Origin of the sequence: Acinetobacter sp. YH12136 (assembly GCF_013418545.1) — a bacterium.
GTDB classification, from domain to species: Bacteria; Pseudomonadota; Gammaproteobacteria; order Pseudomonadales; family Moraxellaceae; genus Acinetobacter; species Acinetobacter towneri.
Genome location: NZ_VPBV01000004.1, coordinates 1 through 113,041, shown reverse-complemented (window position 1 = coordinate 113,041; position 113,041 = coordinate 1). Strand labels below are relative to the sequence as shown.

The window sequence follows — 113,041 nt, the reverse complement described above, 5'->3', positions numbered from 1 at the left end:
TAGAAGCCGTGGTTGCCCAGCTGAAGAAAGCCGACATCAATGCCACTGATGAACAGTCACGTAGCTATGGCACTTTAGGTGTGCTGCGTCACGGAGTGAAAACCCGCAGCACACGATTTTTCCTCTGTCAGTTTAAACCAGAACATGCACTTAATCCGGATACCTTAGCCAATTACAAAAAGAACATCTGCCGCATTGTGCCGGAGTTGGTGTATAGCCCGTATGCTACGGCTGTCGAGTTACAGGATACTGGCAAACAGGCCAAGAAATGGCGCATTGACCTGGTATTGTTTATTAACGGCTTTCCTGTGGCAACACTGGAACTCAAGTCCGAGTTTAAACAGGCGGTGCAGAATGCCATGTTGCAGTACAAGCGCACCCGCTTGCCGAAAGATCCAGAAACCAACAAGCCTGAACCCTTGCTGATGTTTAAGCGTGGCGCATTGGTACACTTTGCCGTGAGTCAATACGAAGTCTATATGGCGACCCAGCTGGCTGGAGAAGATACTTTCTTCCTGCCATTCAATAAAGGCACGCATGACGGTGGCGCAGGCAATGATGTGCCAGAAGACCAGAATCAGTACGCCACCGCCTATCTGTGGAATGAAGTTCTCACCCCGGACAATTTGCTGAATATCATTGGACGTTTTGTCCATCTGCAAATTGAAGAAAAAGAAGACTGGGAAGGCCGCAAGTACAAAAAAGAACTGCTGATCTTCCCGCGTTACCACCAGTGGAATGTGGTCACCAAACTGATCAATGCCGCCTTAGAGGAGGGCACTGGACAGAAATATCTGATTCAGCACAGTGCAGGTTCAGGTAAGTCCAACTCGATTGCCTGGACAGCACATCAGCTGTCGACCCTGTACGATCAACACAATCAGAAACTGTTTGATTCGGTGATTGTGGTCACGGATCGTACCATTCTGGATGCCCAGCTACAGGACACCATCTACCAGTTTGAACATGCCGATGGCGTGGTCGGACGCATCAACAATAAAGAAGGCGATGGCTCCAAATCGGAAAAACTGGCCAAGGCACTCGAAACCTCACAGCCGATTATCATTGTGACCATCCAGACTTTCCCCTTTGTGCTGCGTGCGATTGAAAACAGTACTAACCTGAAACAGCGACGTTATGCGGTGATTGCCGATGAAGCGCATTCTTCACAAAGCGGCTCTACGGCACGACAACTCAAAGAAGTGTTGATGCTGGAAGAGCGCGAAGAGGATGCTGAATTGTCTTCGGAAGATATTCTGGATGCGGTGGTGGCTGCACGTAAGGGCAGTAATAACCTCAGCTACTATGCCTTTACCGCGACACCGAAAGACAAAACCCTGCAACTGTTTGGCCGTGTACCCAATCCTGAGCTACCGCCATCCAAGCAAAACAAGCCGGAAGCCTTCCATGTTTACTCCATGCGCCAAGCCATTGAAGAAGGCTTTATTCTGGATGTGCTAAAAAACTACACCAACTATAAAGTGGTGTATAAGCTCAAACAGAAAATTGAAGAAGCCGACAAACAGGTCGATGCCAAAAAAGCCAAGATCAGACTGAATCAGTGGGTGCGCCTGCATGACCACAACATTTCTCAGAAAGTGAAAGTCATTGTCGAGCATTTCAAAAATAACGTGATGGGCTTATTGGGTGGGCAGGCTAAAGCCATGGTGGTGACCAGTTCACGTAAAGAAGCGGTGCGTTACAAGCTCGCTTTTGATAAATACGTGACGGATCAGGGCTATAAGTCCATTCAGGCTATGGTCGCATTCTCGGGTGAGGTTGAGTTTAATGACAAGGATACCGACAGCAGTGGCCTAGTCGGACAGACCTTTAACGAACGCAACATGAACCCGGGACTGAAAGGTCGGGAAATGCGCAAGGCCTTTGACAGTGATGACTATCAGGTGATGCTGGTGGCCAACAAGTTCCAGACTGGCTTTGACCAACCGAAACTGTGTGCCATGTACGTAGACAAAAAGCTGGGTGGTGTTGAGTGCGTACAAACCTTGTCACGCTTGAACCGTACCTATCCGGGCAAAGCGGAATCTGGCACCTTTGTCTTGGACTTCTTTAACGATCCTGAAGACATTCTTGGGGCCTTCCAGCCTTACTATCAAACCGCAGAATTAGCCGATGTTTCCAATCCGGATCAGATCTTTGACCTGTTTGAAAAGCTGAAAGCCAGCAAGATTTTTCTGTGGACGGAAGTTGAACAGTTTGTAGAAGCCTTCTTTACCAAGAACAAATCCAATGCCGCGATCAGTAACATTTGCAAGCCTGCGGTTGAACGCTGGCAGAAACGCTATAGCCAAGCCATCGAAGCCTATAACACCAGTCGCGATATGCTGGAACGCTGCAAGAAAACCAATGATGCGGTGCTGATTGCCAATGCCGACAATGCCTTTAAAGAGGCCAAGCTTGAAAAAGACAAGTTGGAAATCTTTAAAAAAGACTTGGGCAGCTTTACTCGTTTTTACGAGTTTATGTCGCAGATCGTGGACTACGATGACAAAGAACTGGAGAAGCTCAGTCTGTATGCGCGTAACCTGCGTCCATTGCTGCGTGAAACCGCAACGAAAGATGATGAGGTGGACTTAAGTAATGTCAGCATGAGCCATTACCGCTTGTCCAAGATCCGTCAGCAAGACATCAAGCTGAAAGAAGATGCCGAAGATTTTAAGTTGGAACCGGGCAATGACCTCGGTGCAGCCAAGCCACGCGATAAGAAAGAAGAGTTCCTGTCACAGATTATAGAGCGTCTGAATGATGTCTTTATCACTGATAACCTAACCGATAAAGACATGCTGAACTATGCCTATACTGTACGTGACAAGCTGGCGGAAAATGAGATTGTGATGAAGCAGATTGCCAACAATACCCGTGAACAAGCCATGCTGGGTGATTTCCCGAAAGCGATGGATGATGCCATTCTTGGCAGTAGTGCGGCACATCAGGAACAGATGATGCAGTTGCTGTCTGATCCGGCGAAGGCCAGCATCTTTGCACGGGTGATCTTTGATATGTTGAGCAGTCCAAAATGACCGCTATATTAACCAAGGGGGCAGTTTTTAAATGGCGTTAGGGGGCATTTTTACACTGCCGATAACATGCTCAGCTGAGGATATTAGTCGTCCTACTTTGCAGCGTTGGAAGTATCCACCTGATAAATCAGCCGAAGCAATTGAGTTGGTGATGAAGCAGGCTGAGACCTTGTCAAATGCTTGGACGAGTGCTTAACTAATAATTCGATATTAAAACCACTTACTAATAAATTATATTGAATAATATTAATAGGTTAGTTAGAGAAAATAAATCCAACGAGCAGACAGCTCGTTGGATTTATTTAGTTTATATCAACCGTATTGATGTTCAATTCGCACAGTAGCTCTATCCCCATCAACACGCATCCAATAGTCAGTACCGTAAAGATGTGCTTTTAAACGATTTAACCTTGGAGCAATGCCAGACTGATTTAAATCGTAATAATTTAAATGTTGTCCTTGGAACATTGGAGCTACACCAGCATTCATTGATGGTACGTCACCATAATAAATACTGTGAGTAATCGTATTTTCAAAAAATGGACTGAGAGATTGAAATAATTGAGTATCTGCCCAATCATCTATATCTGTGTATTCTTTTTTTACAAAGAAAATCAGTCTTTTACTTATATCACCGATAATATCGATCTCATTTTTAGACAGGATGCCAATCACATCATTTGAATCTTTGTTCAGCCAGACCGCTTTTATGATTGGCTCTACAAGATCAGCCAACATTTCATTCTCCGTTTGACCCTTGAATTGTTCATCGCCGAATTGAGGCATTTTCCCTGTAGCTGTTTTTAATTGAACAACAATAGAGTGAACTTCGAATCTTGGAGATTCATCAATCATTATATCGATAAAGCGATTTATATCACCTTGAGATTTTACATACATGGCTCGCCAAGAGTTAAATATGGTGGTGCTGTTTCGCGTACCACATCGAACCTTAAAGTCTGAAAAACAGATATCTACAGCTTTTTCATAGTATTCACGATTTATAAACTGACCACTGGAAAGTTGGTGTGCAGTCAAGGTTTCAGCCATGAGCTTGATCAAAGGATTGACCGTCATATTCCTAAAGCGTCCATTCACAAAGGGATTAAAGGTGTAATCGTGTATAACTGGTATCACTAATTGCCCCAACTTGGTTAGGTATAAATCAGGAAACCCAGTTGGCATCCCAGTGGGTTGATGCGTAAATATTTTTAGGTTCTTTGCTGAACGTATTTTTTTTGCCATGGTGTTATACATTGAAAGTGCAACTGGCTGTATATGCGGTGGATAATTTGTAAATCCTCGATTTCCAGCTTTGGTCACATGATTCAGCATTTCCAGAGAATCAAATTGTTCTTGGGCAGTTAAAATATCACGGGCATGGATTGGCATGAATGTCTCCCATATCATAAAGATGATTTAAAAATTTAAATTGAGTTGTTGAGCGTATTTACGTGGACGACCAGCATTTGATGTTTTTTTGGGCGCTTCACCGAGTTGGAATCCTCGTGCGCCTTTCATGTTGGTAAAGTCAAACAGTTGTGAGGTTTTGCAGATGTAATCAAAGGTTTTATACAGATATCCGAGCTTTGTAGTATCTGCATAATGAACCATGCCAATTGCACAGTGACGATAAGAATCCTTCTTCATGTTGCAGATATAGCTTGTACCTTGGCCCTGTGTAACTTTGTTCCATAATTTCCCAATACCTTGGGCGAGGGTAATATCTTCTAAATTTTTATCCCCATTGAACAGGAAGTAACAGTGAACATGAAACCCCGTGCGGACGGTATATTCGAAGCGTAAGATATAACCCACCACCATTTTCATGACTGGATTATTCCGTTTGTTATTCAGTAGTTTTTTTACACATGCCTTGATGTGGACTAGATCATGCTTGGAATGAATTTCTTTCAGGCTATAAGCATTTTTCAGTAAAGTCTGTTGATCTCGCATAAGGGATAAATCCATCCGCACGACCAACAATCTAGAGTAGACTTTCAGTAATTGTCGAATGTATCCAACGCAAACCATTTTCATCTTTTTACAATGATTATTTTGGTCGCTGACTTTTTTTTTGACTTTGGGATCATTCATATACGACTTAATCAATTCTACAAAGTGTAGAAAGTCATCAACAAACGGCTGAATAATTTCAAGATGATGTGATGACCCAATGCCTTGAGTTGCCAGTTCATTGAATTCATCTTGAGTAAGTTGAGATCGAGCATGATCAAACGCAAGACAGGCCATACCAGGCTCTATCTCTGGAGGTGTGTATGCATAAAGCAGTTCAAAGAAACTTTGCATTAAAGGTTCAATGGGTTTTGCAAATTTACGAAAAAAACGATCAGTTAAACCGTGCTGTTTTACAGTTAATATCTTAACAATAGGGGTTTTACACTTCAGAACAGCTTGCACAAACTCAATTTTCTGCAATATCGGCATAACGATATTGTCTAGATGATGGATGACAACTCTCTGGTTTTCACCGTGATTCAGTACTGTGCGTTGATGATCAAATTTCGCTTGCTCTAGAAGCTCATGATCAAACATCGTAAACAGTCCAGCTGTATTGGATAATTTGGGTTTAGTCATGTCTAAGCCTTGAATTAAATGGAATTGACTTAAAAACACAACGATTAAGTAAAGCTTTCCCTTGGACACTGTGCTAAGGCAGTGCCCATGCGGGAATATCATTCGGTTAAGTGATAGATGTTTTCAGTACTTGTATTTATATGAACATTGATCCAATCATTCAAACTGTATTAAATACATTTAAATAATTGAATAGTATATAAATAGTATATAAATGATATAAATACCGTAATCCAAACCTATAGCGAATCCGAAGAGCTAAACTCAAAAGTTGCGCGAATCGTGCATGTTTTTGAGAAACTGCTTGTACAGAATTAGCTCACCGAAGCAGCTCGATTTCGGCTGGACATTTTGTTTCTAATCCACTCCTCAACTTCGCTGAGTAACCAACGTGAAGCTCTATTTAGCTTAATTGGTTTTGGAAAATCAGGGTCGTAACGTTTCGAGCGCGGGTTTAGCCGGTCATAAATTGATGACCGAGATAAACCAATCAGTTTGATAAGCTCATGAAGTCTAAGCATTTGGATAGTAGCGATTGATGTGTTCATTTTTACTCCTTGTAGATTAGTTTTGGACTAATCAAGGAAAAAATAAAACATTAGAGATCACTAAAAGTTCGTCAACGGGGGAAATGATAAAGATATGCTAGGATTTTTTTGAACTATGCATTTTTGCTTGAGTTTTTCTTTTAGGTCGGGTCTTTCATTTAAGTAAGCCTTGCTTCTTTCAAAGGGAACTTTGGGGTTATTAAAAGTTTTTAGTTCATTTTTTAAAGTTTTAATTCTACTTTCAATATTTTCCTTCCTATCATTAAACGATTCAAACTGCTCATAAAAATCAGTAAGATTCTGCGATGAATAGAATGACGTAGACGAAACAGGCTTGCCTTGTTTAAGTAATGTCATTTGTTCAGGAACAGATAACGGTACAATGGCTTTATTATGAGTAAAGATCAAGCATTCTTTATGTTTAATTAACATAGTTCTTAATAAACTTTCTAAGTGATTAATCTCATCTTGGATGGATTGAGAAATTCTTGCACTCACTTTCAAATCTAAGTCTATGTATATTTGGTTTAAACTATTAAACTTTTGACCTCTATAATTCTGAATATAATTTTCTACAAAGTTGTAAAAGGGTTGTTTGCGTATGCGCTGAAAATTATATTTTTTGAAGGAATTAGAGACCCCTTGTTCTAAAAAGTCCCTTAAAATAGGGGGGAGATTTTTCTGATTCATGCAATCTGCATGTGATGAATAAGCAGTTCGAATGGCTTTGAGTTCAGTTTGAATATTTTCTAAAGCATTAGCTTTAAGTGAGAATCTAAATTTACGAATAGCTTGAAGTACTTCGTGATAATGTTTGGGGCGATATTCGAAATCAAGCTTTGCAACTTGATCATTTCCTTCTTTATCCGGAAAAAATACTTTAACAGGTTTGTTACAAAGCCTTTTGATTTTATCTTCTTCCAACTCTTGGAAATAACCTTCATCAATCAAGGTGTATATTGCCTTCCTTAAATCTTCTTCATTAGATGCCATGAGGATAGATTCATGGGAACCTAAAAATGGAGTCGAGCAGATTTTTTCAAAAATAAATAGCTCTAGCATGTTGATTATTTTAATTTGATTATCTAGCTGATTGTTTAGCATGCTCACTCCTGTTCATACAGAGCTTATTATTTCATTACAGTTTTACCATTAAAAAAGCTTTAGTAAAGCCCTAATTTCTTTACAGATTTAGCCATTTTTATATACAGACTTAGTAATTAATATATTTTTTATTAGTAGGTTACGGGGATAGTTAATAAAAATTAATTTATGTAACAGATTATTTAATTTAATTGATTTTAGTAGTTGGAAATGAAAAATATAGAATATAATTTCTAGGAAAATATTGAATGCTTTGGGTGAAAATATGTTTGATTATATTTTAGAATTTTTTATAAATGAGAATTTTTTGAAAGTATAGTGAATAGCCACCAAAATTTTAGTCACATCAAGCTCACTATTCGGTGGGGGTGATGTTTGTTTTTGGATATTACGAAGTTAAATTACTTGCTTTTTTTACAAACAATAAAACTTATAATTGATCTAGAAAGTCATTTTCACCTATATCTTTTCTAATCTTCCATCATTTAAAAAATGGCACTGCTCTATATTCTGATTAATAAAAATGGGTTGTTGTCAGCATCCCACTATCCTAGACATAAGTCTTCTGGACTGATCCTATTCAGATGAGAATTGCGCCTAATTCGATTGTAAAACATCGCGATATAATCATACATCTGCACGAGCTATTTGTTGTGTTTTATAGAACCTCATTTTAATTCTCTCATTTTTAAACTACTAAGAAAGGGTTCCGCAACATTATGATCCTAACAAGTTCCACTCATGACCAAATTACGTCTTGTACGAAATTTCCATAATTCTCATTGCTACATTATGAACTTTGATCTGATTATAGGCTTATATAGCCTGCGTTGTTAAACTCCCATAAAATTGAATCCAAATCGATTTTCTCGGCAAGAGTCAAGTTTATTGATCAAATAATAACTTTCCTTGAATATAAATCAAGAACTAAAGCGAAATTTAACCATCCTTAACATATACAGATAATATAATTATTATAGATAACAGAGTTGTTCCTTAACTTTAGGCAAATCTTGTATTATTTTGCTATAGTAGATTTTAAAGCCTTGACATAAATAATTAAGCCCTAATTCACCATCAGGGGTTTTAACAAAGCGATCTTTTGGGCAATCGCCATAACAAAGGGGTAAAAATTGACATTGTTTGCAGTAGTTTGGCAAAGTACTTTGTTTTAGATACCCAAATTGCTGTTGTTTGTTACTAAATGCCAAGTTACCTTCATGATTTTCTAAAATGTTACCTAGTTTATATTCAGGATAAGCAAAGTGATCACATGGATATAAGTCCCCATTATATTCTAAGGCTAACGCTTTACCACAAATAGGAGCTGTGGTGCATTTTTGATAGCCGTGACCCAACGCTTGAGCAATTGTATTTTCAAAACAGTCTACAAATACTTTGCCAAAATCATTAGCAAGCCACTCACTCCAGATGGTACTTAAAAAATTTCCCCAATCGGTAGGTTCAACTGACCATTCGGCAACTTCTAGAATGTTATTTTTAGAATATTTGTTATTATTAATTGGCTGATAAATTATATCTTGTTGAATTGGCAAACTATCTGTTTGCCACAGTAAAGGAGCTTGAGTGTGGTAATTAGTTGGTTCAACCCCAGCCAAAAACTGTATCATACGTGGCTTTATTTTATCCCGTAAAAAACGATATACTTCAAGAGGATATTTAGCATTTTGACGGTTGACTACACACAATACATTAAAAGGAATTTGATATTCTTTTAATAAACTTACAGCTTTCATAACTAAATTAAAGGTTGGTTTATCATTTTTAGTGCGACGGTAAATATCATGAAGATCTTGGTCACCATCAATTGAAATTCCGACCATGAAGTCGTGCTGTTTTAAAAATTGACACCATTTATCATCGAGCAACAAACCGTTTGTTTGTATGTCATTATAAATTTGCATATTTTTTGGGCGGTAAGCATTTTGTATTGCTATTACTTTTTCAAAAAATGCCAGTCCCATGATAGTTGGTTCACCACCTTGCCAGGTAAAAGTAACTTCATTATTACCTTGATGTACCTCAATATACTGACGGATATGTTCAGAAAGCACTGTGTCCATCATACGGGGGTGATCGGCTTGCTGCAATAAATCCTGTTTATGGAGATAAAAACAGTAATCGCAATCAATATTACACATCGCACCACTCGGTTTTAGCATAGTGTGAAAGCGGTAAGTCTCACCATTTGGCAAGGGTGGTAATTTCAGCGTTGGCGAGGAAAATGGTTTTCTAGTATTGGTATTAATAGTCGGAATTAGTTGGCTCATGGCTTGACTCTTGCTGTAATTGGAATAGTGGCTTTATTTAGATAAAAACATCAAAATCCCCAAAAAATTAGAGATTTTGATTTATTGCTAGTTTTAGTTTATTGAATTTTACTTGGTGAAACTTCTACTACACCAACTTCTTTGGCGTAATCATCATAAGCTTTGACCATTTTCTCTAAAATTCGTGGGTTTTGTTTAGCGATGTCTTTGGTCTCACCAGGATCTTTAGCTAGATCAAACAATTGCCAAGTATCTTGTACGATTTTATCGCTCGTAAGACCATGAATAGTATCAAACCGTGAAGTAGAAAGGACCTTATAGTTACCCATTCGTACTGATTTACCACCCATACTCTCAATCACTCGTGGTTGTGCCGGGCCTTCAAATTTAGTGGTAGATTTTTTAAGTTGTGTCACAATACTCTTACCAGTTACTGGGGCTTTACCATTTGGAGTGATTCGCTTTACACCAGCGATATCGAGTACGGTTGGGGTGATATCAGTGATGTTACTATAACTGCCTGAGATTTTACCTTTGCTAATTTGGGCGCCTGCAATGATAAGTGGCGAACGCATTCCCCCTTCGCTTGTGTAGCCTTTAAATAATGAAAATGGTGTGTTAGACGCTTGAGCCCAGTCTGGACCTGTGGAGATATAGCTATTAGCACGTCCCATATTAGCGAAACTGTTATTATGTGTTTCATTAACCCATGCCCCCCAGCGTTTGTCTCCTTCACGAAAAGCCCCTGCTGCACCATTATCTGACATAAACATGATTACAGTATTCTCTAGTTCACCACGTTTTTTTAAATCGTTCATCAAACGCCCAATATTGGCATCCATATTATCGACCATTGCAGCATAAACTTGCATACGACGTGCAAATTCATCACGTTCTTTTTGACTAAGTGATGACCACTCAGGTGTACCAATAAGTTCTGGAGCTGTAGCATTTTGATTGATTAAGCCCATCTTTTTTACTGCATTAAATCGCTTGTTCGCTAACGCTTGCGGTCCATCAGTGTACATACCAGCATATTTATCAATGAACTTTTGCGGAGCTTGGAGAGGTGAATGTGGTGCGGTGTAAGCAAGGTATGCAAAGAAAGGCTTGTTAGCAGGTCTGTTATTAATTTCTTGGATCAAAAAATCGGTATAGCTGTCTGATGAGAAAAAGTTAGCAGGTTCATCAATGTATTTACCGTTTAGGCGATACATTTTAAGTCCATTCGGGTCTTTGTAGTTACCATAAACAACTTGTTTACCATCTTGGGTTGTTTGGCTTGGGAAGTGATAATACTCACCACGTATCATTGTAAATGATTTATCAAAGCCCTTCTGACTTGCATCTTGCTCATCGTTAGTCCCTAGATGCCATTTACCCGACATGATGGTATGATAGCCAGCACCTTTAAGATATTCAGCAACAGTCACAGCTTTATCATTAAGATAACCTGCATAGCCCTGTGGGTTACCTTCACGTTGTTCTTTAGTGGTGATTTCGCTTAGATTTCCCACGCCTACTAGATGCGGATCTGTACCTGTCAAAAGAGCAGCACGTGATGGACCAGAATATGGGGTGGCATGAAAATTGGTAAATTTTACTCCATTATCTGCAAGAGTTTGCAAATTTGGAGTCTTGATCTCACTGCCAAAAGGAGCAATATCTGACCATCCCATATCATCTGCCAAAATTACAATAATATTGGGCTGTTTAGCTGGTTCTGAACTAATAGTGGTTTTTGCTGTAGTGACGGTTGCCGTCATGCTGGCTAGAATGGCAGTGGAAAGTAATAAACGCTTATTCATAACAACGTCCTTGTGTTGAGTTAGTGGAGGAGAAATCAATCTAGTCTAAAAACTTATATTATTTCAAGGGCTTTATACTGTTTAGAAATATCTGAGATAAAATTAAAATAAATATATGAAAATAAAAGATAAAGTTAAAATACACAATGTTGACAATGCTTTAAACAATATGAGGATTATTTTAAATAAATTATAATATTCAGTTGCTTATATTTGTTATTTGTTATTTGTTAATCACTATTTTTATTTTTAAAATAAAATGAGAATAAGTGTATCTTATAATTTCATAATTTTAGTTCCGTATTTTATGAAATATTTTAATAAATATTTGAATTTATTGTTTTATTATTTTAATTATTCGCAATATTTCACATTTTTAGATATAACTTTTTGTTATATGTTGAATATATGAATTCATTTTACGAAACTTGGTAGCAGTCCCTAAACTTCATGCAATAAGAAAAGATTTAGAAATTTTAAAAGCAGGAGCGAAAAATGCAGTGTGGAATATTGCCTTTATATATCGATGGAAAATTTGTTATTTCAGGACATACATTTGACAACATCAATCCAGTTAATGGTGAAACCATTAGTTTAATTTCTGAGGCTAATGAAGTACAAGTAGCTAGTGCTGTTAAAGCTGCACGTTCTGCAGTTGAGGGTGAGTGGGGAGATTTCTCTCCAGCTGAAAGAGCACTGTATTTACGTAAAATAGCTGACGGTATTGAAGCTCGTTTTGAAGAGTTTGTAGCTGCTGAAGTAGCTGACACTGGCCGTCCAGTATATTTAGCCCGAACTTTAGATGTGCCACGTGCGATTGCTAATTTTAGAACTTTTGCGGATATCACAGCATCTTTTGTGGGTGAAAGTTGTGAAACAAAATTGGCAGATGGACATTTGCTTAATTATACCGTGCGTAAGCCGTTGGGTGTGATTGCAGTAATTTCACCATGGAATCTCCCAATATTATTATTTTCATGGAAAGTAGCACCAGCTTTGGCAGCAGGAAATGCAGTTGTTTGTAAACCCTCTGAAGAAACTCCTTCATCGGCAACATTACTAGCAGAAGTAATTGATTCAGTAGGTCTACCAAAAGGGGTATTTAATCTTATCCATGGTCGTGGTGCTACGACGGGTGCTTATTTAACCACTCATCCCGATATTGATGCTGTGTCTTTTACTGGCAGCTCTAAAACCGGCTCCACAATCATGAAAACTGTTGCTGATGATGTCAAAGAAGTGTCATTTGAGTTGGGTGGGAAAAATGCAGCTGTTGTATTTGCAGATGCTGATTTTGATGCTGCAGTCGAAGGTGTACTCAAATCCAGTTTTTATAATAGTGGTCAAGTGTGCATGTGTAGCGAACGTGTGTACGTACACGAAAGTATTTTCGAACGTTTTGTTGAGGCACTTAAAGAAAAGACAGAGGCTTTATCTTTAAATCTTCCCGATGCAGAAGGAGTTAATTTAGGTCCATTAGTTTCATTTGCGCATCGTGAGAAAGTACTCGGCTATTTCAAACTTGCAGAACAGGAAGGGGCAAATGTAATTACCGGCGGTAAGGTGCCAACTTTTGGAGATGAGCGTGATAAAGGAGCGTTTGTACTACCAACGATATGGACAGGTTTGTCTGACGATGCGCGAGTGATAAATGAAGAAATCTTCGGACCATGTTGCCACATTGCGCCATTTAGGGATGATGATGAGGTATTAAAGCGTGTTAACAATAGTGATTATGGATTGGATTGTAGTATTTGGACAACTGATCTCAGTCGAGCCCATCGTTTTTCACGTAAGGTGCATGTAGGGATTGTATGGGTCAATACTTGGTATTCTCGTGATTTGCGTACACCTTTTGGGGGTGCTAAACGCTCGGGCTTAGGTCGTGAAGGTGGTATCTTTTCACTAAATACTTATTCAGAAATCACAAATGTTTGTGTGAAATTTTAGTTTGCAATGGATTGATTGAAAGTAGAACCAAGGATAGAAGGGAAGATAATGAAAACATTGGATATTCAAACCATTATAGATCGTCCGAAACTGTCAAAATTGCAGTGGGGCGTTTTTATTCTAGGCTGCCTAATTATATTAGCTGACGGATTGGATGCAGGCGCAATTGGTTATATTGCTCCAACCATTAGTGAAGAATGGGGCATTTCTAAAAAGGATTTGGGCCCAGTATTAAGTGCGGCTTTAATAGGTATGTCATTGGGTGCTTTGATTTCAGGTCCACTAGCTGACCGACTAGGCCGAAAATGGATCGTTATTCTGACTACAGGATTATTTGGTGTTGCAACCCTTTTATCTGCAACTTCTGAGAATTTATCACAACTTTCTTTTTGGCGATTTGTAACAGGTTTAGGGTTAGGTGCTGCGATGCCAAATATTGCAACGCTGTTAGCTGAATATATGCCCCAAAAGCGTCGTGCTTTGATGGTTAATTTAATGTTGAGTATGTTCCCATTAGGAGCGGCATTAGGAGGTGTATTTTCTGCCCTATTGATTAAAGATTTTGGCTGGCATTCAATCTTGGTCGTAGGTGGTGTGATGCCAATCATTTTAACATTAATATTGATTTTAATGTTACCTGAATCTATCCAATTTTTGATTCGTAAAAACAAACAAACAGAAGCGAAAAAAGTTGTTGCACGTATTCAAGGTTATAATTTATCACCTGACATAACTTTGAGCTTACCCGTAATAGAAAGTCAGCAGCAAGCAAACAAAACAAAACCTGTTTCTATGGTGCTCTCAGCAAAGTATATGATTGCTTCCTTTACCTTATGGCTGTGCTGCTTTATGAGTCTGTTGGTATTTTATCTTTTAGTAAGTTGGATGCCTACCATCTTGAAAAATGCAGGTTTTGGTGTGGAACAATATAGTTTACTAACGGCTATTTTCCCCTTCGGTGGTGTGCTCGGTACTATTCTTATTGGTTTGTTAATGTATAAGTTTAATCCGAATCGTGCATTGATGGTGGTGTATATCTTGGCTGCATTACTACTGATTGTCACGGGGCTATTAAGTCAAAATATTTATCTTCTAGGTGGATTTATCTTTCTTGCAGGAGCTGCCTTAGTTGGTGCGCAGTCTTCATTACCTTCTTTGGCTGCGATCAGTTATCCAGTGCAATGTCGTGCAGTAGGGGTGTCGTGGATGCATGGTATAGGACGCTTAGGAGCGATCACAGGTGCCTTATTTGGTTCATTGATCTTCTCGCTTGATTTTAATGTTCATCAGATTTTCATTATGTTGGCTATACCAGTCCTTATTTCAGCAATCGCATTATTCATTAAAGGTCGAGACCACTCGAATAAAGTCGATTCTATTTACTCTGAAAAATCGGCCTAAGTAACTATATTAAAGGAAAAAATGGTGTCTGATATGGATTTTCTTAATCAAGTAGCTGAACAGCTATGGAATGCTAAAAATAATCTTCAGCCATGTTTGCCACTAAGTAAAACATTCAAGGACTCTCTGAGTGTGGATGAAGCTTATCAGATCCAACAAGTTAATTTGGATCGTGCAATCAATGAACAAAACAAGCGAATTGTTGGTAAGAAAATTGGTCTTACGTCAAAGGCTGTACAGAAACAGTTAGGTGTGGATCAGCCTGATTATGGCAGTTTGTTTGCAGATATGATCATAGCAGAAGGTCAAACAGTTAGCCTGACTAATTTATTACAACCTAAAATCGAAGCAGAAGTTGCTTTGGTACTCAAACAAGATTTACTTCACTTCGATAACACTCTTATTGATTTAATTAATGCTGTTGATTATCTGCTACCTGCAATTGAAATTGTCGATAGTCGTGTAAAAGACTGGAAAATCAGTATTGAGGATACCATCGCTGATAATGCTTCATCTGCTTTGGTGGCATTAGGTCAAAAACCAGTAGCTCTAAAAGATGTTGCATTAGACAAAATTGGTATGGCGATGTACTCCCAGGGTGAATTGGTGTCATCAGGTAATGGGGCAGCTTGTTTAGGCAACCCATTGGTAGCCGCACTTTGGCTGGCCAATACCATGGCAGAGAGGGGCAATCCACTCAAAGCAGGTGACTTAATCCTTACAGGTGCTTTAGGGCCAATGGTTGCTGTTAATAATCCTTCTACATTTACTGCATTTATTCAGGATTTAGGTGAAGTAAACATCACGTTTACCGAATAGTTGGTTTCATTATTAACCAAGTATTTTTATTCAGTGATGTATTGAGAATATCTAAGGAAATTGTTATGGAAAATCAAAAAATTGGTGCCGCTATCATCGGGTCAGGGAATATTGGTACTGATCTAATGATTAAAATAATGCGCAACAGTAAATACTTAAAATTTGTTGCAATGGTCGGGATAGACCCAGAATCAGATGGTCTAGCACGAGCCAAACGAATGGGGGCTGCTGTCACTCATGAGGGGGTTGAGGGGTTGGTCAAACTCCCTGAATTTAAAGAAGTAAAAATTGTATTTGATGCAACTTCTGCAAATGCACACATCAAAAATAATGAAATACTACAGCTTTATGGTGTTCATGTTATTGATTTAACACCCGCTGCTATCGGTCCATATACTGTGCCTGTATGCAATCTGGAAGATAATCTTTCGGCACCAAATATTAATATGGTGACCTGTGGTGGTCAGGCAACTATTCCTATTGTATCTGCAGTAAATGATATTACTCCCGTATTTTATGCGGAAATAGTGGCATCAATTTCGAGTAATTCAGCTGGTCCGGGTACGCGAGCCAATATTGATGAGTTTACTGAAACTACTGCTGCAGCGTTACGAGTTTTAGGAGGTGCAAAGTCTTCAAAAGCCATCATTATTCTAAATCCTGCTGAACCTCCAATTTTAATGCGAGATACAGTGTATTGCCTAGTTACTGGCAATAATTGCAACGATGAAATAAAAACGGCAATAGAAAAGCGTGTTGCCGAAGTAGCTACGTATGTTCCTGGATATCGTCTGAAACAAGATATCCAGTTTGATCCTATCCCTAGTGATGAGATTGATCTTTTCCCAGAATTAAAAGGTAAGTCTGGTACAAAAGTTTCAGTCTTTTTGGAAGTAGAAGGTGCTGCACATTATTTGCCTGCCTACGCTGGAAATTTAGACATTATGACTTCAGCGGCTCTAGTTTGTGCTGATGCGATGGCTAAAAATATTCAATAAGGAAGAATGTGATGACTGAATTATATATTTCTGATGTGACGCTGCGTGATGGCGCTCATGTAATGAAACATCGCTACAACATTTCACAAGTCAAACAAATTGCATCTGCACTTGATAAAGCTGGTGTGCGTTCAATTGAAGTAGCGCATGGTGATGGTTTGGCGGGCTCAAGTTTTAATTATGGTATTGGTTCACATACTGATATGGATTTAATTGCTGCCGCTGCTGAATCTGTAGACAAAGCATTAATTGCGACTTTATTAATTCCAGGAATTGGTACGGTACATGACCTTAAAAATGCTTATGCGTCCGGTGCACGTGTAGTACGTGTTGCAACCCATTCAACGGAAGCAGATGTGGCTGCTCAACATTTAAATTATGCACGTGAATTAGGCATGGATGCTGTTGGTTTTTTGATGATGTCTCATATGACAGCACCTGAACGTTTAGCACAAGAAGCACTAAAAATGGAAAGTTACGGTGCAACCTGTATTTATATTACTGATTCAGGTGGGGCTATGCTTATGGAGGATATGCGCGCTCGTGTACGTGCCCTTAAAACTGTATTAAAACCAGAAACACAACTTGGAGTTCATGCTCATCATAATTTGAGTTTAGGTATTGCGAATTCGATTGTTGCAGTAGAAGAAGGTGTACATCGTATTGATGCTTCGCTCGCTGGACAGGGAGCTGGAGCAGGTAATGCACCTTTAGAGGTATTTATCGCATGTGCAGAAAAAATGGGATGGAGGCATGGTTGTGACTTGACGGCATTGATGGATGCTGCTGACGATATTGTGCGTCCGTTACAGGCACGTCCTGTACGTGTGGATCGTGAAACATTAGCTCTAGGTTTTGGAGGTGTTTATTCTAGCTTCCTTTTACATGCAGAACGTGCAGCAAAACGTTATGGCCTGAAAACTTTAGATATTTTACTTGAAGTTGGCCGCCGCAAAATGGTTGGTGGGCAAGAAGATATGATTACAGATGTTGCATTAGATTTAATTAAACAAAAGGGATTGTAATGAATATTCAAACTTGTGCTGAACAATTGCACCAAACACGTTTAAACAAAAAAGAAATTTCTTCATTACGAACTAATTTTTTATTTGATTTGGAGCAAGCTTATCAGATTCAAGAGTATGGTTTGCATCTACGTGAGCAGCAAGGTGAAAAATCAATTGGTGTAAAACTTGGTTTTACTAGTAAAGCCAAAATGCTACAGATGGGTGTGAATCATTTGATTTGGGGGGGGCTAACTGATGCCATGCAAGTTCAGGATGGTGGTTCTATAAATTTGAATGATTTTATTCATCCACGAATTGAGCCTGAAATTGGTTTCTTGACAAAGAAAGACATTAATCTCACTTTAAATATGACGAATTGCCTTGACTATATCGAAGGTGTTTTTCCAGCACTTGAAATCATTGATTCACGTTATCAAGCATTTAAGTTCAGCCTCGAAGATGTGGTTGCAGATAACACTTCTTCAGCAGCATTTGTAATGGGGCAACTCTATCCGACTGATCATTTTGAGTCCAATATGGGTGTTCTGTTAAAACAAGATGGGCATATCATTGAAAGTGGTACGACCGCTGCAATTCTAGGAAATCCATTGCAAGCATTGATCCAAATTTCTGAACTCTTACAACAAAGAGGCAAAATTCTACCTGCTGGATCAATTATTTTAGCAGGTGCAGCAACAGCAGCTATTCCTCTGCATTCTGGTCATCACTATCAAGCTGAAATCAATGGACTTGGTTCAGTATCTGTTTCCGTCAATTAAGAGAACTAAAATGCAAAATAAATCAACTGTACTAAAAGACAAAGCTAAACCACGTGGTAAGTTTCCACATATTAAGCGTGCTGGTGATTTTCTATTTGTTTCAGGAACAAGTTCTCGCTTATCAGATAATACATTCGTAGGTGTAAAAGTCGATGAGATGGGTGTAACAGATTTGGATATAAGTGCACAAACCCATGCGGTCATTAAAAATATTGCAGATATTTTGGCTGTTGAAGGTGCAACCTTAGCAGATATTGTTGAAATTTCGGCTTATTTAGTCGATATGAATGATTTTGCACGTTATAACCAAGTGTATGCAGAATATTTTGACTATGATGGTCCTACACGTACTACGGTGGCAGTACATCAACTCCCTCATCCACACTTACGGATTGAAATTAAAGCTGTAGCTTATAAGCCAATTCGCTAATGATAAAAAAATTAATTTATTAATTAGAAAGCCAAGGAGAAATTTCATGGAATTGAAATATGGATTACCAAAGCAATTAGTCCAATGGTCGGAAGAAAATCTTGCTCTTCTAAAACCACCTGTAGCAAATGCTTCAGTATTTAATGATGGCAACTATATCATTAATGTTGTTGGTGGTCCCAATTATCGAAGTGATTTCCATGACAATCCCTATGAAGAGATTTTTTATCAAATTCATGGAAATGCCCATATTATTATATGGGATAGGGGCCAATTTGAGCGCATTGATCTTAAAGCTGGTGATGTTTTCTTACTCCCTGCACATGTTAAACATTCTCCACAGCGTCACGAAAAAGGATTGTGCTTTTTGGTAGAGCTTCCTCGCCCACAAGGGTTCATTGATAAATTCTCTTGGTATTGTGCGGATTGTGCTGACTTGGTTTTTGAAACAAGCGGTCAGTTAACTAATCTAGTTGAAGATCTCCCAATTATGTATAGAAAATTTTATGATTTAGACGATACTGCACGTACTTGTACTCAATGCGGATCTGTTCATCCAGGTAGAAAGGCATCTGAATGGCTTAAATCACTAAAATCTTCGAAAGTAACCAATGCTCAATTTTAAGATTTTATCAAAAAACATTTTTCTATTTAATAGTTGCATATATTTCCCTCTTTTGAATCTTATTAAAAGAGGGAAAAATCAAATATGAGTTACTTAAAAAATATTTATTTTGCTATTTTGGATTAAGGAATACTTTCTTATGATGATAGATATCCATTCTCATTTTTTTCCGAAAATAACTGAGAAGCAAGCCAACAGATTGAATCCAGAAACTGTACCATGGTTAAAAATCAAGTCAGATGGACGAACGGGTAATATTATCTTAAATGGCAAAGATTTTCGACCCGTGTATGATGCATTATGGAGTCCAGAAAGAAGAGTTGAGGAACTTGATCAACAGAATGTTGATATTCAGGTTCTGTGTTCTACACCAGTGACATTCGCATATGCTGAACCGATGAGCCCAAAAGTGGTCGAATGGAACCGTTTGATGAATGATCTGGCTATCGAAATGTGTAGCTATCGCCCTCAACGACTTAAGGCTATGGCCCAAGTTCCGTTACAAGATATTGAGGAGGCATGTAAGGAGTTAAGTCGTGCGAAACGGATTGGACATATCGGTGTTCAAATTGGAAATCATGTCGGTTTGAAAAATCTCGATGATGAGGGGATTTTGACATTCTTACATCATTGTGCAGATGAAAATATGCCTGTTTTTATTCATCCTTGGGATATGATGGGGGGAGATCGTATGCCTAAATGGATGTTGCAATGGCTAGTATCTATGCCAGCTGAAACTCAATTAGGTGTACTGTCGCTCATTTTATCAGGAGCATTTGAACGTTTACCAGAAAATTTAAAAATCTGCTTTGCTCACGGGGGAGGAAGCTTGCCATACTTGATTGGTCGAGTAGACAACGCATGGAAACATCGTGACATTGTACGTGAAGACTGCCCAAACTTACCATCATCTTATTTACGTCGTGTATGGGTAGATTCTGCAGTTTTTGATTCTCTTGCTCTAAATTTTCTGATTGAAAAAATGGGAGAAGATCGTGTCATGCTAGGTTCTGATGCACCTTTTCCTTTAGGTGAGCAAGAAATAGGGCATTTGGTCAAAAACAGTAATTTGTCTGAAGAAAAACAGCAAAAGATTTTGGTTAACAACGCAAAGACATTTTTTAATATCTAATGACCTATGAAGATACTTGATGATCGTGCTTTTAATATTAAAGACATTGCTTTAAATCGTGTAAAGCTGAGACCATTTGTAATATTTAATCAAGTATTGCAATCAGGCTCTATTGTGCATGCGGCTCACCAACTGCACATTACACAGCCTGCAGTGACTAAAGCTATTCAGGAACTTGAGGAACAATTACAGGTTAAATTGTTTGTACGTAAGAAAAATGGTGTAGAGCCTACACCTGAAGGGCACCAGTTAGCAGAGCGCGTTAATCATTTATTAACTCAACTGCGATATCTAGTCGATGATATTAATAGTTTCCGTGGTGGACATGCTGGCCATATTGTTGTTGGTACACTGCTTTCAGGCAGTGTGCGATTATTACCAGAATCGATCATTGAACTTAAGAAACATTATCCAGATATTGTAGTGACGGTCAAAGTTGGCACTATTGAAGAATTGTTTCCAGCTTTATTAAAAGGTGATCTGGATATGGTGGTTGGGAGAATTCCTAGTCAACACTTCAAATTTAATCACCAATATGATTTAGTACATACGGCCTTATTCAGGGAGCAGATCAACTTGGTTGTATCTAAACATCATCCATTGTTAAAGAATGAGCACGTGAGGATAGAAGAGTTGTTGCAATATCCTTGGTTGTTACCTTTACCCGCTTCGGAAATGCGTCAGGCAATTGAAGATTTTTTTAAGCAGAAGGGCTTACCTTTTCCACATAATATTATTGAATCCATGTCTATTTTGACCAATATCATTATTTTGATGCAATCAGAAGCGATTGGTTTTATGGGTGATCATGTAGCGGAATACTTATCTAAAAATAGCATGATCGAAATATTGCCAACTGAAAATTTGGGGCAAATTGTAGAAGTGGGTTATTCACTAAGACCTAATGATGAATTAAGTATAGCCTGTAAAAAAATGATCAACATTATGCATCAGTTATTTGATCAGTCTAAAACTATATCTTGACTAACATTTATATAAAATAGTTATGGATGGATATAGCTGAAATATAAATAACTTTAAGTAACCACTGACTCATCATTCTTTGATAAGTCATCCCCCTTAAGACTATGGGACGCTAAAATGAAAAAAGGACTTTTAACCTGCAGTTTATCTGCATTGGTACTCGCTATGTCTACTGGTCAGGTTTTTGCTCAAAATACTACTGATCAATGGACCTTTACCCTGCGAAATGCTTATATCAATCGCGAGTTTGATTCGACTGACGTGAAAGATACAGGTAGTTGGTCACAAGCAGCTTCGCTGTTCTACAAATCAAATATGATAGATACGCCCCTAGAAATTGCCGATCAGCCGATCAAGGTGGGGGTAGATGCTTCTGTGCAGTATGCCGTTCGATTAAGTGATGACAAGCATGTTTCAGATTCTGTTTTACCATTTAATACCGCAGACAAATCGCAGGCCTCAGATCATCTGAAATATGGAGCAACCTTAAAAGTTGGCTATGATCAAACCCTACTCAGAGTAGGTGAGCTCTGGTTAGATACACCGATTACTTCGGTTGACCGCAGTCGTCAATTATTAACCTCTTACTGGGGAACCAATCTTCAATCGCAAATAAATGATCAACTTAAAGTTGAACTGGGACGTGTAGAAAAAGTATCACCACGTAATGAAGAAAATTTCCGGAAATTCTCAAAAACTGTGAATGGCGTTAAGTATGAATCAGATGGTTTGAATTACATAGACTTACGCTACCAGTTCTCTCCGAGTATCAAAGGTGAATATTATTTTGGTCAGTTAGAAGACCTTTATGATACACACTACGCATCACTTGAACATAACTGGAAACAACCAAAATTTACGATTAATTCAAAAGTTAAATATTTTAATGCTCAAGAAGATAATAGAAATCTAGGTATTAATGCGGGAAACTTTGGGATTTTAGAAACCTTAAAAGTAAATAATCATAGTGTAGGTTTAGGTTATCAGGAAATTAGCGGAGAATCTGCTTATCCATTACCAGATGGTTTCTTACCAGAATTGTATTTTATTAACTGGGGCACAACAGGATTTTTTAAGGAAAATGAAAAGTCCTATCATTTAATTTATAGCTATGATTTTAAGAATTATATGCCTGGTTTAAAAGCCACTTTGAAATATAGCTATGGTAATGATTTTAAAGCTGCGAATGGTAAAAAGAACGAGGAAAGTGAATCAAGTGTCAATTTAAATTATGACTTTCAACAGTCTTATCTGAAAGGTTTTGGTATGCAATTAATTAGGATCGATAATCAGATTAAATATGGTAATGATTTTTCTGAAACTCGATTCTTTGTGAATTATAAAAAGAGTTTTTAGTGAAATTCTAAAAGGCAAAAAGTGAGCTTTCGGGTTCACTTTTTTCTTTGTTAACTTCTAATAACGCCGCGAGAAACAGCGTTTTCAATATAGGTCTAGCATAAAATGAATTTAGATAAGTTGAGATATTATGATTTTCCTGATGCGCAGTCATATCTTTTATTGACCGCGCGTTTATTAATAGTCGTGTTATTCATTAAATTAGGTATTCCCAAGCTGATGCATTTTGATCAAACCGTTCAATATATGCAGTCTCTCGATCTTCCTTTTGCAATATTGGCAGCCTTTAAGTTGACAAAAATAACTAATCATGCGAAAAAGTTTTTTTAGTTAACAGATGTTCACACATGCCTCGAATTGTTTCTGTACCACTTAGTTTAGAACAGCGAGAACGACTCATTTTTCTGGCCAAGCATGCAAAACATTGGCGTGAAAGACAACGTGCCCAAACTATTCTCTGGCTTTCTGAAGGTAAAAGTGTTGCGGAAGTTGCCACTCTACAAGAACGTATCCCAGAAACCATAAGGCTACAACGCCGACGTTGGGAATTGTATGAGTTTGAATCGATTAAAGAAGGTCATCGCTCAGGTCGGCCCAATACATTGATCTCAGACTATCAGGCGAAAATCCTAGATTGGGTCAATACAAGTCCACTCAATGCAGAACAAATCCGAGTCAAACTACATGAAGAATACGAAGTGTCCGTGTCTGTTGAAACCATTCGTAAGTTTTTACGTGATTCAGGTATGGTCTTCAAGCGTACCCGTCATAGCTTGAAAAAAAAGAGATCCGATTGCATTTGAACAAGCAACACAGCAGATTGAAAAATTACGAGAGCAAGCGGCACGTGGTGAAATTATATTAGGTTATGTTGATGAAACAGGGTTTTCATCTACACCTGATAACCGCTATGCGTGGACAAAGATAGGTGATGTTCATGCGGTTGATGCAATAAGATTAAAACGAGTTAATGTCATGGGGTGTTTGCTTTCAACGGGGAAACTGGTGACAAGTTGTTTACAAGAGTCAGTTACAAGCACTTGGTTTTATGCCTATTTAACTGGAATAGCTCAACAAGTAAAACAGACTTATAACCTTCCATTGGTTCTTATTGTTGATAATGCCTCGATTCATAGAAGTAAAAAGATGGCTGATTACAGAGAGCTACTTAAAAGTAACTTTTCGACGAATTTGTATTTTATTCCAGCTTATAGCCCTGAGTTAAATCGAATCGAGATGGTATGGAAGCAGATGAAATATTATTGGCGAGATTTTCAAGTCATGACAGCTGATAAAATAGAGCAATGGGTGGAGAGAGTATCAAACCAATTCGGAAAAGAATACATGTTTACTTTTTAATGACAGCTTATCGCAGTGTTGATGGAAGTATTAGCTCCGTTATTAATTTTGATTGGCTATTATACTCGACCAATCGCAATCGTTTTTGCGTTTTACACACTTGGTTCTGCGATCTTGGGTCACGCATATTGGCAAGTACCTCAGGAGTTGGTTCAGTCCAACATGGTTAATTTCTATAAAAATATAAGTATCGCTGCTGGTTTTCTGTTATTGAGTTTAATAGGACCGGGACGTTTTTCTTTGGATAAAAAATAAATGATTAAAAATTAAATTTATACTAAACAGGCTCATTTCGAGCCTGAAATTAATTTTCCATTGTACAAAACTCAGCCCAATCTGCCATTAAACCTTTACGTTTTTCCAGATAAGCCCCTCGTAAATATGCTGCTTCGACTTCATCAGGTAGTTTGTGGGCAAGTACATGCTCACATACCTCACGAGGGTAGTCTGTTTTGTCGGCTGACCAGTCACGGAATGTAGAGCGAAAGCCATGTATTGTAATAACACGATTTTGCTTCGGATCAAGATAGCCTAAGCCATTTTCTTTTAGCACTTGTCCAAGTATGTTCTAGATCACAGTCATCACTAACATATCAGAAAGGTTTTAACTAGAAACACAGGATATTTTGATTGTGAGTGAATTCAGAATAAGTAAACCTTATAATTGTAATAATATATTTCTATTGATTATTTGCTCTTGTTTTAAATAGTTTCTACTATCATTATAGAACTTATTTAAATAAATCTAACAGGTTAAATATGGGGCTAGTAAGAGTTGATACTGGAAATGATAAGTCAAAAGATCAGATAATTTTATCGTGGAAATCAACCCTTGCTATTCATGAAACAGCCTTAAGGCTACCTCAAAAGTCAGCATTGCTTAAATGTTTAGACTATGATTTAAATGATGAGGAAGAACCTGTAATAATTAATATGCCTACAGGGACAGGAAAAACAGGTGTCATTGCATCATTATTATTTAAAGCAATATTTAAGAGAACGCTAATCGTTGTTCCCTCCGACTCTTTACGGAAGCAAATAAGTGATGATCTAATCGATTTGAAAAAATATATTGCTTGGGGGGTTCTTCCTGAAAATAGTGAACAACCTATTATTTCTAGGTTAGAACCAAAAGATATTGATAAAATTGTTGAACATGATTTAGAAGAACAGTTTATTGTCGTTGCAACATCGCAAATTTTTAATTCATTCCAAGATGAAAATTTGAAGGTTTTTTTAAATCAGTTTGATAGGTTGATCTTTGATGAGGCTCATCATAGTGAAGCCCCAACATGGAAAAAACTTCGTGATAATTTCACCCAAAGAAAAAAGAAGATATTTCAATTTACCGCAACCCCTTACAGAGGAGATGGCAAAAAATTAGAAGGAAAACTCATATATCAATATTCCATTGCAAAAGCTTTTGATGAAGGTATTTTTGAGAAAATTCAATTTGAAGCTGTCAATGAATATTACGACGAGAAATCCGATGGAGTTGTAGCAAGGAAAGCATTGGAAGTATTACAGAAAGATATTTTGGCAGGGCTAGAGCATGTTCTTATGGTTAAAACTTCTACTATTAAGCATGCAAAAGAATTAAAAAAATTATATACCTCTCTAATAAAAGAATATTTCCCTGAAAAAATGGAAGTTTTATTAGCAACCAGCAAAGATGGAATAAATGAAGAAGATAAAAGTAAATTAAAGGAAGGAAAAACACAAATAGTGGTTTGTGTTGATATGTTTGGAGAAGGGTATGATTTACCTAATTTAAAAATATTAGCTTTACATAAAAAATGTAAGAGCTTGCCAATATTTATGCAATTAGTGGGTCGTTTCACAAGGGTTAATAGAACAAAAAAACTAGGTCAAGCAACAATCATCTCAAATGTTGTTGCAGATGATATTGGAGAGCAATTTCAAGAGCTTTATCAGGCTGATGCAGATTGGAACCTATTGATTGGGAGTTTAAGTAAAGAAAAAATGATAGAAGAATTTTTTAGTTCTTCAATTGATGGTGAATATAATCATGAATTGATAAGAAAATTGTTCTCATCAAATTCATTCTATATTAAAAATAGCGCAACAATTTATAAAGAAATTGATGATGATATTAACGAGATTTTTGAAAAAACTAATCTTAAAAAATATTTTAATAAGTTGTCGGATAATTATATTTCTGCAATTTTTAGGGAAGAAAATTTAGGAATTATCTTATCAAGAAAGAAAGTTACCCCTATGTGGGTGTCTAGTGATGAGTTACAATTTGATTTGTTCGATATATTCATATTTCTGAGAAAAGGTACTGACTTATTTGTTCATGGAAGTAATAAGGATTTAGTCCAGAATTTAGCAAAAGAGTTAGGCTATATTAACTTTAGTTTTCCTGAGTTATTTCGAATGTTTTATGATTTAGAACGTTCAGCATTTGCAAATTTAGGTATGTTATCAACATCTAGAAATATAAGATTTAGAATGTTTACTGGTACAGATGTCTACAAAGAATTAACACAGCAAGATTTAAATAATAATGCATTATCAAATTTGTTTGGCCATGGTTACATTGACGGTAAGAAAGCTAGCTTGGGGTGCTCTAGGAAGGGTGTCACATGGTCAATGTCTAGTGCTAACATTTATCAATGGGTCAAATGGTGTGAATCGTTATATGACAAAATTCATAATGGAAATATTCCTATTGATTCATTTGTTAATAATATGCTTGAGCCATTTAGTGTTGAAAACTTAGCTAACTTTAAAATTCTCACAATCTCACCTGTAGATTTAATTTCTAAGGCTGTTAATTTGATACGGATTAGAGGCGAGTTGGGCTTAAAAAAATTAAATTTTAGCTTTTATGAGGTTTTAAATATTAAACAAGATGAAGAGAAAATAAGTTTTTCGATAAAAATTTATTTTGAAGATGATTGTTTTTGTACACTTGATTATATCTATGATTTAACACATGGTTTTATTTTAGTTTCCGAGTCTTATAATGGAATAAAACTTAATTGTGAGTTAGATTTTATTAAGGAACTTCCAAAAAAACTTGGGCTTGTTGCTTGGACTTCAGGTTTTGAAGTAATTAGTTTAAATGAAAAAATTGGTTATAAGAACAAATATTCTTACACATTAGTAAAAGATAATGTAACTGAGTTGGACTGGAATGGGGTGGAGATAAATAAAGAGAGTTGGAAGTTTGGGGCAGTGAAAAACTCTGTTCAGGGTAAAATAATTGATGTACTTCAATCTCAAGAAAATAAGCCGAACATATTGTTCTATGACGATGGTAGTAATGAACTTGCAGATTTAGTTGGATTTTGGATTGATGAAGAACAGCAAAAAGTATGTATGCGTTTATATCATTGTAAATATGCTATAGGTACAAAATCTTCTATTGGAGCTGTGAATGAGCTGGTTCAGCAAACCCTTTCAACTTGTGATAAATTATCTGATGCAGTAAAAGCATTAAAACAATTAAAAATTAGAGAGAATAACACTTATAAAAAGACTAAAAATAGTAGATTCATATTAGGTGAAATGTCAGATTTAGATGCTTTGATTAAAAAGTATAGAACTTATGACGTTACTATAGAAATAGTATTAGTTCAGCCGAGCCTAGATTATTCTGAATTGAATTCTCGTGTTGAATCAGTACTAGGGCAGTTGGCATGTATTATCAAACAGACCTTGAATGCTGAAACTTATTATATTATCAAATAAGTATAATCTCTATAAAACTTGATGAAGGAAAAATATATTAATGCTTCTGCCATTTAAGGCGGAAGTATAGATTTTATGCTATTAATTTTGTGCATTACAAAACTCAGCCCAGTCAGCCATTAATCCTTTACGTTTTTCTAGATAAGCCCCACGTAAATAAGCTGCTTCGACTTCATCAGGTAGCTTATGTGCCAGTACGTGCTCACAAACTTCTCTAGGGTAATCGGTTTTGTCTGCCGACCAATCACGGAATGTTGATCGAAAACCATGTGTTGTAATTACTCGATTTTGTTTTGGATCAATATAGCCTAAGCCATTTTCTTTAAACTTCTGTTCATGCATACGTTTAATTAATGTGGTTAATGACATGTCAGAAAGCATGCCACCACGAGGGGCAGGAAAGATAAAGTCTTGTGGTCGGGTATATTGTTGAATTGATTCAAGCAAAGCGATTGCCTCTTGAGACAACGGAACACGGTGTTCTTTGTCTGCTTTCATCCGTTCTTTAGGAATGATCCAAACTTTATTCTTAAAATCGATTTCCAACCATTTTGCCCCAAAAACCTCGCCAGAACGACATGCAGTTAAAATCGCAAATTCTAGAGCTTTAGGTGAAATTCCTTTTTTCTGTCTCAAGTGCTGAACGAATTCAGAAACCTGTTCATAAGGTAACGATGGGTGAGGGCGTGATTCCTGCTTTAAATTCCCCAAGATTGGCTCGAGGTTACCTTTCCATTCAGCAGGATTATCACCAACAAAATACCCCATGGCCTTAGCATAATCAAAAATGGTTTCTATACGACCACGAATACGTTTAGCTGTTTCGTTCTTCTCAGTCCAGATAGGTCTAAGAACTTCGGCAATATCGACTTTAGTAATTGTACCAATACTGATATCACCTAAAGTTGGGTAAATATAGGTTTCTAATGTAGAAGTCCACTGTCGAATATGCTTTTCATTTTTCAGTTCACGGGCCTTATTGGCAATAACGACTTTTGCACACTCAAGGAATGTTTTGTCACGAAGTTTCTGAACATACAGCTTTTCTAGTTGTTCTTGTTTATGAGCAATTGGATCAATGCCACTTCGTATTTGTAATCTTAATTCAGTTGCTTTGGCACGGGCTTCAGCTAAAGAAATTTCAGGGTAGGGACCGATTCCAATATCGCGGCGATGTGGTTTTAACTTCCCATCTTTATCCAGACGTTTTCCTACTACTGCACGCAAAATCCAGACACGGGAGTTACCTTCAACATTCAGGCAAAGGCCATCAACGCCCCCTACAGTATGTCGCCCAGTCTTCTTTATTTTTGATACACTGAGTGCAGATAGCTCTTTAGATTTCTTTGGCATGTCTTTATTTACCCCACAACCTACCCCTCATAAAATACTGGAAATGGTAGGATGAGACAAGATGTGTTAGGATGATTAAAATGTTAAAACATTGAAATATATATGTTTACAATATTGATTTGGATTGCTTAGGACTATTGTTAGACGGACACCGCTTCCGCCAAACAATACTTTCCAGCGTTGCTTAACGCGCTATAAGCGATTGATTATAGTGGTTAAAGTTGGAATGTAACAGTACGACGCACGTTGACACTTGACGTAAATCGACAGTTATAAAGTAGTAAGAAATGTAGTAAGTTAAAACTTACTACATTTTTTTTGCGTGGTTTTTACAATGGCACGTACTCAAAATAAGCTCACAGCGCTACAAATTAAAAAACTTAAGGCTGATCCGCAAAAGAGTATAAAGATAGGGGATGGTGGGAACCTGTATTTTCGTATTGATCCGAATGGAAGTCGGTATTGGATATTTAATTATACTCGCCCATATACGAGCAAGCGTAATGAAATGTCACTAGGCACATATCCTGAGATGTCCTTGGAAGAAGCTCGTAAAGTTCGAGATGAATACAAAGTGCTCATTCAAAAGGGTATTGATCCAGCAGCACAACGTTTGCAACATAAACACCAGCGCAAACATGAGCTAGATCATACTTTTCAGGTGATCGCAGGAAAGTGGCTTGAAAAAAGAGCGGTAGAAAAGAAAGAAGATAGTGAAACGATTCGTCGTTTAAATCATGATGTCTTGCCATTTATTGCAAACTTAACCTTTGATCAATTAACTTTGGAGGTGCTAGAAGATCGGGTATTTCAGCCTATTCTCGAGAGGAAAGCATACGCTGTTGCAAAAAGGTTGAAGTCAGACTTAAATCAAATCTTCAAATTTGCTCGAAAAAGAAAACTCATTACTTATAATCCGATTGAGGATATTGAACTCCCATCACCACCAAAGAAAAATCATGCCGCAATTGTTGAACCACGTGAGTTAGCTTTACTTGTTAAGGCTGTATGGGGCTACGGTGAACTACATCCTAGAAGTTTAATTACGACCCAAATTTCAATAAAAAAGTCTCCGACAAACCCGGTACGGTTCAGTATCAACACGTATGAATACAGATATGGTGCTCGATGCACTGGAGCAAGCATTGCATGATCGAGGCATGCCAAAGAACGTGATTCATCATAGTGACAGAGGCGTGCAATATCTTTCCATTCGTTATACCAATCGTTTAGAAGCAGCAAATTTACGAGCATCAGTCGGTACGACCGGTGATTCATACGATAATGCTTTGGCTGAAACGGTGAATGGCTTATACAAAACAGAGGTGATTGAATATTTAAAAGCGGATTGGCAAGGTTTAGCGGATGTACAACTTGCGACACTAAACTGGGTAGATTGGTTCAATAAAAAGCGTGTACACAGTGCACTGGGTTATGTATCACCTTTTGAGTTTGAAGCAATGTACTATGATAAGATTAACCCGTTAGGTCAGGTGGCCTAACTTAAATAAAAAAGTCTCCGACAAACCCAGTACGGTTCAGTATTGCGATAACGCATTTAAGCACCGAAGGTCAAGGTTCTAATCAGCCTGTCGCAGACAATACAACGCCACAAGGACGTAAGAAAAATCGACGTATTGAATTTGAGGTGCTTTGATTAGTTGATATTGAGCAAGGCGGAAGTTGAGCGTCATGTCCTGATCTTTAGAGCATCTGTGTGTAAACAGATGGCATAGAAAATAAAAACAGCATCAATCATTCAGTAATTTCCACAGTGAGAGTGCTTTGTGCAATTTAAAGCACGAATCTTGAATACATTGATCTGAAATAGAGGCTTTAAATCAACATTCGGAAGTTTTACTGCCGAAACGCGCCAAGAAAACCATTTTCCATCTAGCTGATTATGGCATTTCACAGTAGAATATGCGCTCTCTTCAAGTCACATTGTGGCATGGTCCAAAAGATCAGCCCGTGGAGCCAAAATCAGCATGTTTATCGTTGCCGGTGCACCTGCACATTCATCTTTTAAGAAAACTCAACTCTTAAACCGTTTAGCGTCAATGAGTTCTGTTCAATCTTTCGATAGCCAATGGGTTTATTTATTTGACCAAGCGCTCGACGAGCAACAACAGCAATCTGCTTTACAGCTTTTAAACGATGGTGCATCTTTTGAATTACGCCAAGCTGCAAGTGATGAAGTTCAAATTTTAGTGACACCACGTGTGGGCACAATTTCTCCTTGGTCATCAAAAGCAACCGATATTTTTGCCAACTGTAATACGCCTGTACACCGCCTAGAACGCGGTGTTTTGTTTACCTTAAAAGGTATTACAGACGTTTCAAACGAAGTAAAACAAGTATTGCATGACCGCATGACCGAAAGTGTGTTTAACCACATTAACGATGCTGCAGCGTTATTTGTTGAAACTGAACCAAAACCTTTAAATAGCATTGATATTTTGGGTGAAGGCAAAGCGGCATTGGTAAAAGCCAACAGTGAGTTTGGTTTTGCCTTGTCTGATGAAGAAATTGATTATTTAACCGAAGCATTTATCAAGTTAGGCCGTAATCCGCATGACATTGAATTGATGATGTTTGCACAAGCCAACTCTGAGCACTGCCGTCACAAAATCTTTGGTTCTGAATGGACAATTGATGGCGAAGCACAGCCATTGTCATTGTTCCAAATGATCAAAAATACTTATAAAGAATCACCAACAGACGTATTGTCGGCTTACAAAGACAACGCTTCGGTGATTGTTGGTTTTGATACGCAGCGTTTCTATCCGAAAAAAGATGCTGCAACAGGTCACTACGTTTATAAATATAAGAGCCAAGCTGCCCACATTCTTATGAAAGTGGAAACACACAACCACCCAACTGCAATTGCACCATTTGCAGGTGCTGCGACAGGTTCGGGTGGTGAAATCCGTGATGAAGGCGCGACAGGTCGTGGTGGTAAACCAAAAGCAGGTTTAACAGGCTTTACAGTATCGAATTTAAATATTCCTGGTTTTGAACAGCCTTGGGAAGAAAACTATGGCAAGCCTTCACGTATGGCATCGCCATTACAAATTATGATTGAAGGCCCATTGGGCGGTGCAGCGTTTAACAACGAATTTGGTCGTCCTGCGTTAAATGGTTACTTCCGTACTTTCGAGCAAAACGTGAATGGTGAAGTAAAAGGCTTCCATAAACCAATCATGATTGCAGGTGGTTACGGCAACATTCGTCCAGACCATGTCGAAAAAGACCCAATTCAGCCAGGCGATTTATTAATCGTTTTAGGCGGCCCTGCGATGTTGATCGGTTTAGGCGGTGGCGCTGCATCTTCTGTAGATAGCGGAACCATGGGTGAAAATCTTGACTTCGCTTCAGTACAACGTGAAAACCCAGAAATGGAACGCCGTTGCCAAGAAGTGATTGATACATGCTGGCGTTTGGAAGATGCTAACCCAATCGTATCAGTGCATGACGTGGGTGCAGGTGGTATTTCGAACGCAATGCCTGAGTTGGTGAATGATCACGAACTAGGTGCTGTACTTGATTTGCGTAAGATTCCATCTTTAGAACCAGGCATGTCACCAATGGAAATTTGGTCAAACGAAGCGCAAGAGCGTTATGTATTGGCCATCCGTCCAAGTTCTTTAGAATTATTTGAATCAATCTGTGCGCGTGAGCGTTGTCCGTTTGCAGTATTGGGTGAAGCGACAGAAGCGCGTCATTTAACGGTTGAAGATCCACTGTTCAATAACAAAGCTGTAGATATGCCAATGCAGGTCTTGTTAGGTGGTACGCCACGCATGAGCCGTTCTTATGAAAGCATTGAGCGTCAAGGTGATGATTTTGATGCAGCTCAAGTTACTGATCTGAAAGATGCGATTTACCGTGTCATCAAGAATCCAACTGTTGCTTCTAAATCATTCCTAATCACGATTGGTGACCGTTCAATTACAGGTATGGTTGCACGTGATCAGTTGGTTGGCCCATGGCAGGTGCCTGTTGCAGATGCAGCAGTAACCACTACCAGCTTGCAAGGCTTTACAGGTGAAGCAATGGCGATGGGTGAACGTCCACCTGTAGCTTTATTAAACCCTGCAGCATCTGCGCGTTTGGCAGTGGCAGAATCTATTTCCAATATCATGTCAGCCAAAATTGACCAGATCAGCGACATTAAATTATCTGCAAACTGGATGGCAGCAGCAGGTCAAAAAGGCGAAGACCAAGCTTTGTTTGAAGGTGTAAAAGCCATTGGTATGGAAATGTGTCCTGCGCTAGGAATTGCAATTCCAGTAGGTAAAGACTCATTGTCTATGCGTACCACTTGGAATGACGAAGGTGTTGATAAATCTGTAACTTCACCAATGTCAGGTGTAATTACTGCATTTGCACCAGTGACCGATGTACGTAAAACACTAACCCCTGAATTGAAAAATACCGATTCAGTATTGGTACGTATTGACTTGTCTAAAGGTCAGTTCCGTTTAGGCGGTTCAATTTTAGCGCAAGTGTATAAAGCTATTGGTTCAGTAACACCAGATGTCGATAACTTTGACGAATTCAAAGCATTCTTTGCTTTGGTACAAGACTGGAATAACCGTGGCTTGATTCAAGCTTATCACGACATTGGTGATGGTGGTTTATTGGCAACTGTAACAGAAATGATGTTCGCTTCACGTTTAGGTGTGGCGTTAGAAGATCAATCTGTTGCGGCATTGTTTGCTGAAGAAATTGGTGCAGTACTACAAATCTCTAAAGCAGACTGGGCTAACTTAGCTGCTGAAGTTGCTGCATCTACTTTGAAAGATGCGATTTCGGTAGTCGGTACAGTTAATAGCACAGACCAACTTGCTGTAAATGGCTTGGTGCTTGAACGTGCCGATTTGCAAGCGGCTTGGAGTGAAGTATCACACCAAATCCAGCGTTTACGTGACAACTCAGAAACTGCTGATCAAGAATTTGCTTTGATCACAGACAAAAACCACAAAGGCTTAATTGCTCAACCGACATTTGACTTAAATGAGCCAGTTGAAGCGCCATACATCAACACACGTCGTCCTAACATGGTGATTTTACGTGAACAAGGCGTAAACGGTCATGTAGAAATGGCGGCAGCATTTGACAAAGTCGGCTTTAACACCGTTGACGTACACATGAGTGACTTGCTTGCAGGGCGTGTCGATTTAGACGACTTTGAAGGCTTAGTGGCGTGTGGTGGTTTCTCTTACGGTGACGTATTAGGTGCTGGCGGTGGCTGGGCGAAGTCAGTCTTGTTCAACCCGAAATTACGCGACCAGTTTGAGAAATTCTTTAACCGTCAAGAAACGTTCTCACTGGGTATCTGTAACGGTTGTCAAATGTTGTCACAATTAGCACCACTCATTCCAGGTGCAGAAGCGTGGCCACGTTTCCATCGCAATACTTCAGAAGTGTTTGAAGCGCGTAGCGTTAACGTCCGTGTGGAAAAATCAAACTCTGTATTATTGCAAGATATGGAAGGCTCGATTTTACCAATCGCAGTGGCACATGGTGAAGGTCGCGTCGTTGCACCAGAAGCTAATTTGGCAGCCTTGAACGCAGGCAACCAAGTGATTTTACGTTATGTCGATAGCCACGGAAATGCGACTCAACATTATCCAATGAACCCGAATGGTTCGCCAGAAGGTATTTCAGGCGTAACTTCAAAAGATGGTCGTGCAACAATTATGATGCCGCACCCTGAACGTAATTTCCGTGCGCTTCAACATTCTTGGAAACCTGAAGAATGGACTGAAGATGGTGCATGGTTACGTATGTTCCGCAATGCGCGTAAATTTATTGGTTAAGATTTAACTCGCTTAATCTATAGCAGTCAGCCACCTTCGGGTGGCTGATTTTTTTGCTGTGAATATGCAACTTTTATATAGACGTGCATGTTTCCACCTAAATGAATCGTCGGCTTGCTGTTCAACAATTCTGCATTAATCTCAACAATCATAGTCATCCTAGACAACTCAAGCTATCATAAACAAGCAAACACACATGGGATGGCGTTATGAAAATCATTGCAGATGAAAATCTGGCATATACCGATTATTTCTTTGCAGATTTGGCAGAAATAGAGCACAAGGCTGGACGCCGTCTAACGCATCAAGATGTGCAAGATGCTGATGCGCTGCTAGTTCGTTCCGTCACCCAAGTGAATGCAGCATTGATTCAACAGACCGCGCTTCAATTTATTGGCAGCGCGACCATTGGCACAGACCACCTTGATATCCCAGCCATCGAGCAGCAGGGCATTGCATGGTCAAATGCGGCAGGTTGTAATGCGCAGGCGGTGAGTGAGTATGTGATTACCGCATTGCTTCATCTCGAGCCTGAATTACTACATGCCAATCAAAACTTTAAACTTGGCATTATTGGACTGGGCAATGTCGGCTCGCGCTTGGTCAAAATGGCACAATTATTAGGTTGGGATGTCATCGCATACGATCCATTTGTGCAGTTGCCCAATGTGCAGCAATGTGACTTAGATGCACTATTACAACAGGCAGATGCAATTTCCATTCATGTGCCATTAACAGAAACTGGTGAACATCCTACTCATCATTTAATTAATGCAGCGCGTTTGGCATGTATGAAGCCTCAAGCCATTCTGATTAATTCAGCGCGTGGGCCAGTGGTAGAAGAAGCGGCTTTAATGCAGGATATTCAACATACTCAGCGTTTAGTGGTATTAGATGTTTTTGAATATGAACCTGAAATCTCTGCAGAATTATTAGATTTGCTTGCTTTGGCAACCCCGCATATTGCAGGGTATAGCCTAGAAGGCAAGGCACGCGGCACACAAATGATTTATCAGGCTTTTTGTGAAAATTTTGGTTTAGATGCCACAAAACAATTTGAAACTCAATTGCCAAGCTGCGCGCAATATTTCAAAACCCAATATTTGAAAAATAGTCTGCATGCACATTTAAGTCAAATTTATGATATTGCACAGGATGATGCCAATTTACGTGCCTGTGTCAAAGCGGGCAAAGTTGAGCAGCAGGCTTTTGATCATTTAAGAAAAACCTATCCTCTGCGTCGTGAATGGGCAGCACACGGAGGCCCGCAAGCATGAGTTCAAATCTCCAATATCAACCAACTTGCGACTTAAACAGCATGCGCGCACGTGCACAATTGTATGCACAAATACGCCAGTTTTTTGCGGAACGTGAAGTACTTGAAGTTGAAACGCCAATTTTGTCACAGGCAGGAGTGACAGATGTGCATTTGGCTTCAGTGCAAGCACAGCGCCATGTGCAGGGCAAATTGCATACGCACTATTTACAGACCTCACCTGAATTTGCCATGAAGCGTTTATTGGCCAGTGGTAGTGGTGCTATTTATCAAATTTGCAAAGTCTTTCGTGATGATGAGCATGGACGTAAACACAACAGCGAATTTACCATGTTAGAATGGTATCGTCCCGAATTTAGCCTGAAAGAGCTTATGTTTGAGGTGACAGATTTACTTAATTTGACGTTAAAACAACGCTTTGGCGAAGTACGTCCAACAGTGTTGAGTTATAAACACGCATTTATGGATCGTTTGGATTTAAATCCTTTACAGGCAAGTCTGCAACAATTGAAAGACTGCTGTCATCGTGTGGGTTTGCATCTGGATTTGGGTGATGACCGTCTAGGCTACATCGACCTATTGTTTTCACATTTTGTAGAACCAAGTTTGGGCTTTGATGCTCCTGTATTTTTAACCGATTTTCCACCTGAATTAGCATCTTTGGCTAAAACCAGAACAGATGATGATGGGGAATTGGTCGCAGCCCGTTTTGAGCTATATATCGAAGGTTTAGAGCTTGCCAATGCCTATGATGAATTGATTGATGCTACTGTGCTGCGTTCTCGTTTTGAAGCCGATAATGCAGAACGCGCACAACTTGGTTTACATGTGATGCCAATTGATGAATATTTATTGGCTGCGTTGCCGAACATGCCTGAATGTTCAGGTATCGCCTTGGGCATAGATCGCTTATTGATGATTGCAACTGAGCAGATGCGTTTAGAGCAAGTGATTAGCTTTCCTGCGCAGCTTGCCTAAAAGCAAAAGACAGTTTCTTATTTCAAGAAGGATTAATTTGAGCTAAAAAGCCGTAGCTTCTATATTTTAGAAGATTACGGCTTTTCGATCAGAAATTTAGGCTGACTTAAATAGGTTAAGAATGATAGATCAAAGAACGCATGTAATGACGTTCTATAGACTTAAATAGCCTAAGCAGTAGCAGCCAAGTGACGTGCCTTTAATTGCTCAATCGCTTTAATGCGTCGTTCAATCAGCATTTCACCAATATCGGGGCCTTGGACATCGGCAGGTAAGTCTTGCGCCTTAATGCTGCGTACCACTTGAATCGCTTCCAAAATATAGCTCGCTTGCGGATAGTCACGATCTTCCAAACCTAAACGCCCACGAGAGTCACATTCACAGGCTTGTACAAAGGCTTCTACACGCTCAGGACGACGCAAGACATCCAAACGCTGTAATAAGCGCCATAACGTGCCAGGCTTTAAGCTCAATGCTTGGTGGCATTTTAAATGCTCTTTACATACAGCAAGTGCAAGTTGTTTGGTATTGGTCGGTACGCGCAGGCGTTCACACACTTCCGTTACAGGTCGAATCCCACGTTCTTCATGCATAATGTGCCGTGGTAATTCATCGGCAGGGGTCAAGGCCTTGCCTAAATCATGCAATAACACTGCAAAGCGTACATCGAGTGAGTAATTGGCACGACAGGCTTGTTGTAGTGACATCATGGTGTGCACACCACTGTCAATTTCAGGGTGATATTCAGGACGCTGTGGAATACCGAATAAAGCATCTAATTCAGGAAATAAAACTTTTAAAGCACCACAGGCACGCAATGTTTCAAAATAAACATCGGCACGTGCTTCCATTAAGGCACGTGAAGTTTCTTTCCATACGCGTTCAGGTGTCAGCGCATGTAACTCACCAGATTCTGCCAACTCTTGCATTAATAACAAGGTTTCAGGTGCAACCACAAAGCCTAAAGCATGATAACGTGCTGCAAAACGAGCAATACGCAGCACCCGTAACGGGTCTTCTACAAAAGCATTGGAAACATGGCGCAGCACTTTATTGCACAGATCTTGCTGTCCACCGTAAGGGTCGTAGACATTGCCATCACTATCCATTGCCATGGCGTTAATGGTTAAATCACGACGGATTAAATCTTCTTCTAAGGTCACGCTTGGGTCGGTATGAAATTCAAAACCGTGATAACCGTGTCCAGATTTGCGCTCAGTGCGAGCAAGTGCATATTCATCTTTGGTTTCAGGATGAAGAAAAACAGGGAAGTCTTTGCCCACAGGTTGAAAGCCTTGAGCCAAAAGTTGTTCGGGCGTTGCGCCAACGACAACATAATCTTTTTCGTGATAGGGATGCCCGAGTAAGTGATCTCGAACTGCACCGCCTACTAAATAAACTTGCATGAAAAAACCTCTATTCTTCAAGCAATCATGCTACAGAATAGAGGTTTTCTCAAGTCTATAATTCTGAGTCAGTCACTCAGAAATATAGGTTTATGCTTTAACTTGTGCTGTTTGTTGAATTTCAGCAACAGTGAGGGCAGTCATATTCACAACACGACGTGTCGTTGCAGTCGGAGTCAAAATATGTACAGGTTTTGCTGCACCTAACAAGATAGGGCCAATCGTAACATTGTTACCTGAAGTCGATTTCAACAAGTTAAATGAAATATTGGCAGCATCTAAGTTCGGCATAATCAACAAGTTTGCAGAACCTTTGAAGCGTGAGTTCGGGAAAGCAAAATGACGGATATTTTCGTCTAATGCTGCATCACCGTGCATTTCACCTTCAACTTCAAGCTCAGGTGCAATCTCACTCAAGATTTCAAAGACTTTACGCATTTTTCGTGCGCTAGAGTCTTGTTGGTCAGAACCAAAACTTGAGTGAGAAAGTAGAGCAACGCGTGGTGTCATACCAAAACGGCGTACTTCTTCAGCCGCTAAAAGTGTCATTTCAGCCAACTGTTCAGCAGTTGGGTTTGTGTTGACATAAGTGTCGGCAATGAACAAGTTGCGATCTTCAAGCATCAATGCGTTAAGGGTAAAGAAGTTAGTACGACCTTCTTTTAGACCAATCACATTTTTTACGAAATCAAGGTGAATATCGTAGCTAGAATAAGTACCACATAACATACCATCGGCTAAACCATGTTTCACTAACATTGCTGCAATGAGGGTAGAGCGACGACGTGCTTCACGCTGCGCGTATTCAGGTGTAACGCCTTTACGCTGCATGATGGTGTAGTAATCATCTGCAAATTTTTCGTAGTTAGGGTTGCTTTCCTGGTCTACTATTTCCATATTCACGCCATGTTCAAGACGTAAACCTAACTTTTTGATGTTCGCTTCAATCACTGAGGTACGACCTACAAGGATTGGTTTAGCCAAGCCTTCATCCACTGCAATTTGTACTGCACGAAGTACGCGTAAGTCTTCACCTTCTGCATAAGCAATACGCTTAGGGTCAGTTTTTGCTTGAGCAAAAATAGGCTTCATCATAAATGCCGAGTTATATACAAACTCAGACAAACGCTGACGGTATGCAGAGAAGTCTTGAATTGGACGACTTGCTACACCTGAATCCATTGCCGCTTGAGCAACTGCAGGTGCAATTTCAAGAATTAAACGCTGATCAAGTGGACGTGGAATTAAATAGTCACGACCGAATGATGCAGATTTTTCACCATAAGTCGCAGCATCTGCTTCAATGTGTGCCATGCGTGCAATTGCGTGTACACAAGCAATTTTCATTTCTTCGTTGATGGTAGTTGCGCCAACGTCTAATGCACCACGGAAAATATACGGGAAGCAAAGTGCGTTGTTAACTTGGTTCGGGTAGTCCGAACGACCAGTCGCCATAATCACATCTGGACGTACTTCATGCGCATGTTCAGGTAAGATTTCTGGATCTGGGTTAGCCAAAGCAAAGATAATTGGATTTTCAGCCATTTCTTTGACCATAGCTTTGGTCAAGATACCCGCTGCAGAAAGACCAAGGAACATATCCGCACCGCTAATTACATCAGCAAGTTGCGTTCCTTCAATGTCTTGCATATAGCGTTTTTTCGAGTCATCCAAACCTTCACGTTTGGTGGTGATTAGACCGCGCGAATCTGCAACAATGATATTTTCTTTTTTCGCGCCCAATGCACACAACAGGTCTAAACAAGACAGTGCGGCTGCACCTGCACCTGAAGCAACGATTTTGATTTCTTCAATCTTCTTGCCGTTAAGTAACAAGGCATTGAGTAGGGCAGAACCTACAATGATTGACGTACCGTGTTGGTCATCGTGGAACACAGGAATATTCATGCGTTCACGAAGTTTTTGCTCAATGTAGAAACATTCTGGTGCCTTGATGTCTTCAAGGTTAATACCACCAAAAGTTGGTTCTAGTGCTGCAACAATATCTACAATTTTGTCTGGATCATTTTCAGCAATTTCGATGTCAAATACATCGACACCAGCAAACTTTTTAAAGAGTACGCCTTTACCTTCCATCACAGGTTTAGACGCCAAAGGACCGATATTACCTAAACCTAATACTGCTGTACCGTTACTAACGACAGCAACCAAGTTACCGCGAGCGGTATAAAGTGCAGCTGTTGAAGGATCACGTTCAATCTCTAAACATGGTGCTGCGACACCTGGTGAGTAAGCGAGCGCTAAGTCACGTTGGTTGACCAGCTGCTTACTTGGAGTAACGCTGATTTTTCCTGGTGTTGGAAATTCGTGATAGTAAAGTGCCTGCTGTTTTAATGATTGATCGTCCATCTGAATCTCGTGTGTGACAAGTTGGCCAGCGATGCTGGTGGTTTTTTTATGAATCTTATCGAATATACCATTACTTGCCCCCTTAGCACAGACGTCACTGTTTATTTTTAGAACAAACTTAGAGCTTTTGGGTCTAGTTTCAGATTAAGGAGCGATAAGCGCGCGATACTAAATTGGCTTTTAGAAATTGGGTCGCTTCACTTTCAGGCAAAGGCCTAGAGAATAAATACCCCTGCGCAATATCACAATTTAAATTCTGCAAATATTGCAGTTGTTGCTCAGTTTCAATCCCTTCAGCCACCACACTCATGCCCATGGCTTTGCCCATAGCAATCATGGCACTAACAATGGCTTCTTGTTTGGTATTCCCAATTTTAGAAACAAAGCTACGGTCTATTTTTAAACTGTCAATTGGGAAGTCTGTTAAGTAAGAAAGTGAAGAATAGCCTGTACCAAAATCATCTAAGGCGATATGAATATCACGTTGTTTAATTTCATCTAATAAAGACTTCACGGTTGTGGAGTTTTCCACTAAAGAGGATTCGGTAATTTCTAATTCTAAGCTTGCACCTGAAATTTGATAGGTATTAATCGCATCATCTAAATCTTGCAGCAATTGACCACGTTGCAGTTGTTGTGCAACTACATTAACCGATACTTGGATATGATCAAAACCTAACAGATTCCATTCACGAATTTGCTTGGCAGTTTGTTGAATTACAACCCGACCAATATCGGAAATTAAACTGGTTTGTTCCGCAATAGGAATAAATAGGTTCGGTGGAATAATGCCTTTGGTTGGATGTTTCCAGCGCACCAATGCTTCAAACCCAACTACCTGATAATTATGGAAATCAATTTTAGGTTGATAATATACAATTAATTCATCATTTTTAATGGCTTGGCGTAATTCACGCTCTAAATGCACATCTTGTTCTAGCAGTTTGGTGTTGTCTAAAGCGTAATATTTAACGGTATTACCACCCAAACGCTTGGCTTCAGACAAGGCTTGTTCTGCACAATTATTCAGATAATCCAGCTGGCGTCCATGTTCAGGATAGAGGGAAACCCCCATCGACAGGGTAATAATATGTTCTTGTCCCTGCACATTAAACGGCAAATTAAAGGCTTTGGTGATGCGTTCACAGTGCTGCTGTATAGAAGGGCGAATATGAGAAATTTCATACACAATTGCAAAATCATCGCCATTTAAGTGCGCGACAAACAGCGCTTCGGCATTGGTGATGCGTAAACGCTGCGCCACTTGACGGAGTAATTCATCGCCACCATTATTGCTTAAATATTCATTTAAAGGTCTGAAACGGTCAATATTGAGTCGAATGACCGCCAATTGCTGCAATGAATCTTGCTGCGAAATAAGATATTGATGTAGTTGATAATTATAGTAAAAGCGATTAGGCAAGTCGGTCAGTGGGTCGTAATTTTCTAAATAGGATAGACGCTGTTCTTGTAATTTATGTTCGGTTAAATCAGACACAATCCCAATATAATTAATAATGCGGTTTTGCTCATCGGTGACGGCATTGATATGCACACGAACTGCGAGTTCTTTACCAGAGCGGAATCTTGTATTCATTTCAGCATCATATTTACCTGTGCTGAGCAATTGTTGAAGAATTTCTTCTTGCGTAATGCGTTGATGTGCTTTGTGGGACTCGACCAAATCAAACAGATATTTGCCTAAAATATGGTCGCGTTTAAATCCGCTCATTTGAGCATAGAATGGGTTGGCTTCAATATAACGTAAGTTTTCATCTAAAATAAAAATACCTTCGGCTGCCTGTTCAAGTACGCTGGCAGTGAGTTTTAAGCGCTCTTGTCCAATTCGTTCTTGGTGAATGTCACGGCGAATCCCCACCATGCGCAAAGGTTTATTGGTGACAGGATCACGCTCAATCACCCGACCAATATCATGCACCCAATACCATTGACCTGAACTATGTTGTACGCGATATGTGGCTTGATAGCGTTCAGTTAGACCCCGTAAATGTTGTTTCATGGTTTGGTGAAAGTGCGGAATATCATCAGGGTGAATCAGTTGCTGTAATTTATTCCGATGCTGTTTGGTATTCTCTAAACGAGTTTGCTGTGCGCCACTACCAAAGACAATACTGCGTTGCCGTATATTCCAGTCCCATGCTTTTAGACCTGCGGCTTCATGCGCTAAAATTAAACTATGTTGTTGATTGATTAAATCTTGGTGCGTTTGTTCTAAGTCAAAGGTACGTTCTCTTACTTTTTGTTCTAGCATTTGATTGTTAAATTGCAGTTGAAGTTCAATATCTTTGGACTTGTTCATTTCAACTTGTAATTGTTGGCAGAGTTGATCTGTCCAGCCGACTTGTTGCTCTGCGGCTTTTTTGAGTTGGTCGTTCTTAAAATAGACGCTCGATAAACGACGATGCATGTGCATTGAAGTATTGGCACAAATCAGTAAGGTAATTAAGGCAAAATTTGTCGCGAGAAAAAAGAAAGCGGAAGTTTCGGAGTGAACTAAAAACTGTGCGACAATATAGGGTGTAATCACTGGAATGAATACCCAGCAAAAATAACTCAAGCGCTGCGTTAAAAAGGTGAGGGCAAAGGTTTGACTCACAATAATTAATAAGGCCGCTAAAATAATCGCTTCATAGTTGCTCAGTTCAGGGTTTTGCTGAGGTAAAAAGTAATACAGTAAACTTACCCCAACCGCGATTGCTGTTCCGATCAAGAAACACACCAATTTTAACCAACGATGTGCTTGTTGGAGTTGATATTGTCCCACTTTAAAGTGAATTGCTGTGAGCAGTAAACACGAACCAATGGTCAGTTCAGTGAGAATAAACCAGATATTGAAGTAAGGTGATGAATGTGAGAAAGAAATTTGATAAATAAAAAACACATACAGGCAAACAATCAGGATGCTGACCAAAAAGAATCGAATAAGCCGAATGGTATTGGTGATTTGCGCAGCATCTAAGTATTGCTGCAACAATTCATCTTGAGCGTCTGACATACTTCCCCAAAATCTAGTTAAATGATTCCATCATTTATATTTTTAAATAACATCACTTTCATGCATAAAATATTGCTGTTTTGTGTTTAAATTTTATGCAAATTTTTTAATATATTGTTCGAGATTAATCCTGTACTTTATAAATTGCAATGTTATTGGCAATCGATTTCTGTAAAAACGGATAAATTACTCAGCCAAGCGATAATTTAAGAGAGCTAAAGCAACCACAGGTGCGGTTTCAGTGCGTAATACCCGAGTACCAATACACCAGTTTTGAAAGCCAACCGCATTGGCAGCGCTAATTTCTGTTTCGCTTAAACCACCTTCAGGCCCAATTAATAAAGCCAAATCTTTACTGACATTGTTTAGCACATCTACTTGATCTTTATTCGGTGCTAACACTAATTTGGTGGTAGGAAGGTCACTATTCAGCCAGTCCTCTAAACGTAGTGGGGCTAAAATTTTCGGTACGATATTCATGCCACATTGTTCACAGGCTGCAATGGCAATGCCTTGCCAATGATCTAATTTTTTTTGATCGCGGTCATATTTTAAGCGCATTTCACAGCGTTCAGAGGTGAGCAACTGAATGTTAGTCACGCCAAGCTCTACCGCTTTTTGAATCGCATAATCCATACGATCGCCTTTGCTCATTACTTGTCCTAATAAGGCGCTAAAGCTTGGGATGCGATTGTCTGGATTAAAACTTTTAATCTGCACTTGCGCTGTTTTTTTGGTAACTTCAACCAGTTCCACTTCATATTCACCACCTTGCCCATTGAACAAGGTGGCGGTTTCACCGACTTGTGCGCGTAGTACTTTCACCCAGTGATGAAATACTGTTTCAGTCAGTTCAACTTGTGTATCTACTGCTAATTCAGCCTCAATATAAAAACGGGGCATAGGGATTACTCGTTCAAGTCAATAAATATGAAAAATACAGCTTAAGCCAAACCAAGATCTGTGACCAACTGACGAGTCGGTTCGGTGTTGTTCATGGTGTAAAAATGCAAACTTGGTGCACCACCTGCAATCAGGCGTTCGCACAGTTTAATAATCACTTCATGACCAAAGGCTTTGATTGAAGCTGTGTCATCACCATAGGTTGCTAATTGCTTACGAATCCAGCGTGGAATTTCTGCACCTGTACCATCTGCAAAGCGAATTAAATTGCTGGCATTGGTAATCGGCATAATGCCAGGCGCAACAGGAATATTCACACCTTGCTTTTGAATACGTTCTACAAAGTAAAAGTACGCATCTGGATTAAAAAAGAACTGGGTGATGGCAGCATTGGCACCAGCATTTACTTTGGTGACAAAGTTTTTAATGTCTTGATCAAAGTGGTCTGCTTGTGGATGCATTTCAGGATAAGCCGCAACTTCAATGTGAAAATGATCACCTGAATGTTCACGAATAAAACGCACCAAGTCAGACGCATACGGCAATTCGCCTAAACCAACTTGACCTGAAGGTAAATCACCACGCAAAGCCACAATGCGGTCAATGCCTTGTGCTTTATAAATATCAAGCAATTCAGCAATACGCGCTTTGTCATCACCAATACAAGACAGGTGCGGCGCTACAGGTGTGCCTTTGCCATTGAAGTCGCTAATGGTCGATAAAGTACGTTCACGAGTAGAACCACCTGCACCATAAGTGATAGAAAAAAACTCTGGATTTAAAAGTTGTAATTCTTGATGCACAACTTTGAGTTTTTCTGCACCTACATCGGTTTTAGATGGGAAAAATTCAAATGAAATAGGAACTTGTTTGGTCATGATTAAATCCTTGTTATAAATACTTATTTATATTTTTTCACCTCTCCTAAATCCTCTCTTGCGCTGGGTTTAAAAGCAGTGCTTTAAACTTGCTCAGGAGAGGACTTACCCTCGAATACATTCATTAAACAATGAATCATTCCCTCTCCCTATGAGAGAGGGTTAGGGAGAAGGATTAAAAACTTAGTATTTATAAGCATCCGATTTAAACGGACCTTCAACAGCTACACCTAAGTAGTCCGCTTGTACTTGAGTCAATTGTGTTAATACACCACCAAAACCAGCAACCATTGCAGCAGCAACTTCTTCGTCTAGTTTTTTCGGTAAGATTTCAACACGAATTGCCGCTTGTTTTTGATCGGCAGGAAGATCGGCAAATTTCTCTGCAAATAAGTGCATTTGTGCCAATACTTGGTTAGCAAATGAACCATCCATAATACGTGATGGGTGACCTGTTGCGTTACCCAAGTTCACTAAACGACCTTCAGAAAGCAAGATTAAATAATCGTTTTCGTTTTCTGAACGATACACTTGGTGTACTTGTGGCTTCACTTCAACCCACTTATAACCACGTAAGTAGTTGGTGTCGATTTCAGTATCGAAGTGACCAATGTTACATACAACAGCGCCTGCTTTAAGTGTATCTAGCATTGCTGCGTCGCACACGTGATAGTTACCTGTTGTAGTCACAATCAAGTCAGTATTTTCTAAAAGCTCTAGGTTGACGTCTGCTTTATTGCCTGTTTGTACGCCATTCTTGTACGGAGATACAACTTCGTAACCATCCATACATGCTTGCATTGCACAAATTGGGTCAATTTCAGAAACACGAACAATCATGCCTTCTTGACGTAAAGATTGTGCAGAACCTTTACCTACATCACCATAACCAATAACCAATGCACGACGACCAGACAATAACATGTCTGTACCACGTTTAATCGCATCGTTGAGTGAGTGACGGCAACCGTATTTATTGTCGTTTTTAGATTTAGTCACAGAGTCGTTGACGTTAATTGCAGGCACTTTTAAAGAACCATCTTTCCACATTTCAATTAGACGTTGTACGCCCGTAGTGGTTTCTTCAGTAATGCCGTGAATGCGCTCTAATAATGCAGGATATTTTTCGTGAACAAGTGCAGTTAAGTCACCGCCATCGTCCAAAATCATGTTGGCATCCCATGGTGTGCCATTTACATTAATTTGTTGTTCAAGACACCATACATATTCTTCTTCAGTTTCGCCTTTCCAAGCAAAAACAGGCACACCTGAAGCAGCAATTGCTGCAGCAGCGTGGTCTTGAGTAGAGAAGATGTTACAAGAAGTCCAACGAACTTCTGCGCCCAATTCAACTAGCGTTTCAATTAAAACAGCAGTTTGAATGGTCATGTGGATACAGCCGAGAATTTTCGCGCCTGCAAGAGGTTTTGCAGCTGAGTAGCGCTTACGCAAACCCATAAGGGCTGGCATTTCTGCTTCTGCAAGTTTGATTTCTTTACGACCAAAATCAGCTAGTGTGATATCGGCAACTTTATAATCTGTAAATGAAGCATTAACCGCGTTCATCACGATCTCCTTATAAAAAACAATTGATCATTCAGTTCGCGGATGCCGTTTCTTGCATAGCAAACGCGTTGCTATGCTGGTCGAGCCTGGCGATTTTACATTTCGTGCCTGTAAAACGTCGCAGCATCCCTCGACTAGCGCGATATTGTACTTGGAAATTGATTCAGTTCCAATCATGTTTTGTTTATTATCACTACAAACATATTTTTGAGATTGAATGATGGCTTTAGAGCTTCCTCAAGAGTTGGCAAATTTAGAAGCCAACGGCGGGATTTACGCAGTGTGGATGTTGCTACGACACTTAGGAATTGATGCCGATATTCAACAATTGATTGAAGTGTGTGGTTATACGCCAGAGCAGGGCACAACCACAATTGGTTTGGCTGTTGGACTGAAAAAGTTTGGCTTTAATGTGCAGTTTTATACTGACCCTGACCCAGATTTACAAGATGCAGAAAAGTTAAGTTATGCCGAAGCTGAACAGCTTAAATTGCCTGTATTGGCGGCAATCGGCTATCAGCAAATTCAGCACGCATTTGATGAAAATAAATTTGTAATTGTCTACTACGACACTTTAGAAGGCGTGGGCAATCACTCATTGCTATATTCTATTGATGATGCTGAAATTTGTTTCTTTGACAGTTTTGAGCCGATGCCTGCGGCTGTGTTTGAACAACAGCGTCAGCAAGAGGGCATTTGCAGACAAGTAATTGTGGTCGAAGTCTAAGTGTTATTCAAAGTCTAAGCTTTATTCAATGACGATTCGAGTCATGCAAAAATTGTCTAGCCCATCAATTGATTGGCTAGACAAATAAATTACTCCGCTGCATCGGCTTTTTGTGTCCAATATTCAGCTTTATTTTCGTCAGCATCTACACCCAAAGCATTTGCATAAATAAAAGCAAGGTCACGCATGGCTTGTACTTCGCCCAATTCTGCTGCTTGCTGTACCAATGCCACAGAGCGAGCGACATCTTGTTCAACCACATCACCACGACGGTAGTAGCCTGCCAACTCTAAAATAGCGGCAGGGTGTTGTGCATCACTGGCTTTTTTGAGCCAGACAAAAGCATCTTCAAAATGTTGTTTGGCATCTTCAGGGTCATCTTCTAGAACATCTTTGGCATATACGGTATAGCCTTCACCAAGCCAATACATGGCTTCGATATGTCCGTTTGCGGCAGCTTTGAGCGCCCATTGTTCGGCAAGTTCAATATCTTCATTAAAATCGCTTTGCATATACAGCACCGCCACTTCAAATTGGGCATCGGCTTGTCCTGCAATGGCGCGGTTCATTAGCGCAGGGGAGATTGAAACAGATTCTGACATAATGTCATCCAGCAAAATTACAACATAAGATTGTGCGATAGCCTAAAAGGTCTGCTGCGAAAAAGCCATCTTCGGTGTGATTTTTTTTAAAAAATTAGGGTTAATTGATCATGCGTTTATGCAGACAATAACAAAAAATCACTTGAGCCATATCGTCAAGTTTCAATATGCTGAATGTTAAACATGGTCATAATGAGAACAATAAGATGGCAAATTTTTTAACTGCTGAACAAGCAAAAGTTTATTCAGATCATGCCAAGCTAGATATTGAATTATATAAGCAGCGTTTGGCGTCTTTAATCGAAGAGAATGCCAAGCAGGGCAATACCGCAGTTTTTACTGTGCTGCCAAAACATTTACCTTTAGAAGATATTCGAAATTTATCGGCACAGCTGACTGATTTGGGTTATCAGGTGCGCTTTGAGTTAAATGAGTTCTTTTATAGCTTTAATGTGTATTGGATTTAAAACTCAACTCTACCGACATTTCACCAAATAGTTTTAGTGAAATGTCGAGCGTTTATATTTTTTGATTTAGATTGCGTTTAAGTATTTGCAGTATGTTCTGCCAAAACTTCCAACGCTGCGCGAAAAGCTTCCTGAGTTGCAGGTGCGCCACAATAAGGCAAGCTGTGTAACAAGACTTCCTGAATTTCTTCGACACTTGCCCCGTTATTTAGCGCACCACGAATATGTCCTTTAAGCTCGGTCGGGCTTTTTAAAGCAGTTAAAAAGGCGATAGTAATTAAGGAACGATATTTGCGTGGTAACACACCTTCACGTTGCCAAGTTGAACCCCATGCATGTTCATTAATCCAGTCCTGCAAAGGTTGGGTAAATGGTACAGTGTTGTCCTGTGCGCGTTTTACAAAGCTTTCGCCCATGACTTCAGTGCGAACTTTTAAGCCATTGTCATAGTCTTGTTGTGACATTTTACTATCCCTGTTTTATTGTTTGAGCTCGGTGTATAGATTAAGTGCATAGATTAACAATTTATGGCGATGACACCATGCGCACTTGGTCGTAGACCATCAAAAAATATTCACATCTATCTATTTTTAATATATCCACAAGGTATAAAAAACCCCGAACATAAAGTCGGGGCTGTTTTAGCTTTATCGCAAATTTTGAAATAAGCGAGTGTTAAGCTTCAATGGTTTGCACGCTAATTTTTTTAGCAGGGTCGGCTTTACGACGTACTGTTGGTACAGGTTCACCATAATATTGACGGTCTGCAAAATAACTTGAACGTACCATTGGCGCAGCCCAAATATTTTTAAAACCTAACTTTTGACCATGCGCTGTATAACGCTCAAATTCTTCAGGTGTTACAAAGCGGTCAATTGGCGCATGTTCTTTAGATGGCTGTAAATATTGACCAATGGTCACATAATCTACATCGTGCGCTTTAAGATCATCTAACAGTGCAATAACTTCTTCTTCAGATTCTCCAATACCTACCATCAAACCGCATTTGGTTGGAATATCTGGGCAATATTCTTTAAACATTTTCAGCAAGTTCAAAGAGTGCTGATAGTCTGAACCCGGACGCATGGCTTTATATAAGCGTGGCACAGTTTCAATGTTGTGGTTAAAAACATCTGGCGGACATTCGGTCATAATGCGTAGTGCAATATCCATACGACCACGGAAGTCTGGCACCAAAATTTCTAACAACGTATTTGGGCTTAAAGAGCGGGCTTCTTTAATACAATCGACAAAATGTTGTGCACCACCATCTAACAAGTCATCACGGTCTACAGAGGTGATCACGGCATATTTTAAGCCTAAGTTGGCAATGGTTTCTGCCATGTGACGAGGTTCTTCAGGATCTAGTGCATTTGGACGACCATGCGCAACATCACAGAACGGGCAGCGACGGGTACAAATATCACCCATGATCATAAAGGTTGCTGTACCACCACCAAAGCATTCTGGAAGGTTTGGACAAGCGGCTTCTTCACAAACGGTGTGCAATTTTTGCTGACGCAAAGTGGTTTTAATACGTTGAACTTCTTCTGGTGCCGTCATTTTGACCCGAATCCAGTCAGGTTTACGAGGCGTTTCAACCGTAGGAACAACTTTTACAGGAATACGTGCGACTTTTTCAGCACCACGAAGTTTGACACCCTGTTCTGGTTTACGGTTTGCAGACATATTCAACTTTTCCACTGTTTTTGAAAGGGGAGAGATTTAGTGTAGGCTAGATTTTACGTGAAATAGAGTCTGATTAAACCGATTCTAAGTGCAAAAGTAAAATGTCACCTTAACTTCATCATAAGACGGTTATTATAACGAAATTGTGCTTAAATTGGGTAAAAACGATATTCATATAAAAAATGTGGTTATCACGTAATATATGCACAGTAAATACAGAAAATTCAAAAGATTTACGTCATAATATAGCCCATTGAAAAGACAGATTTAAAGAAAAGGAGCGTTGAATGCCACGTAAAAAAGAGGTCGTTAGTGGAACTTTCGTGAAGTACGATGCGGTTGTTCTCGGTTCAGGCCCTGCGGGTGAAGGCGCGGCAATGAAACTTGCCAAATCTGGTAAGCGTGTTGCGATTGTAGATGTTCGTGAGCAGCTTGGCGGTAACTGTACCCATGTGGGTACCATTCCAAGTAAAGCATTGCGTCAGACAGTGTCGAATATTATCCGTTATCGCCGTGACCCAATGTTTAAAAAAATGGGCGATTGGCGTCAGTTCACCATGAAGCAAGTGTTGCAAAGTGCGCATAAAGTTATTCAGCAGCAAGTTGAAACGCACTCTCGCTTTTATGACCGTAATGAAATTGCGATTTATCATGGTCGTGCTTATATCCAAGATAAAAATACGGTCTTGGTATTTGGTGCAGATGGCATTAAAGAAACCATTATGTGTCAGCAAATTGTGATTGCGACAGGTAGCCGTCCATATCGTCCAGAAATGTTGGATTTCAACCATCCACGTGTATTTGATTCAGACAAAATTTTGGATTTGGATTTCTCGATTCAAAAAATTATTATTTATGGCGCGGGTGTGATTGGTTGTGAATATGCATCCATCTTCATTGGTTTAGATCATAAAGTTGATTTGATTAATACTCAGCACAAATTGCTCAGCTATTTGGATGATGAAATTTCAGATGCCTTGTCATATCACTTGCGTGCGCAAGGGGTGCTGATTCGCCACAATGAGCAAATTGATCATTTAGAAACTTTTGATGATCACGTGGTTTTATATTTGCAAAGTGGCAAGAAAATCAAAGCCGATGCGATTTTGTGGTGTAACGGACGTTCAGGTAATACCGATGGTTTAGGTTTAGAAAACGTAGAACTTAAACCAAACAGCCGTGGTCAATTAACGGTGAATGATCAATATCAAACCGAAGTAGAGAATATTTATGCTGCGGGCGATGTGATTGGTTGGCCTTCGTTGGCATCTGCTGCCTATGACCAAGGTCGTTGCGCGGGTGCAAATATGAGTGGCGAAGAAAATGTTGCGCCTGTGACCGATATTCCAACAGGTATTTATACCATTCCAGAAATTTCTTCGATTGGTAAAACTGAGCAGGAATTGACGGAAGAAAAAATTCCTTATGAAGTTGGTCAGGCATCTTTCCGTCATTTAGCGCGTGCGCAAATTACGGGTGATACAGTGGGTGAATTGAAGATTTTATTCCACCGTGACACTTTAGAAGTATTGGGTGTGCATTGCTTTGGTAATAATGCGGCAGAGATTATCCACATTGGTCAGGCGGTGATGAACAGCCCGAACAATACAATTAAGTATTTTGTTGAAACAACATTTAACTATCCGACCATGGCTGAAGCTTACCGTGTAGCAACTTTAAATGGTATGAATCGTTTATTCTAAGTTGCTGCAATATTGCTTAAAGTTCATTAAAAAAGAACCCGTAAAGTTTAGGCTTTACGGGTTTTCTTATTCTAAGTTGTTCGTTTGTTATTTTAGTTTTGGCGCATCTTTTTATTTGAGTCCAATAGTGGCGTGCTGCCTTTTAACATGAGTAGCAAGATTAAAATGGCCGGCTACCCGCCAAACTTATTCTTTTAAGTAAGCGCCGTTGCTCGGCAGGGAAAGGCTCCCTAGAGTGTAAGGTCACTTGATTGTCCCAAAATACCAAATCCCTTTGTTCCCAATGATGCGTGTAGCGGAAGGCTGGCTTTAAAATATGTGCGCGGAGCCGAGCAATTAATTCACTACCTGCCTGATCGTCATAATTGAGCAACTCAACTTCAGAATGGGTGTTCAGCCAAAGGGCTTTACGTCCAGTTTCAGGATGGACTCTCACCAAAGGGTGTGGATAGCCATGACCAACAATAGGTTGATCATGAAAACGATACAGCGGCGAATTACCATAGCTACCCGTTGCAGTCGTATTTTGCGCACGAACAAAAGGGTTGTATGTAATGAGTTGAAGGTGATTAATTTCCGCTTTGGTGGTTTCATCTAAGGCATCGTAGGCTTTAATGGTGTTGTACCACGTAGTTTGTCCGCCTTGTTTTGGAATTTCTATGGCATACAGCAGCGAGGCAAAAGAGGGTAGAGGTGTCCATTGATGGTCTGCATGCGGTTTGAGTTCTGCATGTCCCGTATAATCACCTTGTCCAACAGCATTAGATACCGGTACAACATCGGGCGGTGTGCCTGTGTCGGCTTGACTGCCTAAAACAGGATTGTCTGAACTTGGACGGAAAATAGAACCAAAGTAACTGGCAAATGCTAAATACTGTAAATCATCTAGCTGTTGTTGTTTAAAAATCAAAACTAGATGTTGTGCCAAAGCTTGTTTTAGACGATAAATTGTTGCCCCTGTTTGGGATTTTTTCGTATCTAGTCCTGTCACGACAGCACCTAAGGCAGCACCTGCTAAAGGTTGTATTTGAATATCATTAGGATTTTGTAATGAATCGGCTTGATGCCAACGTGGTGCATCATGAATCGCTTGAGAAAGTGGGCTTAGACTGCTCATTGGGTTTTACTCTTTCTTGGTATATGGTCAAGAAAATTTAAGTAAAAACAGCCATCAGATAAAATTAAAAGAAATGCTAAGCTTATGAAAAATATTATCTTTTTAAATAAATGTTTGATCTTGAACCATTTAACTTATTTTGCATAGATTTGCTGTTTAAATGCAATCTAGTCAATGGAGCAAGTTATATAAGTTACTCCTTCAGTATTGAATACATTGATAAAGAGATCGAGTGACGCAGACAATTAATGTGCGCAGAATGCCTGATTAAAATACTCAAACAGTTGAGGCGTTTGCATCCATAAAAAAATTGAAAAGACGAGCAGGGCAATAACCGCCAGCGCGAGCAGCACTTTAAAATTAAATAAAGAATTAGTCATGAATGACGTGCTCCTCATTGACCCAGAAATGCACCAAGACCGCAAACGCACTTAAAGCAATAGAAACAATCCAGATAGCATTATAGTTACCTGTCAGATCGTGGTTTAAACCGCCAAGCCATCCACCAAAAAATGAGCCGACTTGGTGTGTAAAAAACACAATGCCACTGAGCATGGTCAGGTATTTAATCCCAAACATATTTGCCACAATACCATTGGTTAAAGGCACTGTAGATAACCACAACAAACCCATAATGATCCCGAATGCATAAATTGTCCAGATGCTTAAAGGCAGGATTAAAAAGGCGATAATGGCAATGCCGCGTAGTCCGTAAAGCCACATTAGCAAATGCGGTTTGGAATAGCGACCGCCTAACCAACCCGCCGTATAGGTGCCTACAATATTAAATAAGCCCACGAGTGCTAGAAAAACTGTGCCTGTGGTTGCATTAAAGCCATGATCAATTAAGTAGCTAGGTAAGTGAATCCCAATAAAAACCACTTGAAAGCCACAGACAAAAAAGCCCAAAGCTAAAAACCAAAAGGGTTTATGATTTTTGGCAATCACCAAAACCTGCTTAAAGCCTAAAGCGGGTTGGCTGACTGAACTTGCATTAGGGTTTTGATACATGGGTGCTTTGAGCATCCATGCCAAAGGAACAATCAAGGCAATTAAAATTGCACTGACAATTAATGCGCCCGACCAGCCCACATTTTGTAATAACAATAAGGTCGATGGCAACATAATAAATTGCCCAAACGAGCCTGCAGCACTGGCAATACCCATTGCAAGGCTACGCTTTTCTGGTGGAGCTGCACGACCCACTGCAGAAAGTAATACTGGGAATGATGTCGCAGAAAGAGCCAATCCTAAAATTAAACCCACACTTAAATTTAGCAATAACCCAGTCGAGCTGACGGCCATGAGCAATAAGCCGAGTGCATACAGTGCACCACCAACTGCAACTACAATTTTACTGCCGTATTTGTCTGCAAAAGCACCTGTGATGGGTTGGACTGCACCCCAAATCAGGTTTTGCATGGCAATGGCTAAACTAAAGACATTATGTCCCCAGCCAAATTCATGGCTCATCGGTACCAAATACAAACCAAATGCATGCCGAACCCCAAGCGATAATGCCAAAATAATGGCACTTCCAATTAACATATAAATTAGAGGTTTGGAAAATTGAGCATTCGACATAAGGCATCCACGTATGGCTAACAGCTTGTTATGGTAGTCGATTCAGCCGCAGATCGCGATAAAATAAAATTCATCAAATGATAAAATTTGGTTATAGATATTAGTTTGAATATTCTAAGCAAAAAATGATCATGAGCTACAAGCCAAATGGATATTGAAAAATCCTTCTCCCTGTGGGAGAAGGATTAAGTGAAGGGGATTATCGTCTTAAATAGGACTGATCAAAGACTGCTATTAATGCTTAAAAACGCATACCAAAACCTGCATAGGCAATCACTGGATTCACTTCAATATCTGCTTTAGAGTGAATTAATTCGCCGTGTTTGGCATCGGTCACCGTAATGGTGGTTTCATTTTTAAGGTGTGCATAAGATAGTGAGCCAACTGCAAACCATTTTTCATTGAAGTCATAGGTAAAACCTACAGTCGCAACTGGCGCAAACGCATCGGTCGCATCTAACTCAACTTTAGGATTGGCTGAACTTGGCTTGCTTTCTAAAGATGCGCCTGATTTTCCTTCTTTAATATTGGCAATCATGTGACCTGAAGCAATTAAGTCCTGCTCAGTACGTGGATTAATTTCTAATTCATTGAAATAGGCATACATCAAACCGACGCCAACATAGGGGCGAAATTTATTTACGCCTGTTTTGCCAAAGTGATATTGAAACTCAAATGCAGGTGTCCATGCGCGGGCAGAAGCAGCAGGGCCATGCGCTGCTAAATCGGTAATGAAAATATCATTTTGTAATTCTAGTTCACCCAACGCACCGCCTAATGGACGTGCAATTGCGGAGAAGGGTGCATAAATTTTACCTTTGCCTTGCAAATCAACTTTAGGTGGAATGCCGCCTTTGACTTCAAAGGAAATATTATCGGTAAAGAAATAGTTGCTGATAATACCCAGTGTGGTGACATCATCTGCTTCTAAACCTGTGCCGGGATTATCCCATTGCTCCAAACCTGAAATTGTGGCTTGTCCACTCATGTTGGCAGGTACGGTAGGCAGTAAATTTAATGCTCCGCTTAATAATACGGGTGGCTCAAAACCGTCACGTAAATTATCTCTTACAGTTTGAGATTGAACCTCACCGACATCGGCTGTGTAGCCGTTGTGAATGGCTGTATTGACCCGAAAAGGTTGTGCTTTGCCTTGTGGCATAACGTGCAGCGCACCTACCGAAACAGAAAAGCGTTTAAAACCATCACCATCTTTTAAGGTGAGTTGGCATAACTGATGACTGGCAAACTACTCAGTGCCAAACAGCATAGTGTTTTTTTCATTGTGGAACTCCATGTCCAATTTTGCTTGTTGTTATTTACGGCATTGTTATGCAAGGCATTATGAAATGGACTGGAAAAATAAAACTGTTGTTTTTACAAGATATTTTTTTAAACTTTTGTGAATAACTGGAAAAGTGTGCAGGTGTTTTGTTAAATCCAAAACTGTTGAATACGTGAAAATGCTTGTTTTATTGGATGGCTTTAAAGTTCTATTGGTTTGAAATAAAAAGATTTTATAGAAATTGTATGCGTTGAAATTAATAAAAAAGACCAGTCGGAACTGATCTTTTTAACATACGGGTTAAATTTTTAGCCAATGACAGATTTTGGCTGCAAACACGTTATGCAGTAAAGCGTGATAAATCTTCATCAGGGCGGGCAGTCAGCACTTCCAAGCCATCTTTGGTGACCAAAATGGTGTGTTCAAACTGTGCCGATAATTTGTGGTCTTTGGTCACCACTGTCCATTTATCGCCAAGTAATTTGGTTTGCCATACGCCTGCATTGACCATTGGTTCAATGGTAAAAGTCATACCTTCTTCTAAAATCATGCCTGTGTTGGCTTGACCATAGTGCAATACTTGTGGCTCATCGTGGAAGGTCGTCCCAATACCATGACCGCAATATTCACGCACGACACTAAAGCGTTCAGATTCAACATATTTTTGAATCGCATGACCAATATCACCAATGGTTGAACCGGGTTTAACGGTTGCCATACCGCGATACATCGCTTCTTGGGCAACTTTGCATAAACGATTGGCTAAAATGGAAGTTTCACCACCCACGATATACATCATATTGGTATCGCCGTGGAAACCATCTTTAATGACTGTGACATCAATATTTAAAATATCGCCTTTCTTCAGCACTTTACTTTCTGACGGAATACCGTGACAAACCACATGGTTAACCGATGTGCAAATGGTGTGTTGGAATGCTGGACGACCCGGAGCAGCACCATAACCTAAGCAGGCAGGAATAGCTTGTTGTTGATTGACAATATAGTCATGGCAAATCGTATCCAGTTCGAGCGTAGTAACGCCTGGTTTAACGTGTGCTTTGATCATCTCCAAAACTTCTGCCGCCAGTCGTCCTGCCACGCGCATTTTTTCAATATCTTCTGCGGTTTTGATGAGTCGACGAGGTGCTTGATAAGTTGTGTTCATGATCTTTAAAAACTTTTGGAAATTTGTGTGTGACTATGGTATAAATAGCCGCCCATTTTATCAAATGCTTTTTATGAATATGTTTCAAAGAGCTTGGTAAAAGGGAAATTAAAAATCCGCACATATATCGTCACATTACTCTGGGTGCCCTTTGGGGTGGAGAATGCGGATATATGGAGGCCTAACCCAAACATTTAAGGTAAAGAAAATGGCAGATTACAACGTAAGCATGCGCGACCTTCTTCAAGCTGGCGCACACTTTGGTCACCAAACACGTTTCTGGAACCCAAAGATGCGTCAATACATCTTTGGTGCGCGTAACAAAATTCACATCATCAACCTTGAACACACTGTTCCTGCGTTAAATGATGCTTTGAACTTTGCAAACCAATTGGCTAGCAAAAAGAACAAAGTTTTGTTCGTTGGTACAAAACGTGCTGCTTCTGCAATCATCCGTGAACAAGCTCAACGCGCTGGTCAACCGTATGTAGATCACCGTTGGTTAGGTGGTATGTTGACGAACTGGAAAACACTTCGCCAATCTATCAGCCGTTTAAAAGATCTTCAAGTTCAGTCTACTGACGGTACTTTTGCTAAGCTTACTAAACGTGAAGCTTTAGAGCGTAGCCGTGAAATGGAAAAACTTGAGCGCGCTTTAGGCGGTGTGAAAAACATGGGTGGTTTACCTGACGCATTATTCGTAATTGACGTTGATCACGAAGCAATTGCAATTAAAGAAGCGAAAAACTTAGGTATTCCTGTAATCGGTATCGTTGATACAAACTCTAACCCAGACAACGTAGACTACGTTATTCCGGGTAACGACGATGCGATCCGTGCAGTAACACTTTACGCTTCTTCAATGGCTGATGCGATCATTGCTGGTAAAGAATACGCTCAAACTCAAGCCAATGCTCAAGCAAAAGGCGAAGAAGCTCCTGCTTCTGAGGCTTAATGCGTTTTGACGTAAGCTTGTCATTTTTGCGACATGTGATGGTGGCAAAGTAAGCGTCATGTATGCAGACGGCCCAAGAGACACCCTCTGGGCCGTTTCTGTTAAAAAAAGAATTCATTTTCTACCGATTTTAGGAGATAAACATGACTGCAGTTACAGCAAGCATGGTTAAAGAATTGCGTGATCGTACTGGTCTAGCAATGATGGAATGTAAAAAAGCATTAACAGAAGCGGGCGGTGACATCGAATTAGCGATTGACAACCTTCGTAAATCTGGTCAAGCAAAAGCTGCTAAAAAAGCAGGTAACATTGCTGCTGACGGTGCAATCACAATCGTTCAAGAAGGCAACAAAGCGATTCTTTTAGAAGTAAACTGTCAAACTGACTTCGTTGCAAAAGACGAAAACTTTGCTGGTTTCTCTGCGAAAGTTGCTGCTGCTGCTCTTGCTGCAAACGAAACTGATGCTGCTAAAATTGCTGAACTTAAACTTGAAGATGGCGCAACTGTTGAAGAAACACGTGTTGCACTTGTTCAAAAAATTGGTGAAAACATCCAAGTTCGTCGTGCACAAATCGTTGAAGGTGAAAACCTTGCTGTGTACAAGCACGGTTTAAAAATCGGTGTTGTTGTTTCTTACACAGGTGATGCTGCGACTGGTAAAGGTATTGCAATGCACGTTGCTGCATTCAACCCAGTTGCTGTTACTGCTGAACAAGTTCCTGCTGATCTTATCGCTAAAGAGAAAGAAATTGCAGAAGCGAAAGCAGTTGAATCTGGTAAGCCTGCAAACATCGTAGAGAAGATGGTAACTGGTTCAGTTGAAAAATACTTGAACGAAGTTGCGCTTGATCGTCAAATGTACGTAATTGACAACGAGAAGAAAGTTGCTGAAGTATTAAAAGCAACTGGTACAACTGTTGCTCAATTCGTTCGTTTCGAAGTAGGCGAAGGTATTGAGAAAAAAGCAGAAATGAGCTTCGCTGAAGAAGTTGCTGCTGCTCAAGCTGCTGCAAAATAATTTTTACTTAAGGTAAAATATTTTGTAAGGAAAGCCCCAATTTATTTTGGGGCTTTTTTGTGAATATAGATTTTAGCGATATGCAATTGAAGCATAAATATTGAGATGAGAATTAAAAAATATTTATTTTAAATCAGTATGTTATGGGTGATTGACTTAATCGTATAGAGCGGAATCAGAACAAGAAGGTTATATGGCAAATAAAAAGAATTTAAGCATCGGCGCAATTATTGTAGTGCTAATTGCTGCATTTTTTGGCATAGATTTACAGCAGTTTCAGTCTGAAACATCAAATGCACCATCTACAAGTACTGCTCGCACATCGCAAACTGAAAAAGAGCAGTTAGACGTACAGCGAGATGCGCTGCAAGATGATGCTCAGGGTGTTCAGCTGATTGAACGTGCGTTTGAGCGCAAACAGAGCGATTTACAAGTCCGTGCGAGTGGGCAGGTCATTGCAGTGTTAGCGGATGACAACGAAGGCTCACGTCATCAAAAATTTATTTTAAAACTGAATAATGGGCAAACTGTATTGGTTGCACATAATATTGATCTTGCACCACGAATTACCAATATTGCAAAAGGTGATACTGTTGAGTTTTTTGGTGAATATGAATACTCAGATAAGGGTGGGGTGATTCACTGGACGCATCATGATCCAGCAAATAAACACGTGGGCGGATGGTTAAAACATCAAGGAAGAACCTATCAATAACGGTTCTTCCGATAACGAAAATAGGATATAGCGTTTAAATGCTCATAATGCTGTTTTTACGACGTGTTTTCCAAGAGGGTAGGATTTTACCTAAATAGGCATCCATGCACCAAATTGGGCCAATGAGAAGGAATTGGAGGTCTTTGAAGAATGAAGGCTTTTTCCCTTCAACTTTGTGACCATAAAACTGCCCAATCCACGCCAAAACAAAAATTGCGATATAAAAACCCATTCCAACAGGCAAAACATAAATCAGCCATGCCATTACCAGCATTAATGCTGCCATTGCAACTGCAAGAACCAAGTCTAAACGTGCATAAAAAATAAAACTGAGCACCAGAAGTAATGTTGTTAGTAAAGCGCTGAAATGCGCCAAGATGCCGACAATCGAAAAAAAGATCGTAGGTACGCACACCCAGTGAATTAATTTATTGGTTTTATTTTGATGGCTCTCGCTGTATTCATCTAGCCACTCGCTTACTGTCTTCATGTGCTACTCCTGTAGACCGATCATCCGTTGTTATTGTTTGACTGTCTAAAATATAACTGAGAACAGTGAGGTGGTCAAAACAGTATTCATATTTTCAAAATGAAGTGGCAACAAAATTTGTGTGGATCATCTTTGTGCAGACATGCATGGGATGACTGTAAATCTTACAGGCATTAAAAAAGCCACATTGCTGTGGCTTTCAAGTCAAATGTGAAGTCGTGTAAGCGAATCTTAAGAGTTTGGACCGTCAATACGCTCAATGCTTACTTTGGCAGTACCTGCATTGGTGATGCCCAATTGTTTTGCAGCGCCATAAGAAAGATCGAGTACACGGTTGCCATGGAATGGACCACGGTCATTTACTTTAACTACAACGCTTTTACCATTGTTTTTATTGGTTACGCGAATATAGCAGTTTAGCGGCAGGCTACGGTGTGCAGCAGTCATTGCGTTCATGTCGAACGTTTCACCGCTTGCAGTTTTACGACCGTGGAATTGGCGACCGTACCAAGATGCCATACCTGTTTGGCTAAATTTACGTACAGTGTTCGATGCCACTGTATTTAACTTTTCAATCACTGAAGGCTCTTCAGCAGGAATTTCAATTTTCGCTGCAATCGTTTGACGACGGATTTGGTCGCCTGAACGTTCGGTGATTGAAAGGCTATTCAAATTTGAGAAATGTGAATTAAAACTTTGTGCTTCTTTGTTCAGTACACGCGCAGCTAGGCTAGATGACTCATTATCATTGTTGAATGATGATTGCACCATTTCAGCTTGCGACTGACTTAGGGCAATAGCTGCAGAAAGTGCAAGTAAGTATTTAAGTGAACTATGCATGGTTTGAACTCCTGAAGACAGAATTTTTAACTTATTTCGCTCTTAACTGATTGAAATAGTGATAATCCTGTCTGTAATTTCACTTTTTCGACTACATTTGACGAAATGGATAATATTCATCCCTCACTAAAGGTGTCTAGTCTTTATACGAAAATAATGACAAAAAGTACCAAAAACCAACTCTATTTGATTAAAAAATAATCAATATTGTAACATTATATGTAAAAAGTTTGTTTTGTGATCAAATTGTCAAAAATATTTCTTGACTTTTTGGTTTTATATTTAAATTTGTACTTAGCGACTCGCAATTTCAGTGCCCAATAACCACAGTGCAGTCGCATACATACGGCTACGGTTATAAGTCGTAATCACCTGAAAATTTGGGTAGGTTATATAGTAGATATGACCATAATTTTCTTGTAATTGAATGACATTGACCAAGTCGAGGTCATCTATTTGCACAATTGGATTCATTGGCATCACGCCTTGCGATTTTAAAACCCCATAAGGTGTTGGCAGGGTCAAATCTTTGGCAATGACACTGTCAGGATTGTTGCCTGTATATCGTGCAGCAAATGCAATGGGTTGATTGCGCTGCCAGCCATGTTGTGCCAAGTAGTTTGCAATGGAGCCAATGGCATCGACTGCCGAGTTGCGTAGATCAATATGTCCGTTGCCGTCATAATCGACCCCAAATTTTGGAATATTGCTAGGCATAAACTGCGGATAACCAACAGCACCTGCATAAGAACCAACAATTGAAGAAGTTGGCACACCATCTTTATATGACCATGCGATCAGTGCTGCGAGTTCATCTTTAAAGTATTCCGCGCGACGTTCATAACCAAAGCCTAAGGTGGCAAGGGCATCACGGGTTACAAAAGAGCCCTTATTGCTTCCAAAACCTGTTTCTACACCCAGAATCCCTAAAATAATGGATTGCGGTACACCAAATTGCTGTTCAGCACGATTGAGCGTGTCTGCATATTGTTGTTTAAAGCGCACACCGCGCTGAATAGTGCTTTCTGCAAGGAAATTGGTTTTATAGTCGTACCAAGGCTTACTTTCGCCTGGGCGGTTCATGATGTTGATGATATTGGGTAAGTTTTTAGAGCCTTCCATCGCCCAATCGACTTGTGCTGCACTCAAGCCATAGGTCTGCATGGTTTTTTGTTTAAAACTGGCATAAGACGGATGATTTTGGAAATCATTGGCCTGACAAAAACTGGTGATAGAAAATGCACCAATGAGTAAAGAAAGACGTTTTAGTTTGTTATAAAAATCAAGTTTGAACATATTGAGGAAAATTCCAAATTGATGATTTACACAACTTATTTATATGCAGTAAATAAGTTGCTACTTATATATGAAGAATAAGCCGCTATTGGGGCCAAACTGCGAAAGCGAAGTAAGCGGCTAAGATAGCATTCATGCGTGACTGGTTTGCAAAAACTTATACAAAAATAGACAAAGAATGTGTAAAAAGCGCGCAGGATTTGTAACAAAATTCAATCTAGGTGCAAAAAGTTATTCTTGATTGTGCAAAAGTTGCAGACATATCCTGATATTGCATTGCATATAAAAATGCCTGATCAAAATCAGGCATTTTGCACTTAACATGCAACAAAAGGGCTTAAAACGCATTATGAGTTAAACCCACTGATATTAATGATGGAATAAGGTGTCGTGATATTCCGCTAAAACCAAGAGTTCCTCTTTGGTTAAATTTGGGATGATTTTATCCACCGCAATATGGACAGCTTTAATTACCGCTGCTGCGCCAATATCTGCTGCTTTACGCTTAATCATGCCCAAATCGAGGGTTTTGTTAAAGTCGCTCATAAAGTGGCGTACCGTCGCTTCTGCAAACTGTTTATATAGTTCGGTTAAAGCAGCTTTGTTCACTTCATTGCCTGCTTGAATTTCGGCATAGTTGTGTTTCAGGTTGGTCACTAAACTTGCATCGAGCGTTTCACCTACACGTGCATTGCCTGCTGCATCTTTAAAGCTACTGCGCTCAGAAAATTCAATCGATTGTTTCACGACATCATTTGGCGCTTTGCTTAATAATTGTTTTAGGAGTACTGCAACGGTAGATTTGACATAGCCCGCAAGTTTTTCGGCAGTGTCGCGTTTATCGCTGGCAGGAAAACGACGTACCAACTCGGTTAAAATGGCATCAATGATTTCTTCATTAATCATTAATGCGGTTTTGTCGCGCAGTGGGTACAGCGGCTCACTTGAATTTTTTTTCTGTTGTGCAGTTTCAATCGTATTTAATAATTCTGCAGATGGAATGAATCCAAAAAATGGCATTGTTCAACCTCAATGTTGTTATTGTCGCGCTAAACGAATAGGGCGAGGCATCCATGTTAAGTCCGATACACGGCAAGGGTTAATGTCTAAACCACCACGACGTGTATAGGTTGCATATACCATCAGTTTTTCTGGTGCGAATTTTTGCCAGATGTCTGCAAACATCTGTTCCACACATTGTTCATGGAAACCATTATGCTGACGATAAGAAATAATATAAGCCAAAATACTGCGATAACAAGGTTTTTTGCCTTGATAACGGATAAAAACCGTGCCCCAGTCAGGTTGTCCTGTGACAGGACAATTGCTGCGTAATAAATGTGAGAAAAGTTGTACCTCTATATCTTCCGCTTGTTCTAAATCGAATTGCAATAAACTTGGGTCAGGATGCTGCTCTAAACGCTCAGGCGTGAGCTGATCAATACAAATACCTTCAGGTTGGCTAATTGCCAAATCATCAACCTTAAATAAAGTTAGCGTAACAGGTGCTTGTGCTGCAGCCGTTAAATCATGCTCAACAGTTTCAATGAAATTGGCTTCAGACTGAAAGCGAGTAAAGTTCATACTATTAAAGTAGAGCTTTAATGATTTTGATTCGATCAGGTTAGGTGATGAAGCAGGTAGCGTAATCCGACCAATCGCAACCTGTGGAACACCTGCGGCATTCAACCACGAAATTTCAAAAACGTGCCACCAGTCTTGCCCGAGTTGAATTCCCTCAACATCTGCATATTTTTCACGTGCAGCAGCACGTGAAATAGGGAATAAAATATCGGGTTGATATTCTGTAGGATAATTGGTGTCTTTACCAAGGAGAGATTGTTCAACACTCATTATTCACGCATTCCTGAACCACGAGAAAGTAAATGATAGGCAATACCATAAAGCACTGCGCAGCATAGTGTAATCACAGATAATGAAATCGTCACGTTGACATCACTATGTCCTAAAATGCCGTAACGGAAAGCATTAACCATATACACCACAGGGTTAATTAAAGAGAGATTTTGCCAAAAAGGGCTTAAGGCACTAATGGCATAGAATACACCACCTAAATAAGTCAGTGGAGTCAGTACAAAAGTTGGAATAATAGAAATATCATCAAATGATTTGGCATAAACAGCATTAATAAAACCGCCTAATGAAAATAAAAAGGACGTAATTAATACGGTATAAATGGTAACAAACCAATTGGTAATATAAAGGTCGGTAAAGAATAGACTCATGGTGGTGACAATAATACCGACCAATACGCCACGACTAACACCACCCAAAACATAGCCCCATAAAATGGCATGCAAAGGTACAGGGCTCATGATTAGTTCTTCAATGCTTTTCTGGAATTTTGCACTAAAAAAACTTGAAGATACGTTGGCATAGCTGTTGGTAATGACTGCCATCATAATTAAGCCTGGCACAATAAATTGCATATAGCTAAAGCCGCCCATTTCACCAATACGCGAACCGACCAAATTACCAAAAATCACGAAGTACAAACTCATGGTGATAGCAGGTGGTAACAAGGTTTGTGGCCAAATGCGCATAAAACGACGAATTTCTTTATGCACTAAGGTATAGAGTGCAATCCGCAGTTGGGTAAAATTCATTGCGCAGCTCCATCTAAATTCTTTTCGACCATTTTGACAAATAACTCTTCTAGACGGTTGGACTTATTGCGCATACTGCGCACGCGAATGCCTTGCGCTTCTAAAAGTTGGAATAAATCATTTAAGGTATGAGCTTTATCCATGGTGACTTCTAGGGTCACTGCATCAATTAGGTTGAAACGTACACCAATAATATCTAAATGAATGGGTTGAATCGGTTCAGCTAAATCAAAAATAAAAGATTCTTCACTTAACTGGTTTAAGAAGTTTTTCATTGAAGTGTCTTCTTTAATCACACCACGATCAATAATCGCGATACGACGACACAACATTTCCGCTTCTTCTAAATAGTGGGTAGTGAGAATGATTGAAGTGCCTTTATCATTCATTTCTGTCAAGAAATCCCACATTGAACGGCGCAGCTCAATATCTACACCTGCAGTCGGTTCATCTAAAATAAGCAGTTTCGGTTCGTGCATCATGGCACGTGCAATCATTAAACGACGCTTCATACCGCCAGACAGCATACGCGCTTGAGTGGCACGTTTATCCCACAAACCCAGTTTTTCTAAATATTCTTCGGCACGTTGTTCGGCAACTTTTTTAGGAATACCGTAATAGCCTGCTTGTGTGACCAAAATGTCAAACGTCTTTTCAAACTGACCAAAGTTAAATTCTTGCGGCACAACCCCTAAGCATTGCTTGGCTTGAGATGGATGTGTATCCAAATTGTGCCCAAAAATTTCTACTGTACCTGCCGTTTTTTTGGTGAGAGAACTGATGATGCTAATGGTTGTAGATTTACCTGCACCATTGGGTCCAAGTAGGGCATAAAACTCGCCTTCAGGAACGGTCAAATTAATTCCTTTCAGTGCTTGGAAACCATTTCGATAGGTCTTTGACACGTCCCTTAACGTCAATGCATCAGTCATGAAATTCTCACTTGAGGAATAGAGCCACTATTGTGAGCGATCTGCGCCAATAAACCAAGTAAGTTAGATGGAATTCTATGTTGCAAGTTTGGAACATTGTTTAAAGCATAAGCATAAAAATACGTAACTTATATATAGTTGCTTTACCTTCAGCAATTTTTTGTTATGATGTGCAGCGCGCGCTCATAGCTCAACTGGATAGAGTACAGGTCTCCGAAGCCTGTGGCGTGGGTTCGAGTCCCGCTGAGCGCACCAATATATACTATAAAAACAATAACTTATATGTACTTTGGCGTAATATTGGCGTAATCCATATTTTAAACAAGAAAAACCCAGCTATATTTTGCGGGGTCTGCCTGTCTTAATTTTCAAATCTTCTGGTCTTTCACTTAACCAATCAGATAGCATTTTTAAGTTCCATCTACGACCTTTTGAATTGTCTGTAATGTATCTTGGTTTTGGGAATCCTTTTAAGCAAATAATAGATGCTTTGAAATAAGTGCCCGCATAACCCAAAAAATCTGCCGCCTGTTCATCTGTAAGCCAAATATCCGCAGGAGGCAGGGCAACAACTAAGTTGCCCATATTTGCCATTGCTGTCATATTGCCACCTCATTTAAACCCAAATTCTCTACAAACACACTATGAGTGCTTTTTGCTGTATAAGCGGAAAGCATGTGATAAAGCGCATCCGCATTTTTATCTGTCACATCAAGCAAAATACCTGTGCCATTGATGACACGCTGATAAGTTGATTTTGCAAGATTCATAACAAAGTCACTATGCAAGTGATCTGATTGAATCGCTATATAATGAAGCGATCCTGTATCACCTGGACTTAAAGACAACGTAAACGGCTTGTCTCTTGAAACAAGATCATCAATCGTGCGCTGTGCAAAACTGATATTTGTGCATTGAATTTCAGTCATTGGCTGGCTCCTGTGCTTCAAGCATGGCTTTGTAGATAATATTGGCTGTGACTTTCCCATCAATCGCGCAATTATCTGCTGCATCAATCATTTTTGGCGTCGGCTCTTTCGGCACAACCACAAAACCGTCTGGAATGGCTTGGGCTTTGGCTGCTTGCCACTTTTTACGCTCATACAGCTCACCAAGTTTCATCGCCTTAGCAACAAGCATTTCCAATTCTTCTTCCTGCTCACCATCAAAATAATAGGTTTCAGAAAAATCATTTGAGATTTGAGTAATCTCACCGTCTAGAATTTCGGTATCAACATCAGTTACAACTGAATTATTTTCAATATCCATCACGCCACCTTTAATTTATGAGTTTTGTCTTTAATTTTTGCCAGTAAAATGCATGATTCATGCGTTTCAGGTGTGCTGTGCTTTATGTACGATTGATTCAATCTGGCCAACTCAGCGCGTGTCAAAAGTATTAGATTGTCGATTCTGCAATCTGTGCGAACGCCATTTCTGAATGACACAACCATGCCTTTAGGTATTGCACCGTGATGCTGCTCCCATACCCACCGATGCTTGTAAACCATCTGCCTGTGACCTTCGACCTTAATTTCGACATGACCATCGCGATTGACACGCTCATATCCAACAGGTCGGGCAGTATGCGGCACGTTGCCCTTTTTCCATCTTGTTTCTGACGTACCATTCACACCTTTCAGGCCTTTATTCCAAGGTGTTTGACCTTTCTTAAATCTTGTATCTGACATGGCTACACCTCCATGTCCATATCACCAAGCGCAATTTTAGGCACTTCCTGGTTTGGGTTAAGGCCCTTGTATTCTGCAATCAACTTAATAGCATCCAACTGTGTTTTATGTGCATCAATAATATTTTCACTGACTTGAGCGACTGTTTGAGCGCGTTTAACCTCGGTTTCAAGCTCGCTTTTGTCAGCTTTCGCCAGGCGATCCAATTGATCAAACAGATGCTTGTTTAAATCTTTCAACGTGCTCATCATGCCACCTTCGCCAAATTATTCATCATCACAGCCTTGCGATACTTGCTCGCCATAGCTAAATGCAAATCCTGAATAAAACCTTTCCCATTGTTGAAATACTGCTTTAGAAAAAGCTCATAACGCTGGGAAAGATATTCATCTAATTCGTAAAACTCTTTAATTTCGTGACGCTCGAAAGGAATCACGCTGCGTTTCACACCATCACTAAATTGCTTTTTCACAATCATGGCGTTTTTCTTGAGTTCGATTTTGTGACCGCCACGATCTAGCCATTCGATAAAGGCGGGTGAAATACTGTTGGGTAGTTTCATGCTGCCACCAATTTTTCATAAAATGATTCAATGGTTTCATTTTCAAAAACAAAGCAACCGCCATGATCTGAATAACTAGCCATAAAAACCTGAATGCCTTTCACTTCCCTAATTTCATCACCAAATGGCAGGTCATCAGCACCCGAATATCCAACAATCACCTTGTTTTCAGTGACGCATTCAATCTGTGCAATGTTGAGAATAGTGTTGCCAATTTTTAAGAATTTCATGCTGCCACTCCTTGTTTATGCGTGCGACACAATGTGCCGCACTGGTTTGTGCTACTAGATTCAGAACGGAAGATCGTCGTCTAAATCAGCAGGGTGTCCTTTTGGTGGTGCGCCAGCGTTGCTTGCATAAGAGCCTGCGTTTTGTTGGTATGAGCTTTGACCTTGATTAGACTTTGGCTTTCGATATGCGTCACCCACGTTGAGTAAGCGGCTAAAAACCTTTTCAAGTGCTGTGGCTTTTGTTGCTTTTTCAAGTATTTCAGCAGCCATGAACTCAGTTTGAGCTTCAAAAGCAGCGTAGAAGTTCATTTGATAACGAGCTTCACCATTTTGGTTTTGGTAATTTTCACGCTGAAGCAGTAAGCCAATTGGTTTGTTATCAAGCTCAGGTGCCACCACGCAAGGCTTATTGACCTTGCCACCAGCATCAAAGTCGTACTTTTCAAGTGTTCGATTTGTAGGCGTCAATGTTCTAACTTTGGCGCAAGTAAGAATTGAGTTCACCTTGTCATAACCAAAAATTGTTTCACCATTCTTGTTGTGCGTCCAAACAGTGAATGATGCAGTTGATTCATCATTCGCAACAAAATGAAACTCAATACCTTGTGCACCACTTTGAGCAGTCACAAACTCAGCGTGTTTGAACATGCCGACATATTTGCCAGTCGATTCTATGCGACCACCACCATCGGCTTTTTTCGCTGATTCAGTGTTTAGTGTGAATTGTTGATAAGTAGTCATGGTTTATTCCTTATGCTTCAGTTGCTTGGTTTGATTCAGTTGTTAGTCCGTAGTATTCACAAATGGCCTTATCAACTGCATTTAAGTCATTTTCGATATGCTCATCCTCAAACAAACCGATAGGGGACTTAACTGTGTTTTGACCATTGTTTTTGGTCATAAAAATGTATTGTTCATTTATGATTTCTGTTTGTAGGCAGATCGACACCATGCCTTCCAAAGTGATTTTTTCATCCAGCATCTTGCCAATGGTTTTAATCTTGGTTTTTCCTGATTCACTTTCCTCTGTATGGCTCAGGATGTAGACGCGCTTGTCATCTGCAAGCTGGGCAGCAGCTGTAAATATTTCCCATGTGCTGCGACCGATCTCGGTAAATTTTGCAAAGCCTGTTTCCTGGCTTCTGCGCATGTATTCGTTCGCCATGACGTATTGATAGTCATCAATCACAATGATTGGGCGGGTTGATTTTTTCATGATTGCCATGATTTGCTGCGGATTGTCTGTAACCACAATCGAACCACCTTCTTTAGTAAGCGGCTTCCAGTTAGCAGACCTGAACGGCAATGGCTTTTTCACCACCTGAATAAGAAGAACATCTTCAGGGTTTAGGTTGCGAAGGCTTGTAGATTTGCCAGTACCAGACTGGCCTAAAATTAATGTTGCAATACTCATTTTTCAGTCCTCAATATTCAGTATTCATTCTTTGGATTGGCTTAGTCGCCTGCATGTCTATGCGATGGATAAATATCTGCCAATTGCACTGGCACAACATATTTTGGTTTTTCAATTCTTGGCAGTGATGGCCCGCGAAATTCAACAAACTGACAAGTGAGCTTTATTTCATCTTCTGTGATGACAAAATTAAGCTTTGTCTTGAAGTCAGTCATGTAGCTTGTTGATTTGTAGTCACGGCAAAAACCTTGCTGTGTATGTTTTAAACGCTTGAGCAGATCACCAGTGATACAAACCTTTTCAAGCTCTGTGCCGTAGCTGTTTAGCAACGGCAAGATCAGTGTTTCAACAGATGCGTTCATGCTGCCACCTCGCTAAACAACTCCTTGATTGCTTTCAAGGTGTTTTCAGAACAGTAGGTAATACGTGTTGAATGACCTTCACTGCAAACCCAGATCAGCACGTTTGGCTTGCCGTGAAATTGGTGTGGTTTACTTGCAATGCGACCACATGCGCAGGTAGGTGCTTGAATACTCATCGCATAGCCTCCTGGTGTGCCTTAGCCGCATTCACCTGTGAAACCTGTTCAGCTTCACAAGCCTTTAGACCAACGCCCAAAAAGATGAATGTACTTGCTGCAATCAATGCAGATGCAGCAGCATTTGAAGCAAAGCTTTTAAGCTTAGAAACAAAGCGTTTTTTGTCTTGGCGCTTAATTAGCGTTTCGACTAGCTTGTTTTGGGATGTGTTTGTTGCCATAATGACCTCGTTGTATTCGAGCCCCGTAGTTGTCCAGACCGTCGGGGCTTTTTGTTGTTTACGAGGTCAATAGTAAACATGATGTGTACTGTAGTCAACACTTTAAATAAACAAATGTTTAATTATTTTATAAACAACTGTTTTATATAGACATAAAAAAAGACCGCATAAGCAGTCTTAAAATTTCATTTTGTTTACTTATCTATGGCAGCGAATTTTGCACATTAAATGCATAAGCAATAACTTCAAACTCCTGGTCGATAATTTCTTGCTGCGTTAAAACTTCTTCTTTGTATTCGTCACTATTGGCACTAACAATCCTTATGCCACCCATCGGCATTCTGTATAAGTATTTAAACTTAAAAAGACCACCGTGACATATCGCATAAATCTTGCCATCAATAACATTCTTTCTGCCTATATCAACGTAAACCGTTGCACCATCATTAATGACTGGAGACATTGAGTTGCCAAAAGCTGTTAATGCCAGTACATTTGCTGGATCAACCCCATAACGTCTTAGTGTTGAAGCACTTAGTCTTAATTTTCTTGTTTCTGTGTTTATGATTTCGCCAAGCGACCCTGAGCCACAAGACACTAAAACATCTTTATAAAACGGCACTTCAACCTCATCACTTTCTAGTGGGGTGGAGCTATCCCACCCTGCAACACGAGAAACATCACTACCAGAGCTCTCGCCAACACCACTTAAAATCCAGTTTGCAGAACAGCCAAACTCAGCAGCAGCTTTTAAAGACCCAGCTTTTGACACACCACGCTTCTTCCAGTTGGTCAGCGTTTGTGGTGATTCATCAATACGTCTTGCGATTTCTTCCTGGCTTAGATTGTTGCTCGCCTCAAGCAGTCTTTTAAATGAATCGTGCATAACAAACCCCTTTTGTTCTTAGTTTTATTATCTCAACAGTAAACAAATTGTGTTAAACAAATGATTTGACATCAGTAAACACAGCGTTTACTATCTAATACACAAATGTTTATAGGAGAGTGAAATGTCTATCAGCACTGATAAAGACATCATTGTTGCTCTTGGTGGGTCAACAAAAGTTGCTGAGATGCTTGGCTTAAAAAGCAAACAGCGAGTTCAAAACTGGATGACAAGAGGGATACCTGCGGAAGTAAAGCTCCAGTACCCGCATATCTTCTTAAATCCAAATATTTCAAGCGTGGCTCGTGACAAGGGTGCTGCGTAATGGGGGTGGACGATATGCAAGAAGCATTGGATTTAGGTTTTCTTGACGTGCATGGGAAAAAGACTGACTCAACATCAGTCCGCATGACACATGAAGCATTGCAGGCGATTGATGCGCTGGCAGCAATGGATGACATAAAGCGTTCGGAGTGGATTCGGGATGCAGCCATTGAGAAGCTCCTGAAGTTCAAGAAACAACATGAGTATCTCAGCAGGGCGTTTGGTAGTACCACAAATACGGTGAATACATCGTCCACAAATAAAGAAAGCCCATCTGCTGGAACAGATGAGCCAAATGTTCAATAAGGAGCTACCCAATATGAACATGCCAATTTTACCACAGTTCAGAAATCCTGAACAAAAAATGTTAGCACAATTTGCTGTAAAGCAAGGTGGTGCAGCATGACAGCACTAAAAAAACACGAGGACAACATTGTCCAATTCTCCAAAGGTAAAAAAATGGCTGACAAGTTTGAAAAAGGCTATGTCATGTCTAGTCGATTATATCGCCAAGAGGTTCGTCCATTTTTGAGTGATGCGGCAAAGAATGTGTATGCGGAGCTTGAGGATCGTATAAACGGATTTAAGGACAAGATAACCGACCATGTTAGCTACTCTCAATTGCAAGGCGGAAAGCTACCAGGCTCAAAAAAACTAAGCACAAAAACAGTGAGTAATGGTCTTAAAGAGTTGCTTAATTTGGGCGTTATTACACTGGTTAGCGAGAACAGTCGAAAGGGTAATGAGTACCAGATTAATGAGGTTTCACTCGCAGAGCACTTTACTAAAGAAAATACCACTTTACCTAGTAAAGCACTTCCCTTAGTAAAGGGCAGCACTTTACCTAGTGAAGCGATAGCCACTTTACCTAGTAAAGACACAATAGAATTAATTTATAGAACTCTATCTATAGAATTATTAATTAAATCGCTTCGCTCTAAAAAACCTTTGAAAGCCAATTTTTACAGTTACCCAATCTTTGTAAAACAGCAAAAAGCAAAAGCCGAGGCTGAGCGTAAAGACAAGGCTCGTAAATTATCTTATGACGAAGTTATTAAATTAACTGCAACAAGCTTTGCACAACTCTGTGATTTCTCTCTTTGGGAGCAATACGTTTCTAGTCGATCAATGACAGCAAAAACCAAGCTAACCAAAAATGCCCTAAACACGATCTACAAAGATTTCCAGAAATGGGGTTATGACGGCAGCAATCAATCTTTGAAAACTTCCATCACTGGAAACTACCAAGGCTTATTTGAACCAAAGCAAACCAATCAAGCCAAGCCAAAACAACAACGTGATGACGCATGGGCTAATTACTACGCAAAACGAAATCAGCAGCAGCCGAACAACATCATTGATGTGATCGAGGTGCAGCATGACTAATTTCTTTTTTGGCCCACAGCAAGCACAGCAACTTATTGACACCATGCGCGTCATTCACGGCAACCTGTTTACACATCAAATGGGTAACGTGTCACCTGAGCAGGTCGAAACTATCATCACAGGTGCAATGGTTGGCGTGTCTGAGGCTCAATTTCACTTTGGACTAGCCCAACTAAGCACACAAGCTTACTGCCCATCTATAGCGCAATTTAGAGCGTTATGTGTATCTGGTTCGTGGTGGTCAGTTGATGAAGCATGGGCGCGTGCATGTGAATACACCAAAGACCGCAACAAGAACAAGATCACCACACTGGCGAAATACGCGCTGGAGCAAGTGGAGCACTTGATCACGATGGGCCAGATGCGTGAGGCACAAAGCCAATTCAAGGGTGTTTATAACGCCAATCTACTCAAGGCACAGGTTAGCGGAAAATCACAGGAGTTCTACAAAGCACCTTTGCAGATCGGAACGAAGCAAATCGCTGAGGAAAAAACCACGGCACAAAAAGTAGGATTAAACGAAGAACAGCAGTTGATTTTGACTATGGCTAACCGATTGCGTGAGCAGGGTATGACACCAAAAGAGGCGTTTGTTCAAGCACAAATTGCAATTCGTGGCGAGGTTAAGAAAGCAAACAAGTTTGAGCATGCTGAACACGACTTGGAAATGAAAGCTGATTCTGATTATTGGCCTGACCCGTTTGATGATTTTGAAAAATACAAAGCGGCTTTGCAGGCTGAGCAAAAACCATTGCCGAATGCGGTGCGTTTTTTGAGTGAAAAAGGCGGTGCAGCATGACCAAACTTGAATACTTATCACAGTTCAGTAATGCGGTGCTCAGTCCCGAATTGAACACATGCGAGATTCCATTGCCAAGACACGGCTCAGGATGGGCCTCAATCTTTGATTACAACAACAGCGACTTAAAAGATTGGGAGATTGAATTTCGCCAAGATTGGTGCAAACAGCAAATTGAATTGATCGGTGAGTTTGGTGCGGTGTTAGGGGGTGGGGTGTGAAGATTCTAATCGCATGCGAGAAGTCCGGCACTGTCCGCGATGCATTCATCAAGCTTGGCCATGATGCAATCTCATGTGACATGCAGCCAAGTGATTCTGACTTTGGGCCACATTACCAGGGTGATGTACGCGACCTCCTGGATTATCCGTTTGACATGATGATTGCACACCCGCCATGCACACACATTGCTGTGAGCGGTGCTGCCTGGTTCAAGGATAAAGTTTTAGATGGACGCCAACATGCAGCAGTTAGCTTTTTCATGATGTTGGCTAAAAGCAATATTCCGCGGATTGCTATTGAAAACCCTGTCTGCATTATGTCGAGCGTGTGGCGTAAACCCGACCAAATCATTCAGCCTTGGCAGTTTGGGGATGAGGCTCAAAAAACAACATGTCTTTGGTTGAAGGGGCTGCCATCGCTCAAACCAACAAATATTGTTGATAAAGGGGAGATGGTTGAGTTTGCAAGCGGCAAGCGCATGGCTAAATGGTATGCGGATGCTCGAGGCAGTGCGGATAGATCAAATATACGCTCAAAAACTTTCCAGGGGATTGCTGATGCTATGGCTATGCAGTGGGGTGGTGATGTGCGCCAAGGTGAGCAAGATGATTTGTTTGGGAGTGCATCATGAAAGACCAACACGACGACAAAACTCAAGATTGGCTTGAAGTGACCATGCCTCTTGAAGTTGCACAGGCGGCACTGGCTGCGATGAAAAAAGTATTCATGGATTGGGATGTGCTGAATGAAGCGCCACCAGAGTTTTTAAAGCACATGCAGGATTTGGCGTATTACGTGGAGGGTGGGAAATGACAGGTTCAAGATCGGAATATTTAGCACTCTCAAAAGCAGAAGCTGGGGCGTATACACCTGTATCTGTATTGATTGCAAAAAAGGCTGAAAGCAAAGCACTTGAAGATGATGTCGAGGCATGGCTTGAGAAAAATAAAATCACAGAATTGCCGATGGGGTTCACTCATTTTAAGGATGGAATAATCCCATCGGTGAAAGGCCGAATGCCAGGTGTAGAAACTGAGTCTGAGCGATTGGAGAAAGAGCGCAAGATTGCAGAGGCAAATGCTGCGATTAAAGCTCAAAAAGAGGCAGACAAGGCTCGCAGATTGGCAGAGATCAAGAAGTCTAAGCAAAACATGCTCGAAAAGGCTAAAAAACAGCGATTACAGGAACGATTGAAGAAAAAAGCTATCGCAGATGCGGAAAGGAAAAAAGCGCAGGCAGAGCGCAAACTAGAGGTAATTAAGAAAAAGACAAGTTTAAAGCTTGTCACTTTCGCGCCAATCGAGCCAAACGTATTAAGAAAGCGTGTGGTGGGAATGCTTCGTAAAACTGCGCTCTCGACTGGTGAAAAGAGTTTTGATGCACCTTGCCAATATCACGGTATGACTCGCTTTAGATTGAATGGCAATAACAGCGCCTACTGTACCGATTGTCATGCGGAAAGAAACAAGGCCGCAGTTGCAAACAATGAGCTGCTGGAGCTTCGCAAGAAAAACATCAATGCAAGATTGGAAGCGCTTAAAAATGGTGAAAGTGAGTTTTTGGGATATTGCCGACATCATGGGCACACCAAATACAAGATTTATGATTCTCAGCAGCGCGGCTATTGCTTGGCTTGTTTAGATGAGCGCAGCTTAAACAAAGAGAAAAAAGAGGTGTCGCCTCTTAAACTCGAAAGGCTTGCAGCCACACGTCAAGCAAGAGAGCAAGGGCTCAAAGAGTTTGTATTTACCTTTGAAAAACACGGTGAAACGATTTTTAAATTGCGACCAACAACAGGTGCTGACTGCACTGCTTGTAAGCGTGAGCGTGAACGGAATCGCATGCATGGGAAAAACCCATCTCGCATGGAAGCATTTAAGAAAAGAGAGGAGCGCAACAGAGCTGCAATTAAAGCCTTAAAACAAGGGGAAACTCGATTTACAGCATTATGCGAAAAGCATGGTGAAACTGAATTTTATATTGGTGTGAATGGTGAGAGTCACCGATGCGCCAAATGTAAATATGAAAACACCTTGCGAAGTGCTGAAAAGAATCGGGAGCGATATTTAAGCCATCCAAATACTAAGTTCTTAACCAATCTTGTTAATTCGCTTGGTCGAGGTGGGCAGGTGAGAGTAGCTGAGTATTTAGGGGTGTCACGCTCACCAATACATCACTGGTTAAACGGCAGGGCACTTATCCCTGATCAACATATTGAGAAGTTGAAAAAGTTTACTGGAGGGTTGGCAGCATGAAAAAGCGCAATAAGAAATATAACCCAAACAAATTGGTCAATCTGTATCGAAATGAATTGGCTAAAACTTATGAGCTTTGGTCATCGTTTGATGATGTTGAGCTGACCGAAGCATCAAACAGATTGAAAGCGGCTGGCCTGTCACAAAAACAAAGTATCGAGGGTATGTATGAGTATTTCGATGGCGATCTTGTTGTGCCAATTTTTTGGGATTTGATGGTGGACGACACTGCGTTTTTTGTGGGTATGGATTCTTACTATTACCACAAGGACGACCCAACAGACATTCAAACGTCAGCAGTGCAGTTTGATGTGCCTGCTATGACTTACGACCAATTCAAGCTTGGGGGTAGCGATAAAAAAGTGGTGGATGAGCATGGATTCAAACGCAGATGGAAAGGCTTAGAGAAAGAAACTGATGATGTGCATAAGCCATTTTTAGATAAGGGTTACAAGCTGTTTAAGTGCATGTGCTACATGAAAGCAGATGTGAAATTTAAAGATTTTCAGTCTTACAACAAGTTTAAAGCAGAGCGTGTGAATCGCGGAATGCGCAGGAAATATCGTTTACAGGAGTTGGCGGCATGACTGGATTTAAAGAATTAAGAGATCAGATCAATCGAACGACTGACTTGCAAGAAAAAGAACTGCTGCTAGAGCAACTTGAAGCGATGCATCAAGCAGCAGATGAAGAAAGCAAGTTGCATGAAGATTTGATACGTGGGGAATGGAGAGTTTGGTATGAGTAAGCAGGGTCAAAAGTTTGACAAAAACAAGCCAAGAATGTCGCTGCTTCCAAAAGGCGCTCTAAACGCTGTAATTCGAGTTTTAGAGTTTGGGGCTACAAAGTATCAAGTAGACAACTGGAAGCGCGTTCCTGACGCTAAGGTGCGATATTACGACGCAATGCAACGTCATATTGACGCTTGGTGGCATGGTGAGCAAAAAGACCCTGAAACAGGAGAGCATCATTTAGCTCATGCAATTTGCTGCGGGATGTTCCTGTGGTGGTTTGATGAAGAAGCCCAGCGAGGTGCCAATGACTAAATACAACAACAAGAAGGTGGTGCTTAACGGCATCACTTTCGATAGTCAGAAAGAAGCGAGACGTTATCGGGATTTGTCATTGTTGGAGCGTGCAGGAGAAATCAAGAATCTGGAACTGCAAAAAGCATTCATTTTGGCTGAGTCGGTCAAGTTTGAAAACGAGCCAAGACGCAAGCTAGCAATCAAGTATGTCGCAGATTTTGTTTATCAGGAAAAAGGGCAACTGGTCGTTGAGGATGTCAAAAGCAAGATGACGCGGAGCTTGCCAGTTTACCGCTTGAAAAAACACTTGATGAAGTCAGTACACGGTTTAGAGATTAGAGAAATTTAGGGGAATAGGGATGAATGCAGTAACGGAAAAAATGACAAATTTGGAGTGGCTTACTCAGATCGGCCTTAAAGCGATTGAATACACCGAAGATCCGAAAGGCACTGGTGAGAAGGGTCCATCATGGGAAGACCGTTGCGGTGCCATTGCTTCAATCGAATGCCCAGCATGTAAAGCATACTGTGAATTATTGGTGTGGGGTGATTATCGGGATAATACAGAGGCGTTTAAGATTCTGTGCAGCTACATTGCCAAAATTCTACATTATGCAGCAGAGGAAAAGGTGCAGCGCCAAAAGTTCAACCTTGAGGCATTTTGTCTGAAATTGGCAAAAATGGCGGTATTTTATAACTTGCGACCACGACTTAAAGGTGAGCGTACAGCACAAGGTCAGCTTAATTTTTTTGGGATTACGGAGGTTAATGCTGATACTTACGGAAAGCGATACAAGTACCTAAGCTATATGGCTGAAAATATCCTTGAAGGATTCATGGAAGAAATTGATTTTTATGTAGATGAGTACAGAAAGGAATTGACACGTAGCCGTCGCTAAGCTATATTTTTTGTATAGTGGCAAAACTATACGCAAGCCACTTGAAAGCAAATGACGATCAGGAGAGACTGATAGTAAAGGCTCACAGAAATGTGGGCTTTTTCTTTTCTTATTGGTGGTACCTATGACAGACAAAGTACAGGCAAAACACGACTTAGAATTTTGCAGTGCTGAGCTGTCGAAATATCAGAATCTGAGTCGCACTGGTTTGACGCGAAATGAGATGCTGGCAATTGATGGAATCATGATTAAGCTGAAAGAGCGGATTAAGAATTTGCGTGAAGCATTGTATGCGTGATCCAAAACGACTCGCTGAAATTAGAAAGCTGCCGTGTGTGCGTTGTGGTAATCCAGATAGTCAGGCTGCGCATTCCAATTCAGCAAAGCATGGCAAGGGTAGGTCAATCAAAGCTAGTGACGATTTCACGGTGCCACTCTGCCATTCATGCCATTTCCAGTTTGATACTTTCCAGTTGGGTAATCGGGCAGAGAGTGAAGCAATGTTTGATCAGTGGTTGGTGAGAGTGGATCGGATGTTGAATCAAACAGATAAAGAGATTTTTTAACTGAGCCATGGGGCTCTTTTTTTGTGAGAAGAAAATGAGTAATAAAGAACTACAACCACATGAACAGCGCGTAGTTGAAGAAAAAGATCAACTCAAAGAACGACTTGATAAGTTGCGTGATTTTCTGCAAAAAGGGCAGCCAACTTTCATTGATGATAAGAATTGGGCTTTGTTAAACGAGCAGCATGATGCAATGAATTGGTATTACACATTGCTTGTTAGTCGGATTGAATTGTTTTAAATAATTTATTGGAGCAGGAAATGCAAAAAGCCGTGTTTCCTATCCAGAGTCATGCTGACATCACCAAAGCCATTAACTTCATGCATACCAATTACAATCAGGCGATTAATGATGGAAAGCCTTTAGTTGTTCGGATTGATCAAAAAGAAGATGACCGGAGTAAAGCGCAGAATCGTTTATTGCATATGTGGTTTGGTCAATTGGCCAAGCATACAGGTGATGAGCCTGAAACAATTAAGTACGAGATGAAGAAGAAATTCTTAGCTCGTATGTGTGTTAGGGATAGTGAGGCGGCAGCGGAAGCTTACGAGGCTGTGATGGGTTATCGTGATGTGTTGCGATTGCTTGATGGGCAAGAGAAGCTTACTCACACAGCTAAATACAATCGCGTGGTTAAGATGTTTATTCAAGATCATGTGAAGTCTAGCAAGCTTAATAAAAAACAATTCACTGAGTTTTGCGACAAGGTTCATGCGTTCGCTAGTGTGACGCTTGGTGTGTATTTAACTGTACCTGATGATTTGATGTATTTGAGGGAATAACTATGGCATGTGAAGGTTGTGAACAACGCAGACAGAAACTAAAGGCAATGTATGACAACTCAAAAGAATCCATCACAAAAGCAATTGCTCGACTTACTAACCGAGATCGTAAAACAGAACAATCAAGTGCTGCAGCAGAACAGTCAGTTGATTCAGATAGTGGTGACACAGAGCAGTCAGATACAGGAGCTGTTACTCCAGTTAAATCCCGACGAGGACGAGCCAAGTCGGCATGAGTACCTTGATTCATGAAACTCCCAAGACTCCAAACCAAATTGCAGGCAATGACGCCGAAGACACCGAGACGTGAAGTGGTCCAGACAGGGTTTCGCAATCAATTCCAGAAACTTTATAACCATGACTGGAGAAAGGCCAGAGCAAGGTTCCTTCAGGCTAATCCGTTATGTACGTATTGTGAGAACAGATTTGGTCGAGTAACTGAAGCAACTGTGGTCGATCATATTATCCCGCATAAGGGAGATAAAACACTGTTCTGGGATGAGAAGAATTGGCAGCCGTTATGCAAATACTGCCATGATTCAATTAAGGCAAAAGAAGAAATAAAACAAGGATATATGTAGTATTGTGGTATAATTATTAAACAAAACAAAGCCCTAAAAGACTGCAATCTTAAAGGGCTTTTGATCACATTGTTATATGAGGTAACAACATGACTGCTGACAATTCTGCATTTTTTTCTAGCGATAGTAAACCTTTCGCTTTATGTTTGGTTTGCAATAATCTATTCACACCCAAGAGATCAAGCTCCACTTGCTGCTCTACTCCATGCAGAGATAAATACAAGTATCAACTAAATAAAGTTGAGACTGTTAAACAGTGCATTCAATGCGGCAATAGCTTTGTTAGAAAGCAGGGCCAATCAAAGTTCTGCTCATCATTATGCAGAAATGAACACATAGCATCGCAAGGTAAGATTGCTCGAGAGTCATTTACATCTATAGCAGAGGCACACATTAGAGTTTCTTTTTGTGTGGTTTGCGGTGGATTCTGTGAAGCACCATATCAAGGCCCTATTAGAAAGTTTTGCTCTAAGAGTTGTGAGAACAAGCTTGAGAGAACCACACCTCGATATCGAGCTAAAAGAGCAAGGCGTGATGCTTTAAAAAGGAATGCTTTGTCTGTTGAATCAGTAGACCCAATAGCTATCTTAAACAGGGATAGTTGGCGTTGTTATTTGTGTGGTGTGCATACACCGAAAGAGTTGCGTGGGACCTATGAGAGTAATGCGCCAGAGGTTGATCATGTTGTGCCACTAAGCAAGGGTGGTCTTCATGTTGAATCAAATCTTCGTTGCGCGTGTAGAAGTTGTAATAGATTAAAAAGCGATAAAATTTACCAGTTAATCTAGCAATACCTGGGGGGATATGTTTTGTTTGAGAGAAATGAAAACTCTAGACCACGCGCCCTCTCACTTATAAAAAAATTTCCCATTTCAGCAAAAGTTAAAGCGAAAAGTTAAAGGTTAACCAATGGCACTAAGCGAAAAAATGAAAAAGTTTGCTCAGGCCGTTGTTGACGGCTTAAGCAACAAAGAAGCTGCAATTTCAGCAGGTTATGCAGAAAAGACAGCATCCCAACAAGGCTCTAAATTAAGAAAAGACCCTGAAATTATTGTCCATATTGAAAAGTTAAAGGCCGACAAAGAGGGTCGAAGTTTAACTTCTGAAAAACCGAAAGTTAAATCAGTCAGCACTCATGAAGATGACAACCCTTTGGATGATGAGGATTATGCAAAAGATGATCCGCTGCAATTCCTGATTGATGTCATGAATAAAAGTGACGATATGTTCTTGCGATTTAATGCCGCAAAAGCTGCTTTGCCTTATGTACATGGCAAGGTTGCCGAGAAAGGCAAGAAAGAAACCAAAGAAGATGCAGCCAAGGCTGCAACAAAGTCAGGCAAGTTTGGCACTTTGAATAACCAATTGCCTAGTTGAGGTAGTTATGATTACAAAACCAAAAGGTGCAACGCATCTTGCAAAAACAATGTTTGGCTGGGCGTATGCTAAGAATAAAAGTAGGAAGTGGCACGTTCACGTAAATGGCGTATGGAAGGAAGCTTATAGCCAAAATATCGAAGTAAAACCAATTTAAGCCACTCAAGGTGGAAAGTTTGGAACATTGGGTTCACAGTTGAGGAGCTAATCATGCCTTTTAATATGCCGTTTAATCCTGAAGACTTGATAAGTGAATTATCAGACAAATACTTTGCAATGACACCGCAAGGGAGACAGCAATTTTTGTTTGGTGAGTTTAAGACAAAACAAGAAAGTCAGCCAATTTGGATTGGTATTGATTACTCTGAAAAGAGAGACCAAACGATTAAGTTTAAAAATACAGGATTTTCAATAGAAGTAATTTAAGCCACCTTCGGGTGGTTTTTTAATGCGCCAGTTTTGGGTGAATCCGTAGGCGATACGGCAAGTATGCACAATGGCTAGCGAGGCGAGGTGAATGCGCATGAGCTATCAGGTTTGAGCTGAGTACCGTAAGAAAACTCACACATTGTGCTGAATTTCACAAGCAAGGGTTCGCAACTTGCCATCCAAGTTTAATAGGTAATTTATGTCAGCAATGCTCCCAACCTGGACAACAGCGTGCCCAGATTGGGCGTTACGCATTGTCAATAAAGAATCCATGATGCCGTGTGAGCCGCTTTTTCCAGAAGTGGCCGATGTAGCAGAGCGGATCTTTAAAGAATTAATTCTGGTGGATGTGATGGGTAGCCCGAAAATGGGTGAAGTCACATTGCCATGGGTGATTGAATTTGTACGCGCCATCTTTGGTGCCTACGATCCAGAACAGAAGAAGCGTTTAATCCGTGAATTCTTCCTGCTGATCTCCAAGAAAAACACCAAGTCAACGATTGCAGCTGGAATCATGATGGTGGCCTTGATCTTAAATGATCGTATGTCGGCTGAGCTCATCATTCTGGCACCAACAAAAGAAGTTGCAGACAACTCATTTAACCCAATCCGGGACTTTATTAAGGCAGATCCTGAGCTTCAGGAAATGTTCAATATCTCTGAGCACACCAAAACAGTCACTCACTTAGGTACGAATACAACCTTAAAAGTGATTGCTGCGGAAAGTAATGCTGCTGCAGGTAAAAAGGCTTCAATCATCCTAATTGACGAAGTTTGGTTGTTTGGGAAGCGCTCAAACGCTGAATCGATGTTTCGAGAGGCAAAAGGTGGTCTGGCATCACGGCCCGAAGGTTGTGTGATTTATCTGTCTACCATGTCAGATGAAACGCCATGCGGTGTGTTCAAGCAATTGCTAGATTATGCGCGTGATATTCGGGACGGTGTAAAGGTCAATCCTCAGTTCTTGCCGCTGATTTACGAGTTTCCTGAGTGGATGCTTGAGGCAGGTGAGCACTTAAAACCTGAAAACTTCTATGTCACCAATCCAAACTTGGGCGCATCGGTTGATCTTGATTACCTGATTAACGAGTTTGAGAAGGTCAAGGATGCTGGCGAAGAATCGCTGCGTGACTTTTTAGCAAAGCATTTAAATGTACCAATTGGCCTAAACCTCCGTGCCAACCGCTGGGCTGGTGCTGAATACTGGCTACAACAATCTAAACAATTCACATTGGATAAATTGATTGAGCAATCTGACGTTATCACTAACGGTATAGATGGTGGTGGTCTTGATGACTTGCTCGGCTTCGCTGTACTTGGTCGTCATGCGAAAAGCCGTAAATGGTGGCTCTGGAATCATGCTTGGTGCAATAAAACTGCAGTTGAGCGACGCAAAGAGAATGCGCCAAAGTACGCTGATTATGAAAAGGAAGGCAGTCTAACGATTGTTGAGCGTATCGGTGATGATATTGACCAATTGGCAGCAATTGCGAAGAAGTGCTTCGACTCTGGCAAACTCGATAAGATTGGCTTGGATCCACTTGGTCTAGGCGGTCTGCTTGATGGTTTGCTTGATGCTGGTATTCCAGAAGATAAGCTTATTGCAGTACCTCAAGGCTTTAAGTTGATGGGCTATATCCTCACTACAGAACGAAAACTAGCTGAAGGAAATCTTTACCATACGGGCCAAGGCTTAATGACCTGGTGTGTTGGGAATGCGCGTGCCGTCGTGAAGGGTAACGGCATGATGATCAGCAAACAGGAATCGGGTGTTGGGAAGATTGACCCATTGATTGCGACATTTAACGCGGTGGCACTTATGAGTCTGGCACCGGAAGTTAAAAAATATGACATTGACGGATATTTAGAGGACATCGTGATAGCATGAGCGACTTACAAGACACGGGATTTTGGTCTCGCTTCTGGTCACGATTGACTGGAAAAACTCAATTAAAGAAAGGGGATACATCATACCCGGTTGACAGCTATCTGTCTGCGGGCGGTGCGGTAGTCAACCCTGAGACAGCATTAAAGCTTTCTGCAGTATGGGCATGCGTAAAGTTGCGAGCTGAAACAATCTCAACCTTACCTCTACATCTGTACGATTCGGAAAAAAAGATTGCCAAAGACCACGAATTATATCGAATTCTGCATGATTCACCCAACGCAGACATGTGTGCGAGTGAGTTTTGGCAGATTCAGTCAGCGTGCTTGGATTTATGGGGTAATGCGTACAGCTATATTTCTCGCCGCAATAATCGCAGTGTTATCTCACTTGAGCCATTATTTCCTAGCGAAATGGTTAAAAAGCGCCTGAAAGACGGAAGCTTTGAATATCACTACACTGAAAACGGCAAAGTTAAAATCTATACCGACGATGAGATTCTGCATTTCAAAGGCTTTACCTTGGATGGATATGTGGGGTTATCGGCGATTCAATTCTTTGCTCAGACGATTGGCATGCAGTTTGATGCTAATAATCAGGCGCAGGACTGGTTCAAAAATGGTTTGAAGGTCGGTGGTTTTCTTGAGAGTGGAGAAGCAACACTTACCAAAGAGCAGCGCCATTCTTTACGTGAAAGCCTATCCATGTTCAGTCGGCCTGAGAACGCTGGCAAATATATGGTGCTTGAAGCAGGCATGAAAGTCGCCAGTGCTTCAAATATCCGAATCAATCCGGTTGATGCGCAACTGCTAGAAAGTCGTTATTTTGGTATTGAGGAAATCTGCCGTGCTTTTGGTGTGCCACCTCAGTTAATCGGCCACACAAACAAAGCCAGCTCATGGGCATCAAGCTTAGAGCAAACCAATCAGGGCTTTCTTACTTACTCATTAAACCCACAACTGGTTCGATATGAGCAAACAATCGCTCGGAAGTTGTTGCCACCACACGAGAAGTATCTTTATCGCCCTAAATTTGCGGTTGATGGGTTGCTACGTGCCAACAATACAGCAAGAGCTGACTTCTACGTGAAGATGACTCAGAACGGCTTATATACCCGCAATGAAGTGCGAGAGCTTGAGGATATGCCAAGAGCTGACGACCCAACCGCAGACAAGTTAATGGTTCAGATGCAAATGGTTCCATTGGGCGCCGATAAAGGTGAAACAAATGAATAGAAAAAGTTTTAATTTAGAGATAAAAGCCGTCCAAGAGGACGGTTTTTTTTCGGGCTATGGTGCGGTTTTTGGGAACTTAGACTGGTACAACGACATTATTTTGCCGGGTGCATTTAAGAATACTTTGGCCAAGTGGTCTGACAAGGGGAAATTCCCGCCAGTGCTCTGGAACCACAGCACCAATGAGCCTATCGGGGTTTATACCAAGCTGATTGAAGATGAAAAAGGATTGTATGTCGAAGGTAAATTGCTGGTTGATGATGTTCCAAAAGCAAAGTCTACACATGCCCTCTTGAAAGCTGGTGCGATTGACGGTTTAAGCATTGGCTACCGCACAGTTAAATCCAGCTACAACGAAAACACAGATATTCGTGAGTTGATTGAGTTGGATTTGGGTGAAATCTCAATTGTCACCACGCCAGCCAATGAGAAAAGCACAGTTATTTCTGTGAAATCCAAATTAGAAGAAGGCGAATTACCATCTTTACCAGAATTCGAAAAGTTCCTGAGAGAGTCAGGCTTTTCAAAAACGCAAGCCACTGCAATCGCTGGCAAGGGTCTGCGCCATCTTTTGAGCGAGTCTGAAGATGAAAAACTACAAGCGAAATCTATCTCTACCGCATTAAATATTTTAAGAGGAAGTCAGAATGACTGATCAAAATTTAGAACAACTCGCTCAAGAGTTTAAAAAACAAGTCGATGAAGTTAAAGGTATTGCTGAAGACTTCAAAGGCAAGCGTGAGCATGGCGACAAAATTGCCGAAGGCGCAAAGCAGACTGCGGATGAAGCAATCACTAAATTAAACGAGCTTAAAGCCCGTATTGATGAAGTTGAGCAAAAAGCTGCACGTCGCCCACATGAAGGTGACGATGAGGTCAAATCTCTTGGCCGTCAATTTGTAGATTCTGATCAGTTTAAATCACTGGTTGGTTCGGCTGGACAGCGCGGCAAAGCAAACCTTGAAATTAAAGCCACCATTACTTCAGCAACCACGGATGCCGCAGGTTCGGCTGGTGATCTAGTACAAGCCACACGCATTCCAGGCATTATTGCTCCACAGGATCGTAAGCTTACGATTCGTGACCTGTTAATGCAGGGTCGCATGGATGGTAATGCTCTTGAATTTGTTCAAGAAACTGGCTTCACAAACAACGCTGGAATGGTTGCTGAGGGTGCGAAAAAACCTGAATCAGATATCAAATTCGATCTTAAATCAACTACCGCAAAAGTTATTGCTCATTACATGAAGGCATCACGCCAAATCTTGGATGACGCATCGCAATTGCAGTCTTATATCGATGGTCGCTTACGCTATGGCTTGGCTTTCAAAGAAGAACAGCAAATTTTAAATGGTGATGGTACTGGTCAAAACTTGTTAGGTATTATTCCGCAAGCATCTGCCTATGTTCGCCCTACAGGTGTAACCACTACAGCAGAAAGCAAGCTTGATACTCTGCGCTTCGCAATGCTTCAAGCAATTCTCGCAGAATATCCTGCAAGTGGTCATGTATTGAACCCGATTGATTGGGCAGCAATTGAAACGCTGAAAGACACATCTGGTCAGTACATCATAGGCAACCCACAAGGCAACCTAAACCCAACTCTGTGGGGTCTCCCAGTTGCAGAAACACAGGCGATTGCTGCGGGTAAATTCCTGACTGGTGCTTTCTCAATGGGTGCTCAAATCTTTGATCGCTGGGCTTCACGTGTTGAAGTGGCAACCGAGAACGAAGACGACTTTGTTAAAAACTTGGTGACCATTCTTGCGGAAGAGCGTCTAGCGTTGGCGGTTTATCGTCCAGAAGCGTTTATCTATGGTGATATTACCCCAGCAGTTGCTGGCGGTTAATGTCAAATCTAATAAGGGCCAAAATGCTGGCCCTTATTTATTAGGAGATAGTCATGACTGAATACGATGTTAAGCGCGAGCACTATGGGGATAAGTATTACCAGACTGGTGATAAGCGCACAGCAAATCCAGCGGATGTGAAACACTTAGTTGATAAGGGTGTTTTAGTTGAATCCGTAGAAGAGCCAAAACCCAAAACAACCAAAACCACAGCAAAACAGGCCAAACCAGAATGATTGATCTCGCAAAAGCTAAGTTGCATTGTCGTGTGGATCATGATGATGAAGATACTTTGATACAGGCATATATCGATGCTGCCAATGAGCAAATCCAAGCACATTTAGACCGCAAAGTTATCGCAACCGAGGCTGAGCGAGTAAACGAAAATGATCTGGTTGATAACAGAGCCTTAGATGCTGCACGGCTTCTCTTTGTGGCACATCTTTATGCCAATCGGGAAGCCACCACTCAGGCAACAATTGAATTGCCTTTAGGGTACTGGTCGCTAATTCAGCCTTACCGGAATATGGGGGTGTGATATGTCCCAACGTGCAGGCGAACTATGCCACCGTGTTACGGTTCAGCATAAAACCACGACCTATGATGAATACAACTATGAAACCGAAGCTTGGACTGAATTTAAAAAGCTTTGGGGAAAGTTGGATTTCTTATCTGTCAAAGACTCCATTAATGCCAAAGCCGCAGGATCAGAAACGACAGCTCGATTAAAACTGCGCAAGCGTGATGATATCGATTCAAGCATGCGCATTTTATTTGATGGTCAGACTTTCCAGATCGTGTCACCACCTAAACCCGACAATGAAAACGGTCGAATTTATATGACACTGGAGTTGTCGCTAGTGGAGTAAGCCATGTCAGTAGAATTCAATATTGAAGGCTTGGATGAAGTTCAGGAAAAGCTTAAAAGACTTGGTAATCCTCGCTTGATGAAGAATGCTGCTCGGCGCTCTGCTCGTAAAGCTATGGCAATTGTACGTGATGCGGCTCGATCAGGCGCAAAAGCAATAGATGACCCACAAACAAGCGAAAAGATTTGGAAAAATATTGCCATTGCCGCAGGTAAAACACGAAACCCAAATGAAGTGGTGATGCGTGTCGGTGTGCGAGGTGGTGCGTCATTCTCAAATCCAAATCCACCTAAAACAAGTGGTGGGGATACGCGGCACTGGCGTTGGATAGAGTTCGGGGCTTCACATTTTCCACCAACGCCTTTTATGCGCCCAGCCTTACAAAACAACGTCCAAGCCGTAACAAATAGCTTTGCTGAAAACTTCAATAAAGAAATCGACAAGGAACTCGCAAAATTATGAATATTTTACCTGTAGTTCCGACACTAAAATTGGCTTCAGCAGTCACAGCATTGCTCGGCACTAATCCCTTGAGGGTATTTGAGGATATTGCACCACATAAAACGCCATATCCCTATGCGGTCTGGTCAGTAGTCACAGCAAACCCTGAAAACCATCTGGATTGTCCGGCTAACCTTGATCATGTGTCATTCCAGATTGTGGTTTACGACACCCAGCAGAAAAGAGCATCGGATATTCGAGAAGCAATTCGTAAGGCTTTAGAGCCACACTGTTATGTCACCAACATTCACCCAAACCATTTTGAGCGCATTGCTGATACCAATATTTTCGGACGCGGCTTTGATGCGAATTGGTTTTTGGATCGATAAACAAATTTATTTTTTACATAGCACCTAAACAGGTGCTTTTTTATGCCTAAAATTGAGGAGTAGCTACTCATGGCGAAGAAAGGTGTTTTATCTCAGGGTACGCAAGTATGGATTTTACATGGCGATACTCCAACACTAACAAAGATGGATTGTATTAAAGCTCTAGTGCTTGGCGATGACAGTACCACTGAAATCAATACAACTTGTCTAGAAGAAGAAACCACAGCAACTTCGGATTGGGGTTTGACCACACCAGGTGAGGGTTCAATTCAGATTGATACTGATCCTAAAAACGCAACTCACATGACCTTACTGCAGCTTGCGGCTGAGCGTGCAGAAGTGGGTATTTATGTGGGTTGGTCTGATGGTAATGTGCCACCGACCGTTAGTGGCAGTACCGTAACTCTGCCAACAGATCGAACATGGTCGTCTTTCCGTGCAATTCTGCGTAAAGGCTCACCAGTATTTGATGCTGACGCTCTAGTAAACCATACAGTGCCAATGAAGCGTCAAACTGAAGTGACTGATGAATTTAAGGTGGTGACTCCGTGAAGTTAAATGAAATCATTCAAGGCTCACTTGTAAGTGAAATCCATAACAAGACTGTTGAATTTAAGCATTTCGGCAAAAAAGAAACTGTCGAAATCTCTATTAAACAATTGCCTTATGCTGTGACAGAGCCACTATTTACTCGCTTGAATAAAGGGGAAGATGTGGTTGCTGAATGGATTTCTGCTGCTTTGGTTGATGAAAGCGGCAAGGCTTATTTAACCAAAAAACAAGTTGCTGCAAACTTTACTCAATCACTAGCTTCAGCAATTTTCAATGCGATTCTTGGTATTGAAAAAGCGCCTCTAGATGAAGAGGGAAAGTCAGACTAACACTGGATGATGAATTCTGGTGTGAACTGGTTTTGAATGGGGTTGGTGGCCGCACGATTACTGAAGCCAAGTTAAATATGACTAATGCTGAGGTTTCACAATGGGCTGCATTTAGAAATAAACGCGGCTCACTCTTCACAGGGCGTAGGATTGAGCAAAGCTTTGGCGGATGGATGGCGCATTACACTCGATTTAAAGTTAAAGAGGGCAGTGATGTTGATCCGCATGACTTTATGCCGCATGAAGAAGCGCCTGAATTGAATTTTGAAGAAGAGCGGATGTTAGCCATCAAGAAGAAATCAGCTTAGGTTGGTTTCTTTTCATCCTCACAATCAATGTCATTAATAGCCTTATCCATAGCTTCATCTATAACTTCGATTTGAACGCCTTCTTTATGTAGATTAGCCATTACATTGAAGAGCATTTTTTGCACGGTTTTTTCATAGTCTGCAATGCTTCCAGTGTCACGTTTAAAGCTTTCTTCAAGCCGAGATACGAGTTCAGATGTGATTGAACGGTTATTGGCGGAAGCTGCCTTTTCTATATCCTCTTTTAGCTTCGAAGGTATTCTGAAGTTTACTTGTGAATATTCTTGAGCCATAGCAGTTCAGTAAGGTGTGAAATTATTTTAATGATATATAGCAAAACGCTTTACTTCAATAAAGTATTTTGCTATAAATTAAAACGCTATAAAGCAAAACACTTTAAAAGGAGTGAAAATGACACGACATGACAAGCAGTTAAATGTCCGAATGGCTCATGAAAATATAGATGGGCTGAAAAAGGCAGCAGCAGAAAACCGTCGTTCTTTGACAGCACAGTTGAATACTATTGTTGAAGAATGGCTTAAACAAAACCAAAAGAGTGCGAAAGCATGAAATTAACAGGCACAAAAAAACCTTGCCATCCGCCAAGATTAAACAAGGTTATTTGCGCTAACAAAGGAATATTAACTATGTCCAATATAACCCATTTTTCCAAAGGTAAGCAAGTTCAGATCAGTGAACACCAATTATTGCGCTTACTTGAGTCAATTCGTACAGCAAAATTTAGATTTGCTGAGTTGCAAGCCTTGGCGGGTGTAATTGCCGAAAAGTCTAGCAAGCACTCAACAGCCGAAACCCTAGCACGTTTAGCATCTGGAATTGCAAACGACTCACAAGATGAATGCTTGGAGGAATTTGAATTCTTTAAAGAGTTTTCACCACAACTGGCGTCACTTTTTGCAGAGGAGTGTGCAGCATGAATGCAATTGTTCAAACCGAAAACCTTGTTCCTGTAATTGAGCATGAGATTGATGGAGAGTTGCAGCCATGTGTGGATGCTCGCACTTTGCATGGCTGGCTTAAAAATGGAGATCGTTTTGCCACTTGGATTAAAAGCCGAATCAAAACTTATGGTTTTGAAGAAAATATCGACTATGTTTTGATTTCGGTAAATTCCGAAATCAAAAAAGGGCGAGGTGGAAACCGAAGAAGCGTGGATTATTTTCTTACTCTTGATATGGCAAAAGAGCTTTCCATGGTTGAAAGCAATGATCAGGGTAAAATGGCTAGACGTTATTTTATCAATTGCGAGAAGACGCTTCGCCAGACCGCATTTGGTTTAATAAATCAGTTCAACAAAGCTGCTCTGGAGCTTGATAAATTTACTGAAATTGCATCCAACGCTGGACGAACATTAAGTCTGGTCGGAAAACAATACAAGCCACAGGCACTAGAGAGGCTAGAAGAGCTTAAAAGTAAGATTCAACCAATGTTGCCACTGGAAGACAGATAATAAGATAACCTCCTTCGGGAGGTTTCTTTTTGCTCGGTAAATTAGTATCTTGTGAGTACTTATAAGAGGGTATTCATATGAAAAAAGTACTATTTGCAGCGCTTGCATGTTTGGGTTTAGTTGGGTGCGTCAGCCCTACCAGTGATATGCTAAAAAATAACTTCACCACCATTTTACCTAATGATAATTCATTAAATGGATATTGGTCTGGCAACAATGGACCTTATCTGGTGACATTTAAATTCAATGGTGATGGAACCGGATTGATGTGCTCAAGTTATGGTGATTCGAATACCCTAGAAAAGCTTAAAATTGCTGATGGTGTGATGTATATGCAGAATGGATTAAAGCAAACCATTACGAAAAGCACCAGTAATGAACTTACACTGAAAGTTAATTATTTGGGCTCTGCTACTTTTAACTATAGACCTGATCCAAGATTAACCAATGCTTCACCTTATTGTGAAAAAAATCTATAGAAATATTTTAATGATTCTAGAGCGTCCGAAAGGGCGCTTTTTTATTGCCTGAGGAAAAGTTATGGCGGCAGCATCCCTTGGTCGGTTGACCCTAGATTTAGCAGTAAAACTTTCGTCATTTGAGCAAGGAATGACGCAAGCAGAGCGCAAAACCAAAGACACTACAGAGAAAATGGGTAAGGCTTTTGGTGGGTTTAAGTCCCAAGTTGCTGATGCTTTGGGTGGCACCCAGATCGGTTCAATTGTTGATTCGTTTAGCGCCAAAATTGGCTCACTAAAAGGCGGGGCGGTGGTCGCGGGCGCAGCCTTTGCAGGCATGGCTGTTGGCGGTATTGCGGTTGCATTTGGTGCTTTATCAAAATTAGCAATCGAGACTGCTAAGGCAGATGCGCAACTTTTAGTCTTGGCAAACCGAGCCAATACCAGTGCTGAAAACTTTCAGATTCTTCAGCACGCTGCATCTGGTTTGGGTGTAACGCAAGACCAACTTGGAAGCATCCTTGCTGATGTTCAGGAAAAGTTAGGTGAATTTAGTGCGACCAAGGGCGGTGGTGCTGCTGATTTCTTTGATGCATTAAAAAACAATACCAAAATGACTGATGACCAGATCAAGGCATTTGGTAAAACGCTACAAGGTAAGGATGGTGTGCAAGCCATTCAGATGCTGAATGATAAAATGGACGAGCTTGGTGTTACATCACAAGAACGTCGGTTTGTATTTGAAAGCTTGGCTTCAGACCTCGGCAACCTAGCCCCGCTATTTGCAGCAAATGGCGACCTTTTGAATAAGTACGGTGATGCGCTAAAAGAAGCTGGCGTAATCAAGTCAAAAGAAGCGCTGGAGCAGTCAAAACTACTGGCCGCACAGACTGAATCGGTGCGGATGCGCTTTGATGGGTTGAAAGGCCAGCTGGCAACTCAGATGATGCCAGCCTTAAACAGCCTTGTGAGTCATTTTATTGACAGCGCAACCAAGGGCGGTCAGTTTGGTGGGATTATTCAATCTGTTGGTGTAATTGCAAAAGGTGTTGGTGTTGTCATTATCGGGGTGGCAGCATCTATTGAGGTGATGATTAAAGTTATTGCTGGATTTATTGATCAGGCAAAAAATGTCGCAAAAACTGCAATGAATGTCTGGAATGCGGATGGTGTGGTCAACAAGGCAAAGGCTACATGGAGCGGATTGCAAGATGCTGGAACGATTGCGGTTGACACCTTTGTTAGTGGCGCAAGCGCGATTCAAAGCGCAATGGATGGTGTGGGCGGTATTCTTGATTCAGCAACCGCAAAAACAGACAAATTAACGGAAGCCAACCTTGCAATTGCAGAAGCAACAAAGCAATCCGCAACTGGACTAAAAACCAATACCAAAGAGGCTGATGAAAACGCCAAAGCCAAGGAGAAGGCTGCTAAAGCCACTGAAAAGCTGAACAATCAGCTTCAGGTGAACGCGCGAGTTCAAGCGAATGCAGCCAAATATAATTTTGCTGGAATTGAGGACCAATACCAGTTACCAAAAGGTCTTTTGTCAGCAATCAACATGCAGGAAAGTCGTGGTAATGCAAACGCCATAGGCCCCATGACCAAATACGGTCAGGCAAAAGGCGGATTCCAGTTCCTTGATGGAACTGCAAAGCGCTTTGGCCTTATTGGTAATGCTGTTTTTGATACAGGAAAATCAGCAGAAGCAGCAGCAAAATACTTCCAGTTCTTATATCAAAAATTTGGAAGTTGGGAAAAAGCAATTTCAGCCTATCATGCAGGTGAGGGTAATGTTGAGCGTGGCACTGGCTTAGGTCCAATCAATCGAGAATATGTAAAAAATGTTCTTAGTTATATGGATGCAGCCTTAAAAGGTGTAGGCACTACAGCAAGTGATGCTATTCAATATGTGGATGCGGTTTACAAGTCTCAGCAATCAATTGTTCTGAAATACTTGAATGAACAGGAGAGGATGGAACTTGAACATGCCGTTTCTATCCAAGAAATCAAAGACGCTTTTGCTGAAAATGATCCTAGCCGTGAGAAGTATTTAAAACTTCAGCAGCTCGCATATCAAAAGGATGTCGAGGAGTTTAAGAAAGCTCAGGATGCAAAAAAGCAAGCCGCATTCAGCGCAATAAACAATTCGATCAGCGATATGGTGGGTATTGGTGTAAATGCTAGAGCAAAAGCATCTCTAAGTTCCAGCCAGTATGACCAATGGAGCATTAATAACAACCAGCAAGATGGTTATTCACAGCTTGCTGATAGTCTTTATTCTGCTCGTGCAGCTATTGAAGATGATGAGTTTTTAAGTGAAACAGAAAAATATGCTCGACTCAATGATGCGTATAAAACCTATCTGGACGCTAAAAAAGCTCTAACGGAAGAGTATGCAAGCCAAGAGTGGGAGTTAGAGTTTCAGCAATACAACAACAAAATGAACTTGTATGGTGACATGCTATCTCAAGTCAGTTCGATTTGGGGCAACATGACCCAAATGGTCAAAGATAGTCAGGGTGAGCAGTCTGGCGCATTTAAGGCGATGTTTCTAGTCCAGCAAGCCATGGCCGCAGCTCAAGCAATTATTTACGCCAATGTTGCATCTGCGGCAGCATTAGCTCCGCCTCCTATCGGCTTGGGACCTGTTGCAGGTGTGCCACTCTCATCACTGATTAAAGTTAATGGATATATGAGTGCGGGTATTATTGCCGGTCAAACCATTGCAGGCATGGCCCACGACGGTATCGACAATATTCCGAAAGAAGGCACATGGCTTTTGGATAAAGGTGAACGTGTTGTTGATAGTCGGACGAATAGTGATTTGAAGGACTTCATTGCTAATCAAAACAGCAATGGCCCTCAAATTAATATCAATGTCCCACCAGGCTACACAGCTGAACAAAGTCGAGGCGCTGATGGTGCGGTGACGATTGATATTGTTGAGAAGCAAATTAAGCGGTCTTGGGGGAACCTAAGCAATCCTAACTCGTATGAATCTAAGCAGGTCCAGCGCAACACCACAGCGGGAGTTAAACGATAGTGAACAGTTTTGCATTATGCCCGTTACAAGCCGGGTATTCCTTTTCACCTGGCAACAACATGTTAGAGCAGCAACTTCTTGGCGGGTTCGCCCGTCAACGAAGAATGTTTGTAAATAACGTGCATGTGGTGAATGTGTCTGTACTACTTAAAACCAAAACTCATGCACAGTATTTCTGGGCATTTTGGCGATTGCATACGCTCAATCCAAAGCCATTTTTATGGCGACTGATTACAGATTCAGACGAAGCGCAAGACCACACCTGTCAGTTCGTCGCTGATTCTCTGTCAGTCGGTGAGCGTAGCGGTGTGACTTATTCAGTATCTTTTCAGGTGCGATGCAAGCCATTGAACAATGGTGATTTAGCATTTGATGAGAGCATTGTTGCGATTTGGGAGTCTGGCAGTCCGCTTGAGATGCTGAATTTGCTTGAGGAGTTAGTGAACGAAAGTTTACCAGATGCTTTGGGGGTTTTATGATTACAGTCGATGACATTAAAGACTTTCATCTGGATAGTGTAGCCAGCGTGGTTTTACTGGAAACACTAGAAATCAGTCATTCACTCTGGCCCAATCCGATTCGCCTTGTGACCAATCACCCAGATGGTGTGTCTGTCACACTAGAAAACGGCCAGTCAGCCACGTTTGAATTTATCCCGGTGATGATTCAGCGCGGCAATACTTCTGATGACCTAGATCAATCTCTGAAAATCACAGTGGGCGATTTGGGTGAAGTAGTGCCACCGTTGATTAAGCTGATTGAAGATGCATCGAGTGACGAAAAGCCACAGGTAATTTATCGCTCGTTTGCTTTTGATGCTGCATCAATGGTTTTAACCAAGCCAACACCGATTGAGTTGATTCGCGGTCTGCATGTGGCACAAATGAATCAAGATCACCAAGCCACCACCTTTGAAGCAGCAACGTCTGGGAAAAACAGTGTCAAGACAGGTCGGACCTATAACTTTAAGGACTACCCAGATTTGAGAGGGTTGATATGAAAAGTATTGATGCTTTGCTTGATCGGCAATATAACCCTAAAGAATACCATTGTGTTCACTTTCTGATTGAAGCAGCACAGTATCTCTTTGAAAAAGATTATTCGCCCAGCTTTATAGGTCTAACAGGTGATTTAAAGCAAAGCATCCAAACTTCGCGTGACACCACAATCAAAAACAAAAGGATCGAGAGACCTAAAGATGGCTGCATTGTCTTGATGACAAATCTTTTAAATAGCTCCCATGTGGGGCTTTTTTATTGTGGTCGGGTTTTACACCTATCTGAAATTGGTGTGCATTTTCAGGAACTTCGGTCTTTAGACCGTGCTTATTCAAGGTTTAGATTTTATGAAGCTTCGTATTTATCCCAATGAGCTTGATCCGACTGAATATAGTGAAAAAGAGTATGATTGCCTACTTAAAGACTGGCTAAATATTCGGGAAGAATACCCAGAAGCTCGACTTTATAAAGACAGCATTTGTGCCCAAAACGATGTAACGCCAAAAACCAAAGAAGAAGCGCTTCAGTTGCTGCATGCGGATGGTGATTATTTTGTGCTTTGTCATGCGGGGGAGCCTCTTACCATTTTCTTGGTCGTGGTGACCGTACTGTCCGCAGCACTGGCAATTTACACATACATGAACATGCCTGAAATTCCTGATCAGCAGGCATCAGGTTCAGGCAACAATAGTTTAGCTTCACGCCAGAACAAGCACCGCACCAGTGAGCGCGCTCCCGATATTTACGGGAATGTAAAATCCATCCCCGACCTGATTGCACCTCTGTACCGCTACTACGCAGACAATGTTCAAGTAGAAGAAGCATTACTTTCGATTGGCACTGGATACTTTGAGATTGATCCAGATCAAATTAAAGAAGGTGAAACCCCAATCAATACGATTGAGGGGGCGAGTTTAAGTGTTTATGAGCCAAATACACTAACCACTGGTACTGCACAGATTCAGATTGGCGAAGCATTTACTGATCCGCCAATTGTAGCCAAGCAGGTGAGTTCGGTTGATGGCAAACAGAAGTTGATTTCGCCAAACTCGGCAATGCTAACTTATAAAAACACAAGCTTCTCTGACAATAAAATCACTGTTTCAAGTGACGTTCAGCGTTTTGAAAATGACATCAGTTACAACTTTTTTGGACCAATTAGATGGACTGTGACACCACGACCAGTTTACGCCAATTTCAGTGACCACTTTGTCAGTGGTGAGCAAATCATTATTGAAAATGCGATCTATGGCTCAGCACCGAATATCAATATCTCTGGAACAACTGATGTTGATGCTACCGGCGTACTCACTATTGCTTCAGCGACAAATATTATTGATCCTGAGAAATATAAAAAGATTCGCATATCTTCGCTCACAGTTGATGATTTGGTTGAAGGCCAACTTAGTTTGGCTGGCGAATACTCTGTTTCTAACATTGTGAAAACAGGCTCAACTGGCGCATGGTTTTATGAAGTTACGCTTGATTCAGGCTATCAAGAAGTTAATATCAACTTTAGCCGAATGTCAGCGGACGGCACTGGTATTTTATCTGCTGTTTTAACTGACCATGATGAGAATATCGACCTAAGCGGCACATATACCATCTCGTCGGTTTCTACAAATGAAATCACACTAGTCAGTCCATCTTCGGTAAATCCTGATTGGCTGCTTTTGCCAACCTTAACAGCGCAACAAATCGCAGATATGTTTGGGCGAGGCGTGACTTTTAAGGGCACGGATGAAAACTATGTCGGCTGGTACTACGCTGGAAATAAAGACACAGAAGGCATGTTGCTGAACTTCCTGGCAGCCAACGGTATTTATCAGGGAGATCAAGCCAAGCAGGTGGCGGTTGAGGTTCAATATCAGCAAGTTGTTGATGGTGTGCCGACTGGTGAAATCTACTCATCTGGCGTGGTGATGCAGGGCAAGGCCAACAACCGTGATCAGGTGGGTGCAACCGTACGTGAGACATTGCCGTTTACCGGTCAATTCCGTTTCCGTGCCAAGCGTATTAACGATAATGGCAGCAGCGCAAATCTGATTGATGATGTAGTGTTTGAAAGTGCTTATAGTTTCTATGAAACGAAAAAGTTGGCTTATGAGCATGACACCACGATCAGGTTAAAACGCCTTGCCATTGGATCAGGGACTAATGCATCAGAACTTAATCTGCCAGTAACCCGAAAGCTTTATTCATATCGTGATGGTATCCAGTCAACCGAGCGCATCCCGACCAGTAACTTTGCAGACATCATTATCAACATGGCCCTCGATCCATTCATTGGCCGTTTTGGTATATCTGAAATTGATGTTCAGTCGTTGTATGAACTATCAGATGAAATAGAAGCTTATTTCGGTACACAAAAAGCATGTGAGTTTAATTACACTTTCGACAACAAGAACAGCAGTTATCAAGAGATGGCCTTTGCTGTTGCCGAAGCGGTTTTCTGTACCGCACGCCGGGAAAATGGAAAACACTTTTTCACCTTTGAGAAAGAAACACCAAACTCTTTGATTTTGTTCAACCACCGAAATATTAAGCCGGAAAGCCTAACCAAAACCAATCTGTTTGGGGCGCCAGATGAATATGAAGGTATTGAATTTAAGTGGCGTGATGCAGCTGATGATTATGCTGAAGCAGTGATTAAGCTGCCACACGATGGCTTAGCTAATTACAAAACTATTGAAAGTAATGGTGTGACTAATGCAATTCAGGCGCATTTTTTAGCACATCGAGCTTGGAACAAGATGCAGTTCAATCGTAAAACCATTGAATTTACTGCATACGGTGAAGCTGATCTGGTGACGCGCAATGACCGCATTGCTATCGTTGATGATGTTTTTAAGATGCTCGGCAGCGGTGAGGTTGAGGCACAAAACAATACAGTCTTAACTTTAGATAATGATGTCAATCTTAAGGAAGGTGAAAGTTATGTAATTCACCTTCAGTTAAAGGACGGATCAGTTGATGTTATTAATATTGTTAATCAACTTGATAAAAATCAGGTGCGGTTGGCGCGAATACCGCTCATGCCGCTAGTTATAGACAAAGTGGTGAATGCCACCTATAGCATCACCAAAGCAAGCAGTCGGGAAAGCGAAGCCTATTTGATTCAGGAAAAATCACCAAGCGGAACTTTTGAAACCGGAATAACCGCAATCAAATACGATAGACGCTACTACAGCAACGACAAAGATCATATAAACAATTTGATTTAACAGCCACCTTCGGGTGGTTTTTTTAATGCCGGAGAGAAACATGGCTGATCAACCAGTTACGAGAGAAAAGTTAATTAATGCCGATATTGATGTGGATAATCTTGGCAAGGCGGTTAATGAGCTGGGTGTTGTTAATCCGCGTTATGGCAATTCATATAAAACAATCCCTCAGATTGCGCGTGAATATGATAAAAATAGCGGCACAAAAGGCTTTAACACGCTTGCAGAGTTTGAAGCAGTTAAAGCAACTATTCCAGCGCACACCGTTATTAATATTGGCGAAGCGGGTCCGAATCAGGGGCAGAATTTTTGGAACGGTACAACCCTAACCAAGAGTGCTTATGATCCGCTAGCTCAGGCGAAAGCTTACACAGATACATATGCACGTTCACAGGCATACGATAACACGCGCCATTTGGATACATACGACAAAGAGGGTCGTGTAAGTGTTCGTTTTAATGCTGATGCAACCCTTGCAAAAGGATTTCCGCTTGAAGCTGTAGATCGATTAGCTATTATTGATATTTATAGAAATGGTGAGGACAGTACGGTTGTTCAAAAAATCACTATTGTTGATCGACTTATTTTGGTTAGACGTAAATTCGAGGGGGTATGGTCTGATTGGGAAATACCAGCAATAACGCGTGGTTACGATAACACGCGCCATTTAGATGATTACACTAGAGATGGGCGTTTTACGCTAAGATTTTATTCCGATGCAACCATTGCAAAAGGATTTCCACAAGAGGCTATAGGGCAGACAGGCTATCTAGAAGTGACGCGAAATGGTAATGATGCTGCGGTCTACCAACAATTATCATTAGCTTCAGGGTTGATTTTAACCCGCAACACTGCTTCAGGTGTTTGGTCATCGTGGGACACTCCCAAAACCAATCGCTTCCTACCATCGTCCACAAACATAAAAACATTAGCCCTAAGTTTGCAGCGTAGTGTAATTTTATCCATGACTTCTAACGGTGGAACGATTGCAAACGGTTATCCGTATGAGGGCGCTCAAGGAACTATCGAGGTTTTTGCAAATGACGACTGGTCTGCAAAAACAATTCGCTTTACATCAGTAAACCGCCAGACATGGATTTGCACTTATCGAGATAACACTGGCACAGGTACATGGTCAGAATGGGTGCGTTTAGATTATAACGATGGTGGAATTTTTGGGGTTTTAGATAAAGCAAAAACAACACTGTTTGACTTTAATGATATTTCTTCCGTTGACTCTACTACGTTAAATGCCCCTATAAAAATCGCATATTCCGCGAGTAATTTAACTCAAGTTCAGCCATACGCAGGATTTTCATCGCCTACAGCAGTTTTATCAACAGTAGGTGGCGGTGCTGCTCTAACCTCTATCGCATCAACAGCGTTGTCGTGTCGGTACAAAACAACTGCTAATTTGCTTACTGGCGTAAATCAGACGTTGGCTATTGCTTTTTATCATGATGATAATTCAGCGATTCATAGTATTTTTTCTCAGACATCAGCAGGACAAACTGGGCGACTACAGATTGCAGCAAACTGTTATTTCAATGGGTCTGCGCTCACTTACGAGAAAGACTCATTGTGTGTTTTCTTAGGTGGTGTGACCGACGGTTTGGGGTTTAATGGCTCTGTTAAGAAAGGTCAATTATTAAAAGGATGGAATACTCTTATTCTGCAAATTGGTGACGGTTCAAAAGCCTCTAAGTTTCTAGCGAACGGTAAACTAGTAGATACATTCACGTCTACGATCTATAACGGTGAATCCGTTATTTTCCCAGAATTAGTTTCAAGTACAAAATCGCTAGTTAAAATAGGTCGTATAGTTGCTCATAAGGATATTCTGTCTGATAACGCAATAGATCAGCTACACCAGTGGTTAGTTAGGCCGTACAAAGCACCTGATAAATATCTAATTTCTCCTTACGAATTATCAAGAAAACCTGTTAAGCATACAGCAATTAGCGGAATCACATTAGCTTCGAGTCTTGCTGTAGGTTGTATGATAGCCTCTGATGATGGTTCATATATGAGTCGAGATGTGCTCTATGCGTTCAATCCAGATATGCAACTTCAGATCTACTCCACCACTAAGATTATGACTTTTATGGTCTTAATGGATATGCAGCCAAGTTTGAATGAAGTTCTAACTAGAACTGAGTTCGATCCTGCAATAGGGTCAGGTGCAAACCTTGATGTGGGGGATCAGATTTATCTGCGAGATGCTTTATATAACTTGATGCTTCCATCCTCAAACGTAAGTGCTCGGATGATTGCTCGTACATTTGGACACAAGTTACTCATTAAAGATGGTGTGGTTGGCGGTACAGACACTCAGGCTGTAGCTCGATGGGTAACTCAAATGAACTTAAAAGCTGCTGAAATTGGGATGACGGATACATTGTATGCTACCCCAGATGGAAACGGGGCTGACAAATCAACTGTTATCGACCTACTCAAAAAAGGCAACTACGCACTCAAGTATTCATTCTTAAATAAAGTGTGGAACACAAAGAGATACACATTAGACGTTTTTGGGTCAAATCCTAGAGCTATCGTAGTGACTAACTCTAATACGCTTCTTGAGAATGATTACACAATTGGCGGTAAAACTGGCTCAGCTACTTTGACTAACTTGGTTGCTGTTCATCAGCTGCCAGACTTGCAGAAGTTGGTGACAGTAGTGCTGCACTCTGCAAATACTGTTGATCGCAATGCGGATACTATGTCAATGGTGAATGTAGCTTTGGCTAGATATTAATAAAATAGATTAGTTTTAAAAACCCATCGAAAGGGGTTTTTATTGCGCGTAAATAACACCCAACAAACCACCACCAACCCTGATCTCATTAAAGATCGGGGTTTTTATTACCAAAATTTAGGGGGCGCAATGTCGAATGACTACACAACTGATCCACCGATAGCAACAGCAGGGCAGCTCATTGTTATCTCAGACAAGATCAACGACATATCCAAAAACATGGATAAGCTCGCTGAAATGCCCCAAAAGCTCGACCGTATGAACATGCAGCTGGAGCAGCTCAATAAGGAGCATCAACAGACACGAAATGACTTAACTCAGACTCGTGACAATCTTCAAGAAGATTTAGACCAAGCAAAGTCAAACTTCAAAAGTGAGATTAAGCAGCTCAGAAATGAAGTTGATCCAAAGTTTAAGGAAGTGGATTCACAGATCAGGGTGCTGCATGAGAGTAAAACCAAGATTGACAGTATTACCAACCTTGTGCGCTTTGGTGGCATTTTCTTAGCTGGCCTATTTGTAGTCGCTTGGAATACTCAGACGAGCAAAACAGACACGGTAAACACTCAAACCATGGCCAACAGACAATCCATCCAAGTTCTTGAAAAGCAGTCCGATCAGCTTTTAAGAACGGTTGAAGAAATCCGCAACAAACTATATGAGCGAAATACGAGAGAGGAAAAATGAAATTAATCCAAGAAAGTGCACTTCAGTACTTATCCGTAAAGCTCCCGCTATTGGGGGCTTTTTTAATGCTTGTGCTAATTCCTGCATTGCAGTGGGCTTTGGATTTTCAAGTGATTCCACAACAACATCATGCCTTGGTTGTCGGGATTATCATTCCAGCACTAGCATGGATTGGTAAAAAGATTGCACAGCCTGAATTACATCAATCTACAAGTTCAGCGCAGATCCAAGCCTTTGCAAGTGTGCTACCAACTCAGAAGAAAAACTTCGTACTTGGATCAAGGTCATTAACAAATCTACAGGGCGTTCATCCTGATTTGGTGAAAGTGGTCAAACGAGCCATTCAAATCTCTGAATGCGATTTCACTGTAATCGAAGGTATGCGCACCGCAGCAAGACAAGCCAAACTTGTAAAACAGGGTGCAAGTCAAACCAAAAATTCACGGCATTTAACAGGCCACGCAGTTGACTTGGGCGCATGGGTAAATGGCACAGTGACATGGGACTGGAAATACTACTACCAGATCGAAAAAGCCATGAAGCAGGCAGCCAAAGAACTCAACATTCCGATTGAATGGGGTGGTGACTGGAAAACCTTTAAAGATGGCCCACACTTTCAATTACCATGGGGATATAAATAATGACCACATTAACTATTACCGGTGCGCTTTCTAATTTTGTTGACACTGTAGATGTTGGGCGTGAAATTTATCAAACCGCCACAAATGCTATGGATGCAGCCGAGAAAGAGCGTGAATCTGGTGCCGACAAGAAAGCATGGGTACTGGCGTTCGTAAAATCATTTATCACTGATCTTGGTCAGAATTGGGAACGATGGGCGAGAGTCATAATTACCTTTATTGACTTTGCGAAGTCGGTATTTAATAGTAAGCGTTATTAAGAATGAAGCCCTCAAGTGAGGGCTTTGGTGCAAACCCTACGCAACAAGGCGTGTTTGGGCTTGCTGTTTTAGAATACATTAAATTATTAAAATGTGGATAAATACTAATCCAAACGGTTTGCAATCTCGCTTGCAGTAGCATTGTAGTAAACCATCAAGCTGCGTAAATCCTTGTGACCAATCATTCTAGCCAAGTCTAAAACTTCAAGCTTTCTAGCAAGTCTGGTGCATGCCTCATGCCTTGAATCATGGAAATGCAAATCTTCAATTTCACACTTATCCCGCAACTTTCGCCAAAGCGTATCGAAACTGGCATCTTTCACAGTAAATACATTATGGCTATCTATTCCCCTCATCAATTCAAGTAGTTCAACAGCACGCTTTGACAGGGGCACATGTCGTTTGGTTCCATTCTTTGTTTCATTCAAAGTCACATATCTATTCTTTAAATAAACCCGATCCCAAGTTAGTCCGCGTATCTCACCAGCGCGCATTGCTGTTTCAAGCGCAAGCAAAAAGGCAATTATAATTTGCTGAGTAAAGTTCTCGGGTGTCTGATTGTTGAAGTCAGCCGCAAGGCAAAGCCGATCAATTTCATCCTCTATGATTCGTCTGTCACGGTGTGCGGGCGGTGGAGGCATCTTTAAGTCACTCATAGGTGACTCATATACCCATTTCCATTCTGTGCGTGCTACTGTAAACAAAGCTGACAGTATATTCCCCTCACGCCTAACCGATGCAGGCTTGACTGTTTTTAGCCTAGTATCACGCCACACCACAAAGTCATCTGTAGATATTTTGGCAATGTGCTTCTTACATAGTTTAGGAAAGTTTTTCTGAAATGCCTTGAATCGTTTAATTTCAGAATCACAACCTTTGTGCTTTGGGCACACTTCTGCAATGTATCTTTCAATTGCACAATTTAATGTATAATCAGGTAGCTTTCCGCGTGATAACTCTCTTAATTCAGTTTCACGTTTAGATGCCCATGCGCGAGCCTGAGTCTTAGTGTCGAATGTCGCACTTTCCCGAGTACCATTCACACTAATCTCAGCTCGCCAAGCATCACCCCTTTGTCTAAAGGTGGCCATAATTTTTCCTTTAAAATGTTGTGGCGTAAATTTGGCGTAATCAATATAGAATGAATAATAGGGAATAATAAGGAAACATTAAACTATTGAATTGATTGGATAGACTTAAAGTTATAAAAACAAAGGAAAAATAAGAAAAAATATGGAATAGTAAGGAAACCGTAAATTTTGGAAAGTGCCCGCTGAGCGCACCAAATTAGTATATAAGCATTGAACTGTAATATAAAAAATAGTTGAAAAGTATATAAAAAATTAAGATAAACATTCGATCTTATTTGCCATAGCCTGATCACGTTTTTCAGCATATAAAACTCACATATTTTAAAACTGAAAAATCTGAGGGCAGCCTCGTGGGCTATATCGTTAAACTCATTCCAGAAAACTTATATTTTGTTCCGCATGATAATGAAATTGGTACCACGGAATTTCGCAGTAAAGCCGTCGCAGAAGGTTTGTTCTACGATTATGCTGAAGCAACAGCAATGGTAAAGCTATACAATAAAGATATGCTGCAAGATGTTGATTATGAAATTGAGTTAATTGAATAATCGTCGACTTCTTATTATTTGAAAGTATCGCCAAGTTATGCAGAAGCTAATCGCAAAGCTGGAGCTTTTAACCGCATAAAATTATGCCGTAACTGAAAATTAAATCAATTGAAATTTTGCTGTGTGAATGTGTTGAAATGTAGTGGGCTATTGCAGCAAAAAATAAGTTTCACTATATTAAAACTACAGTAGGTCATTCAATGTAATAGACGCTACGATGCAGTTGGACGGATCAATGACAGCTCGTTGAGTTTGTAACTCTTGTTCAAACAATAAAATCAGCACTAGCCTTCCAACATAAAAAAACTCGCAGCAATGCGAGTTTTTTCTGTGCTAGAATGAAAAACAAGCAAATTTACTGTGGTTTTGTAAGTTGTAAATAAAATTTTAAAAAATATGTGTTTGAATTTATTAGATAATTTAAATTTAGTTTAAAAAAATACTACATTGTCAAACAATCTAACAACTCACTTTTTTAAAAAATTTATAAGCTATGGTATAAAAAATTTCCGTCAAGAAAAAGGGAACAACAATGACGCAAATCATCGATATTAAAGTTAAAGACCAGTTTAGCCATATTTACGAAGCAAAAGCATTGCTACGTAATATCCCAGAAACTTCATTGGCAGCGGGTTTGGCACTATTTCACAAAATTGAACACATTATTGTGGAAGGTGAAGTGATTTTACCAAGCATCGAACTTTTGTTTGAAAGCCGCGAGTCTGATAGTATTTTCCGTGTGTTGGAGTAAATATTTGTGAGACTACTTTATTTTTAGAAAAGCTCATTTCGATGAGCTTTTTTGTGCGCAGGATTTTTAAAGCACACGTAAATAAAGTGCTCATTAAGTGTAAAACATATCGCTTTAAACCGTCTGATCTTCTACAAGTTGGATATTTACATCGTATTTATCAAACTCTTGAATAATTTTTTGAATGACCGCTTGCCCAATGTCATCATCGGGTTGAAAACTCAACTCTTGATTGGTTTGACTATCAAAACATTCAATTTGCAAGATTTGCCAGAGCTGGGCATCTGTACTTTGTTGAATCACTATGCGTCGCGGTTGTAAATGTGCTGAAATTTGACGCGGCAACACATTGGTAATCGCTAACTGTATTTGGCTTTCCTGATCTTTTGGGCTTAAAAAGGTAATCACCCAATTGCCAACTTTACTGAGTTGCATTGGATTGTCATAAGCATCAAACGCTAAAAAAAATGCATGATTCATCATGACCCTGTGCCTCAACAATTCTGGAAAATACTATATCGCTGATTTTTATGAGTCGGGGCTATGCCGCTAAAGTCTTAGCTTTTATAGGGATAATGAATCTAAGGTTTAGATGTGGATTTATATGTGTTTTTAAAGTGTTGAAAAGTAATAAAAATAAATTAATCCATATATCCCTGAGCATGGTTTTAATTGTTAAAAAGACTTAAAACTAAGTAAAAAAATCTAAGCTTTAAGTCGGATTAAGCTTTTGTAGGGAGTGATTGATTTGCTGCAAAATCTGATTGAGTGCTTTCGGTGGTAAACGAGTTTCTTGCAAAGAGGTAATCCATTGCATTTGGCAGAGTTTTAAGCTGCGAATATCCTGAGCTTGTAAAATTCGCTGAATCAGTTGTTTTGCCATTAATCCACAATGACGCTGCAAAGTATCCATCATGAGAAATTTTACATCTTCAAAACTCAAAGCGGTAATTTCAGGCTGTATTTCTGCTTGGGGTTCAGGTTGTTCAGCGGGCTGTTCTGTATTGATGGCAGCTGCAACACGTGCTTCTAAATATGCAGGAACTGAATTTACTTGAAGATGTTGGGTGTGGATTGGTTCTGCCAAACTTTCAGCATGCGCTTGCGGGGTGCTGCTTGCAAGTTGGCTATGAATTTCTGTGTGTAAAGTGGTAGATGATGCCTCTTGCCCTTGTTGCAGCAGAATGTTAGCCGTTTGCTCTTGGTGTTGCAAAGTGTCTTGCTCAAGCGCAGCAGGGGCAATCAGGTGCATATCTAATAGCTGTTCAATCAATTCAGGTGGTGCAAGACGTTGCTTGAACTGATCTCCGAGTAAATCAAAATCTTCAGTACCAATCAGTACCAATAAACGACGTTGACGTGCATTTAAATCACGTGTGCGCTGTTGTAATGCATCTAGACCGAGTTGAGTTTTTTGATAATTAAACATGAGCCTTAATTTATTTCCCCAATAAATTAAGGCAAAGCATAGACTTTGAAAATTACAATAATATGAATAATTTATGACAGGTAAATGCAATAGGATTCACTTGAAACATTTATAAAGTCAAAATGCTGGTATTTTCGAGCGCCTTGCGTAAGTAAGGATCTAAATCTTCTTGTCTTAATAACCATTGCACATAATCGGCAGGAAGGTCGGCAATTGCCGTACCACGATGTTTACCAAAATTGATAATTTGTGGAATACGTGCTTCTTCTGAGGCGATATAGAGTTCTTCAATACTTTGAATTTGTAGTTGATGAACTTCATGCATCAAAATATTGGCCGTTAAAATAATATCCATATCGGCACGATGCGCTTTTTTAATCATATCACGCGCTTTTTCGCTGCCTTTGGTAATCATATAAATTAAAGCTGAAATATTGTGTGCTTCAGCATTCGGCCATACACGACGTGCAAGTGCTAAAGTGCAAATGGCTTTAATTTTAGAAGTATCCACACCACATTTTTCTAAAGCGCGAATATCGTAATCAATATTATGCCCAATAATATAGGTGGTTTCGGCAGGTAATTCGAAACTACTGTAATGCGGTTGATCAATTAAATCTGATTCTAAAATATGATGTACCGCCATCGCTGCGAATGAAATTGGCTCATCGACTTGATATAACTGATCGAAAATTTGACTTTTATCTAGACTGATTTTGCCATCTTGAATTTGAATGGGGGCGTAGGCAATCTCAATGGGTTGTCCATTTAAAGTATGGGTTTCAGTGTCGAGAATAATTGCCTGCATGTCCTGATTCGCTTGCGTCATTCAATAAAAATGCAATCTAACATTAGCCGCTGCGTATGACAAATTGAATTGAAATTTAATAGGCACTTGTATATGTGATCAATTTACTTATTTTTTCCGTAAGTGTTTAATTTTAAATAAAATAAACTTGCATATTAATTGTTGAAATCTTGCCTGATACGATAAAAAAGCGTACAAATAAAGATTGCGAAGGATGCAATTAATAAGAATATGAAGACAAGGGTAAGCAAATGAAAAAAATATGGTTAAGCGTGGCTTTGGCCAGCAGCAGTTTGTTTTTAACCGCCTGTAATGATGATCATGACGATACGAGTGTTGTGGTTGTTGAGGATGGTATTCCGAAATATAATTTTAGTGCCCCAGTCGTGAAAACAGAGCTTTATCGGGATCAGGGTGAAAATGCGAATAATCTTTTAAATGCAGTGAGTTCATCTAAAACATTGATGACATATAAAATGTTAGGGGTAAATGGACAGGAAACTCAAGCAACTGCACTTGTTTTTACCCCTCAAACAGTTAAACCTACGGGCGGATGGCCACTTGTAGTTTGGGCACATGGCACAACAGGCGTGGCAGATGCGTGTGCACCAAGTCGTCAAGGTTTAAATGGAAATGAGTACTTCATTGCTAAACTATTGGCAGCAGGTTATGCCGTTGTTGCACCCGACTACGAAGGTTTAGGCGAACCGAGTGGTAAAGAATTACATCCATTCTTGAATTTAAAAAGTGCAGCTTATTCGATTACAGATGCTGTTGTCGCTGCAAGCAAGCTTTTGGGTAATACTGCAGAAACGCGATGGAGTGTAGTTGGACATTCACAGGGTGGACATGCGGCTTTAGGTGCAGCACAGTATGCATCGCGGGCGCAGTTAAATTATAAGGGTGCCATAGCTATCGCACCTGCATCAAATTTAGCGTTGGTATTGGCGGGTGGTGAACAAAAAGCGGCTCAAGAGCCAGATGTAATAAAGAAAGCACAGACACTTGTGCCACTAGATACGTTTACTGCTCTAATTGCTGCGGGGCTAAGAAATACTGCTCCAACCTTGCAATATTCTGAAATATTTGTGTGACCAACAGATCAACTTGCTGCTCAGGCAGAGTCTATCTGTTATGAGGCATTAGGTGAGAGTATGGCTCAGTCAATGCTAACGCATGTAAAGACGTATGGAACATTGGATGGTTATCCACGTACTCAACCAAATTTCATGACGACCATCCCTGAAGTTAAAGATTTCTTAACCAATGATTCACAGCCATTAAAAGTGAAAATCAGTACGCCTATATTTATTTATCAAGGAACGGCTGACCCAACTGTACCGAAACAAGTCACGGATTACTTGGTTCAGTCAGCTCAAGGGATGGGAACTAAAATTCATTACGTCACTGATCAGGATTTACCTGTAGAGCAAAAATGGAACCATGGTACTGTGTATGTGAATAATATGGATGAGATTGTCAAAGATGTTCAATCACTAAAGCCTATTCAATAAGTTGTTGAATTACGATAAAGATTGATTTGACCTAAAATAGCTCGTGTTTTATCTGAAACATGAGCTATTTTTATGTAAAACTGAGCAAAGTTCATTCTCTCAGTTCACAAACTTTATGCTACAATACGCGCCAATCTTAGCACGGCTTAAAAGCCCTAAATTAATAGGACCTCGCTAATGTTTGCCAATATTTCTATTGCCGAATTTGATCCAGAATTAGCTCAAGCGATCACCAATGAAGATGCGCGCCAAGAAGCTCATATTGAGTTAATTGCTTCTGAAAACTACTGCTCACCTGCAGTAATGGAAGCTCAAGGTTCAAAACTTACCAATAAATATGCAGAAGGCTACCCAGGCAAACGCTACTACGGCGGTTGCGAATACGTAGATATTATTGAACAATTGGCGATTGACCGTGCTAAAGAACTCTTTGGTGCAGATTATGCTAACGTTCAACCACACGCTGGTTCACAAGCAAACTCTGCAGTTTACTTAGCTTTACTTAACCCAGGCGACACTGTGTTAGGTATGAGCTTGGCACATGGTGGTCACTTGACTCATGGTGCAAAAGTAAGCTTCTCAGGTAAAACATATAACGCTATCCAATATGGTTTAAACCCAGAAACTGGCGAAATTGATTACGAAGAAGTTGAGCGTTTAGCGCTTGAACACAAACCACGCATGATTGTTGCGGGTTTCTCTGCGTATAGCCAAATTGTAGATTGGCAGCGTTTCCGCGACATCGCAGACAAAATTGGTGCTTATTTATTTGTAGATATGGCACACGTAGCAGGTCTAGTGGCTGCAGGTGTTTATCCAAACCCTGTGCAAATTGCTGACGTAACGACTACGACAACTCACAAAACATTGCGTGGCCCACGTTCTGGTCTAATCCTTGCGAAAGCAAACGAAGAGATCGAGAAAAAATTACAATCTGCTGTGTTCCCTGGTAACCAAGGTGGTCCATTAGTACACGCAGTTGCAGCAAAAGCAATTTGCTTTAAAGAAGCAATGGCGCCTGAATACAAAGCGTATCAACAACAAGTTGTTAAAAATGCGCAAGCGATGGCTGAAGTTCTTATTGAACGTGGTTATGATGTAGTATCTGGTGGTACGAAAAACCACTTGTTCTTGCTTTCTTTAATCAAGCAAGATATTACAGGTAAAGATGCAGATGCATGGTTAGGTGCTGCGCACATTACTGTAAACAAAAACTCTGTACCAAACGATCCACGTTCTCCATTTGTAACTTCTGGTATCCGTATCGGTACTCCAGCGGTAACTACACGTGGTTTTGGTGAAGCAGAAGTACGTGATCTTGCAGGTTGGATTGCAGACATTCTTGACAGCAAAGGTGACGAAGCTGTAATTAATACTGTAAAAGCAAAAGTTGAAGCTGTTTGCGCGAAATTCCCAGTTTACGCAAAATAAGCACAGCCTTGAGAAAAGCCCCTCAAGGGGGCTTTTTTTATGGATGTAAAAAATTGATTTTTCGTTCAATAAGCTGAATTTCTGTTATAACTTAAGCGTATTGAATATGATTGTAGGCAAGCTGATGATGACAGTATTGTCGGAATGACAGGAATAAAAGTAAATGATTAGACCAAAGATTATTATTTCAGAACAAGATTTGCACCGTTTGGAAACGATGCTTGAGCATCAACCTAAATTGACGCCAACGATGCAACATCTAGAAGATGAATTGGCACGTGCTGAAGTGGTTGCGCCACAAGATGTACCGAATAATGTGGTGAGCATGAATGCCCGCGCATTGATTACCATTGCACCTGCAAAAGAACCGACTGAAATTACCTTGGTTTATCCGCATGACTTTAAAGGTGAGAAAGGGCAGGTGAATGTGGTTGCACCTGTCGGGACTGCCATTTTAGGTTTAGCTGAAGGTCAGGAAATTGAATGGCCACAGCCCGATGGTCATATGATGAAAGTCAAAATTGAGAAGATTTTGTATCAGCCAGAGCGTGAAGGCGATTATTTATAATCTGTTTATCATCCTGCGTTAGGAACATTGAAAGCCATGTTGATCATGGCTTTTTTATCAAATGGAGCGTAAAACTCTGTCCTTCAGGTCAGAGATATAAGCGACACGACATGAAGTGTCGTTTGATTTAACTAAGGACTATTTTCCTTGAGTTTTGATTGTTAATATAAGTACATGAAAACCCTTAAATTACGTATAAAAGACAAACATTGCAAGGTGTTAGACCAACTAGCATCAGAAGTGAACTTCGTCTGGAATTATGTCAATGATTTAGGGTTTAGGCATTTGAAGCGGAAAGGTGAATTTCTCTCTGCTTTTGATATTGCCAAATATACGAAAGGCACATCCAAAGAATGTAATTTACATAGTCAAACCATTCAGGCTGTAACTGAAGAATTAGTCACCCGAAGAAAGCAATTTAAAAAGGCAAAGCTGAAATGGCGTGTCAGCAATAAAAAATCAGCAAGGCGCTCTTTGGGATGGGTTCCCTTTAAAAAGGTGGCTATCAAATATGCCACTGGATATGTCCAGTATGGAAAACACCAATTTAAGCTTTGGGATAGCTACGGTTT

The 113,041-nt window shown here is 40.5% G+C and carries 124 protein-coding genes, 1 tRNA gene and 8 pseudogenes (1 of these 133 cut by a window edge); 85 read left to right on the top strand and 48 right to left on the bottom strand.

Annotated features, from left to right (window positions below; translation table 11 throughout):
- Positions 1–3,041 carry the 3' portion of a type I restriction endonuclease subunit R gene (locus tag FTU71_RS03395; protein ID WP_180111429.1) on the top strand. The gene continues 211 nt to the left of window position 1, outside the view, so 3,041 of the gene's 3,252 nt are visible here — the last part of the coding sequence; the start codon falls outside the window, past its left edge; its stop codon occupies positions 3,039–3,041.
- Between the two features lie 88 nt (positions 3,042–3,129).
- A pseudogene (locus FTU71_RS14690) lies at positions 3,130–3,237 on the top strand (type I restriction enzyme endonuclease domain-containing protein); the annotation flags it as partial.
- A gap of 116 nt (positions 3,238–3,353) precedes the next feature.
- Here FTU71_RS14690 and FTU71_RS03385 read toward each other — a convergent pair.
- From FTU71_RS03385 to FTU71_RS03360, 6 genes are all read right to left on the bottom strand, one after another.
- Positions 3,354–4,433, bottom strand: coding sequence for a hypothetical protein (locus FTU71_RS03385; RefSeq protein ID WP_180111426.1), 1,080 nt, complete (start codon positions 4,431–4,433; stop codon positions 3,354–3,356).
- A 27-nt stretch (positions 4,434–4,460) separates the two neighbouring features.
- Positions 4,461–5,639 (bottom strand): inovirus-type Gp2 protein, encoded by a 1,179-nt coding sequence (locus FTU71_RS03380; RefSeq protein ID WP_180111424.1) that lies wholly within the window; start codon positions 5,637–5,639, stop codon positions 4,461–4,463.
- A gap of 314 nt (positions 5,640–5,953) precedes the next feature.
- Positions 5,954–6,187, bottom strand: a complete 234-nt coding sequence (locus tag FTU71_RS03375) for an AlpA family transcriptional regulator (RefSeq protein WP_079283084.1) — start codon at positions 6,185–6,187, stop codon at positions 5,954–5,956.
- Between the two features lie 60 nt (positions 6,188–6,247).
- Positions 6,248–7,291 carry a hypothetical protein gene (locus FTU71_RS03370; protein ID WP_180111422.1) on the bottom strand — a complete coding sequence of 348 codons (1,044 nt, stop codon included), beginning with the start codon at positions 7,289–7,291 and terminating at the stop codon, positions 6,248–6,250.
- Between the two features lie 974 nt (positions 7,292–8,265).
- On the bottom strand, positions 8,266–9,582 hold the full coding sequence (locus FTU71_RS03365) for an anaerobic sulfatase maturase (RefSeq protein WP_180111420.1): 1,317 nt from the start codon (positions 9,580–9,582) through the stop codon (positions 8,266–8,268).
- Between the two features lie 98 nt (positions 9,583–9,680).
- The gene (locus tag FTU71_RS03360; RefSeq protein WP_180111418.1) at positions 9,681–11,390 is read right to left on the bottom strand and encodes an arylsulfatase; all 1,710 of its coding nucleotides are present in this window, start codon (positions 11,388–11,390) and stop codon (positions 9,681–9,683) included.
- A gap of 495 nt (positions 11,391–11,885) precedes the next feature.
- Here FTU71_RS03360 and FTU71_RS03355 point away from each other — a divergent pair, with 495 nt between their 5' ends.
- The 15 genes from FTU71_RS03355 (at position 11,886) to FTU71_RS03285 (ending at position 24,485) form a co-directional block, all read left to right on the top strand.
- Entirely contained in the window at positions 11,886–13,340 is a 1,455-nt protein-coding gene (locus FTU71_RS03355; protein ID WP_180111416.1) for a 2-hydroxymuconic semialdehyde dehydrogenase, read from the top strand.
- Positions 13,341–13,388: 48 nt separating this feature from the next.
- On the top strand, positions 13,389–14,741 hold the full coding sequence (locus FTU71_RS03350) for an aromatic acid/H+ symport family MFS transporter (RefSeq protein ID WP_180111414.1): 1,353 nt from the start codon (positions 13,389–13,391) through the stop codon (positions 14,739–14,741).
- Positions 14,742–14,765: 24 nt separating this feature from the next.
- Positions 14,766–15,560 (top strand): 2-keto-4-pentenoate hydratase, encoded by a 795-nt coding sequence (locus tag FTU71_RS03345; protein ID WP_373684929.1) that lies wholly within the window; start codon positions 14,766–14,768, stop codon positions 15,558–15,560.
- A gap of 65 nt (positions 15,561–15,625) precedes the next feature.
- On the top strand, positions 15,626–16,558 hold the full coding sequence (locus FTU71_RS03340; protein ID WP_180111403.1) for an acetaldehyde dehydrogenase (acetylating): 933 nt from the start codon (positions 15,626–15,628) through the stop codon (positions 16,556–16,558).
- 11 nt (positions 16,559–16,569) lie between these two features.
- Positions 16,570–17,583: a 4-hydroxy-2-oxovalerate aldolase gene (gene dmpG / locus FTU71_RS03335; protein WP_180111400.1), complete on the top strand. Its 1,014-nt coding sequence runs from the start codon at positions 16,570–16,572 to the stop codon at positions 17,581–17,583.
- Positions 17,583–18,344, top strand: coding sequence for a 2-keto-4-pentenoate hydratase (locus tag FTU71_RS03330; protein WP_180111398.1), 762 nt, complete (start codon positions 17,583–17,585; stop codon positions 18,342–18,344). The genes dmpG and FTU71_RS03330 overlap by 1 nt, the downstream gene beginning before the upstream one ends.
- Before the next feature lie 10 nt (positions 18,345–18,354).
- Positions 18,355–18,774, top strand: a complete 420-nt coding sequence (locus tag FTU71_RS03325; RefSeq protein ID WP_180111388.1) for a RidA family protein — start codon at positions 18,355–18,357, stop codon at positions 18,772–18,774.
- 46 nt (positions 18,775–18,820) lie between these two features.
- A complete protein-coding gene (gene nbaC / locus FTU71_RS03320) occupies positions 18,821–19,399 on the top strand; it encodes a 3-hydroxyanthranilate 3,4-dioxygenase (RefSeq protein ID WP_180111386.1) in 579 nt (192 codons plus the stop codon).
- Positions 19,400–19,538: 139 nt separating this feature from the next.
- Positions 19,539–20,531, top strand: a complete 993-nt coding sequence (locus FTU71_RS03315) for an amidohydrolase family protein (protein WP_180111384.1) — start codon at positions 19,539–19,541, stop codon at positions 20,529–20,531.
- Between the two features lie 6 nt (positions 20,532–20,537).
- On the top strand, positions 20,538–21,515 hold the full coding sequence (locus tag FTU71_RS03310; protein WP_180111382.1) for a LysR substrate-binding domain-containing protein: 978 nt from the start codon (positions 20,538–20,540) through the stop codon (positions 21,513–21,515).
- Positions 21,516–21,680: 165 nt separating this feature from the next.
- Positions 21,681–22,871, top strand: a complete 1,191-nt coding sequence (locus FTU71_RS03305) for an OprD family porin (protein WP_257222440.1) — start codon at positions 21,681–21,683, stop codon at positions 22,869–22,871.
- A gap of 105 nt (positions 22,872–22,976) precedes the next feature.
- Positions 22,977–23,201, top strand: coding sequence for a DoxX family protein (locus FTU71_RS03300; protein ID WP_180111378.1), 225 nt, complete (start codon positions 22,977–22,979; stop codon positions 23,199–23,201).
- Between the two features lie 17 nt (positions 23,202–23,218).
- Entirely contained in the window at positions 23,219–23,674 is a 456-nt protein-coding gene (locus tag FTU71_RS03295) for a helix-turn-helix domain-containing protein (RefSeq protein WP_004973749.1), read from the top strand.
- A complete protein-coding gene (locus tag FTU71_RS03290) occupies positions 23,664–24,230 on the top strand; it encodes an IS630 family transposase (RefSeq protein ID WP_121533679.1) in 567 nt (188 codons plus the stop codon). The genes FTU71_RS03295 and FTU71_RS03290 overlap by 11 nt, the downstream gene beginning before the upstream one ends.
- A gap of 21 nt (positions 24,231–24,251) precedes the next feature.
- The gene (locus tag FTU71_RS03285) at positions 24,252–24,485 is read left to right on the top strand and encodes a DoxX family protein (protein ID WP_257222436.1); all 234 of its coding nucleotides are present in this window, start codon (positions 24,252–24,254) and stop codon (positions 24,483–24,485) included.
- 49 nt (positions 24,486–24,534) lie between these two features.
- Here FTU71_RS03285 and FTU71_RS03280 read toward each other — a convergent pair.
- Positions 24,535–24,786: pseudogene (locus FTU71_RS03280) on the bottom strand (integrase); the annotation flags it as partial.
- A gap of 203 nt (positions 24,787–24,989) precedes the next feature.
- On the opposite strand from FTU71_RS03280, the gene FTU71_RS03275 reads away from it, so the two are divergent.
- The gene (locus tag FTU71_RS03275) at positions 24,990–27,950 is read left to right on the top strand and encodes a DEAD/DEAH box helicase (protein ID WP_180111376.1); all 2,961 of its coding nucleotides are present in this window, start codon (positions 24,990–24,992) and stop codon (positions 27,948–27,950) included.
- Between the two features lie 81 nt (positions 27,951–28,031).
- Here the strand turns inward: FTU71_RS03275 and FTU71_RS03270 are convergent, their stop codons facing one another.
- On the bottom strand, positions 28,032–29,303 hold the full coding sequence (locus FTU71_RS03270; RefSeq protein WP_180111374.1) for a tyrosine-type recombinase/integrase: 1,272 nt from the start codon (positions 29,301–29,303) through the stop codon (positions 28,032–28,034).
- A 334-nt stretch (positions 29,304–29,637) separates the two neighbouring features.
- On the opposite strand from FTU71_RS03270, the pseudogene FTU71_RS03265 reads away from it, so the two are divergent.
- The 4 genes and pseudogenes from FTU71_RS03265 to purL form a co-directional block, all read left to right on the top strand.
- Positions 29,638–30,375 (top strand): annotated as a pseudogene (locus FTU71_RS03265) (tyrosine-type recombinase/integrase); the annotation flags it as partial.
- A gap of 22 nt (positions 30,376–30,397) precedes the next feature.
- Positions 30,398–30,805 (top strand): annotated as a pseudogene (locus FTU71_RS03260) (integrase core domain-containing protein); the annotation flags it as partial.
- Positions 30,806–30,843: 38 nt separating this feature from the next.
- A pseudogene (locus FTU71_RS03255) lies at positions 30,844–30,960 on the top strand (OmpA family protein); the annotation flags it as partial.
- Between the two features lie 331 nt (positions 30,961–31,291).
- Positions 31,292–35,128 (top strand): phosphoribosylformylglycinamidine synthase, encoded by a 3,837-nt coding sequence (gene purL, locus FTU71_RS03250; protein ID WP_180111372.1) that lies wholly within the window; start codon positions 31,292–31,294, stop codon positions 35,126–35,128.
- A 26-nt stretch (positions 35,129–35,154) separates the two neighbouring features.
- On the opposite strand, the gene FTU71_RS14590 is transcribed toward purL, so the two are convergent.
- A complete protein-coding gene (locus FTU71_RS14590) occupies positions 35,155–35,286 on the bottom strand; it encodes a hypothetical protein (protein ID WP_256732322.1) in 132 nt (43 codons plus the stop codon).
- Between the two features lie 51 nt (positions 35,287–35,337).
- On the opposite strand from FTU71_RS14590, the gene FTU71_RS03245 reads away from it, so the two are divergent.
- Positions 35,338–36,405, top strand: coding sequence for a 4-phosphoerythronate dehydrogenase (locus FTU71_RS03245; protein ID WP_180111370.1), 1,068 nt, complete (start codon positions 35,338–35,340; stop codon positions 36,403–36,405).
- Positions 36,402–37,382, top strand: coding sequence for an EF-P lysine aminoacylase EpmA (epmA, locus tag FTU71_RS03240; protein WP_096902381.1), 981 nt, complete (start codon positions 36,402–36,404; stop codon positions 37,380–37,382). Before FTU71_RS03245 ends, epmA begins: the two co-directional genes overlap by 4 nt.
- A gap of 170 nt (positions 37,383–37,552) precedes the next feature.
- On the opposite strand, the gene FTU71_RS03235 is transcribed toward epmA, so the two are convergent.
- From FTU71_RS03235 to ahcY, 6 genes are all read right to left on the bottom strand, one after another.
- The gene (locus FTU71_RS03235) at positions 37,553–38,788 is read right to left on the bottom strand and encodes a multifunctional CCA addition/repair protein (RefSeq protein WP_004972751.1); all 1,236 of its coding nucleotides are present in this window, start codon (positions 38,786–38,788) and stop codon (positions 37,553–37,555) included.
- A gap of 90 nt (positions 38,789–38,878) precedes the next feature.
- A complete protein-coding gene (locus FTU71_RS03230; RefSeq protein WP_180111368.1) occupies positions 38,879–41,158 on the bottom strand; it encodes an NADP-dependent malic enzyme in 2,280 nt (759 codons plus the stop codon).
- A 139-nt stretch (positions 41,159–41,297) separates the two neighbouring features.
- On the bottom strand, positions 41,298–44,174 hold the full coding sequence (locus FTU71_RS03225; RefSeq protein WP_167846120.1) for a bifunctional diguanylate cyclase/phosphodiesterase: 2,877 nt from the start codon (positions 44,172–44,174) through the stop codon (positions 41,298–41,300).
- Positions 44,175–44,360: 186 nt separating this feature from the next.
- Positions 44,361–45,077, bottom strand: a complete 717-nt coding sequence (locus FTU71_RS03220) for a 16S rRNA (uracil(1498)-N(3))-methyltransferase (protein ID WP_004972758.1) — start codon at positions 45,075–45,077, stop codon at positions 44,361–44,363.
- Positions 45,078–45,118: 41 nt separating this feature from the next.
- Positions 45,119–45,955 (bottom strand): methylenetetrahydrofolate reductase [NAD(P)H], encoded by an 837-nt coding sequence (gene metF, locus FTU71_RS03215; RefSeq protein ID WP_004972760.1) that lies wholly within the window; start codon positions 45,953–45,955, stop codon positions 45,119–45,121.
- Positions 45,956–46,138: 183 nt separating this feature from the next.
- Positions 46,139–47,521 (bottom strand): adenosylhomocysteinase, encoded by a 1,383-nt coding sequence (ahcY, locus tag FTU71_RS03210; protein ID WP_004972762.1) that lies wholly within the window; start codon positions 47,519–47,521, stop codon positions 46,139–46,141.
- Positions 47,522–47,741: 220 nt separating this feature from the next.
- On the opposite strand from ahcY, the gene FTU71_RS03205 reads away from it, so the two are divergent.
- A complete protein-coding gene (locus FTU71_RS03205; protein WP_178319510.1) occupies positions 47,742–48,248 on the top strand; it encodes a cysteine peptidase family C39 domain-containing protein in 507 nt (168 codons plus the stop codon).
- An 89-nt stretch (positions 48,249–48,337) separates the two neighbouring features.
- Here FTU71_RS03205 and FTU71_RS03200 read toward each other — a convergent pair whose 3' ends face one another.
- Positions 48,338–48,850: a tetratricopeptide repeat protein gene (locus tag FTU71_RS03200; protein WP_131261573.1), complete on the bottom strand. Its 513-nt coding sequence runs from the start codon at positions 48,848–48,850 to the stop codon at positions 48,338–48,340.
- A 206-nt stretch (positions 48,851–49,056) separates the two neighbouring features.
- Here FTU71_RS03200 and FTU71_RS03195 point away from each other — a divergent pair, with 206 nt between their 5' ends.
- Positions 49,057–49,317 carry a hypothetical protein gene (locus FTU71_RS03195; RefSeq protein WP_004972768.1) on the top strand — a complete coding sequence of 87 codons (261 nt, stop codon included), beginning with the start codon at positions 49,057–49,059 and terminating at the stop codon, positions 49,315–49,317.
- A 77-nt stretch (positions 49,318–49,394) separates the two neighbouring features.
- Here the strand turns inward: FTU71_RS03195 and FTU71_RS03190 are convergent, their stop codons facing one another.
- Both FTU71_RS03190 and lipA read right to left on the bottom strand, forming a co-directional pair.
- Positions 49,395–49,781 carry a carboxymuconolactone decarboxylase family protein gene (locus FTU71_RS03190; protein ID WP_004972770.1) on the bottom strand — a complete coding sequence of 129 codons (387 nt, stop codon included), beginning with the start codon at positions 49,779–49,781 and terminating at the stop codon, positions 49,395–49,397.
- A gap of 211 nt (positions 49,782–49,992) precedes the next feature.
- Positions 49,993–51,006 carry a lipoyl synthase gene (gene lipA / locus FTU71_RS03185; protein WP_096902386.1) on the bottom strand — a complete coding sequence of 338 codons (1,014 nt, stop codon included), beginning with the start codon at positions 51,004–51,006 and terminating at the stop codon, positions 49,993–49,995.
- A 287-nt stretch (positions 51,007–51,293) separates the two neighbouring features.
- On the opposite strand from lipA, the gene sthA reads away from it, so the two are divergent.
- Positions 51,294–52,709, top strand: a complete 1,416-nt coding sequence (gene sthA / locus FTU71_RS03180) for a Si-specific NAD(P)(+) transhydrogenase (protein WP_042068765.1) — start codon at positions 51,294–51,296, stop codon at positions 52,707–52,709.
- A 160-nt stretch (positions 52,710–52,869) separates the two neighbouring features.
- On the opposite strand, the gene FTU71_RS03175 is transcribed toward sthA, so the two are convergent.
- The 5 genes and pseudogenes from FTU71_RS03175 to map form a co-directional block, all read right to left on the bottom strand.
- Entirely contained in the window at positions 52,870–53,826 is a 957-nt protein-coding gene (locus FTU71_RS03175) for a TauD/TfdA family dioxygenase (protein ID WP_131261572.1), read from the bottom strand.
- Positions 53,827–54,071: 245 nt separating this feature from the next.
- Positions 54,072–54,206, bottom strand: coding sequence for a hypothetical protein (locus tag FTU71_RS14585; RefSeq protein WP_004972778.1), 135 nt, complete (start codon positions 54,204–54,206; stop codon positions 54,072–54,074).
- Positions 54,199–55,410 carry an MFS transporter gene (locus FTU71_RS03170; protein WP_180111366.1) on the bottom strand — a complete coding sequence of 404 codons (1,212 nt, stop codon included), beginning with the start codon at positions 55,408–55,410 and terminating at the stop codon, positions 54,199–54,201. The genes FTU71_RS14585 and FTU71_RS03170 overlap by 8 nt, the downstream gene beginning before the upstream one ends.
- A gap of 241 nt (positions 55,411–55,651) precedes the next feature.
- A pseudogene (locus tag FTU71_RS03165) lies at positions 55,652–56,694 on the bottom strand (OmpW family protein).
- A gap of 341 nt (positions 56,695–57,035) precedes the next feature.
- Positions 57,036–57,863, bottom strand: coding sequence for a type I methionyl aminopeptidase (gene map, locus FTU71_RS03160; protein WP_004972787.1), 828 nt, complete (start codon positions 57,861–57,863; stop codon positions 57,036–57,038).
- A gap of 208 nt (positions 57,864–58,071) precedes the next feature.
- On the opposite strand from map, the gene rpsB reads away from it, so the two are divergent.
- The 3 genes from rpsB to FTU71_RS03145 all read left to right on the top strand — a co-directional run bounded on the left by rpsB (position 58,072) and on the right by FTU71_RS03145 (position 60,552).
- Positions 58,072–58,818, top strand: coding sequence for a 30S ribosomal protein S2 (gene rpsB / locus FTU71_RS03155; RefSeq protein ID WP_004972791.1), 747 nt, complete (start codon positions 58,072–58,074; stop codon positions 58,816–58,818).
- Between the two features lie 143 nt (positions 58,819–58,961).
- On the top strand, positions 58,962–59,837 hold the full coding sequence (tsf, locus tag FTU71_RS03150) for a translation elongation factor Ts (protein WP_004972793.1): 876 nt from the start codon (positions 58,962–58,964) through the stop codon (positions 59,835–59,837).
- 193 nt (positions 59,838–60,030) lie between these two features.
- Positions 60,031–60,552, top strand: coding sequence for a DUF3465 domain-containing protein (locus FTU71_RS03145; protein ID WP_004972795.1), 522 nt, complete (start codon positions 60,031–60,033; stop codon positions 60,550–60,552).
- A gap of 34 nt (positions 60,553–60,586) precedes the next feature.
- Here the strand turns inward: FTU71_RS03145 and FTU71_RS03140 are convergent, their stop codons facing one another.
- From FTU71_RS03140 to FTU71_RS03110, 7 genes are all read right to left on the bottom strand, one after another.
- Positions 60,587–61,042: a DUF962 domain-containing protein gene (locus FTU71_RS03140; protein ID WP_004972797.1), complete on the bottom strand. Its 456-nt coding sequence runs from the start codon at positions 61,040–61,042 to the stop codon at positions 60,587–60,589.
- Between the two features lie 231 nt (positions 61,043–61,273).
- On the bottom strand, positions 61,274–61,882 hold the full coding sequence (locus FTU71_RS03135) for a septal ring lytic transglycosylase RlpA family protein (protein WP_179996093.1): 609 nt from the start codon (positions 61,880–61,882) through the stop codon (positions 61,274–61,276).
- A 294-nt stretch (positions 61,883–62,176) separates the two neighbouring features.
- Positions 62,177–63,178 (bottom strand): lytic murein transglycosylase B, encoded by a 1,002-nt coding sequence (mltB, locus tag FTU71_RS03130; protein ID WP_096902392.1) that lies wholly within the window; start codon positions 63,176–63,178, stop codon positions 62,177–62,179.
- A 369-nt stretch (positions 63,179–63,547) separates the two neighbouring features.
- Positions 63,548–64,198: a hypothetical protein gene (locus FTU71_RS03125; RefSeq protein ID WP_070152374.1), complete on the bottom strand. Its 651-nt coding sequence runs from the start codon at positions 64,196–64,198 to the stop codon at positions 63,548–63,550.
- An 18-nt stretch (positions 64,199–64,216) separates the two neighbouring features.
- A complete protein-coding gene (queF, locus tag FTU71_RS03120; protein WP_004972810.1) occupies positions 64,217–65,032 on the bottom strand; it encodes an NADPH-dependent 7-cyano-7-deazaguanine reductase QueF in 816 nt (271 codons plus the stop codon).
- The gene (locus FTU71_RS03115) at positions 65,032–65,805 is read right to left on the bottom strand and encodes an ABC transporter permease (protein ID WP_004972812.1); all 774 of its coding nucleotides are present in this window, start codon (positions 65,803–65,805) and stop codon (positions 65,032–65,034) included. Before FTU71_RS03115 ends, queF begins: the two co-directional genes overlap by 1 nt.
- Positions 65,802–66,737 carry an ABC transporter ATP-binding protein gene (locus tag FTU71_RS03110; RefSeq protein ID WP_179988939.1) on the bottom strand — a complete coding sequence of 312 codons (936 nt, stop codon included), beginning with the start codon at positions 66,735–66,737 and terminating at the stop codon, positions 65,802–65,804. The genes FTU71_RS03115 and FTU71_RS03110 overlap by 4 nt, the downstream gene beginning before the upstream one ends.
- A gap of 179 nt (positions 66,738–66,916) precedes the next feature.
- Between FTU71_RS03110 and FTU71_RS03105 the strand changes: the two genes are divergently transcribed.
- Positions 66,917–66,992, top strand: a tRNA-Arg gene (locus FTU71_RS03105).
- Between the two features lie 81 nt (positions 66,993–67,073).
- Here the strand turns inward: FTU71_RS03105 and FTU71_RS03100 are convergent.
- The 13 genes from FTU71_RS03100 to FTU71_RS03040 all read right to left on the bottom strand — a co-directional run bounded on the left by FTU71_RS03100 (position 67,074) and on the right by FTU71_RS03040 (position 72,279).
- Positions 67,074–67,340 carry a hypothetical protein gene (locus FTU71_RS03100; protein WP_121594692.1) on the bottom strand — a complete coding sequence of 89 codons (267 nt, stop codon included), beginning with the start codon at positions 67,338–67,340 and terminating at the stop codon, positions 67,074–67,076.
- Positions 67,337–67,666, bottom strand: a complete 330-nt coding sequence (locus tag FTU71_RS03095) for a hypothetical protein (protein WP_180111364.1) — start codon at positions 67,664–67,666, stop codon at positions 67,337–67,339. Before FTU71_RS03095 ends, FTU71_RS03100 begins: the two co-directional genes overlap by 4 nt.
- Positions 67,659–68,006: a hypothetical protein gene (locus tag FTU71_RS03090; RefSeq protein ID WP_180111362.1), complete on the bottom strand. Its 348-nt coding sequence runs from the start codon at positions 68,004–68,006 to the stop codon at positions 67,659–67,661. The genes FTU71_RS03095 and FTU71_RS03090 overlap by 8 nt, the downstream gene beginning before the upstream one ends.
- Complete coding sequence (locus FTU71_RS03085; RefSeq protein ID WP_180111360.1) at positions 68,006–68,428, bottom strand: HNH endonuclease signature motif containing protein; 423 nt, start codon at positions 68,426–68,428, stop codon at positions 68,006–68,008. Before FTU71_RS03085 ends, FTU71_RS03090 begins: the two co-directional genes overlap by 1 nt.
- A 2-nt stretch (positions 68,429–68,430) precedes the next feature.
- Entirely contained in the window at positions 68,431–68,679 is a 249-nt protein-coding gene (locus FTU71_RS03080) for a hypothetical protein (RefSeq protein WP_257222434.1), read from the bottom strand.
- Positions 68,676–68,990, bottom strand: coding sequence for a hypothetical protein (locus FTU71_RS03075; RefSeq protein ID WP_019836581.1), 315 nt, complete (start codon positions 68,988–68,990; stop codon positions 68,676–68,678). Before FTU71_RS03075 ends, FTU71_RS03080 begins: the two co-directional genes overlap by 4 nt.
- Complete coding sequence (locus FTU71_RS03070; protein ID WP_180111358.1) at positions 68,987–69,220, bottom strand: hypothetical protein; 234 nt, start codon at positions 69,218–69,220, stop codon at positions 68,987–68,989. The genes FTU71_RS03075 and FTU71_RS03070 overlap by 4 nt, the downstream gene beginning before the upstream one ends.
- 60 nt (positions 69,221–69,280) lie before the next feature.
- A complete protein-coding gene (locus FTU71_RS03065; RefSeq protein ID WP_180111356.1) occupies positions 69,281–69,961 on the bottom strand; it encodes a hypothetical protein in 681 nt (226 codons plus the stop codon).
- Positions 69,962–69,971: 10 nt separating this feature from the next.
- Entirely contained in the window at positions 69,972–70,634 is a 663-nt protein-coding gene (locus FTU71_RS03060; protein WP_180111354.1) for an AAA family ATPase, read from the bottom strand.
- Positions 70,635–70,675: 41 nt separating this feature from the next.
- Positions 70,676–70,996 carry a hypothetical protein gene (locus FTU71_RS03055; protein ID WP_180111352.1) on the bottom strand — a complete coding sequence of 107 codons (321 nt, stop codon included), beginning with the start codon at positions 70,994–70,996 and terminating at the stop codon, positions 70,676–70,678.
- A complete protein-coding gene (locus FTU71_RS03050; RefSeq protein WP_180111350.1) occupies positions 70,993–71,172 on the bottom strand; it encodes a hypothetical protein in 180 nt (59 codons plus the stop codon). Before FTU71_RS03050 ends, FTU71_RS03055 begins: the two co-directional genes overlap by 4 nt.
- Positions 71,169–71,393, bottom strand: a complete 225-nt coding sequence (locus FTU71_RS03045; protein ID WP_180111348.1) for a hypothetical protein — start codon at positions 71,391–71,393, stop codon at positions 71,169–71,171. The genes FTU71_RS03050 and FTU71_RS03045 overlap by 4 nt, the downstream gene beginning before the upstream one ends.
- A gap of 202 nt (positions 71,394–71,595) precedes the next feature.
- Positions 71,596–72,279 (bottom strand): helix-turn-helix transcriptional regulator, encoded by a 684-nt coding sequence (locus FTU71_RS03040; protein ID WP_180111346.1) that lies wholly within the window; start codon positions 72,277–72,279, stop codon positions 71,596–71,598.
- 124 nt (positions 72,280–72,403) lie between these two features.
- Between FTU71_RS03040 and FTU71_RS03035 the strand changes: the two genes are divergently transcribed.
- From FTU71_RS03035 to FTU71_RS02865, 35 genes are all read left to right on the top strand, one after another.
- The gene (locus FTU71_RS03035) at positions 72,404–72,604 is read left to right on the top strand and encodes a hypothetical protein (protein ID WP_065712043.1); all 201 of its coding nucleotides are present in this window, start codon (positions 72,404–72,406) and stop codon (positions 72,602–72,604) included.
- 14 nt (positions 72,605–72,618) lie between these two features.
- Positions 72,619–72,909, top strand: a complete 291-nt coding sequence (locus FTU71_RS03030) for a hypothetical protein (protein WP_180111344.1) — start codon at positions 72,619–72,621, stop codon at positions 72,907–72,909.
- A 96-nt stretch (positions 72,910–73,005) separates the two neighbouring features.
- Complete coding sequence (locus FTU71_RS03025; protein WP_257222433.1) at positions 73,006–73,989, top strand: hypothetical protein; 984 nt, start codon at positions 73,006–73,008, stop codon at positions 73,987–73,989.
- Positions 73,982–74,788: a hypothetical protein gene (locus FTU71_RS03020; protein WP_180111342.1), complete on the top strand. Its 807-nt coding sequence runs from the start codon at positions 73,982–73,984 to the stop codon at positions 74,786–74,788. The genes FTU71_RS03025 and FTU71_RS03020 overlap by 8 nt, the downstream gene beginning before the upstream one ends.
- Complete coding sequence (locus tag FTU71_RS03015; RefSeq protein ID WP_180111340.1) at positions 74,785–75,009, top strand: hypothetical protein; 225 nt, start codon at positions 74,785–74,787, stop codon at positions 75,007–75,009. Before FTU71_RS03020 ends, FTU71_RS03015 begins: the two co-directional genes overlap by 4 nt.
- Positions 75,006–75,641, top strand: coding sequence for a DNA cytosine methyltransferase (locus FTU71_RS03010; RefSeq protein ID WP_180111338.1), 636 nt, complete (start codon positions 75,006–75,008; stop codon positions 75,639–75,641). Before FTU71_RS03015 ends, FTU71_RS03010 begins: the two co-directional genes overlap by 4 nt.
- On the top strand, positions 75,638–75,823 hold the full coding sequence (locus FTU71_RS03005; protein ID WP_180111336.1) for a hypothetical protein: 186 nt from the start codon (positions 75,638–75,640) through the stop codon (positions 75,821–75,823). Before FTU71_RS03010 ends, FTU71_RS03005 begins: the two co-directional genes overlap by 4 nt.
- Complete coding sequence (locus tag FTU71_RS03000; protein ID WP_180111334.1) at positions 75,820–77,265, top strand: hypothetical protein; 1,446 nt, start codon at positions 75,820–75,822, stop codon at positions 77,263–77,265. The genes FTU71_RS03005 and FTU71_RS03000 overlap by 4 nt, the downstream gene beginning before the upstream one ends.
- A complete protein-coding gene (locus tag FTU71_RS02995; protein WP_180111332.1) occupies positions 77,262–77,852 on the top strand; it encodes a hypothetical protein in 591 nt (196 codons plus the stop codon). Before FTU71_RS03000 ends, FTU71_RS02995 begins: the two co-directional genes overlap by 4 nt.
- Positions 77,849–78,013: a hypothetical protein gene (locus FTU71_RS02990; RefSeq protein WP_180111331.1), complete on the top strand. Its 165-nt coding sequence runs from the start codon at positions 77,849–77,851 to the stop codon at positions 78,011–78,013. The genes FTU71_RS02995 and FTU71_RS02990 overlap by 4 nt, the downstream gene beginning before the upstream one ends.
- On the top strand, positions 78,006–78,311 hold the full coding sequence (locus FTU71_RS02985; RefSeq protein WP_180111329.1) for a dATP/dGTP diphosphohydrolase domain-containing protein: 306 nt from the start codon (positions 78,006–78,008) through the stop codon (positions 78,309–78,311). Before FTU71_RS02990 ends, FTU71_RS02985 begins: the two co-directional genes overlap by 8 nt.
- Entirely contained in the window at positions 78,304–78,642 is a 339-nt protein-coding gene (locus FTU71_RS02980) for a DUF1064 domain-containing protein (protein WP_180111443.1), read from the top strand. The genes FTU71_RS02985 and FTU71_RS02980 overlap by 8 nt, the downstream gene beginning before the upstream one ends.
- Before the next feature lie 10 nt (positions 78,643–78,652).
- Positions 78,653–79,192 carry a hypothetical protein gene (locus FTU71_RS02975; RefSeq protein ID WP_180111327.1) on the top strand — a complete coding sequence of 180 codons (540 nt, stop codon included), beginning with the start codon at positions 78,653–78,655 and terminating at the stop codon, positions 79,190–79,192.
- A gap of 124 nt (positions 79,193–79,316) precedes the next feature.
- Entirely contained in the window at positions 79,317–79,490 is a 174-nt protein-coding gene (locus FTU71_RS02970) for a hypothetical protein (RefSeq protein WP_171406580.1), read from the top strand.
- Positions 79,483–79,758: a hypothetical protein gene (locus tag FTU71_RS02965; protein ID WP_180111325.1), complete on the top strand. Its 276-nt coding sequence runs from the start codon at positions 79,483–79,485 to the stop codon at positions 79,756–79,758. The genes FTU71_RS02970 and FTU71_RS02965 overlap by 8 nt, the downstream gene beginning before the upstream one ends.
- Before the next feature lie 34 nt (positions 79,759–79,792).
- Positions 79,793–79,999, top strand: a complete 207-nt coding sequence (locus tag FTU71_RS02960) for a hypothetical protein (RefSeq protein WP_180111323.1) — start codon at positions 79,793–79,795, stop codon at positions 79,997–79,999.
- 20 nt (positions 80,000–80,019) lie between these two features.
- Entirely contained in the window at positions 80,020–80,541 is a 522-nt protein-coding gene (locus FTU71_RS02955; RefSeq protein ID WP_180111321.1) for a recombination protein NinB, read from the top strand.
- 2 nt (positions 80,542–80,543) lie between these two features.
- The gene (locus FTU71_RS02950; RefSeq protein WP_180111319.1) at positions 80,544–80,777 is read left to right on the top strand and encodes a hypothetical protein; all 234 of its coding nucleotides are present in this window, start codon (positions 80,544–80,546) and stop codon (positions 80,775–80,777) included.
- 12 nt (positions 80,778–80,789) lie between these two features.
- Complete coding sequence (locus tag FTU71_RS02945; protein WP_180111317.1) at positions 80,790–81,122, top strand: HNH endonuclease signature motif containing protein; 333 nt, start codon at positions 80,790–80,792, stop codon at positions 81,120–81,122.
- A gap of 89 nt (positions 81,123–81,211) precedes the next feature.
- On the top strand, positions 81,212–81,910 hold the full coding sequence (locus FTU71_RS02940; RefSeq protein WP_180111315.1) for an HNH endonuclease: 699 nt from the start codon (positions 81,212–81,214) through the stop codon (positions 81,908–81,910).
- Positions 81,911–82,031: 121 nt separating this feature from the next.
- Entirely contained in the window at positions 82,032–82,499 is a 468-nt protein-coding gene (locus FTU71_RS02935; protein ID WP_180111313.1) for a terminase small subunit, read from the top strand.
- 7 nt (positions 82,500–82,506) lie between these two features.
- Entirely contained in the window at positions 82,507–82,656 is a 150-nt protein-coding gene (locus FTU71_RS02930; protein WP_180111311.1) for a hypothetical protein, read from the top strand.
- 53 nt (positions 82,657–82,709) lie between these two features.
- Positions 82,710–82,925 carry a hypothetical protein gene (locus FTU71_RS02925; RefSeq protein ID WP_180111309.1) on the top strand — a complete coding sequence of 72 codons (216 nt, stop codon included), beginning with the start codon at positions 82,710–82,712 and terminating at the stop codon, positions 82,923–82,925.
- Positions 82,926–83,127: 202 nt separating this feature from the next.
- Positions 83,128–84,816 carry a terminase large subunit gene (locus tag FTU71_RS02920; protein ID WP_180111307.1) on the top strand — a complete coding sequence of 563 codons (1,689 nt, stop codon included), beginning with the start codon at positions 83,128–83,130 and terminating at the stop codon, positions 84,814–84,816.
- Entirely contained in the window at positions 84,813–86,048 is a 1,236-nt protein-coding gene (locus tag FTU71_RS02915; protein WP_180111304.1) for a phage portal protein, read from the top strand. Before FTU71_RS02920 ends, FTU71_RS02915 begins: the two co-directional genes overlap by 4 nt.
- Complete coding sequence (locus FTU71_RS02910) at positions 86,041–86,703, top strand: HK97 family phage prohead protease (RefSeq protein WP_180111302.1); 663 nt, start codon at positions 86,041–86,043, stop codon at positions 86,701–86,703. The genes FTU71_RS02915 and FTU71_RS02910 overlap by 8 nt, the downstream gene beginning before the upstream one ends.
- Positions 86,696–87,898, top strand: a complete 1,203-nt coding sequence (locus tag FTU71_RS02905) for a phage major capsid protein (RefSeq protein WP_180111300.1) — start codon at positions 86,696–86,698, stop codon at positions 87,896–87,898. Before FTU71_RS02910 ends, FTU71_RS02905 begins: the two co-directional genes overlap by 8 nt.
- Positions 87,899–87,951: 53 nt before the next feature.
- Entirely contained in the window at positions 87,952–88,134 is a 183-nt protein-coding gene (locus FTU71_RS02900; protein WP_005400108.1) for a hypothetical protein, read from the top strand.
- Positions 88,131–88,436 (top strand): head-tail connector protein, encoded by a 306-nt coding sequence (locus FTU71_RS02895; RefSeq protein WP_180111297.1) that lies wholly within the window; start codon positions 88,131–88,133, stop codon positions 88,434–88,436. Before FTU71_RS02900 ends, FTU71_RS02895 begins: the two co-directional genes overlap by 4 nt.
- Position 88,437: 1 nt before the next feature.
- Entirely contained in the window at positions 88,438–88,767 is a 330-nt protein-coding gene (locus tag FTU71_RS02890) for a phage head closure protein (RefSeq protein ID WP_180111295.1), read from the top strand.
- Between the two features lie 3 nt (positions 88,768–88,770).
- Complete coding sequence (locus FTU71_RS02885) at positions 88,771–89,229, top strand: HK97-gp10 family putative phage morphogenesis protein (protein WP_180111293.1); 459 nt, start codon at positions 88,771–88,773, stop codon at positions 89,227–89,229.
- Positions 89,226–89,597 (top strand): DUF3168 domain-containing protein, encoded by a 372-nt coding sequence (locus FTU71_RS02880; RefSeq protein ID WP_180111291.1) that lies wholly within the window; start codon positions 89,226–89,228, stop codon positions 89,595–89,597. The genes FTU71_RS02885 and FTU71_RS02880 overlap by 4 nt, the downstream gene beginning before the upstream one ends.
- Before the next feature lie 69 nt (positions 89,598–89,666).
- Positions 89,667–90,149, top strand: a complete 483-nt coding sequence (locus FTU71_RS02875; protein ID WP_180111289.1) for a phage tail tube protein — start codon at positions 89,667–89,669, stop codon at positions 90,147–90,149.
- Complete coding sequence (locus FTU71_RS02870; protein ID WP_179992015.1) at positions 90,146–90,478, top strand: phage tail assembly chaperone family protein, TAC; 333 nt, start codon at positions 90,146–90,148, stop codon at positions 90,476–90,478. The genes FTU71_RS02875 and FTU71_RS02870 overlap by 4 nt, the downstream gene beginning before the upstream one ends.
- Positions 90,479–90,555: 77 nt before the next feature.
- Positions 90,556–90,786, top strand: coding sequence for a hypothetical protein (locus FTU71_RS02865; protein WP_180111286.1), 231 nt, complete (start codon positions 90,556–90,558; stop codon positions 90,784–90,786).
- On the opposite strand, the gene FTU71_RS14580 is transcribed toward FTU71_RS02865, so the two are convergent.
- Complete coding sequence (locus FTU71_RS14580; protein ID WP_257222429.1) at positions 90,783–91,079, bottom strand: Arc family DNA-binding protein; 297 nt, start codon at positions 91,077–91,079, stop codon at positions 90,783–90,785. The genes FTU71_RS02865 and FTU71_RS14580 overlap by 4 nt on opposite strands.
- 118 nt (positions 91,080–91,197) lie before the next feature.
- On the opposite strand from FTU71_RS14580, the gene FTU71_RS02855 reads away from it, so the two are divergent.
- The 13 genes from FTU71_RS02855 (at position 91,198) to FTU71_RS02795 (ending at position 104,329) form a co-directional block, all read left to right on the top strand.
- Positions 91,198–91,356: an Arc family DNA-binding protein gene (locus FTU71_RS02855; protein ID WP_005103718.1), complete on the top strand. Its 159-nt coding sequence runs from the start codon at positions 91,198–91,200 to the stop codon at positions 91,354–91,356.
- The gene (locus tag FTU71_RS02850) at positions 91,353–91,724 is read left to right on the top strand and encodes a hypothetical protein (protein ID WP_257222428.1); all 372 of its coding nucleotides are present in this window, start codon (positions 91,353–91,355) and stop codon (positions 91,722–91,724) included. Before FTU71_RS02855 ends, FTU71_RS02850 begins: the two co-directional genes overlap by 4 nt.
- Positions 91,721–92,257 carry an antA/AntB antirepressor family protein gene (locus tag FTU71_RS02845; protein WP_180111284.1) on the top strand — a complete coding sequence of 179 codons (537 nt, stop codon included), beginning with the start codon at positions 91,721–91,723 and terminating at the stop codon, positions 92,255–92,257. The genes FTU71_RS02850 and FTU71_RS02845 overlap by 4 nt, the downstream gene beginning before the upstream one ends.
- Before the next feature lie 77 nt (positions 92,258–92,334).
- A complete protein-coding gene (locus FTU71_RS02840) occupies positions 92,335–92,736 on the top strand; it encodes a J517_1871 family lipoprotein (protein ID WP_180111283.1) in 402 nt (133 codons plus the stop codon).
- 61 nt (positions 92,737–92,797) lie between these two features.
- On the top strand, positions 92,798–95,761 hold the full coding sequence (locus FTU71_RS02835) for a transglycosylase SLT domain-containing protein (protein WP_180111281.1): 2,964 nt from the start codon (positions 92,798–92,800) through the stop codon (positions 95,759–95,761).
- A complete protein-coding gene (locus tag FTU71_RS02830) occupies positions 95,761–96,240 on the top strand; it encodes a hypothetical protein (RefSeq protein ID WP_373684926.1) in 480 nt (159 codons plus the stop codon). Before FTU71_RS02835 ends, FTU71_RS02830 begins: the two co-directional genes overlap by 1 nt.
- Positions 96,237–96,761, top strand: coding sequence for a DUF1833 family protein (locus FTU71_RS02825; RefSeq protein WP_180111278.1), 525 nt, complete (start codon positions 96,237–96,239; stop codon positions 96,759–96,761). The genes FTU71_RS02830 and FTU71_RS02825 overlap by 4 nt, the downstream gene beginning before the upstream one ends.
- Complete coding sequence (locus FTU71_RS02820) at positions 96,758–97,132, top strand: hypothetical protein (protein WP_180111276.1); 375 nt, start codon at positions 96,758–96,760, stop codon at positions 97,130–97,132. The genes FTU71_RS02825 and FTU71_RS02820 overlap by 4 nt, the downstream gene beginning before the upstream one ends.
- Positions 97,107–99,983, top strand: a complete 2,877-nt coding sequence (locus FTU71_RS02815) for a host specificity factor TipJ family phage tail protein (RefSeq protein WP_180111274.1) — start codon at positions 97,107–97,109, stop codon at positions 99,981–99,983. The genes FTU71_RS02820 and FTU71_RS02815 overlap by 26 nt, the downstream gene beginning before the upstream one ends.
- A gap of 40 nt (positions 99,984–100,023) precedes the next feature.
- Entirely contained in the window at positions 100,024–102,741 is a 2,718-nt protein-coding gene (locus tag FTU71_RS02810) for a hypothetical protein (protein WP_180111272.1), read from the top strand.
- A gap of 129 nt (positions 102,742–102,870) precedes the next feature.
- Complete coding sequence (locus FTU71_RS02805) at positions 102,871–103,428, top strand: hypothetical protein (RefSeq protein ID WP_180111440.1); 558 nt, start codon at positions 102,871–102,873, stop codon at positions 103,426–103,428.
- Between the two features lie 65 nt (positions 103,429–103,493).
- Entirely contained in the window at positions 103,494–104,069 is a 576-nt protein-coding gene (locus FTU71_RS14685; RefSeq protein WP_180111270.1) for a M15 family metallopeptidase, read from the top strand.
- A complete protein-coding gene (locus FTU71_RS02795) occupies positions 104,069–104,329 on the top strand; it encodes a hypothetical protein (RefSeq protein WP_180111268.1) in 261 nt (86 codons plus the stop codon). Before FTU71_RS14685 ends, FTU71_RS02795 begins: the two co-directional genes overlap by 1 nt.
- Before the next feature lie 104 nt (positions 104,330–104,433).
- Here the strand turns inward: FTU71_RS02795 and FTU71_RS02790 are convergent, their stop codons facing one another.
- Positions 104,434–105,420 carry a site-specific integrase gene (locus FTU71_RS02790; RefSeq protein WP_180111267.1) on the bottom strand — a complete coding sequence of 329 codons (987 nt, stop codon included), beginning with the start codon at positions 105,418–105,420 and terminating at the stop codon, positions 104,434–104,436.
- 350 nt (positions 105,421–105,770) lie between these two features.
- Here FTU71_RS02790 and FTU71_RS02785 point away from each other — a divergent pair, with 350 nt between their 5' ends.
- Both FTU71_RS02785 and FTU71_RS02780 read left to right on the top strand, forming a co-directional pair.
- Positions 105,771–105,968, top strand: a complete 198-nt coding sequence (locus FTU71_RS02785; protein WP_004972905.1) for a hypothetical protein — start codon at positions 105,771–105,773, stop codon at positions 105,966–105,968.
- Positions 105,969–106,500: 532 nt separating this feature from the next.
- Positions 106,501–106,719 carry a hypothetical protein gene (locus tag FTU71_RS02780; protein WP_004972907.1) on the top strand — a complete coding sequence of 73 codons (219 nt, stop codon included), beginning with the start codon at positions 106,501–106,503 and terminating at the stop codon, positions 106,717–106,719.
- A gap of 114 nt (positions 106,720–106,833) precedes the next feature.
- Here FTU71_RS02780 and FTU71_RS02775 read toward each other — a convergent pair whose 3' ends face one another.
- From FTU71_RS02775 to FTU71_RS02765, 3 genes are all read right to left on the bottom strand, one after another.
- Positions 106,834–107,202: a hypothetical protein gene (locus FTU71_RS02775; RefSeq protein ID WP_371971679.1), complete on the bottom strand. Its 369-nt coding sequence runs from the start codon at positions 107,200–107,202 to the stop codon at positions 106,834–106,836.
- Between the two features lie 229 nt (positions 107,203–107,431).
- Positions 107,432–108,148: a hypothetical protein gene (locus FTU71_RS02770; RefSeq protein ID WP_180111265.1), complete on the bottom strand. Its 717-nt coding sequence runs from the start codon at positions 108,146–108,148 to the stop codon at positions 107,432–107,434.
- A gap of 109 nt (positions 108,149–108,257) precedes the next feature.
- Positions 108,258–108,956, bottom strand: a complete 699-nt coding sequence (locus FTU71_RS02765) for an exonuclease domain-containing protein (protein ID WP_179994499.1) — start codon at positions 108,954–108,956, stop codon at positions 108,258–108,260.
- Positions 108,957–109,207: 251 nt separating this feature from the next.
- On the opposite strand from FTU71_RS02765, the pseudogene FTU71_RS02760 reads away from it, so the two are divergent.
- From FTU71_RS02760 to FTU71_RS02745, 4 genes and pseudogenes are all read left to right on the top strand, one after another.
- Positions 109,208–110,470: pseudogene (locus FTU71_RS02760) on the top strand (alpha/beta fold hydrolase).
- Between the two features lie 177 nt (positions 110,471–110,647).
- Positions 110,648–111,901: a serine hydroxymethyltransferase gene (gene glyA / locus FTU71_RS02755; RefSeq protein WP_178318923.1), complete on the top strand. Its 1,254-nt coding sequence runs from the start codon at positions 110,648–110,650 to the stop codon at positions 111,899–111,901.
- A 163-nt stretch (positions 111,902–112,064) separates the two neighbouring features.
- Positions 112,065–112,469 carry a nucleoside diphosphate kinase regulator gene (rnk, locus tag FTU71_RS02750; protein ID WP_004972920.1) on the top strand — a complete coding sequence of 135 codons (405 nt, stop codon included), beginning with the start codon at positions 112,065–112,067 and terminating at the stop codon, positions 112,467–112,469.
- 174 nt (positions 112,470–112,643) lie between these two features.
- Positions 112,644–113,041, top strand: a pseudogene (locus FTU71_RS02745) (RNA-guided endonuclease TnpB family protein); the annotation flags it as partial.

Bases quoted from the DNA above. Each gene is read 5' to 3' on its own strand.
- FTU71_RS03385 (WP_180111426.1), bottom strand. From the start codon at position 4,433: ATGCCAATCCATGCCCGTGATATTTTAACTGCCCAAGAACAATTTGAT.
- FTU71_RS03380 (WP_180111424.1), bottom strand. From the start codon at position 5,639: ATGACTAAACCCAAATTATCCAATACAGCTGGACTGTTTACGATGTTT.
- FTU71_RS03375 (WP_079283084.1), bottom strand. From the start codon at position 6,187: ATGAACACATCAATCGCTACTATCCAAATGCTTAGACTTCATGAGCTT.
- FTU71_RS03370 (WP_180111422.1), bottom strand. From the start codon at position 7,291: ATGCTAAACAATCAGCTAGATAATCAAATTAAAATAATCAACATGCTA.
- FTU71_RS03365 (WP_180111420.1), bottom strand. From the start codon at position 9,582: ATGAGCCAACTAATTCCGACTATTAATACCAATACTAGAAAACCATTT.
- FTU71_RS03360 (WP_180111418.1), bottom strand. From the start codon at position 11,390: ATGAATAAGCGTTTATTACTTTCCACTGCCATTCTAGCCAGCATGACG.
- FTU71_RS03355 (WP_180111416.1), top strand. From the start codon at position 11,886: ATGCAGTGTGGAATATTGCCTTTATATATCGATGGAAAATTTGTTATT.
- FTU71_RS03350 (WP_180111414.1), top strand. From the start codon at position 13,389: ATGAAAACATTGGATATTCAAACCATTATAGATCGTCCGAAACTGTCA.
- FTU71_RS03340 (WP_180111403.1), top strand. From the start codon at position 15,626: ATGGAAAATCAAAAAATTGGTGCCGCTATCATCGGGTCAGGGAATATT.
- dmpG (WP_180111400.1), top strand. From the start codon at position 16,570: ATGACTGAATTATATATTTCTGATGTGACGCTGCGTGATGGCGCTCAT.
- FTU71_RS03330 (WP_180111398.1), top strand. From the start codon at position 17,583: ATGAATATTCAAACTTGTGCTGAACAATTGCACCAAACACGTTTAAAC.
- FTU71_RS03325 (WP_180111388.1), top strand. From the start codon at position 18,355: ATGCAAAATAAATCAACTGTACTAAAAGACAAAGCTAAACCACGTGGT.
- nbaC (WP_180111386.1), top strand. From the start codon at position 18,821: ATGGAATTGAAATATGGATTACCAAAGCAATTAGTCCAATGGTCGGAA.
- FTU71_RS03315 (WP_180111384.1), top strand. From the start codon at position 19,539: ATGATGATAGATATCCATTCTCATTTTTTTCCGAAAATAACTGAGAAG.
- FTU71_RS03310 (WP_180111382.1), top strand. From the start codon at position 20,538: ATGAAGATACTTGATGATCGTGCTTTTAATATTAAAGACATTGCTTTA.
- FTU71_RS03305 (WP_257222440.1), top strand. From the start codon at position 21,681: ATGTCTACTGGTCAGGTTTTTGCTCAAAATACTACTGATCAATGGACC.
- FTU71_RS03300 (WP_180111378.1), top strand. From the start codon at position 22,977: ATGAATTTAGATAAGTTGAGATATTATGATTTTCCTGATGCGCAGTCA.
- FTU71_RS03295 (WP_004973749.1), top strand. From the start codon at position 23,219: ATGCCTCGAATTGTTTCTGTACCACTTAGTTTAGAACAGCGAGAACGA.
- FTU71_RS03285 (WP_257222436.1), top strand. From the start codon at position 24,252: ATGGAAGTATTAGCTCCGTTATTAATTTTGATTGGCTATTATACTCGA.
- FTU71_RS03275 (WP_180111376.1), top strand. From the start codon at position 24,990: ATGGGGCTAGTAAGAGTTGATACTGGAAATGATAAGTCAAAAGATCAG.
- FTU71_RS03270 (WP_180111374.1), bottom strand. From the start codon at position 29,303: ATGCCAAAGAAATCTAAAGAGCTATCTGCACTCAGTGTATCAAAAATA.
- purL (WP_180111372.1), top strand. From the start codon at position 31,292: ATGTTTATCGTTGCCGGTGCACCTGCACATTCATCTTTTAAGAAAACT.
- FTU71_RS14590 (WP_256732322.1), bottom strand. From the start codon at position 35,286: ATGACTATGATTGTTGAGATTAATGCAGAATTGTTGAACAGCAAGCCG.
- FTU71_RS03245 (WP_180111370.1), top strand. From the start codon at position 35,338: ATGAAAATCATTGCAGATGAAAATCTGGCATATACCGATTATTTCTTT.
- epmA (WP_096902381.1), top strand. From the start codon at position 36,402: ATGAGTTCAAATCTCCAATATCAACCAACTTGCGACTTAAACAGCATG.
- FTU71_RS03235 (WP_004972751.1), bottom strand. From the start codon at position 38,788: ATGCAAGTTTATTTAGTAGGCGGTGCAGTTCGAGATCACTTACTCGGG.
- FTU71_RS03230 (WP_180111368.1), bottom strand. From the start codon at position 41,158: ATGGACGATCAATCATTAAAACAGCAGGCACTTTACTATCACGAATTT.
- FTU71_RS03225 (WP_167846120.1), bottom strand. From the start codon at position 44,174: ATGTCAGACGCTCAAGATGAATTGTTGCAGCAATACTTAGATGCTGCG.
- FTU71_RS03220 (WP_004972758.1), bottom strand. From the start codon at position 45,077: ATGCCCCGTTTTTATATTGAGGCTGAATTAGCAGTAGATACACAAGTT.
- metF (WP_004972760.1), bottom strand. From the start codon at position 45,955: ATGACCAAACAAGTTCCTATTTCATTTGAATTTTTCCCATCTAAAACC.
- ahcY (WP_004972762.1), bottom strand. From the start codon at position 47,521: ATGAACGCGGTTAATGCTTCATTTACAGATTATAAAGTTGCCGATATC.
- FTU71_RS03205 (WP_178319510.1), top strand. From the start codon at position 47,742: ATGGCTTTAGAGCTTCCTCAAGAGTTGGCAAATTTAGAAGCCAACGGC.
- FTU71_RS03200 (WP_131261573.1), bottom strand. From the start codon at position 48,850: ATGTCAGAATCTGTTTCAATCTCCCCTGCGCTAATGAACCGCGCCATT.
- FTU71_RS03195 (WP_004972768.1), top strand. From the start codon at position 49,057: ATGGCAAATTTTTTAACTGCTGAACAAGCAAAAGTTTATTCAGATCAT.
- FTU71_RS03190 (WP_004972770.1), bottom strand. From the start codon at position 49,781: ATGTCACAACAAGACTATGACAATGGCTTAAAAGTTCGCACTGAAGTC.
- lipA (WP_096902386.1), bottom strand. From the start codon at position 51,006: ATGTCTGCAAACCGTAAACCAGAACAGGGTGTCAAACTTCGTGGTGCT.
- sthA (WP_042068765.1), top strand. From the start codon at position 51,294: ATGCCACGTAAAAAAGAGGTCGTTAGTGGAACTTTCGTGAAGTACGAT.
- FTU71_RS03175 (WP_131261572.1), bottom strand. From the start codon at position 53,826: ATGAGCAGTCTAAGCCCACTTTCTCAAGCGATTCATGATGCACCACGT.
- FTU71_RS14585 (WP_004972778.1), bottom strand. From the start codon at position 54,206: ATGACTAATTCTTTATTTAATTTTAAAGTGCTGCTCGCGCTGGCGGTT.
- FTU71_RS03170 (WP_180111366.1), bottom strand. From the start codon at position 55,410: ATGTCGAATGCTCAATTTTCCAAACCTCTAATTTATATGTTAATTGGA.
- map (WP_004972787.1), bottom strand. From the start codon at position 57,863: ATGAACACAACTTATCAAGCACCTCGTCGACTCATCAAAACCGCAGAA.
- rpsB (WP_004972791.1), top strand. From the start codon at position 58,072: ATGGCAGATTACAACGTAAGCATGCGCGACCTTCTTCAAGCTGGCGCA.
- tsf (WP_004972793.1), top strand. From the start codon at position 58,962: ATGACTGCAGTTACAGCAAGCATGGTTAAAGAATTGCGTGATCGTACT.
- FTU71_RS03145 (WP_004972795.1), top strand. From the start codon at position 60,031: ATGGCAAATAAAAAGAATTTAAGCATCGGCGCAATTATTGTAGTGCTA.
- FTU71_RS03140 (WP_004972797.1), bottom strand. From the start codon at position 61,042: ATGAAGACAGTAAGCGAGTGGCTAGATGAATACAGCGAGAGCCATCAA.
- FTU71_RS03135 (WP_179996093.1), bottom strand. From the start codon at position 61,882: ATGCATAGTTCACTTAAATACTTACTTGCACTTTCTGCAGCTATTGCC.
- mltB (WP_096902392.1), bottom strand. From the start codon at position 63,178: ATGTTCAAACTTGATTTTTATAACAAACTAAAACGTCTTTCTTTACTC.
- FTU71_RS03125 (WP_070152374.1), bottom strand. From the start codon at position 64,198: ATGCCATTTTTTGGATTCATTCCATCTGCAGAATTATTAAATACGATT.
- queF (WP_004972810.1), bottom strand. From the start codon at position 65,032: ATGAGTGTTGAACAATCTCTCCTTGGTAAAGACACCAATTATCCTACA.
- FTU71_RS03115 (WP_004972812.1), bottom strand. From the start codon at position 65,805: ATGAATTTTACCCAACTGCGGATTGCACTCTATACCTTAGTGCATAAA.
- FTU71_RS03110 (WP_179988939.1), bottom strand. From the start codon at position 66,737: ATGACTGATGCATTGACGTTAAGGGACGTGTCAAAGACCTATCGAAAT.
- FTU71_RS03100 (WP_121594692.1), bottom strand. From the start codon at position 67,340: ATGACAGCAATGGCAAATATGGGCAACTTAGTTGTTGCCCTGCCTCCT.
- FTU71_RS03095 (WP_180111364.1), bottom strand. From the start codon at position 67,666: ATGACTGAAATTCAATGCACAAATATCAGTTTTGCACAGCGCACGATT.
- FTU71_RS03090 (WP_180111362.1), bottom strand. From the start codon at position 68,006: ATGGATATTGAAAATAATTCAGTTGTAACTGATGTTGATACCGAAATT.
- FTU71_RS03085 (WP_180111360.1), bottom strand. From the start codon at position 68,428: ATGTCAGATACAAGATTTAAGAAAGGTCAAACACCTTGGAATAAAGGC.
- FTU71_RS03080 (WP_257222434.1), bottom strand. From the start codon at position 68,679: ATGATGAGCACGTTGAAAGATTTAAACAAGCATCTGTTTGATCAATTG.
- FTU71_RS03075 (WP_019836581.1), bottom strand. From the start codon at position 68,990: ATGAAACTACCCAACAGTATTTCACCCGCCTTTATCGAATGGCTAGAT.
- FTU71_RS03070 (WP_180111358.1), bottom strand. From the start codon at position 69,220: ATGAAATTCTTAAAAATTGGCAACACTATTCTCAACATTGCACAGATT.
- FTU71_RS03065 (WP_180111356.1), bottom strand. From the start codon at position 69,961: ATGACTACTTATCAACAATTCACACTAAACACTGAATCAGCGAAAAAA.
- FTU71_RS03060 (WP_180111354.1), bottom strand. From the start codon at position 70,634: ATGAGTATTGCAACATTAATTTTAGGCCAGTCTGGTACTGGCAAATCT.
- FTU71_RS03055 (WP_180111352.1), bottom strand. From the start codon at position 70,996: ATGAACGCATCTGTTGAAACACTGATCTTGCCGTTGCTAAACAGCTAC.
- FTU71_RS03050 (WP_180111350.1), bottom strand. From the start codon at position 71,172: ATGAGTATTCAAGCACCTACCTGCGCATGTGGTCGCATTGCAAGTAAA.
- FTU71_RS03045 (WP_180111348.1), bottom strand. From the start codon at position 71,393: ATGGCAACAAACACATCCCAAAACAAGCTAGTCGAAACGCTAATTAAG.
- FTU71_RS03040 (WP_180111346.1), bottom strand. From the start codon at position 72,279: ATGCACGATTCATTTAAAAGACTGCTTGAGGCGAGCAACAATCTAAGC.
- FTU71_RS03035 (WP_065712043.1), top strand. From the start codon at position 72,404: ATGTCTATCAGCACTGATAAAGACATCATTGTTGCTCTTGGTGGGTCA.
- FTU71_RS03030 (WP_180111344.1), top strand. From the start codon at position 72,619: ATGCAAGAAGCATTGGATTTAGGTTTTCTTGACGTGCATGGGAAAAAG.
- FTU71_RS03025 (WP_257222433.1), top strand. From the start codon at position 73,006: ATGACAGCACTAAAAAAACACGAGGACAACATTGTCCAATTCTCCAAA.
- FTU71_RS03020 (WP_180111342.1), top strand. From the start codon at position 73,982: ATGACTAATTTCTTTTTTGGCCCACAGCAAGCACAGCAACTTATTGAC.
- FTU71_RS03015 (WP_180111340.1), top strand. From the start codon at position 74,785: ATGACCAAACTTGAATACTTATCACAGTTCAGTAATGCGGTGCTCAGT.
- FTU71_RS03005 (WP_180111336.1), top strand. From the start codon at position 75,638: ATGAAAGACCAACACGACGACAAAACTCAAGATTGGCTTGAAGTGACC.
- FTU71_RS03000 (WP_180111334.1), top strand. From the start codon at position 75,820: ATGACAGGTTCAAGATCGGAATATTTAGCACTCTCAAAAGCAGAAGCT.
- FTU71_RS02995 (WP_180111332.1), top strand. From the start codon at position 77,262: ATGAAAAAGCGCAATAAGAAATATAACCCAAACAAATTGGTCAATCTG.
- FTU71_RS02990 (WP_180111331.1), top strand. From the start codon at position 77,849: ATGACTGGATTTAAAGAATTAAGAGATCAGATCAATCGAACGACTGAC.
- FTU71_RS02985 (WP_180111329.1), top strand. From the start codon at position 78,006: ATGAGTAAGCAGGGTCAAAAGTTTGACAAAAACAAGCCAAGAATGTCG.
- FTU71_RS02980 (WP_180111443.1), top strand. From the start codon at position 78,304: ATGACTAAATACAACAACAAGAAGGTGGTGCTTAACGGCATCACTTTC.
- FTU71_RS02975 (WP_180111327.1), top strand. From the start codon at position 78,653: ATGAATGCAGTAACGGAAAAAATGACAAATTTGGAGTGGCTTACTCAG.
- FTU71_RS02970 (WP_171406580.1), top strand. From the start codon at position 79,317: ATGACAGACAAAGTACAGGCAAAACACGACTTAGAATTTTGCAGTGCT.
- FTU71_RS02965 (WP_180111325.1), top strand. From the start codon at position 79,483: ATGCGTGATCCAAAACGACTCGCTGAAATTAGAAAGCTGCCGTGTGTG.
- FTU71_RS02960 (WP_180111323.1), top strand. From the start codon at position 79,793: ATGAGTAATAAAGAACTACAACCACATGAACAGCGCGTAGTTGAAGAA.
- FTU71_RS02955 (WP_180111321.1), top strand. From the start codon at position 80,020: ATGCAAAAAGCCGTGTTTCCTATCCAGAGTCATGCTGACATCACCAAA.
- FTU71_RS02950 (WP_180111319.1), top strand. From the start codon at position 80,544: ATGGCATGTGAAGGTTGTGAACAACGCAGACAGAAACTAAAGGCAATG.
- FTU71_RS02945 (WP_180111317.1), top strand. From the start codon at position 80,790: ATGAAACTCCCAAGACTCCAAACCAAATTGCAGGCAATGACGCCGAAG.
- FTU71_RS02940 (WP_180111315.1), top strand. From the start codon at position 81,212: ATGACTGCTGACAATTCTGCATTTTTTTCTAGCGATAGTAAACCTTTC.
- FTU71_RS02935 (WP_180111313.1), top strand. From the start codon at position 82,032: ATGGCACTAAGCGAAAAAATGAAAAAGTTTGCTCAGGCCGTTGTTGAC.
- FTU71_RS02930 (WP_180111311.1), top strand. From the start codon at position 82,507: ATGATTACAAAACCAAAAGGTGCAACGCATCTTGCAAAAACAATGTTT.
- FTU71_RS02925 (WP_180111309.1), top strand. From the start codon at position 82,710: ATGCCTTTTAATATGCCGTTTAATCCTGAAGACTTGATAAGTGAATTA.
- FTU71_RS02920 (WP_180111307.1), top strand. From the start codon at position 83,128: ATGTCAGCAATGCTCCCAACCTGGACAACAGCGTGCCCAGATTGGGCG.
- FTU71_RS02915 (WP_180111304.1), top strand. From the start codon at position 84,813: ATGAGCGACTTACAAGACACGGGATTTTGGTCTCGCTTCTGGTCACGA.
- FTU71_RS02910 (WP_180111302.1), top strand. From the start codon at position 86,041: ATGAATAGAAAAAGTTTTAATTTAGAGATAAAAGCCGTCCAAGAGGAC.
- FTU71_RS02905 (WP_180111300.1), top strand. From the start codon at position 86,696: ATGACTGATCAAAATTTAGAACAACTCGCTCAAGAGTTTAAAAAACAA.
- FTU71_RS02900 (WP_005400108.1), top strand. From the start codon at position 87,952: ATGACTGAATACGATGTTAAGCGCGAGCACTATGGGGATAAGTATTAC.
- FTU71_RS02895 (WP_180111297.1), top strand. From the start codon at position 88,131: ATGATTGATCTCGCAAAAGCTAAGTTGCATTGTCGTGTGGATCATGAT.
- FTU71_RS02890 (WP_180111295.1), top strand. From the start codon at position 88,438: ATGTCCCAACGTGCAGGCGAACTATGCCACCGTGTTACGGTTCAGCAT.
- FTU71_RS02885 (WP_180111293.1), top strand. From the start codon at position 88,771: ATGTCAGTAGAATTCAATATTGAAGGCTTGGATGAAGTTCAGGAAAAG.
- FTU71_RS02880 (WP_180111291.1), top strand. From the start codon at position 89,226: ATGAATATTTTACCTGTAGTTCCGACACTAAAATTGGCTTCAGCAGTC.
- FTU71_RS02875 (WP_180111289.1), top strand. From the start codon at position 89,667: ATGGCGAAGAAAGGTGTTTTATCTCAGGGTACGCAAGTATGGATTTTA.
- FTU71_RS02865 (WP_180111286.1), top strand. From the start codon at position 90,556: ATGACTAATGCTGAGGTTTCACAATGGGCTGCATTTAGAAATAAACGC.
- FTU71_RS14580 (WP_257222429.1), bottom strand. From the start codon at position 91,079: ATGGCTCAAGAATATTCACAAGTAAACTTCAGAATACCTTCGAAGCTA.
- FTU71_RS02855 (WP_005103718.1), top strand. From the start codon at position 91,198: ATGACACGACATGACAAGCAGTTAAATGTCCGAATGGCTCATGAAAAT.
- FTU71_RS02850 (WP_257222428.1), top strand. From the start codon at position 91,353: ATGAAATTAACAGGCACAAAAAAACCTTGCCATCCGCCAAGATTAAAC.
- FTU71_RS02845 (WP_180111284.1), top strand. From the start codon at position 91,721: ATGAATGCAATTGTTCAAACCGAAAACCTTGTTCCTGTAATTGAGCAT.
- FTU71_RS02840 (WP_180111283.1), top strand. From the start codon at position 92,335: ATGAAAAAAGTACTATTTGCAGCGCTTGCATGTTTGGGTTTAGTTGGG.
- FTU71_RS02835 (WP_180111281.1), top strand. From the start codon at position 92,798: ATGGCGGCAGCATCCCTTGGTCGGTTGACCCTAGATTTAGCAGTAAAA.
- FTU71_RS02825 (WP_180111278.1), top strand. From the start codon at position 96,237: ATGATTACAGTCGATGACATTAAAGACTTTCATCTGGATAGTGTAGCC.
- FTU71_RS02820 (WP_180111276.1), top strand. From the start codon at position 96,758: ATGAAAAGTATTGATGCTTTGCTTGATCGGCAATATAACCCTAAAGAA.
- FTU71_RS02815 (WP_180111274.1), top strand. From the start codon at position 97,107: ATGAAGCTTCGTATTTATCCCAATGAGCTTGATCCGACTGAATATAGT.
- FTU71_RS02810 (WP_180111272.1), top strand. From the start codon at position 100,024: ATGGCTGATCAACCAGTTACGAGAGAAAAGTTAATTAATGCCGATATT.
- FTU71_RS02805 (WP_180111440.1), top strand. From the start codon at position 102,871: ATGTCGAATGACTACACAACTGATCCACCGATAGCAACAGCAGGGCAG.
- FTU71_RS14685 (WP_180111270.1), top strand. From the start codon at position 103,494: ATGCTTGTGCTAATTCCTGCATTGCAGTGGGCTTTGGATTTTCAAGTG.
- FTU71_RS02795 (WP_180111268.1), top strand. From the start codon at position 104,069: ATGACCACATTAACTATTACCGGTGCGCTTTCTAATTTTGTTGACACT.
- FTU71_RS02790 (WP_180111267.1), bottom strand. From the start codon at position 105,420: ATGGCCACCTTTAGACAAAGGGGTGATGCTTGGCGAGCTGAGATTAGT.
- FTU71_RS02780 (WP_004972907.1), top strand. From the start codon at position 106,501: ATGACGCAAATCATCGATATTAAAGTTAAAGACCAGTTTAGCCATATT.
- FTU71_RS02775 (WP_371971679.1), bottom strand. From the start codon at position 107,202: ATGATGAATCATGCATTTTTTTTAGCGTTTGATGCTTATGACAATCCA.
- FTU71_RS02770 (WP_180111265.1), bottom strand. From the start codon at position 108,148: ATGTTTAATTATCAAAAAACTCAACTCGGTCTAGATGCATTACAACAG.
- FTU71_RS02765 (WP_179994499.1), bottom strand. From the start codon at position 108,956: ATGCAGGCAATTATTCTCGACACTGAAACCCATACTTTAAATGGACAA.
- glyA (WP_178318923.1), top strand. From the start codon at position 110,648: ATGTTTGCCAATATTTCTATTGCCGAATTTGATCCAGAATTAGCTCAA.
- rnk (WP_004972920.1), top strand. From the start codon at position 112,065: ATGATTAGACCAAAGATTATTATTTCAGAACAAGATTTGCACCGTTTG.